Source organism: Fenollaria timonensis (assembly GCF_001457835.1).
Taxonomy (GTDB): domain Bacteria; phylum Bacillota; class Clostridia; order Tissierellales; family Peptoniphilaceae; genus Fenollaria; species Fenollaria timonensis.
On the sequence record NZ_LN898230.1, the window covers coordinates 404,041 to 519,383 of the forward strand.

Here is a 115,343-nt window from a genome sequence, read left to right on the forward strand (position 1 = left end):
CGATCTAAGAGGATGACCGGCCACATTGGAACTGAGAAACGGTCCAAACTCCTACGGGAGGCAGCAGTGGGGAATATTGCACAATGGGGGAAACCCTGATGCAGCGACGCCGCGTGAGCGATGAAGGCTTTCGAGTCGTAAAGCTCTGTCCTATGGGAAGATAATGACGGTACCATAGAAGAAAGCCCCGGCTAATTACGTGCCAGCAGCCGCGGTAATACGTAAGGGGCGAGCGTTGTCCGGAATTATTGGGCGTAAAGAGTGCGTAGGCGGCAAATTAAGTCAGATGTGAAAACTAAGGGCTCAACCCATAGATTGCATCTGAAACTGATATGCTTGAGTCAAGGAGAGGAAAGTGGAATTCCTAGTGTAGCGGTGGAATGCGTAGATATTAGGAGGAATACCGGTGGCGAAGGCGACTTTCTGGACTTGAACTGACGCTGAGGCACGAAAGCGTGGGGAGCAAACAGGATTAGATACCCTGGTAGTCCACGCCGTAAACGATGAGTGCTAGGTGTCTGCTTTTAATGAGTAGGTGCCGTACGTTAACACATTAAGCACTCCGCCTGGGGAGTACGTACGCAAGTATGAAACTCAAAGGAATTGACGGGGACCCGCACAAGCAGCGGAGCATGTGGTTTAATTCGAGGCTACGCGAAGAACCTTACCAGGACTTGACATACCAAGGAAAGTTTTTAGAGATAAAAACCCTAGATTTATCTACCTTGGATACAGGTGGTGCATGGTTGTCGTCAGCTCGTGTCGTGAGATGTTGGGTTAAGTCCCGCAACGAGCGCAACCCTTACATTTAGTTACTAACAGGTAGTGCTGAGGACTCTAGATGGACTGCCGATGACAAATCGGAGGAAGGTGGGGATGACGTCAAATCATCATGCCCTTTATGTCCTGGGCTACACACGTGCTACAATGGTCGGTACAAAGAGAAGCTAAATAGCGATATCAAGCAAACCTCAAAAAACCGATCCCAGTTCGGATTGATCTCTGCAACTCGAGATCATGAAGCCGGAGTTGCTAGTAATCGCAGATCAGAATGCTGCGGTGAATGCGTTCCCGGGTCTTGTACACACCGCCCGTCACACCATGGGAGTAGGCAATACCCGAAGCCTGTGAGCTAACCAATTGGAGGCAGCAGTCGAAGGTAGGGTCAATGACTGGGGTGAAGTCGTAACAAGGTAGCCGTATCGGAAGGTGCGGCTGGATCACCTCCTTTCTAAGGAGAACATTAGTTCTTTTCACTTTGAGTTCTGCTTAAAATTAAATATATATTTATGGACCTGTAGCTCAGGTGGTTAGAGCGCACGCCTGATAAGCGTGAGGTCGGTGGTTCGAGTCCACCCAGGTCCACCATAAAAAAAGCCTTGACAAGGTATATTTTTTATGATATAATATAAAGCCTAAGAATATGGATCTTGAAGAACTTAAAAAAGGTGCAAATCCTTTTAGATCCAAAACCAAATAAAACTTAATAACCATAATCAAATGAAAACGAAACGACATTTATAAAGAAAATAAATACAGTAAATTTTAACAATAAGCGTTAAAGGATTTTAAAAAAAATAGGTCAAGTTACTAAGAGCGCAGGGCGGATGCCTTGGCACCAAGAGGCGAAGAAGGACGTAGAAAGCTGCGAAAAGCTCCCTAGATCTGCAAACAAGAAACGAAAGGGAGATATCCGAATGGGGCAACCCACTTAAGCAAACCTTAAGTATCTATATATGAATAAAATAGTATATAGAGGCAATACCGGGAGAACTGAAACATCTAAGTACCCCGAGGAAAAGAAAGAAACATCGATTTTCAAAGTAGCGGCGAGCGAAATGGAAAGAGCCCGCTTAAAGAAATACTAAGAAAGTATCCGAATGATCTTGGAAAAATCATCCAAAGAAAGTGAAAGACTTGTAGGAAAAGATATTAGTGTTTCAATAAGCTTTACGAGTACCACAAGGCACGAGAAACCTGGTGGGAATACGGGAGGACCACCTCCCAAGGCTAAATACTACTTGGTGACCGATAGAGAACAGTACCGTGAGGGAAAGGTAAAAAGAACCCCGAAAGGGGAGTGAAATAGAACCTGAAACCCTGCGTTTACAAGCAAAGAAAGCACGTGAAAAGTGCAATCTTGTACTTTTTGTAGAACGGGCCAGCGAGTTACTTTTGTAAGCAAGGTTAAGAAGTTAAGCTTCGAAGCCGAAGAGAAATCAAGTCTTAATAGGGCGACATAGTTTACAGGAGTAGACCCGAAACCAGGTGACCTATCCATGAGCAGAGTGAAGTTAAAGTAAAATTTAATGGAGGCTCGAACCGGGTGTGGTTTAAAACACATCGGATGACTTGTGGATAGGGGTGAAAAGCCAATCGAACCTGGAGATAGCTGGTTCTCCTCGAAATAGCTTTAGGGCTAGCCTTTAGGATGTTTAATGGAGGTAGAGCTACTGACTGGTTGCGGGGTGTTTATACATTACCAAAACCTATCAAACTCCGAATGCCAAGAAAACAAACCTAAGGAGTCAGACTATGTGGGATAAGCTTCATAGTCGAAAGGGAAAGAGCCCAGACCATCAGCTAAGGTCCCTAAATACCGATTAAGTGGTAAAGGATGTGAAGTTACCCAAACAACTAGGATGTTGGCTTAGAAGCAGCCATACATTTAAAGAGTGCGTAATAGCTCACTAGTCGAGTGACCTTGCGCCGAAGATTTCCGGGGCTAAATCGGATACCGAAGCTATGGACTCATTCTTGAGTGGTAGAGGAGCATTGTGTAATAGGTAGAAGCAGTATCGAAAGGCGCTGTGGACGAAACACAAGAGAGAATGCTGGCATAAGTAGCGAGAAGGAGTGTGAGAATCACTCCCGTCGAAAACCTAAGGGTTCCTGAGCAAGGCTCGTCCCCTCAGGGTAAGTCGGGACCTAAGGCGAGGCCGAAAGGCGTAGCCGATGGACAAGTAGTAAAAATTCTACTACTATCAATTATCGTATAAATGAAGCGGGGACACAGAAGGATAAGCTAAGCGTACCAGATGGAAGAGTACGCTCAAATAAAAAGGCATGCCCGGAGTAATGACCAGGCTAAGCCAATTTATGATGAGGATCGAAAATAAGTAGAGAAGTAGCCGATTTCACACTGTCAAGAAAAGCCGCTAAATAGATAAAAGATACCCGTACCGTAAACCGACACAGGTAGGAAAGGAGAGAATCCTAAGACGCGCGGAAGAACCTTTGTTAAGGAACTCGGCAAAATGACCCCGTAAGTTAGCGAGAAGGGGAGCCAGAGCGATCTGGCCGCAGTGAATAGGCCCAAGCGACTGTTTACCAAAAACACAAGTTTCTGCTAAGTCGAAAGACGACGTATAGGAGCTGACACCTGCCCGGTGCTGGAAGGTTAAGGGGAAATGTTAGCAATAGCGAAGCATAGAACTTAAGCCCCAGTAAACGGCGGCCGTAACTATAACGGTCCTAAGGTAGCGAAATTCCTTGTCGGGTAAGTTCCGACCCGCACGAAAGGTGTAACGATTTGGGCACTGTCTCAACAAAGGATCCGGTGAAATTGAAGTAATGGTAAAGATGCCATTTACCCGCGACAGGACGGAAAGACCCCATGGAGCTTTACTGTAGGCTGACATTGGATTTCGGTAGTACATGTACAGAATAGGTGGGAGACAAAGATCCTGGTACGCAAGTATCAGAGGAGTCAAAAAGTGGGATACCACTCCTGTAGTGCTGGAATTCTAACCTTGAGCCGTGATCCGGTTTAGGGACACTGTCAGTTGGGCAGTTTGACTGGGGCGGTCGCCTCCCAAAAAGTAACGGAGGCGTTCAAAGGTTCCCTCAGCACGGACGGAAATCGTGCAAAGAGTACAAAGGCAGAAGGGAGCTTAACTGCGAGATAAACAGATCGAGCAGATGAGAAATCAGGACTTAGTGATCCGGTGGTACCACGTGGAAGGGCCATCGCTCAACGGATAAAAGCTACCCTGGGGATAACAGGCTTATCTCCCCCAAGAGTTCATATCGACGGGGAGGTTTGGCACCTCGATGTCGGCTCGTCTCATCCTGGGGCTGAAGTAGGTCCCAAGGGTTGGGCTGTTCGCCCATTAAAGAGGCACGCGAGCTGGGTTCAGAACGTCGCGAGACAGTTCGGTCCCTATCCGTCGTGGGCGTAGGAAATTTGAAAGGAGCTGTCCTTAGTACGAGAGGACCGGGATGGACAAACCAATGGTTTATGAGTTGTAACGCCAGTTGCATAGCTCAGTAGCTACGTTTGGAAAGGATAAGAGCTGAAAGCATCTAAGCACGAAGCCCCCCTTAAGATAAGATTTCCTTTAAGTAAGACACCTTGAAGACCACAAGGTAGATAGGCAGTAAGTGTAAGAGTAGTAATACTTTGAGCCTAACTGTACTAATATGTCGAAAACTTGATCAAAGACGCTTAATTGTGGAATTATGGTTATTAAGAAATGTGGCAGCAATAGCAAGAGGGAAACACCCGTAACCATACCGAACACGGAAGTTAAGGCTCTTAACGCTGAAGGTACTTGGTTGGAGACGACCTGGGATAATAGGTAGCCGCCACTTGATTTAAACAGATAGCATTTTATGTTATCTGTTTTTTTATCTAAAAGAAAGGACTATAAAATGTTTTACAATACTGAAAATTTAAAAGACAATGAAATATACTTAAAACTTAGAAAAACTTGTGATGCACAGCCTGAAAAGGCTTGGCTGCCTGCTTACTACTTCGACATTTGCCTATTAGATGGCACTAAAATTGGTGTATGCGATTTACGAATCGGTCACAACACAAATACATACATTGGTGGCAACATCGGTTACGTTGTTGACGAGCCGTACAGAGGACATCATTATGCGATGAAGGCGTGTAAGCTATTATTCAATTTAGCTAAAATGCACAAGATGGATTATTTAATAATTACATGTAAACCTGATAACATTCCTTCGTATCGCACTTGCGAGCTTCTTGGCGGAGAGCTGATTGAAGTAAAAGAAGTACCTCAAGACCATGACTTACGCAGACAGGGTTATACTGATGTAAATATTTATAGATTTGATTTAGATTAATTATTGGTGATATTATGATTAGAGAAATGACTATTACAGACGTATCAGCTCTTGCTGCTATGGCGCTTAAGATATGGGACAGCGATGACAAAGATGAACTGGAACAAGAATTCATAGACATGACTCGCGACAAGGAGTCTACCTGCTTCATTAAATTTATTGGTGATAAGGCAATAGGTTTTGCCAATGCTTCGCTTCGTCATGATTATGTCGAGGGCTGCGAAACGTCTCCAGTAGCTTACCTTGAAGCTATATACGTAGATGAAGAGCATAGGCATTTAGGCTATGCAAAGGACTTAGTTAATAGATGTGAAGAATGGGGCAGAGAGCATGACGCTAAGGAATTTGCAAGCGATTGCATTTTGACAAATAATGATAGTTATAAATTTCACATCGCCATTGGTTTTAAGGAAGTAAATAGAATCATTTGCTTTAAGAAAAATATTATTGAATAGCAAAAAATTAGCCATCCATTAAGCGGATGGCTATATTTATGTTCATTCTATTGATTTTTGCCTTTATATATTTTTTTAAGTCTCTTTAATTCTTTTTGTGTTTTTACATTTCTAAATATCTTACTTACCGATGATGCTATCATAAGTCCCACGGCTATGGCGATTGCCATGAATAAAGACTGTACTGCTTCTGTTGCACCCATTTCAAGATTGTCATTGATGAAGTAGTTCATCGATTGATATATCTTAAGTCCCGGTACTAGTGGTATGACGCCTATAATGAAGTAGCAATTGACTGGTGTTTTTTGCCATCTTGCAAAAAATTCTCCAAGTATGCCGCACAATAGAGCGCATAGCAGCGACGAAAATATATAGCTGAAGTTATTTTCTGTCAAGACCATATACAAAGTCCAGCAAATTGCACCATTGATTGCGCATAAGAATGTATTCTTCTTTTGTATATTAAATAAGACGGATATGGTTGCGCACGAAACGCTCGCAAGTAAGAATTGTTTTATTACGTAGTTCATTATATCCACCCCATTAGCGAAACAAGCATAAGTACGCTACCAACGCCGAAGGCTATGGCAACTGCTACGAATATGGCTTCGAAGCTTCTTGCAGTACCAGCGATTAAGTCGCCACTTAAGAAGTCTCTAATTCCTGACGTAAAGGCGACTCCCGGCACTAGTGGTAGTATCGAGCCAACAACTATCATATTTAGATTGTGTCCCAGATTTAATTTAACTAGTAAAACTGCTGCAAGTGTTGCAACAAGCGAGGACACGAAGTTACCTAAGAAAGGCGTTTTCGATAGTTTTAGTATATACTCATTAACAACAAAGCCGCACGCCGATGTAAATATCGAGCAGGCAAAGTCACTGAAGCTGCCTCCGAGCATTAGCGTGAAGACCGCGCAGCCGATGCATGCCATCACAAGTATCATCATAAAGCTATATTCACTTTTCTTTTCAATCTCTTCAAGCTTTTGCATAGCGTCATCTATAGCTATATTTTTTGCGCAAAATTCTCTCGAGAAAGCGTTAATCATATTGACCCTGCCGATGTTATTGCCTCTAGTCTCGATGTTCTTCACAAGATAGAAGGACGAATTATCGCTGTTATCACCTATGATTATAACTGTAGGCGAGAGAAATAATGGTATGTCGAAGTAGCCATGACTTGCTAGTATCCTCTTAACTGTATCATTTGCCCTCGAAATTTCTGAGCCATTCTTAATGAGTAGCTCTGCAGTTTTTAGGGCGATGTTATAAATTTTTCTACGCTCCATGTAAGCGTCTGTAATATTTTCCATAGTATCACCAAATATATTATAATATATTTTTGTGAAAAAGTCACTTATTTTCTGTAAATTCTTTTAATAATTGTCCATAAGTGATATAATTTTATATAGGATCATTATGAGAAGAAAATATTCATTTATTGCGTGTATTATGGTCTTGGCAGCCATCTACACCTATTATTTCAATATCAATAGCTACATCTTATTAAGCCTGGGCATCATTTTGGGGATAAGTCTTTTTACTAAAAAACGCGTGAGGCTTTATTTGCTTTTGTCTGTGACAATATTTTTCGTGACAGCTATTTACACGAATTATAGGAGGCAAAGCGTTTTTAAAAATTACAAAAATGAAGAAAAAGAATACATATTAAGAGTCGAAAATATCAAGGAATACGAAGGATATTCTACTTTTATTGCCTCTGTCAAAAATCTAGGCGGCAATACTTTCAACGAAAAGTTCAAAGCATATTACAATGGCAGAGAGTCTTTAAATAATTTTGATACGATTAAAGTAAGCGCTAAGCTTGAAGATATAAGGATAAATGCGAATCCAAATCTTTTCAACGAGAAGATCTATTATTTAACGAAGAACGTTAAGTATAAGATAAAGTTTAAGGACTTCGAGAAAGTGGCTTGGAAAATGTCTTTTGCGGAGAAAATGAATCTTGCTTTTGAGAAAAAGCTTGATGCGCTCACTCAAAACACTATGAGGATGAGTAATGCAAATTTCCTAAAGGCGATATTCATGTCAAACACAAATTACTTGGATGAAGATGAGCTGAGTACATATAGGTCAGTTGGCCTAGGTCACTTGCTTGCTGTTTCAGGTCTACACGTTTCGCTGATTAGTTTTGCGATAATTTTTATACTCGTGGGACTTGGTTTATCGAAGAGAAGGGCGAGCGCCACATGTATAATCTTTCTACTTATATATGGCGCGGTGATTAATTACCCCGTATCCTTCTTAAGAGCGTTGATACTATTTATCGCGCTTGACCTAGCCTTTGTCTACAATATAAATATTGAGCGCGTCGAAATCATCTCCATCGCGCTAATTATAACGCTTTTAATTAATCCATACTATGTATTTTCGGTATCGCTTCACCTTTCTTATGGAGCAGCCTATGCGATAGAAATACTTTTTAGAAGACTTAAAAAGCTTGGCGATAAGAAAAATAAAACGCAGGAGGTCATGCTCTTTGTTCTTGCTATTAACCTAGTTTTAGCGCCTATACAGCTATATACCTTTCATGAATTTAATTTCATTTCGCTGCTTACAAACCTAATTTTGCTTCCGATATACTCCGCGATAATCACAGCAAGCTTTGTAATACTCTTACTTTCACTCATTATAAGCAAAGTCGGAATCTTGTTTATGGTGGTCGACTACATTCTCAGCGGCCTTTACAAAATTTTATATTTAATCTCAAGTGTAGATATCTTAAAAGTTTCTCTATACAATCAAGACGCGCTTATCATCGCGTATTTCACCTTGCTCGTTGCCTTTTACTTTGCGAACAATTTTAGCTATATGAAGACAAGGCTTGTTAAATTCATGCTTATGGCGATGGCTGTGGTCACATTTGCATCTAGCGTCATCTATATCACTAGTAGAAAGCACTACGACACGCTCAATATGATTAGCATAGGTCAAGAGGAAGCAATGCTTTTAGATATAAACAAGAAGAAGATTCTGGTCGATACTGGTGGCGACATCATGGGCTCGTCCCTTTCATACGATAGAACGCTTAGAGAAGTCCTTAAGAACGCCGGGGCCGACAGCCTTGACATAGTTTTTATCTCGCACTTTGACAGCGACCACGCGGGCAACCTTGACTATCTACTTTATGAATTTGATATTAAGAACATCTGTTTTTATAAGGACATTGCTCCTTCATATATCAAGGCAAAAATTATTGACAGGGGAATTAATTACATCGACCCAGATGTTGTTAATGGCATTGATCTTTGTAAAAATAATTACATTAAGATTATTCATAGAGATGTAAGTTTAAATAGCAACAACAGCTCACTTGTATTTGAGCTAGATGCGCGTGGTACAAAAGTTTTATTTACAGGCGACATCGAGAGAGAAGCCGAAGATTATTACATTGACAAAGTAGATAAGATTGATATATTAAAAGTCGCTCATCACGGTTCTAAAACTAGTTCATCAATGAATTTCCTTGAAAAGACTAGGCCAAGAGACGCAATCAGCTCACAAGGCCTGAATAACAGTTATGGCCATCCGCATGAAGAGACCCTTGAAAACTTCAAAGCTATTGGCACGAAGTTTTACAGAACCGATAAGCAAGGCATGATTAGCGTCATCTTCAAGGACGGCGGCTACGAGATTGAAACTTTTTACAAGGAATATTACAGGCATCTTGATTATATGAAAAAATACATTTTCTTATTGACCTTGCTATCTATAATATTTTCCTATATAATAAGTATAGTCATTGATGACTACAAAAAGTATGGAGACATGATTAATGAACTATAGAAATTTTTTAAATGAAGTAAAAATGAATAATGTAAGTGGCGCTTATCTTTTCAAGGGCATAGAGTGCTACCTCATGGACAAGACCTTGGACGCGCTGATAAATACTTATCTTGACAGCAATCAAAAGCTTATGAACCTTGCAGATCTTAAGTACTCAGAGAATTTGATTAAAGATATTAAAAGTAATATCACTATGCTTCCACTTATGGCAGAGAAAAAAATCACAGTTGTGAGAAAGGCAAATGAGAGTATCAAAGCGCTTAACGATGAAGACTTACTTGATGAGCTTGGGAAGATGCCTGAGACGAGCATAATCATATTTATGGATGAGGACGATAGTATAAAAAAGACGCTTAAATTTTACAAGCACTTCAAGAAAAATGACCACATAGTGAGTTTTGATAAGGAAAAGATAGAGGACCTAGTCAAGTGGACGTCGCGCAAATTTAATGAGCTGGGCGTAGAAGCAGGCTTTGCTGAAGCAAGATTCTTGATTGATAGACTCGGATTTTATAGTGATGATAGCGTTAATATGTATAGCCTTGAATCAGAAGTGGAGAAGCTTGCAAGCTACATAGGCAAGGGCAGATTAACGCGCGGTGCAATTGAAAAAGTTGTTAAGGAAAATACCATTGACAATATCTTTGCCATGATAGATGCAATCAATAAGAAAAATACAAAGGCGGCACTCAATGAGTACGAAAAGCTCCTGACAAATGGCGAAGCAGATATAAAAACCTCGTATATGATATTTAGAAACCTTAGACTTCTTTTAGAACTAAAAATTTGCGATATAGAGAAAAAAGGTGAAGTAGAGAAAAAAGATCTCTTGAAGATATCGCCGTACGAGTACAAAAAGCTATCAAGCTTAGCATATTCATATGATTATAAGTTTTTGCTAAACTTTATGAATGAGCTTAAAGATTTAGATATAAGCTTGAAAAACACAAGCAAAGACAGCAGCATGATGATAAAAAACTTAATATATAAGATGACAGAGTAATTTGTTTAAGGAAGAGGGCTTAGGCTCTCTTTTTTTATAGGTTTAAATTATTATAAAAGATAATGTAAACATTGTATGAAAGTATTAGTATTCTTTATAGAAAAGACTATTTTATATTATAAAACTTTATACATTCATATATTTTTTAAAAAATAAAGATTTTATATTACAATTGTGTTACAATATCTATTGTAAAATGACAATAATTATTATATTTAAAGGAGGAAAATATGAAAAATAAATCGTTAAGATTAATTACATTTATTTTAGCTTTCATTATGCTATTTACAAGTTCTACAGAACTATTAGCAATGAGCTTTAAAGATACTAATGATTCATGGGCAAAAGATTACATATCTTGGTGCGCTGACAATGGTATCATTAGTGGATATACAGATGGAAGCTTTAAACCAAATAATAAGATAACAAGGGCAGAGTTTGCAACAATGCTTGCTAAATCTATAAAAAAAGAGGCATCTAGTATTGTTGACATTAATTATGAAGATGTTAAGCCAAAAGATTGGTACTATGCGCCTGTAAGAAAGCTAGTCTCTTTTGGCATACTTGATAACAAAGGAAAGTTTTACCCAAACAAGCTAATAACAAGGGAACTTGCAATTAAGTGGCTAGCATCTACTATTGACTACAAGACTAAGCTTTCTTTAATCAATAACTATAGCGATGAGAAAGACATTGTCAATAAAGAAGCATTTGAAAAACTATTGGAGCTTAATATTCTAAGTGGATATCCAAACAAAACATTAAGACCAAAGAATTTAATTACTAGAGCAGAAGCAGCAAAATTATTCTATACTTATATGAGTATAGTAAATGAAAAAGGAATATTATTAGATATTCTTAAAAATGATATTGATACAGATAAAAGCGATAAGAATGAGGACAAAGATAAAAAATCGGACGCTGATAATAAGATTAATTACCCTGAAATTCCATACAGACCGCATAGACCTACAGATGATTGGGACGATAATCAAGACGACGCTAAACCATCTACTCCAAAGAAACGTTTTAATTTAAACATAAATTCAACAGATGATTATACAGTAGAGATAACACCTGCGTCTATTGATGGGAAATATGAGGAAGGACAAGTTATAAATGTAAAGATAAGTTTAAAGAATGATAAAAAGCAAATTAAGCAAGTACTTATCAATGGAAATAACATAGCAAGTGTCAATGGAACTTACTCGTTTATTATGCCTAGCGAAGAAAGTAGCTTGGATGTTGTTTTAGAGAACAAGCCTATAGAACAAAAAGACGATTTAACAATTGACTTTGAAGATGAAGATGAAGAAGTGAAAATAAAAAGAAACACTAAATTAAAATTTAAAGCTGACACAAAAGATCCTGAGGCAAAAGAGATCAATTTAAGATTGAATAGAGAAAGCGATACGCATTTAATATATTTAAATACTTATCCAATAGATTCTAAAACTAGTTCAATAAATGATATTGATTTTGTTGTACCAGATTATCTTGAACCAGGCAGGTATATATTGTCTGTTAAATCTGGAAAACCTGAATCTAAGATTCAAACAAAGATTATCATTGTTGAAGATAATTTTGAAAAAGTTGAAAGTATTGAAGCTTTAGGCGACATAATTGTTACACAAGGAGATGATATAGTTCTTCCTCAATATGTCAATGCTAAATTTAGTGACGGAAGTACAAGATCGCTTAAGATAAATTGGAACTTACCAGATAGTTTTGAAAATGCTGGTGAATACAATATAGTAGGACATGTTGATTCTTATAATAAAGATATACAAATAAAAGTTATTGTAAATAAGAAACGTGCTAAATTAGAGTCGATACTTCCTATAAAAGATATGACAATTGTAAAGGGAGCTAGTATAAATCTACCTAAATTTATAAAAGTTAAGATGGATGACGGCAGTAAAGAGGAAAGAACAGCATATTGGAATGAGATTAATTTTACAAGTGATAAGATTGGAAATTATTCAATTGATGGATATATCTTAACAGATGAAGCTGATTTAAGCTCTAAGAAACTTCCAATCAAGATTAATATAATTGTTAAAGACAGTGAGCCTTTTGAAGCACATATTGCTTTGTTTAAAGATCGTAAATATTATTACCCTTTCCAAAAAGATGCTATGCTAGGAAGTAAAAATGCGAGTGGTAACGCTCCAATAGAAGGAGATTATGCTTTACTTATAAGTTTGAAAGATGCCAATAGCAAGATAGATGCTGTAAAGATTTATCCTGAAGATCCTTCTTTGAATATGACAGTTAGAACGTATGGTTCTATCTCATTTATAGATAAAAGTGCATTTTTCATGAGCCAGTTAAAGCCAATAAAGACTAAGATAATTGCTGACATAACTATAGATGGAGAGCAATACACAAAAACTATTGACTTTGTAGCTGGAAACGGATTTAAAAAAGAAGCCGTTGCAATAAAAGAGGACTTAAATTTTACTTATCCTCAAGGTAAGCTTAACTTACAAGACAGTGTAGTAGCGCTATATAACGATGGTACAGAGGGCAAATCAAGTATAACTTGGGATTTAACTAATGTAGATAAGAATATTATTGGAACATATGATATCACAGGTACCTTAGCTAGTGGCTTAGTAGTTAAGGCAAAATTGAATATAATTGAGTATAAAGATATCAATCTTACTTTTAACCAAGCAGGTACAGTAACCATAAAACAAAATGAATATATTATGCCAAATAAAGAATTAACACTCAGTGTAGATGGCGTTATGGCAGATGAAGTTAAGTCCATAGAAATACTCTCTGATAATGATAAAGTAGTCAAGATAGAAAGTTACGATAATAAATTTGATGGAAGCAATATAAAAATTAAAGCTAAAGCAGTTGGAATTGGTAACGCTACAATAACATGTAAGCTTGTAACAACAAATGGACAAGAAGCTACACAAAAGCTAAATGTTATAGTAAATCCAATACGTGAGTTTAAAGCAGATGAATTTGCAGTTATAGCAAAAGATGGTGGACAAGAATATGGATTGAATAAAACAAAGATTAGGATTGTATCAAAATATGAAGATATTGAGCTATATGGCAAAGTTAATAATATTTTATATAATACTGTAAAGATAAATACTTCTGAAGAAGCAGATGCATATAAGAAGTATAGTAGCTTAATAGGCACAAAGGTAAGTTTATCAGTTTATTTAGAAAGATATGGAAGCACTCCTCAAGCAAAATTAGATGGAGTAAAAGTAATTAAAGAAGGAGATCCATTCCCTTGGCAAGAAAGTGAAGTTAAGTTTAAAGCAGAAGACTTTTCATTAAGTTTTGATGACCAAGGTTGGGGCGGCATGCTTATGCTTAATTGTACTAATGCGGATGCTAATAAGATAAAAACTTTTGCCTTGTATGATTCTACTGGAAAATCATTGTTTTATGATCCTGAGTTTGTTCCATTTGATGAAGGAGGCTTCATATCTACCGTTCCAGCTGATGGAACAGAATACACATTAAAAGTATTTGCAGATGAAGATGGCAATTTATTATTATATGTAGGCAAAATTATATATGGAACTGAAGAAACAATTGACGGATTTAAAGCAGAAGACTTTTCATTAAGTTTTGATGACCAAGGTTGGGGCGGCATGCTTATGCTTAATTGTACTAATGCAGATGCTAATAAGATAAAAACTTTTGCCTTGTATGATTCTAGTGGAAATTCATTGTTTTATGATCCTGAGTTTGTTCCATTTGATGAAGGAGGGTTCATATCTACCGTTCCAGCTGATGGAATAGAATATACATTAAAAGTTTTTGCTGACGAAAAAGGACAAGACTTACTATACGAAGGTCCAATAAAATTTACAAAATAAGGAGGTAGTCAATGAAAAAGTTTATAAGTTTACTGCTTAGTATAGTTTTACTTATTTCATTTCAAGCTGGCGTCTTGGCGAGTAGCATTGATATAGAAGTAGACCCTAAGTACAAAGACTATATATCACTTACTGATATACAAAAAACAGAATTTAACGTTAGCGGCCAAGAAGACGGCATTGATATATATGTAAAAGTTTTAGATAAAGATAATAAAGTCCTTAATTTTGCAAATTTTAAGGAAGATTTAAAAGACTCTTTAAAAAGTTTTACTGCATTTAATAAGATAAGTGCACTAAGCGCCGTGTTAGAAATAGCTGCGTATAAGGATGGCAATCAAGTTTCTAATAAAGTAGAGCTGCCAATTAAGTTTGATCACTTTATGGGCAAGATTGACTATGTTAAGCCTGTTGAGCTAATTGTCAATGAAGGAGAAGAAATTAATTTACCTAATCAAGTAGAGGTTTTCTTGCTTAACGGAGTAGTAGCTAAGGCTGACGTTTCTTGGAACACAAACAATATGGACCTAACAAAAGTTGGTAAGCATGAGATATCTGGCAAGGTTGAAGGTTATGATGGAGCTGTTAAGCTAAATCTAATTGTTAAAGAAAAAGAAAAGATAGGGGAAGTTTTAAAACCACAGCTTGTAATTATTAAGGGCGGAGAGCTTAAATTACCTGAAGATCTTTTGGTTAAGTACAATACTTCTAAATATGACTATAAAAAAGCTACTTGGAATAAAGAAAACTTTGATTCAAATGAAGCCGGAGTAAAAAAGATATCATGTAAGCTAGAAGATTATGGCGTAGTTGAAATTAGCGTTTTAGTAGTAGATGAAGATGATACTATAAATTATGTGAATGATGAAGTCAAAGATATAATTAAATGTATAGACATAAACTCTTCACTAGATCAATCACAAATAGATTTATATTCCTCTAACTTGACTAACAACGATATGAGCGATTTAAAATATTTTAAAAACACAGAATCAATTCAAATATTTGCAGCTGGCTTTAAGCCCGATTTTAAAGGAATATGTGGACTTGATAAGCTCAAAACTTTAAATCTTTTTTCAAATGATATGGAAGATATATCATCGATTGCTTATCTCGATACTGTAGAAGAGTTAAACTTGGGATTAAACAATATAAAAGACCTTAGCCCAATAAAGAACTTTAAAAACTTAAAGAAACTAAACTTAAATGGCAACTTTAACATTAAAGATATATCCGCTTTAGCAGATTTACCACTTGAAGAACTTGAAATTTCTAATGATACATTAAATAAAGTCGATTTATCACCGCTTTTAGGCAAAGACAAGTTAAAGCTTAATAAAAAAGCTATCAGTGAATATAATATAAAGCTTATAGAATTTAAAGACGGTTTTGCAAGTGTAGAAACGAGCGAAGATTATTACTATCCACCAAATAAGGTTAGAGTTGATGGCAAAATCGTTTCTGTTACATGGTCAGAGGATAAAGTTGATATGTCAAACGCACAAATGTATGATTTATCAGCTTTAGTAGATAATCAAAAAATAATTTTAAGAATTATAAAGAGAGGTTTTGTTGATAAAGTAGTTACTTTTGAAGATGAAATTGTTACTAAGGCTATTAGAAAAGCAATTGATAAGCCAAAGGGAGATATATTCCTATCGGATGTAATTAATTTAAAAGAGTTAGAGATAGTTGCACAAGGAGCACGTAGCTTAAAAGGCGTTGAAAACTTACAAAATCTTGAAAAACTTGGTCTATATGCAAACAGAATAAGTGCTGGACAGTTACAGTATATCAAGAATCTTACAAAGTTGAAGTCATTAGACCTTGCAGAAAACAAACTTATTGATATACCTAAAGGTTCTTTTAACAATCTTGTAAATCTTGAAGAGCTAGTACTAGATCATACTGGCATTAACACTCTTGATAAAGATATGATGTCTAATTTAGTCAATTTAAGAGACTTATTGATAGAAGAGAACAATTTTACAAACCTAGACTTTCTAGAAGGAACAAGAAGTATTAAAAATATTATCTTTAGAGACAATAAAATAACGGACATAAGCGGGATAAGAAACAATAAAAATCTTGAGATGTTCTGGGGAACAAACAATTTAGTTAGTGATATATCGGTCTTAGAAGGACAAAAGGATTTAAACTACTTTAGTATGGCTAAAAATAAGATTTCTGATATAAGTCCACTTAAAGATTCTACTAAGTTAGAGAAGGTATATTTAGGACATAATAACATCACAAATATTGATGTGCTTAAAGGAAAAACATTCATTAATAATATGGAACTTAATAATAACAATATTAAAGATGTAAGTGCGCTTAAAGATTTAGTTAACTTAGAAAGATTATATTTAAATGATAATAAGATAAGTAGTTTTGAGCCATTAAAGGGATTAGTTAATCTAAGAGTATTATACTTAAAACATAATGCTACATTAGATTATTCGCCACTTGATGGTATAATCAAAAAAATTAAGAGTAAGGATTTTTAGGTGATTGAGATGAAAAAAGAAAAAAGGATATTAAGCTTTATACTTTCATTGATATTGGCACTTAGTGTACTTAGCCTAGCATACGCTGCAGATGATGCTAAGTCTATATTCAATGAGATAATAAAGGAAGATTTTGAGAAAAATTCTACTGTCGTTCAAGATTTAACTTTAGAAGAAAAAATATATATGGTATCAATTAATGCTAAGAGTGTTCTTGAACTAATAGATGAAAATTATTCAGAAGAAGAAGCAAATAAAATTGCTACTAAAGCTCAAGAAGAGGCTATAGCAGCAATAAAATATATAAAGGACGTTGAAATTAGAGAAAGATATGTATATGCTGCCAATGGCTTTAGTATAAAGTGTGACCCTATTATTGCTAAGAAGATATCGTATTTATCTCAAGTTAAAAATATTAGTGAAGCTAATATATACGAAAAACATGTAAAAAACGTTAGAGATACTTATGAAATAGCTAGGATTGCTGAAAGATATAATCTAAAAGGCGAAGGAATGGTAGTAGCTGTTTTAGATAGTGGAGTGGACCATACTCATAAAGACATGAATGTTGATAAGGATAATGTTAAGCTAAATGAAGAAAAAGTAAAGGAGATAAAAAACAAAGAGCAAATTACTTATGGAACATATTTTAATGAAAAAGTTCCTTTTGCTTATAATTATGCTGATCAAAACCTATCTGTAAGAGATAAATTAACTGAAAGAGCGGACTTTTCGCACGGTACACATGTTGCCGGTATAATTGGTGCAAATGCAAAAGACGATAAAGGCGTTACTGGTATAGCACCTAACGCTCAAATACTAAATATGAAGATATTTTCTAATAATCCTAAAAATCCTGGAGCTGATGAAGAAAAGATTGTTAAGGCTATAGAAGACTCTGTTAAATTGGGAGCCGATGTAATCAACATGAGTTTTGGTATTACAGCTGGTTTACAAGACCCTTCTGACCTTCAACAACAAGCTATTAAAGCAGCTACAGATAAGGGAGCTATCGTTGTTGCGGCAGCTGGTAATGACGCTTACTCGACATTTCCAAATAGAGATAAAAAATCTATCGATGACGGCACACTTAGCGCTCCTGGTATTGCTGAAGAGGCTATACAAGTTGGTTCATTTGAGAATTCTAAGTTGGTGGTTAACTCATTTATCGCTAAACTATCACAAAACGAAAAAAGGATTGGCTACTATACATCAGATCATGATCCAGAAGCACTTAAAGCTGATTATGACTTAGTAGATTGTGGTTTAGGATCTAAGGAAGATGTAGCAAACTTAAATTTAGATGGAAAAATTGCTCTTGTAAAAAGAGGAGACATTGAGTTCAAAGATAAAAAGCTTAACGTACAAGCAAAAGGCGCAATAGGTGCCATTATATATAATGAAGATGGTGATAATAAACTTCTTCCTTATATATCAACAGATGAAAAAGTATTAATACCAACACTATTTATATCTAACGAAGACGGAAAATTTTTGTTAGATAATATAAAAAATATTAAAGTCAATTTTACAAATGAAAGAATTGTAATAGATTCAGTAAATGGAGAGACAGCGTCAGAGTTTTCATCTTGGGGACCTACACCAAACTTAGGCCTTAAGCCAGATTTAATTGCTGTAGGTGGCAATGTTTACTCAACAATGGAAAATAATTCTTATGGCAATATGTCAGGAACATCTATGGCTGCTCCAATGATTTCAGGTATAAGTGCTTTACTAAGCCAAAAATTTAAAGCAGATGGTATCAAGAATAATTTACCAAATTATGTAAAGACAGCTTTAATGAATACAGCTGAACCAAAAATTAAAGATGGCAAACCTTATAGCGTTAGACTTCAAGGTGCTGGCATGGTAAATTTAGAAGCAGCTGTTGAGAGCAAAGTGTTTGCAAAATCTGATGGAGTGGCGAAAGTTGAACTTAAAGAGATAACAAACGCTAGAAACATTAAAGTGGATTTTGAAAACAATAGTGATGATGATATTAATTTTGACATAGAAGTCTTAGGAGATACATTTAATATTGATAAAAAATCTTGTACTGTCAAGAAAGGCAAGTCAAGTATCTATATTACAATAACACCAAAAGTAGCAGCTAATGAATATGTAGATGGATATATAGTGTTTAAATCATCTAACACAAAGGTATCCTTGCCAGTTTTAGGATTCAATGGCGACTGGTCATCACTTCCTATGTTCGATAGCATAGATAAAGACAAGTCTATTTATAATCAAACTAGACTTGATACAGCCGATATTGGGCCACTATTAACAAAGTTAAAACCACTTGGTGGAGACGAATTGGATCCAAAGCTTTATGCAATAAATCCGGACAATCAAAATGCTTATTGGAACGTTTTAGTAAAATTTAGTTTACTACGTGTTGCAAAGGACTTTAAAATAACAGTCACAAATGAAGCTGGCGAGGAGATAAAAGTAATTGAAGATAAAGAAAATGTAAGAAAAGTTGTATCTTATAGAGACCAAGTTAAGGCTATAGTCAACTTTGATTGGTTATGGAAGGGCGGAATTTACGATGAAAAACTTGGAGTTCAAAAAACAGTAGACGAAGGAAGATATTATATCAATGTTTATGCAACGCCTGATTATCCTAACGCTAAGCCTCAAAAAATAAGTTTTCCATTAATTGTAGATAAAACTGCTCCAGAAGTTAGTTCTAATGTATATTTCTTAGATGATGAAGAGAGTGTGGAACTTAAAGTTAAAGCAAAGGATAAAGGTAATCCAGCAAGTGGAATAAATAAGTTTATGTTCATTATAAATGGAAGAATATATAAAGAAGATGATAATGCTTTATTTAAACTTGATGAAAATGGTGGAGAATACAAGAAAATTGTAAACTTAGAGGGCAAGCATCCATTTTATTCGATAAATATAGGAGCGACAGACTATGCAAACAATGTTGATGGATCTAAATCATATGTTATAATAAAGAAAAATTCAAAAATTGATATGAGCATAGATAAAACCAGCATAAAAAGTGGAGAAGAAGTAAAGTTAAGTTATAAGTTAAATGATACTAATGTAGCTAGATATGAGGTATCATTAGATAATTTAGATGATTTATCATATCAAGGAACAGAAACTGAACAAAATTTAAAAATTAATTCTAACAAAGGAAAGCATAGGATAATTGTAAAAGCACTTAACAAAGATGGTCTAGTTATAGATGTTAACTATCTTGATATAAATGTTGAAGATACAGAAACAGAAGACGGACTAGTAGTATCTAATCATACTAAGAACTATTTGTTTAGAAACGGCGAGATATATACAGCAAGTTATCAGTTAAAGAATACAAGTGCAGAGGAGAAGTCAGTTTCATTTATCATAGCACTTTACGATTTAAATGACAATATAGTTAATACAGCAGTTGCTGAAAAGAAACTTAAAGCTGGAGAAGAAGCTAATATGACCAACGGAATTAAGATACCAGATACTGGTGAGTATAAGCTAAAAATATTCGTTTGGGATAGTGTAAAAGATATGAATACGATAGTTCCAGTAAATATAATAAAGCAAAAATAATAAACTACAAAATTTAATAATCGTTGTATAAGAGTGGTAGAATTAATTTTTATCACTCTTTTTTTATAAGCCTTCTCTATAGTAAAGGCATTATATATAGAATTTTATAAATTTACTAGAAAAAAGTGCAAAATCACTTGACAAAGAAGAAGTTAAGATGTATACTCAAATTGAGAATATAAATATTTGCAAGGAGGTATAGTATGAAATTTTCAGAAGGTGAATTTAAAGTCATGGAAGTCATGTGGGAAGGCACATGCTTGAATGAAAATGGAGAGATAGAAGCTTTAGAGCTTTGGAAACTGCTTAATGAAAAATTTGGCATGGCAAAGACATCTGCCTATACATTTTTTAGTAGACTAGTTGATAAGGGAGCGCTTATTAGAATCGATCCAAAATACAAACTTAGAGTAGGTATTAGCAGAGAAGAAGCTTTAGAAGAAAGACAAGCCGAAGCTATCGAACAATTATTTCAAGGTTCTTTCCTAAATGTATGTAGAGCATTTTTAAAAAACAAGAAAGTAAGTAAAGAAGAGTTAGATGAATTAAAGAATCTAATTGATAATTTAGATAAAAACAATTAATTATGCTGCATTTAATAAAGATTACGGGAGTTAGGCGTGGAATTAAAAGTATATTGCTTATAGCCATAATACTTTTAATTAGAAATATTTTGAACAGAAGCAGTATAAAGAGAGCAAATAAAGTGCTTTGGACCATATTACTAATATTTTTATTGCTTCCCTTTTCAATAGTCTTTAAAGTATCTAAAACTGCTGATCATGGTTTATTAAATTTACCAATCAAGGTTTTACTGTCTATTAGTGATTTAACACGTCAATTAACAAATAGCGTTGCAGATATATTATCACGACTTAATATATATATAATAGCTACACTTTTTGTTATTTATTTAATCGCAAAGATTCTTGAGAGAAATAAAGCATTGCAAGGTTCAAAATTATTAGCTGATAATGCTTTTGTAAATGAACTTGTAGACGGCTTTCATTTAAAAAGAAAGGTAACAGTACTTTTAAATGACAATATATCAACGCCGGTAACGTATGGTATTTTTAGACCAAAGATAGCTCTTCAAAGCTATATACTTGAGGACGAGGAACTTTTAGAGCACGTTTTAGTTCATGAGATGACACATATAAAGTACTTTGACATAGCCTTTACACATATAAAGAACATAGCTCTTTGCTTGTATTGGTACAATATAGCGATGTGGATAGCTAGTAAATTATTTGAGGATGATTTAGAGATACTTTGTGATAAGAAAGTTTTAGAAAGACTTGGAAATACACAAGAAAATAAAAAGGCTTATGCAATGAGCATGTTTAAGATTATGGAAAGGGAAAACAGGAGTGAAAACCTTGTATTGAGCTTAAATCCACAAAAAGAAAGAATAATGCTTTTGAAAGATTATAATATAAAGATTAGCGGCTTAGCTGTATTTCTAATAGCACTGATATTATCTTCTTCTGTGTTTCTTGAAGTTTTACCCAATGATACAACAAGAGTTATCGAAATAAGTGATTCTGAAGAATACGAAGGAGTAAGAAACGAAAGAGTTAAAATAATTAGCGTAGAAGAAAATAAAAAGTCAAATTCACATAAAGAATATATTTTGATAGATGCACTTGATGAAGAAGTAAGTGGCGATATAGATGACTTTGATCATAGATCGTATGAAGTGAACATGAACTCATTTTATGGAAAAACATTTGATGATATGATTATTGACATAAGCGACATAGAATGTGAAAGCGAAGCTAAGTTCTTATTAGAAATAGAAGAAAATGGAGACTTGATTTTTAGTGATATCTTAAACAAAGATACAAGACTAAAAATTGAAGGTTGCAGTATGAATAAATATAAAATAATAATAGATAATTTTACACAGGGCTATTCAAGTTATGGAATAAAAGTTCAAAAACGTGCAAAAAATACCAAATAAATTTAACATCGGAGGTGTTATTATGAAAAATTTAAAAAAAAGTTTATTGATAGCTTCAATCGTACCAATCATTATTAGTGCAATATCGGTGTTCTTCTTAGAAGATTCAATTCCGATGCATTATAATTCAGACGGAGAAGTTAATAGAATGGGAAGTAAATATGAGATTTTTATATATCCAGTATTGATATTACTTCTAGGTATAATCGGATACTTTACAATTAAGAATTATGAAAGCAAATTATATGATTCTAAAAACGATAAAACAAAAGAAAAGAATCTATATAATATTAATTTAATGAGTAAATTATTCTTTTTGATATTGACTATAAATATAATTAGCTTTTTATATTATCTTATCTTAAGTTTTGGTATCATTAAGAAAACTATAAATAATCTACCATTGGGATTAATACTTGGCATATTAATGATTATTTGTGGGCTTTTTATAAAAATATCAAAAAGAAATCCTTACTTTGGAATGAGAACAAAGTGGAGCATGGCAAATGATGAAGCTTGGAAAAAATCAAATAATTTCGGAGGAACATCATTAATGATTGCAGGCATATTAAGTATTTTAATTTTTAATCAAAGCACATTTAATAAATTTATATCATTTTCAATCTTAATGATTATAATTATAGTATCGAATATAGTATATTCTATAAAAGCATATAGAGAGAGTAGTGTAACTTGATTATAATAAAATATAGTTAGGAGGTGCTTTTATATGAAAGTTTTAGACAAAATAAAGTCTATGAAAATTAGTTCAAAGGTATACAATTACAGTGCTTTAATTATTTACGCAGTAGTCTTAATAGCATATATCATTCATAAAATCTCTGGCAATATCTATAAAGCTACTGAAATATATCTAACTACATTATTCTTTAGTATTATCATATCAGCTATTGGATTAATATTTGCAAAAAAGAATTGGATAGTCTGGATAAATATATGTTTACCTATACTAATTAACACACCATATTATTTAGCACTAGTTGGGGTTATGCGTGGCGATGTAGCGTTAGTTTCAGAATATTATTTGAAGTGTATTATAAGTTCACCAATCAAATTAATACAATTATTATTTTAAAAATTATATTTCTGAGTACTTAAAGTTGAAAAATTATGAGTGGCTTGAGAATTAAATGAAAGAAAAGAACAATGCGGCTTGGGAAAGCCATGAAAAAAGACTTAACGATAAGATTTTTTTGATATTGTTAATTATAGTTTCATTAGCATTTGTATATAGAGTTTTTGTCTACGATCCTTTTTTTAATCCGGATACATTATTTGTCAAAGCTAACAAAGTCATGTCTAATACGGATACTATTAAGATTGATGATAAGATAATTAAGTTTAATATAGCATCAAGGATAATAGAAACGGAAAGAGCTGAAGATGAGTACAGTGATACAAAAGAAATATTACTATTTAATGATGCTGGTAGAAAGATTGGAAAAGCAAAACTTTCTAAACTTAATGGCGAGGATGTAATTAAAGTCTTTAAAAATGAATTTAAAGTTGAATTATTAAATGAAAGTGCTAAGAAGTGAAATAAAAATAAAAATAAAGGTGTGTAAAAACTAGGTGTTAACCATGAAATTAAATAAAAAATTTTTACTAATTTGTTTTGTGATTATATTTTCAATATTATTAAATAACATTCATTGGAAGATTGTATAATTAACTTAGCCACCAAATAAAAAAATCATGTGTACATATGGTATAGTATTAGTAACAAACAAAAAAACAACTATACGGAGGTACACATGACTCATATAAATTATACCATAGAATTTACAGAACGCAAGAAAAATTCACATCTATCACTACATGAAATGTCATTAATACAGGCATGGAAAATAGATGGACATAGCAACAGAGAGATAGCAAGAAGGCTAAATAGAGCCCCGCAGACAATAAACAACGCAATAAAGAAAGGCACAGTAAAGCAAAAGAGAATAATAAAAAGTAATAACAAAACATATACTTACTACGATGAAAAATACTTTGCCTTAACTAATTATGAGGTATATATAAACAATAGATCTTCTTGCGGAAGAAGACCAAAATATATAGATATAGTCGAATTTCTTAAATGGGCAGACAATAAAATGTTAAAAGATAAATGGTCTCCAGATGTATGTGTTGGATACGCAAAAGCAAATAGACTCTTTCCATCATCAGAAATACCATCAACAAAAAGCCTCTACAACTGGATAAATAAGTCACTAATGAAAACAAAAAATATAGATCTACTAGAAAAAGTAAAGAGAAAAAACAAAAATAGCACAAGAAGAACAAGACAAAACAAGAAAAAGCTTGGCATATCCATAGAAGAAAGACCAGATAAAATACAAACAAGAGAAGAATTCGGCCACTGGGAAATAGATACAGTTATAGGTAAAAAGAAAAAGACAGATCCAGTACTACTTACATTAGTAGAAAGAAAAACAAGATATGAAAAGCTGATAAAAATACATGGAAAAACACCCGATGCAGTAGACATTGGACTTAAATTCTTAAAAGATAATGCGCAGTTAAACAAAGAAATATTTAAAAGTATAACATCAGATAATGGTTCAGAATTTTCAAGCTTATCAGAATTAGCAGAATATGTAGATATATATTTTTGTCATCCATATACATCATGGGAAAGAGGAACTAGTGAATGTCAACATAAATTAATACGAAGATTTATACAAAAAGGCACATCAATAGAAGAAGTATCAAAAGAAAAAATATACAGAATAAACGAGTGGATGAATAATTTGCCAAGAAAAATCTTTAATTACAAAACTGCAAAAGAAGAGTTCATAAAGGAAATAAAACAGCTTAAAAGTATCTAGTTTAATAAAAATAAATACTTTTAAGCTATACTATACATTTAGTCTATATGATGTCTGGGTGGCTAACTTATTGTTGCAATTTATAAATAACATTCATTATGAAAACGCATATAGTTTAATCAAAATATTGCTTGCATGTATGGCAATTTCGCTTATAAGTTCAATTATAGTGAATGTAATTGTTAATTTGTTTAAAAAACTTATTAATTATAAATAATTGAAAGATACAAAATTAACATATAATATAATCTCTATATAAAACTTAATAAGCCCATAGATATTAATGACTAGTGTAAAAGCTAGTCATTTTTCTTTTGCAATATTTTTAATAGCTCAAAAAATACTACTAAAGTAGTATTTCAGAGTGAAGACAAACCCAGGAATTTTTTCCTGGGTTTGCTTATTTTTATTAAATTTAGTAAAAAATCAAATTTTTTATGTATTTTTGCAAATAAACGAGTAAATACCTCCTTATTTGGATCCATCCTATACATCATTAGTGCTAGTTTTTTCATATTTAAGCATGCAAAAGTAAGCGCAGCTTTCATATCCATCTTAGCTTTGCCCTTCATGTTTGTATATCTAAAACTATGATACTCTTTTGCGCTTCCAAATTGTCTTTCTATTGTTTCTTTTCTTCTTGCGTATTCTTTCTTGCCTTGATTTGTATATCTATATTCTTCTGTTATGTCAAGGTAGTCTTGCCATATATGTCTTGTTATTACTTTTTGTTTGTTTTTACTATGTGTGCATCTATCTATGTTAGGACAGTTCTTGCAGTCGTTTATATCACTTTTATACTGTCTGTATCCTTCTCTATCTGTAGTTTTGTAATTTAAAAGTTTTCCTTGTGGACATATGTAGCAGTCATAATATTCGTCGTATATGTAGTCTCTTTTGTAGTATGGATTTTCTATTTGTAAGTTTCTCTTTTGTCTTGTATATGGAAATACTGGGAGTATTTTATCGTCTATTAATGTTTTTGCTATGGCTGGTATTTTGTAACCTGCATCCATAACTATCTTTTGGGGTTTCATCTTTTTTAGTTTTTCTTCATAGAATGGTAAAAATGTTGTGCTGTCATGTAAATTTCCTGGAAATGATTTGTATGCTAGTATCCAGCCGTTTTTATCGCATGATGTTTCTACGCAATAGGCGAATACTTCTTTATGTTCTCCTTTGTGAAAGAGGCCGCTTTCTGGATCTGTTGTTGACTGAACTATCGTTTGCCTCTCTTTATCTTCTTTCTCTTTTAAGGGCTTTTTTCCGTTTTCTTCTCTTTCTTGTGCTATTTCTTTGTCTAGCTGTGCTTGATATCTTCTTGCTTTTTTCTCTATTGTTACTTTTTTGTTTTTATGTCTGTTTGCATGTGCTTTAACATGTGTTGAGTCTACGAATTGAATCTTCTCATCCACAAAACCTTGTTCTAGTGCTTGGTTTAATATGTTTTGGAAGATGTTTTCAAATATGTCTGTATCTTTGAATCTTCTTCTATAGTTTTGGCTGAATGTTGTAAAGTGTGGAATCTTGTCGTAGAAGTCATATCCTAAAAACCATCTGTATGCAATGTTTACTTCTATCTCTTTTATTGTTTGCCTTATGCTTCTTATGTTGAATAGGTATTGTATGAATATTATCTTCATTAGCACTACTGGATCTATGCTTGGTCTTCCGTTATCTAATGAGTATTTATCTTCTACTAAATCATAGATAAAGTCAAAGTCTATATACTTATTGATCTTTCTTAGTATGTGTTCTTGTGGAACTAATTCTTCAACTGAAATTATTTGTGCTTGATCTGTTTTTGATTTACTATTTTTATGTAACATTTTATCACCTTCTATGTATTATATATACCCAATAGATGTGTATTTTAAGAGGTTTTCAAGTAAAAAAGTAGGCGTATTTTTATAAAAATACGCCTACTTTGTCAACAGTCTGAAATACTACTAAAGTAGTATTTTTTAGACATTTGTGTAACATGATTGTAATATTACTAGTAAAATGTATGAAAATGGTTTAAAATGGTTGTAAAGAAGCTAGAAATGGTTCGAAATGGTTATTAATGTTTAGAATAGCATTAAGAAGGTGTTATCAATGTTCATGGGTTTATTTAAACATAGTATTGATTCAAACGGGAGGGTTATCATACCCTCTAAAATGCGTGATGAACTTGGTAAAGACTTCATAATTACTAGGGGATACGACAGATGTATCTACATTTATAACCGTGAAACTTATGAGAAAAAGCTTGAGCAATTCGATGATTTGCCTGATACTGTTCTAGAAAACAGAAAATTTGAACGTGAGATGTTCCTTTACATGAACGAAGCAAACATGGACAAGAACGGCCGTGTTATGCTACCTGAGATGCTTAGAGACATGATGGATATAAAGGGAGACGTTTACATAATTGGCGTTAGAAAGAGAATTGAAATTTGGGATACAGAAGTTTATAAGAACTACAAAGCAACTGTTGCACCTCTTGAAGAGCTTGCAAATAACATAAAGAGAGATTAGTTATGGAGTTTAAGCACATACCCATCATGCTTTCAGAAGTGATAGACGGCCTTGACATAAAGTCGAATGGCATCTACCTAGACGGCACCATTGGCGGAGCGGGTCACTCGCAAGAGATTCTTAAGAGACTTAATGAAGATGGTCTACTAATAGGTGTTGATAGGGACAGGGAAGCTCTTAATAAAGCAAATGAAGTTCTATCAAGTGTTGGAGGCAATTTTAAATTAGTTCACGATAACTATAGGAATGTCAAAGCCATTTGCCAAAGCTTAGGCATTGATTACTTAGACGGCATACTTCTTGATATAGGCGTATCGTCTTATCAGCTTGACAACAAGGACAGAGGCTTTTCATACAGGATGGACGCGAAGCTTGATATGCGTATGGACCAAGAGAGCGGCAAATCTGCATACGACATCGTTAATACATATACTAAGGAAGAATTAGAAGAAATAATTTATAAATATTCGCAAGAGAGATGGGCTAGAAGGATAGCTGAATTTATCTGTGAATATAGGGCAGAAAAACCGATAGAGACTACATTTGAACTGACTGACGTAATTAAGAGGGCAATACCAAAAAAGGCGAGGGAGAACAAACATCCATCTAAAAAGACTTTTCAAGCCTTAAGGATAGAGGTAAATGATGAGCTTGGCGCATTAAACGCTGCCTTGCAAGACGCTATCGACATTTTAAACACAGATGGAAGGATAGCGGTAATAACATTTCATTCGATGGAAGACAAAATCGTAAAAGATATATTTAAATTTAACACACTTGATTGCATTTGCCCACCAGAGAGCATTATCTGCACATGCAATCACAAGAGAAAGTTAAAGCTTGTGAACAATAAGCCACTTGTAGCAAGCGAAGAAGAATTAAAAGCTAATCCGAGAAGCGAAAGCGCTAAGCTTAGGATAGCTCAAAGAGTATAGGGGAGGTACACTATGTCATCTGCAGCGAGAAAATTATATGATAGTCCAGTTTATTCGCAAGAAAGGACAGTAAGCAAACCACTTGTAAAAAAGAACGTTAAGCATAAAGCCAAAGCAAAGGAGAGAGTCGTTAATGTTTTCTTCGTGAGAACTGTTTTGTGCGCCGTAGCTATCGGTCTTGTATTTACTATGCTTGTTTTTTGTGCTGACAGAATCACTAGAGTACAAAACTCCATTAATCATAGTAACGCTGAGATCAATAGGCTTAAGACTACTCTTATAGATGAGACTGCAAAGCTTGAAAGCCTTAAGAATGCTGGCGCAATCGAGTACGAAGCTAGGACTAAGCTTGGAATGATTTACCCTAATGAAGCGCAAATATTAAACATAAACACAAACAGTAAAGAAGAAAGAGAGATTGACGATAAAGTTATTGTTAGTCTTGATTCAGACATCGATCAAAGTATAGAAGAAAGTGAAAGAAAATGAAAACGCCGACAAGCGATAGACATAGAAAGAAAAAGACAGGCAAATCTAAAATTCCTAACAAGTACAATAGGATTTTGGTTGTTCTGGCTTTTTTTGGATTTATAATTGCATTATTTTTAGTACAGCTATTTAAAGTTCAAATTTTGGATGCAAAAGGCTATAAAGAGTACGCTGTAGGCCAATGGACTAAGGCGGTTAGCCTTGGTAATCAAAGAGGTTTTATCTACGACAGGAACAACAAGCCCTTAGCAGTTAACAAAAACATAGTGACTTTCTGGAGCGTTCCATTCAAAGAAGAGGAAAATGAAAAGGAAGAAGCTAGATATAAAAGAGAGAAAAAATACAAAGAGATAGCTGAAGAGGTCGCTTCAAAGATAGCTGAAATGACTGGGGAAGACTCAAGAGACGTCTACGACAAAATTACATATGAGAGCAGAATCAGAGTAGTTGAAGAGATGGAGCTTGATGATTACAAGAAATTCAAGGAGAGCATGGGCAAAGTTAAGTTCAGAACAGTACTTGAAGTAGAAGAGAAGGCCAAGAGATACTATCCATTCAATGACCTTGCATCTCAGCTAATTGGCTTTAACAATATTGATAACGTCGGTATCAATGGTCTTGAAGTTAAGCTAAATGAAGCACTTGAAGGAAGAGAATCAAAAAAGGTTCAACAGCTTGAAGCAAACATGGTTAATGCGCTTCCTAATCAAGAAGAAAGAATTATTGAAGGCAAAAAAAGTGTCAACGTAGTTTTGACTATAGATGAAAAACTTCAAAGAGAAGTCGAAAAGATAGCGGATGAAGCAAGAGAAAAACAAAATGCTGAGTCAGTATCCATCATAGTTATGGATCCACGCGACTCATCAATACTTGCTCTAGCAAATACCGGTAGATACAATCTAAATGAGCCGAGAAAGAAGCCAGATGATGTTGATGAAGCCGTTTGGGACGAAGCAAGTGATGAAGACAGAAACCAAATCCTCTTTGATAAGTGGCGTAATAACGCTATCAGTGACTCATACGAGCCCGGTTCTGTATACAAGGTAATAAACTTAGCAGCAGGACTTGAAGAGGGCAAGCTTAATGACAATATGAGCTTTTCGTGCTCAGGCTCAATTGATGTTTATGGAAGAACCTTATCATGCGCAGATCACACTGCTCACGGCACTCAAAACATCTCTAAGGCGCTTAACAACTCATGTAACGTTGCCTTCGTTCAAATAGGTAATATTTTAGGTAAAAACGATATACTTAGATATGCTAAAGCCTTTGGCTTTGGTGAAAAGAGCGGAGTAGATTTGCCAGGCGAAAGTTTAGGTATACTTCCGACAAATATTAACACAATAGGTCCAGTTGAACTTGCGACTATGTCTTATGGTCATGGACTTGCAGTTACACCTATACAGATGGCGAACGCCATATGCGCGGTTGTTAATGGCGGAACGCTTTATAAACCGAAATTAGTTTTAAAAACTGTTGATGACTTTGGTAACGTTGTTGACACGCCAAAGAGCGTTGTCAGAAGAAGGGTTATTTCAGAAGAAACAAGCGAGCACATGAAGAAGCTTCTTGAAAGCGTTGTTAGAGACGGTTACATCAAAAGATCAAGGATAGATGGCTACAGAATAGGCGGCAAGACTGGTACAGCACAAAAAATTGTTGACGGCAAGTACAAGAAGAATGCTTATATATCTTCCTTCGTCGGTGCATTTCCAATTGATAAGCCAGAATTTGTTGTTTTAGCAATTGTCGATGAGCCACACAGCGGAGTAGCATATGGATCTTTGGTAGCGGCACCTATTTTTCAAGACGTAGCAAAATTCATAATCGACTACTACAAGATACCGCCAGCAAGTGCGGTTACTGAAGTACAAAATGAAAAGGTACAAGTGCCAGACTTAAAGAACAAAACTATGGGCGAGGCAGGACTTGAGCTTGCGGACCTATCTTTAAGCTTTGACACTAAATACACAGAGTATACAGATGAGTCCTTAATCATTTCGCAAAGCATTAATCCGGGCGTCTTTGTTGATAAAGGCACGGTTATAACGCTTGACGTTGAGGCGAAGAAGGACGATATCATATTAACGCCTGACTTTAAAGGCATGACTAGAGACGAGGCCTTTGGACTTGCTGAAAAAGTTGGACTTAAGCTAAAGATTGAGGGCGACGGCCTTGTGAAAGAGCAAAGACCTGAGCCGGACAAAGAAGTAAAGAAAAATTCTATAGTAGAATTAAAATTGGGGGACTAAGATGTTTAAAAACATTCATGCGTACAGCGTAATCATTATATTATTAAGCTTTGCTTTAGTATGTTTACTTGCAAAGATAATTATACCTAAGCTAAGAAAATACAATCTTGGACAAAATATTAGGCAAGAAGGACCTAAGTCTCACTTAAAAAAGGCCGGTACGCCAACTATGGGCGGCGTACTATTCATAATAAGCTCGCTTATTGCAGTACTTGTATCGAGCCTAGCAGGTTTTGTCTTTACAAACGAAATCATCTTACTAGTTGTAGGCAGCACTGCCTTTGGCTTAGTAGGCTTTTTAGACGACTATATTAAATTTTTTAAACATAGAAATCTAGGTTTAAGAGCTTATCAAAAATTAGTTTTGCAAATGCTTTTCTCAGCTCTTATAGCATACTTCGCATATAAACTTGCGGGTACTATGGTCTATATACCATTCTATAAAGAAGTGGATTTAGGTAAGTGGGTAATCTTACTTAACTTCTTTATATTAGTAGCAAGTACTAACGCAGTCAACTTAACTGATGGACTTGATGGCCTTGCAACAGGCGTTATGTCTATCATATTACTCACACTTGCTATATACTCATTAAAGATCTCAAACATGACTACTTATGCTTACTCAATAATAATGTTTGCATCGCTAATTGGCTTTTTGATCTTTAATAAGTACCCAGCACAAATATTTATGGGAGACACAGGATCATTATTTTTAGGAGGCGTCCTAGCTATAATCACAATACTATTGGGATTGCACTTCTATATGATTATATATGCACTTGTATTAATTATGGAAACGCTTTCAGTAATTATACAAGTAGCAGTATTTAAAAAGACAGGCAAAAGAGTTTTTCTTATGAGCCCACTTCACCATCACTTTGAGATGAAAGGCATGAAAGAGACTAAGGTTGTCGTGATGTTTTGCGCATGGACACTCATCTTATGCGCTGCATCGCTAGTAATATTTTTGAGGTGATATTATGGACTACAAGGACAAAAATATTCTAATTCTAGGATATGGAATATCTGGTTACGGAGCTTCTTTATACTTTATAAGTAAAGGGGCTAATGTTTATGTCTACGATGACAATATGGATCAAATCTTAAAGGACAGAGCAAATGAAAACCTTGATGATGTAAAGTTTCTAACAAGGACTGAGCTTGATGCAATCGATTTCACTTTTGTATTAAAGAGCCCTGGAATAAAGCCTTCATCAGATATAATTCGCTACCTTGTAGACAAAAATGTCGAGATAGTCTCTGACATAGAAATCTTATATAGAGATTTTAAGGATCATAAATTTATAGTTATCACCGGAACCAATGGCAAGACAACTACAACTACTTTTATCGGTGAAGTGCTTAAAGACCTTGGCTACAATGTCAATGTTATTGGTAACATCGGCGTTTCGCCTCTACTTGAAGCTGCGAACTACGATACACACGTGATTGAAGCATCAAGCTTCCAACTAGAGTATACAAAAGATTTTAAGCCAAACATCGCTATCATACTTAACATAACACCAGACCACTTGGATTGGCACGGTTCGTTCAAGGCATATGAAGAGGCAAAGAAGAAAATTTATCAAAATATGGACAAATCTTCATATTTGATACTTAATTATGACGATATTGCCTTAAATAAAGTAGATCAAGATACAAATATACTATATTTCACTTCAAAAGAAAAAGATTTAGTGGATATGAACTATATCGCACCAAATATTGTGGATAAAGATAAAAACATTGTCATCAACAAAGATGATATATTTATAAAGGGTCGCCATAATTATGAAAATCTGATGGCGGCGACACTTGCATTAGAAGTTTTTGGCGTAAAAAGAGAAGATATAGTTAAAGAGATAAAGGCTTTTAAAGGCGTTGAACATAGGATTGAGTTCGTTAGGGAGCTTGATGGGGTTGACTACTACAATGACTCCAAGGGAACTAATCCAGATGCGTCGCTTAAAGCGGTTGAAGCCTTTGATAGAAGCATAGTGCTTATAGCGGGCGGCTATGACAAGAACATACCGTTTGAGGACTTTGCATCTAAGACAAAGAACAAAATTAGGAGCCTAATACTATTTGGCCAAACAAAAGATAAAATTAAAGAAGCCTTCACCAACATTGGTTATGAAAATATAACTATCGTTAACAACATGAGTGAAGCAGTAAAAGCAGCTAAATTAGATGCGCAAAAAGGCGATGTAGTCTTACTATCACCATTATGCGCGAGCTGGGGAATATATAAAAACTATAAAGAACGCGGACTTGAATTTAAAAAATTAGTAAATGAGTTGAAATAAATGAACAAGAGTAAAAACAGTGCACCTGATTATCACATCTTAATATCTGTAGTATGCCTAATAATTTTAGGTATCATACTTGTGTATACGAGCTCTTATCCTTATAGCTACAGGCTTGAAGGGGGTAAGTATGGCGGCGTATACTTCCTTACAAGGCACTTAGTCTTTGTATTAGCAGGGGCTATACTGTCTTTATTTGCTTACAGAATTGACTATAAAAAGTATGATTCGAAATTTTTCATAGGCCTTATGATAATATCGAGCATTGTCTTGGTCCTATTACTAAAGTTTACCTCATTAGGAACAGACTTTGGTAAAGGCTCAAGAAGATGGATAAATGTGGGCGGCTTTTCATTCATGCCGTCTGATATAATCAAGGTTGCGGCAGTCTTCTGCATGGCATCATACATGAGCAAAATTAATTTGCATAGGAAAAATTTTCAAAATATTGTTTTAGTTCCTGTAGCGATTATACTTTCATTCACATTTTTAATATACATACAAAAGGACTTAGGTACAGCCGTTACAGTTGCTGGAGCACTATCAATCATGTACTTCATCGGAGGTGCGCCACTAACTGTGATACCGCCAGCCATTGGAGCTGCTGGCCTTGGTATATACCTAGCAATATATAGAAATGAATATAGAAGAAACAGGTTCTTCGCCTATCAAGACCCAATTAAAAACATCAGAGACACAGGTTGGCAGCCAGCGCAAAGCTTATTTGCTTATGCCAATGGTGGTCTATCGGGCGTCGGCATTGGCCACAGCACTCAAAAGTTTTTCTATATACCAGAAGTTTATAATGACTATATACTAGCTGTTTGCGGAGAAGAATTAGGATTCTTAGGAATGATTTGCATTGTTGCCCTATTTTCTGTTATAATTATAAAAGGATACTTAACAGCTGCTAGGGCAAAGGATAGATACGGTCTTATGCTAGCAAGTGGCATCAGCTCCTTGATAGCAATACAATTTTGGATCAATGCAGCAGTATCAGTAAACTTGGTTCCTTCGAAGGGAATCACACTGCCATTCATTAGTTATGGTGGTACATCCTTAATCATTTACATGATACTAACAGCGGTACTGTTAAATATATCTAAGAGTGCAAATTCAGAGGTGAAATAATGCGATTTATCGTAACTGGTGGTGGCACTGGTGGGCATATATACCCAGCCATGACTATAGCAAAGAAATTGATTGAAAATAATCACGAAGTTATATACGTTGGCAGGAATGGCAGTCTTGAGGAAAGTCTTGTTGCCAAAGAAGATATCGAGTTTAAAGGCATAGACATAGTTAAAATACCAAAGAAGAACCCGAAGGATGCTTTTAAATTTTTGAGACTGCTTTTTAAATCGCTTGACGAGTGCAAAAAGATAATCAAAGATTTTAAGCCTGATCTAGTAATAGGAACAGGTGGTTACGTTTCAGGCCCACTTGTTTATGCGGCTCAAAAGAAAAGAATCAAGTCCATAATCTTCGAGCTAAATGTACACGCGGGTATAACTACAAGGCTTTTAAAGAAGAGAGCAACTAGGATATTAGTTACTAACGAGAACACAAAGAAGCTTCTTAAGAGAGAAGAGATTACGGATATAGTTGGCATACCGATTAGAGAAGAGTTTGACGGTATTCATGACAAGGCTAGCCATGAGCCTTACTACGACTTTGATAATGGCAAAAAAGTTGTCTTATCATTTGGCGGAAGCGGTGGACAAAAGTCCATCAATGAAAATGTTCTTGCCATGATTAAAAAACATTATAAAGACATGGACTTCAACATCTTCCACGTGAGCGGAACTTATTCATACAATTGGTTCAAGGAAGAGCTCGACAAAGACGGTATTGATTATACAAAAAACAATGTTCGTGTAGGTGAGTACCTATATGACATGCCGAAGGCTTTGATTGATGCTGACATGGTTATTACAAGTGCTGGTGCACTTACTCTTAATGAGGTTTCATGTGTAGCCAAGCCAGTTATAATCATTCCAAAGGCTTATGTAGTTGAGAACCATCAAGAGTACAATGCACGCTACTTTGAGGATATGGGCGCTGCTAAGATGATACTTGAAAAGGATCTTAACGAAGAGCTACTATATGATGAGGTCAACAATATACTTCACAATGAAGATATTTACAAGTCTATGCAAAAGGGGCTTAAGAATATATTTGTCAAAAACGCAATTGATGAAATATATGATATAATTATTAAAACTATTTAAAGGTGAAACTATGGAACCAATGAGTAAACAGGATATAAGGAGAAAAAGAATACAAAGAGAAAGGCAAAGAAGGAGAAGTCTTTTGAGATTCTTCGTAATCACTGTCATTGTTTTTGCGTTCATATTATTTATATTCAATACAAAGCTCTTTGGTCTAAAGCATATAAATGTTAGTGGCAACAAAAACTTATCTACTGATGATATAATAAAGGCGAGCGAACTTGAAATTGGTGAGAACATTCTTAAGCAAAGCCTTACCGAAGCAAAGGCTAAGATTAAGACGAATCCATATGTTGAGGACGCACATCTAAGTAGATCATCAAAGGATACTGTAACGATTGAAATTAAGGAAAGATTAATCGCGGCAGAATTTTTTAGCGACTCAAAATACATTTACATAGACGAGAAAGGCACTGTCCTTGAGAACAGCAGTTCATATAAGGAAGGCTACCCGCTTATAAAGAATTTTGACAAGACTCATCTTGAACAAGGCGAAAACTTTTATAATACTGAGGTCGGTGCTTCGCTTGAAGAGCTGATAGTTGAGATAAGCGCGAACAATTTAGTGAAAGAAATCAAGACTATAGAGAAGAACGCTGACTTAGAAGTTTCTCTAAACTATAGGAGCGGCCTTGTCGTTCAGCTTGGTGAGCTTAAGGACGTTAGATACAAGATGAAGGTCTTAAATGCGACCATGACTAAGCTTAAGGAAAAAGGACAAGTACCTAGGATGATTATGTTTAATAAGGGCAAGGCGCCTGTTGTAGTTTTAGATACGGGTGAATAGATGAAAATTGATAAGAAAAAAATATTGCTATTCATAGCTAGTGTAATTATAGGTCTTTCGATAACGATGCAGCTTAAGACAGTGAAGAAAACTGTTGGCAACCCTCTAAATGTAAAGAGGGCGCAAGAGCTTGCTCAAAGAGTAAAATCATTAGAAGAAGAGAGAGACGGCTTATTGCAAAGGCTTGACGAGACAGAGGAAAAGCTTAGAGAGTATGAAAAACCTGGCTCGAGCAATAATGAGATAGCAAAAAAATTATACGAAGAAACTGAAAAATATAAGATGATAGCTGGCTACACAGATCTAAAGGGCAAGGGCATCATACTAACTATAGATGAGCCAAAACTTGCCGATGGTGAGGTGAGCTTTGGTATACAAAACGATATAGATTTGATTCTTAGCGCCATTAGCGTTTTAAATAGCGCTGGAGCTGAGGCTATATCCATAAACGAAGAGAGATACACATCATTTACTGAGATAGTAAGTGCAGGTAAACACATAGAAGTTGGTGGAGTAAGTACGTCTGCACCCATTGTTATAAAGGCTATAGGTGACGCTGACACGATGCAATCGGCTATTGAGTTTAAAGGCGGAATTAAAGATGAGTTGCAAAACTATAACTACCAAGTCATATTAACTGTAAGAGACGATATAATTATACCGAGATACAAAAAGAGCATCGACTTTCTATACGCAAAGCCTGCTAATGACGTGCAAGAATGAAGCATAAGATTAAACGCGTTGTGCTTGTCATAATATATATACTTGTAGGAATTTTCCTTGGCTTATACTTAAAGACAGACAGAGAATTTTATGAGCCTTTAAGCATAAACAAGATGAAGGAGACAAGCATCAAGGTAAAGAATTTAAAAGCAGAGATCAAGAGCATTAATGAAGAGCTCGACAAGCAAGAGAAAAAGCTTGAGACTTTGGATAAACTAGTTAAGAACGATAGTGATTTTTTAGCATTTTTAAATGAAGAAAAATTATTTTATCAGATGATATCAGGAGACGTTGATTTTGAAGGCCCAGGCATAGTACTTACCATAAGTGAGGAAGCTGTCGATAGGCCAGTCAAGAGGACTGATGTGGTTCACGATAGCGACTTACTAAGGATAATCAATGACCTAAAGGATTCAGGCGCCGAAGCCATCAGCATAAACGATTTAAGAGTTTATTCAAGGACTGGAGTTAAGTGCAATGGACCAGTTGTTAGGCTCAACGGAAGAACTAAGGGCGCGCCATTTGTTATAAAGGCGATAGGCAACAGTGATAAGCTTTACTCAGCGATTAAGTCGCCAGGTACTTTTGCTAGCATCTTAGAGACCATAAACCCAATTAAGCTTGATATAGAGCAAAGTGAAAATGTTCTTGTTAAGAAAAAGATAGACGAGGACAAGATTATATATTCAGAAAAATTGACAGGAGAGGATAAAAAATGATTATTGCACTCATTGGTATAATAATCGGAATAATAATCGGCTACGTACTTCCATATAGCTACAATCCATATTATTCCTTGTATATATCCATGGCGCTACTAGCTGCGATTGACTCAGTTTTTGGTGGTATTAACGCACACATGGACAACAATTTTAACAATAAGCTTTTTTTATCGGGTCTTATTGGTAACTCCTTAATCGCGGCGCTGCTTACTTGGCTAGGCGATATTCTTAGCATACCTTTATATTATGCGGCGATTTTCGTCTTTGGAGGAAGAATTTTTAACAATTTTGCGACAATTAGAAGAAAAATACTAAACAAAATGTAGATTTTGTGGTAGAATATAAGTAATAGAGTAAATAATTAAATACTTAGTATAAAAGGAGGATTCGTAAATGATTGATTTTGATGTAGAAATTGACCAATTTGCCAAAATTAAAGTTATAGGTGTTGGCGGAGCAGGTAACAACGCCGTTAACAGAATGGTTGATGCAGGCGTAAAGGGTGTTGAATTTATTGCAGTTAACACAGATAGACAAGCTCTTGCATCATCAAAGGCACAAAACAAAATTCAAATAGGAGATAAGGTTACAAAAGGTTTAGGCGCTGGAGCTAACCCAGAAGTTGGTTCACAAGCAGCTCTTGAAGATAAAGAAGGCATCACTGAAATGCTTAAAGGCACTGACATGGTATTTATCACAGCCGGTATGGGCGGTGGAACAGGTACTGGTGCCGCACCTATCATTGCGCAATTAGCAAAGGAACAAGGCATACTAACTGTAGGCGTTGTAACTAGACCATTTGGCTTTGAAGGTATGAAGAGAGCAAAGAATGCATCTCAAGGAATTAGCCAATTACTTGAAGTGGTTGATACTCTAGTAACTATTCCGAACGACAGACTTCTTCAAATAGCTGACAAGAAAACTTCATTAAAAGATGCTTTCATTATGGCTGACGAAGTACTTAAACAAGGTATACAAGGTATATCTGATCTAATCAGTGTACCAAACCTAATCAACCTAGACTTTGCTGACGTTAAGACTATCATGGAACAAAAGGGTATTGCTCACATGGGTATAGGCTTTGCTCAAGGAGACAACAGAGCTACTGACGCAGCTAAGCTTGCTATCAAGTCACCACTACTTGAAACATCCATAGAAGGATCTAAGTCCGTTCTATTAAACATCACAGGTGGTACAGACCTTGGTATGTTCGAAGTAAATGAAGCCGCAGACTTAATCAGACAATCAGTTGCTGATGATGCAAACATCATCTTCGGTGCTGGTATCGATGAAAGCCTTGGCGATTCTATTAAGATAACTGTTATCGCTACAGAATTTGAAGATGAATCTAAACCTGCTAAAAAAGATTCAAATAAGGATTCTGATGTAGAAGAAGAAAAGTACGAAGAAAAGAGAAGTGAACCTACTTCAAGCTTCGACGATTCTTTATTAGTACCTGATTTTTTAAAGAATAATTAATTATGAAGTGTCCTTTTTGTTCTTACGAAGATTCAAAAGTACTAGATTCAAGACCTACTAATGAGGGTACTGCGATTAGGAGACGTAGAGAGTGTCTTCGCTGTAAAAAAAGATTTACAACATATGAAAAAATTGAAGAAACACCTTTAATAGTTGTCAAGAAAAACGGAGACAGAGAGACATTTGACAGAAGTAAGATATTAAAGGGCGTAATCAAATCTTGCGAGAAAAGACCTGTTAGCCTAAGTCAAATTGAAGGCTTGGCAGATAGTGTTGAGGAAAAGCTTATGAGCACGATGAAGAAAGAAGTTTCATCTACCGAAGTAGGCGAGCTTATTATGCAAGGCCTTAAGGAGATAGACCAAGTAGCTTATGTAAGATTTGCTTCAGTATACAGAGAGTTTAAAGATACTCAATCATTTATGAAAGAGCTCCAAAAGATAATAGACGAACAAAACAATTAGTATAAGAAATGCCTTTCTTGTTTTACAGGAAAGGCATTTTTGTGATTTATTCAATACTATTAATATAGAAGAGGCTAGTCTTTATTTGACTAGCCTCTTTGTATCATTATTTCTTTTTACTTACTTGTTTTTTATAAACATTGTCATACCACGCTTGCTTTGAAACTATTAATGTCTCTAAAGAAGCATTCTTGCTCTTATAAAGCTTTTCGTGAAGTGCTTGACAATCTCTCAAGTCATTTAATGTTAAATCTGGATAATCTTTAAGGCCATAAGTACCATTAACAAAGATGGCGTATTCAAGATCGCCATTCTTCTTAATCCAGCTATTGCAAGTCGCTTCAACACCATTTAGCATCTTCTTTATAAATTCAGTATTGACAGGCTTTTCTTTAAGCAGGTCTTCGTACATAAGAGCCTTTAAGCCCATTAGGTGATGGTTTAGTGAAGAGTGCGTCATACCGATGTAGTACTCGGCGCCGTAGTCCATAACCAAGTAGGCATCTTCTTTATAAGGGATTTTAATCGCGTTTTGATTAGCGTATTTTTTGTAATAAGTCAAGATCTTATCGGCAAGCTCTAAATATTTTTCATCTTGAAACTTTTCATACATTCTTAAGCAGATGTAGGCGTAATCAAGATTCCATCTTGTATCGAAGTAGCCTTTCTCAATGTTGTAGTCAGCCTTTAGCCACTCACTTCTATATGGAATAGGGTAGTAGCCTTCATCATTAAGCTTCTTCGCTGTATCGTCTATAAGTTTTGCTGTCATAGCTTGAGAGAATTTACTGTCTATCGTATCTAAATGAGTGTTTGCAATATATATAGCGCCTTGCAAAAAGAAGTAGCTCTCCTTATATGGCACCGAGCGCGGATTCATTTGATAGTAGTAGCCATCAGGAATGATGCAATGCTTATCAAGTCTGTACTTCATGTCTACTAGCTTAAACGCTTCTGGCGTTTGGAATGGTTTTTCATCCATGCTCACGTAGCAAATGCTGTATTTAATGTCTTTTTTCTCGTCTTTGATATCCTTAAGCTTTAATTTTATTTTTAGCTTTGTCTTGTCATAAGTAATTTCGCTTTCGATATTCACTTTGTCAATAATATTGTCTTGAACATCTTTATAAGCATTGATGGCCGTAATCACATAGTATTTTTCGCCGCTATGCAAAATAACAATGTTTGGATTTTTCACATTGAATTCTTTTTTCTCTATGTTAATAAGTTTCGAAGCCTCATCAATGTATTCGCAACTCGCATCTTTCATTTCGATAGGAAAATCAATATCTAAACTGTCTTTGCCATCAAAAGTACCTGTGATAAACTTAAGCTTGGCGCCTTTAAACTCAAAGCCATCTTCTTTAGTTTCTTTAGTTTCTTCAGTTTTCTTAGCTTCATTAGTTTCTTTAACTGCTTCAGTCTCTGTAGTTTCCTCAGTTTTTTCAGTTTTCTTAGTTTCTTTAGCTGTTTCCTCGGCATAAGCTGTATTTTTTGTGCCTAACACGAGTAAAAATACACTCAGCGTTATTAGCAAGACAAATATATTAAATTTTATTTTTATTTTTATTTTATTTATTTTCATTATATTCTCCTATAATTATAGTTTCTTAACTCTTAGCACTATAATTATACATTAAAAGACTTCGATTTACAAGAAATTTAACAGCTTTGTAAAGAAAAAAATCCTGGTCACATAAGTGATCAGGATTTGTGATGGGAATATTAGACTTATTCGATGATGATAGGTCCATTGCTTGTCTTTATATCACCGAATAGAGTAAGGTCTGAATCGTTATTAAGTACTGCTGTACTTAATTCGTCACCGTCTTCATCAAGCTTAAATCTGCTGTCATCGAAGATGGCTGGGCATGTATATTTACTTAGGCCTCTTAGATTAAACTTGACATTTCTGCTAACGCTTTCTAATTCAACTGTGACAGGTCCATTGCTATTAGTTATTATGATGTTTTCGGCGCAGTTGAAGACGTCTTTAACATCGACATAAGCGTTTGTTGTGTGAGCTTCTAGATTAACAAATGGTGTGTTATGCATAGTTATTTCAGCGTTTGTTGTATTTATAAGAAGGTCAGTAAACTTTGCATCTTTTATCTTAACTGAATCGTTAGTAGTTTTAAGTTCTGATTTGCCAATGATTGAGTCTTCGATCTTGATTTTGTCATTGCTTGTTGTTAAGTATAGCTCATCGCAATTGACTGAGTCAAGAATTATCTTGTCATTGCTTGTCTTAACATCAACTTTGGCAAAGCTTAAGGCAGGTACTAAGACTTTTAAGCTAACTGCAAAGTCTTTTTTAGTAAAACTTTCGTAGTTTGGCTCGATAAGTATTTCTTTATCATCGATAAAGCAGTTTATGAACTCATAATCGCCAGGAATAGTTTTTTTATCTGTGTAATAGATTTTGCCAAAGATTTCAATTTGATCTGAGCTCGATGGAAGTATCTCTACTTTTTCATTAGTATTATTTATTATTAAATCATATTTTTTATTCTTGTCAACATCAAGTTTAAGTGTTGCGAACTTTTTGTTTTTGAATCTATCATCAAAGCTGTAGCTTGCGTATATATGGCCGTCTCTCATGCCTTTCTCAGCAGTTTCTAGTGACTTACTAACTATTTTGTTAACAAAGTTTGAGATTTTGTTTGCGAATTTGTCTGACGCATCAAAAACGTCGTAATCGTCGCCTTCAATATGGATTTCATTTCTCTTTTTATTTGGCTTATAAGCTTTTTCGCCTTTCTTTTCACCAACAGCGTTAAGAAGTTTTAGCGCCTCTTCTTCATCGATCTTGCCGTCCTTTAACATTTTAAGGATCATAATTTTTTCTTCAGACATTTTAAACCTCCTTTAGTTCTAAAAGCATTTTTTCTGCTTCACTACTTGTTATTGTACCGCTATTTAAGAGCTCAAGTATTTCTTTTTCACTAGTTGAACTCTTTTGATCAGAGATGATCTCATTGATTTGATCAAGCTTTTTAATTACAGTGGGGTAGGATATACCCAAAGCTCTTTCAATCTCTTTAATATTGCCTCTTTTTAATAGAAAAGTCTTAATAAAGTCAATCTGCTCGCTGTTAAGCTTGTAGAATGAGTTATTCTCGAACCTTCCTTCTATAGTCGTGTTGCAATTGTCACAAACTAACCTTTCTATGTATAGTTTTGAACCGCAAACAGGACATTCATTTAATGCTTTATTAATCATAGCGTCCTCCTTTATTAAGATTATACATCTATTAATTAAATATGTCAATATATTTTTGATAATAATTTAAAAATATTTATTATTTACTTAAAACTATTAATATTAAAATAATAAAAATTAATGTTGGACATCTTGAAGCTTATTTGATATAATAAAAATGGTGAGAAAATGAATTTATTTGACATGGAAAGAGAAAAAAATTTAAAATTGTCTCAAAACTTAGCTGAACGCTTTAGACCGAAGATTCTCGATGATTACATTGGTCAAGAGAAGGTACTTAATAAGAACTCTTTTCTATACAAGGCGATAAAGGCCGACAGACTTCCTTCGCTTATACTATATGGACCTGCAGGCACTGGTAAGACTTCACTTGCAAACGTTATTGCTAACACTAGTAAGTCGAATTTCATCAAGATTAGTGCTGTGGGTAGCGGCGTAAGCGATTTAAAGAAGGCAGTTGAAGAGGCCCAAAGGCTTTTAGAAGAGAATAAAAAGACCATACTCTTCGTAGACGAGATACATAGGTTTAACAAGGCTCAGCAAGATTTTCTGCTTCCATACGTTGAAGATTCGACGGTCACACTCATAGGTGCAACGACAGAAAATCCATATTTCGAGGTCAATAGCGCACTTATATCGAGATGCTTCATAATTAGGCTTGAAAAGATGAGTGAGGAAGATTTAACCCAGCTTGCGAAGAAAGCCTTAGCAGATGAGGTGAGTGGACTTGCTTCACTAAAGGCGAGCATTGATGACGACGCACTTGAGTATCTAGTTAGAATATCTAATGGCGACGCAAGAAACATGCTAAACTTTTTAGAGATAGCTGTTTTAAGTCAAGATCCAGAAGCTGATTTAACTCGTCATATTAAGTACGAGGACGTCAAGGGGCTAGTCTTTGAAAGAGCACACTCCTACGACAAGAGCTCGACTATGCACTATGACACAATCTCAGCCTTCATCAAGAGCATGAGAGGCTCAGATCCAGACGCAACAGTCTTTTACTTAGCTCATATGCTTAATAATGGTGAGGACCCGCTCTTCATAGCAAGACGTATAGTGATATTTGCTTCAGAAGACATTGGGCTTGCTGATCCAAACGCACAAACGCTAGCGACGTCAGCATTTTATGCGGTTAAAGCCATAGGCATGCCAGAAGCACGCATAATCTTGAGTAACGCTGCCATCTACATGGCACTTGCAGATAAGAATAACTCGACCTATGTCGCCATTAACAAGGCTATGGCCGATGTCGATAAGATCAAAGAATTCCAAATTCCTCTGCACATAAGGGATGCTCACAACAATGACAAGAAGGTCTTTGGTGATCACGCGGACTACAAGTATCCGCACAATTATAAGGACAAAAAACCTGAGCAAAATTATTTGCCCGAGGGTTTAGAAGATAAAAAGTATTTTAATAATAATTAAGGAGGTCAACAAATGAAAGTTGGTATTAATGGTTTTGGTAGAATTGGTAGAGATGTAGCTAGGATTCTAGTTGAAGAGAACAATGGTCTAGAATTAGTTCACATCAATGCTTCAGGTGATTTAAAGACACTTGCACATCTATTTAGAAATGATTCTCTATATGGTAGATTATCAGTTTCTTGTGAAGCTTGTGAAGATGGCTTCATGATTGATGGCAAGAAGGTTACAAACACTCAATTTAGAGATCCAGCAGAAATTCCTTGGAAGGACTATGGCGTAGACATAGTTATCGACTCAACTGGAGCATTTAAAAACAACGAAACTCTTTATAAACACATTGACAAGGGCGGAGCAAAGAAAGTTATTTTAACTGCACCTGCAAAGGGCGAAATCGATAAAACTATCGTTATGGGTGTAAATGAAAAAGAATACGACAAGACTAAACACAATGTTATTAGTAACGCATCTTGTACAACTAACTGTCTTGCACCATTAACAAAGGTTATTGAAGACAACTTTGGTATCAAGAGAGGTCTTATGACAACTATCCACGCTTACACTTCTGACCAAGTTTTACTTGACCACAAGCACAAAGACATCAGAAGAGCAAGAGCGGCAGCTATGTCTATGGTTCCTACAACAACAGGCGCAGCAAAGGCAGTTGCACTAGTTATTCCATCACTAAAGGATAAATTAACAGGATACGCAGTTAGAGTGCCAGTACCTACAGTTTCTCTAACAGACGTTGTTTTCGAATTAAACAAAGACGTTACTAAGGAAGAAATTAACGAAGCTGTTAAAAAAGCAAGTGAAAATGAATTAAAGGGCGTATTAAAATATGCTGACGAAGAGCTTGTTTCTGTTGACTACGTTGGTGACAGACACTCATCAATCTTCGATCCATTCTTAACTTTAGTTATAGAAGGCAACTTAGTTAAAGTAGTTTCTTGGTATGACAACGAATATGGCTACAGCCACAGAGTAGTTGACCTAGCAAAATACATTGCTGATCAAGAATAATTATTATAATATAAAAGGAAAAGATAATGAAAAAAACATTAAAAGATTATAATTTTGATGATAAAACAGTTTTATTGAGATGTGATTTCAACGTGCCAATGAAGGACGGCGTTATCACTGATAATAAACGTATATATGAGTCACTTCCTACTATCAAGCACCTTCTTGATAATGGCGCGAAAGTGATTATGATGAGCCACTTGGGTAGACCAAAGGGCGAATACAATTTAAAATTCACTTTAGAGCCAGTTAAGGAAGAGATCAAAAAGCTTCTTGGAAGAGATGTAAAATTTATCTCTTGCCCTGAAGTAGTTAATGATGAAGTTAAAGAAGCAGCTAAAAATCTTAAAAAAGGCGAAGTTCTTTTACTAGAAAATACTAGATTTAGAAAAGAAGAAGAAAAATGCAACGAAGCCTTCTCTAAAGAGCTAGCAGAGCTTGCAGATATCTACGTTAATGACGCTTTCGGCACTTCACATAGAGCTCACGCATCAAATGTTGGTGTAAGTAAATTTTTACCATCGGCATTGGGCTTCTTGGTTGAAAAAGAAATGAATATCATGGCGAAAGAGCTTGACGAGCCAAAACATCCATTCATAGCTATACTTGGAGGATCAAAGGTTTCGGATAAGATAGGCGTAATTGAAAATCTATTAAATAAGGCTGATAAGATACTTATAGGCGGCGCTATGGCATATACATTCTTAAAGGCAAAGGGCATAAATGTAGGCAAGAGCTTAGTTGAAGACGACAAGTTAGAGCTAGCACTTGAACTATTAAAAAAGGCTGATGCAAAGAAAGTTGATTTGGTTCTACCAGTTGACGCTCTATGCGCTAAAGAAATAAAAGAAGACGCTGAAGCTGAATGCTTTGAAGTAAATCATATACCAGAAGACATGATGGGTCTTGACATTGGACCAGAAACTATTGACGTATTTACTAAAAAGTTATTAGGCGCAAAGACTATTGTTTGGAACGGACCTATGGGCGTTTTTGAAATGGATAAATTTAAGAACGGCACTAACGCCATTGCCAAGGCACTTGCAAACTCTGATGCGACAACTATTGTCGGTGGAGGAGATAGTGCGAGCGCTGTTCAAAAAGCTGGCTATGAAGAAAAGATCACACACGTTTCAACTGGTGGCGGGGCTTCACTTGAACTAATGGAAGGAAAGGTACTTCCTGGCATAGCTGCTATAAATGATAAATAAGGAGACAAATTTGAGAAAATTTTTACTTGCTGCAAATTGGAAGATGAATATGGACGTAATGGAGACTGAAGGCTTCTTCAAGGACTTGAGTCTAAAGCCTAATGACTCGTGTGACGTTTATATCGCAGTTCCATTTACAGATATTTATTTAGCAAATAAAACTAAAAAGTATAATGAGATTAAAATAGGTGCTCAAAACATCTACTTTGAAGACAAAGGTGCCTTTACTGGCGAGATCAGTACTAAGATGATTAAATCATGTGGAGCGGACTTTGTCATCATCGGTCACTCTGAAAGAAGAGAGATCTTCGGCGAATGTGATGAGATGATTAACAAAAAAGTTCTTAAGGCAATAGATGACGATGTAGAAGTAATTCTATGCCTTGGAGAGACTTTGTCTGAAAGAGAAGATGGAAAGCACTTTGAAAAGATTGAAAAGCAATTAAAGGCTGATTTAGTAGGCGCAGACGCATCTAAGTTAAATAGCTTTGCCATCGCTTACGAGCCAATCTGGGCAATAGGCACTGGCAAGAGCGCATCTAAGGAAGATGCTGAGGAAATGTGCCGCTTCGTTAGAGAAAAAGTTAAGGCGATGAACCCTAATCTTGAAGCAAAGCTAAGAGTTTTGTATGGCGGCAGCGTTAAAGAGGCAAACGCAGCTGATTTAGCTAAAGAAGAAAACATAGACGGCTTCTTAATTGGCGGTGCTTCACTTAAGACTGAGTCTTTCGAAGCTATTGCTAAGGAGATATAAGATGTCAAAGGCTATATTAATAATATTAGATGGTTTCGGAATTGGTAAAGACAACGATGCAAATGCTGTATATAGAGCCAAGACGCCGACTATAGATAAGTTATTTAAAGACTGTCCTCACGCAAAACTTCAGGCGAGCGGCGAATATGTTGGCCTACCTGATGGACAGATGGGCAACTCTGAAGTTGGTCACTTAAACATTGGCTCAGGCAGAGTTGTTTATCAAGACCTATCACTTATCAATAGAGATATAAAGACTGGAGATTTCTTTAAAAAAGAAGAATTTCTTAAAGCGATAGAGCACGCGAAGAAAAATAATACTAACCTTCATCTGATGGGTCTACTAAGCTATGGCGGCGTTCACTCGCACATTGATCACATCAAAGCACTTTTAGACCTATGCAAAAAAGAGGGCGTTGGTGATAGAACATATCTACATGCAATTCTAGATGGAAGAGACGTTGATATACACTCGGGCAAGAGCGATGTGAGCGAAATTATTGCTTACATGAAAAACAATTCATGCGGTAAACTTGCTTCAATCAGCGGCAGATACTATGCCATGGACAGGGACAAGCGCTACGACAGAACTGAAAAGTATTACAAAACTGTCACATCTAAGGCGCCTGAACTTGTCTCGGACGACGCAATAGAGACGATTAAAAAATCATATGAAAAAGACGTTACTGATGAATTCATCTTGCCATGCGCTATCAAAAACGATGGGGAAGTCAATGAAATAAAGTCTGGCGACAGCATTATCTTTATCAATTTTAGACCGGACAGAGCAAGACAAATCACAGATGCTTTCACTAACAAAGACTTTGCTGGCTTTGATATAAAGTTTTTAGATGATATATATTACGTGTGCATGACTAATTACGACTCGAGCTTTAAAAACGTTCACATTGCTTATGGTGATGAAACGATAGTCAATACACTTGGTGAAGTAATTTCAAAACACGGACTAAAACAGCTTCGTATAGCTGAAACAGAAAAGTACGCTCATGTAACATACTTTTTCAATGGCGGACGTGAAGAAAAATTCTCTGGTGAAGACAGAATTTTAATCAATTCACCAAAGGTAGCCACATATGATTTACAGCCTGAGATGAGCGCTTATGAGCTAACAGATAAATTAGTCAGCGTCATGGCAGATTATGATTTAATCATATTAAACTACGCAAACACAGATATGGTTGGACACACAGGAGTTGTTCCAGCTATAATCAAAGGCGTAGAAACAGTTGATAGCTGCCTTGCAAAGCTATTAGCAAAGGCAAAAGAATGTGGCTTCACAGCCATAATCACAGCGGATCACGGTAACTGCGAGGCAATGTTTGATGACGAAGGAAAACCAATCACATCGCACACAACAAATCCAGTCCCTGTAATACTTTTTAACGACGGAAAGCATAAGCTTAAAGATGGCGTGCTAGCTGATTTAGCACCATCACTATTAGATATATTAAATATAGAAAAGCCAAAAGAAATGACAGGCGAGAGCCTATTGGTATCGGAGGAATAAAATGAGTAGAATTATTGATGTATTTGCTATGGAAGTCTTAGATTCAAGATCTAACCCAACTGTAGAAGTAACAGTTTTAGCTGAATCAGGAGCAATCGGATCAGCTATAGTCCCATCAGGAGCATCTACTGGCGAACACGAAGCCGTAGAACTTAGAGATGGAGACCCAAAGAGATACGCTAAGAAAGGCGTGTTAAAGGCAGTTGACAACGTAAATAACGTTATCGCACCAGAAATTTTTGATATGGAAGTAACAGATCAAGTATCAATTGATAAATTGATGATAAACCTAGATGGAACAGAAAATAAAGGCAAACTTGGTGCAAACGCTATGCTTGGCGTGTCACTAGCAGTTGCTAAATGTGCTGCAAATGAACTAAACATGCCACTTTATAGATACATCGGCGGAACTAATGCAAAAGTTTTACCAGTACCTATGATGAACATTTTAAATGGCGGTCAACACGCTGATAACAACGTAGACATACAAGAGTTTATGATTATGCCAATAGGCGCAGAAACATTTAGAGACGCGCTTAGAATAGGCTCAGAAGTTTATCATAGCTTAAAGAATGTTCTTAAAGAAAGAAAATTAGCTACAGGCGTTGGTGATGAAGGTGGTTATGCACCAGACCTATCAAGCAATGAAGAAGCTATCGAAACTATTATCGAAGCTATAGAAAAGGCTGGCTACGAAGCAGGTAAGGACATCTACCTAGCTCTTGACGTTGCTGCGAGCGAACTATATAACGCTGATACTAAGAAATACTACTTAAAGAGCGATAACGCAGAGCTTACAGACGAAGAAATGATTAACTACTACGAAAAATTAGTTGATAAGTATCCACTATACTCAATTGAAGACGGCTTAGACGAAAACGATTGGGATGGATGGAAGAAATTAACTGAAAGACTAGGTGATAAGATTCAATTAGTTGGTGACGACTTATACGTTACAAACACAAAGAGAATCAAAAAAGGTATCGAGACTCATACAGCTAATTCAGTTTTGATCAAGCTTAACCAAATCGGTACACTTACAGAAACTATCGAAGCTATCGAGATGGCTCACAGAAATCATTACACAGCAGTTATTTCACACAGATCAGGTGAAACAGAAGATACAACTATCGCAGACCTATCAGTTGCACTAAACACTGGACAAATCAAAACAGGTGCACCAGCTAGATCTGAAAGAGTTGCAAAATACAATCAATTACTAAGAATTGAGTATATGCTTGACGATACAGCTGTTTACGCTGGCAAGAGCATATTAAGAAAATAATTTAAAAAATATCTATATGGGATGGGCCCCGTGCTCATCCTTTTTTTCTGTCTGAAGAAGGCCATTGACTTAGTGGCAAGGCTATATTAATAGCAAGACAAAAACGATTTTTACAAAAGCCGATTCACGCGTAAATCGATATTTGCACTTCCATAAACATGACCCAAAATGAATTAAGCATAAATCGAAGTAAATGAGAAAAAATCATTGCAAAATAAATGCTCTTGTGGTAAAATAGATATGTTATAAGAGAGAATGGAGGTGTGTGTATGACTTACGTATTGTATGCACTAGTTGCAATTTCAGCTTTAGTATTAACTATATCAGTAGCAGCTACTGAGGGAGACGATCAAGGCTTACAAGCATTGGGCGGAGCTGAAAGCATTTGGGGTTCTAAAAATCCTACAAGAAATGTTCTTTTAAAAAGAATAACTACAGTTTCATCGGTTGTGTTTATGGTAACAACTTTGATATTAGCGGCTTTATAATAATAAAATAGGAGGAAGAAATGGACAAAATTTTAATCATAGCTCCTATAGTTGGAGCTATAGCACTATTATTTGCTTTAGTTAAAGCTATGTACGTTTCTAAGCAAGATGCTGGAAACGACAGAATGAAGGAGATAGCTGGCTACATTCAAGAAGGTGCTCTTGCATTTTTAACTAGAGAATACAAATATTTAGCAATATTCATTGTTGTATTATTTGCAATTCTAGCTCTATCAATCAACATCGGTACTGCCGTTTGTTATTTAATAGGTGCGGTATTCTCAATTTGTGCTGGTTACATCGGTATGACAGTAGCTACTAAGGCTAACGTAAGAACTGCAAACGCAGCTAAGGAAAGCGGTATGGGCAAGGCTCTAAACGTTGCTTTCTCAGGCGGTACTGTTATGGGTATGTGCGTTGTAGGTCTAGGTTTACTAGGTACTAGCATTGTTTGGATGATATTCAAAGATGCTAACATAGTTACAGGCTTCGGTCTAGGTGCTTCATCAATCGCTTTATTCGCAAGAGTTGGTGGCGGTATCTATACAAAGGCTGCAGACGTTGGTGCTGACTTAGTTGGTAAGGTTGAAGCTGGTATTCCAGAAGACGACCCAAGAAACCCAGCTGTTATCGCTGATAACGTTGGTGATAACGTTGGTGACGTTGCTGGTATGGGAGCTGACTTATTTGAATCATATGTTGGAGCTATAATTTCAGCTATCACTTTAGGTGCTCTAGCATTTAGCGACAACGGTATTGCATTTGCACTAGCTCTATGCTCAGTTGGTATCGTATCATCAATTATCGGTACATTATTTGTAAAAGGCGATAAGAACCCTCAAAAAGCACTTGATATGGCTACTTGGGGAAGTTCAATAATCACTATAATCGCTTCTTACTTCTTATCTACAAAGATATTAGGCTCAATCCAACCATTCTATGCTATAGTAGCAGGTGTTGTTGTTGGATTAATCATAGCAAAAGTTACAGAATATTATACAGCTGCTGAATATAAACCAGTTCAAAAAGTTGCTGAAGAATCAGAAACAGGTGCTTCAACAAACATCATCGCTGGTCTATCAGTTGGTATGATGTCAACAGCTATCCCAATGATAGTTATTTCAATAGGTATATTAGCTGCATTCTTCTTAGCAGGTGGAGCAGCAAGCCCAGTAAATGGTCTTTACGGAATTTCACTTGCAGCAGTAGGTCTACTAGCAACAGCTGCTACAACTATCGCAGTTGACGCATACGGACCAGTTGCTGATAACGCTGGTGGTATCGCTGAAATGTGCGGACTTCCAGAAAATGTAAGAGATATTACAGATAAGCTAGACTCAGTTGGTAACACAACAGCAGCAGTTGGTAAAGGTTTTGCCATCGCTTCAGCTGCACTTACAGCTCTAGCACTATTCGCTTCATATACACAAGCAGTTGGACTTGAAAAGATCGACTTAACAAATCCATTAACTATAGCAGGTGTCTTCATTGGTGGTATGCTACCATTCTTATTCTCATCATTAACTATGGATGCAGTTGGTAAAGCTGCTAACCAAATGATCGAAGAAGTTAGAAGACAATTTAAATCCATCCCTGGTATCATGGAAGGAACTGCAAAACCTGATTACGGCAAATGCGTAGACATTTCTACTAAGGCAGCTCTTAAGGAAATGGTTATCCCAGGACTTCTAGCTGTTGTATGCCCAGTACTTGTTGGTGTACTTCTAGGAACAGAAGCTCTAGGTGGTCTACTTGCTGGTTCATTAGTAACAGGCGTTCTAATGGCGATCTTCATGTCAAACGCAGGTGGAGCTTGGGACAATGCTAAAAAGTATATTGAATCAGGTGTTCATGGTGGAAAGGGTTCAGATGCTCACAAGGCAGCAGTAACAGGAGATACTGTTGGCGACCCATTCAAGGATACATCAGGACCATCTCTAAATATACTAATTAAATTAATGACAATAGTAGCATTAGTATTTGCACAAGTATTTGTTAGCTACGGTGGACTTATTATAAAATAAGATAAAATTGTAATTGGACTCCCCTTGATTTTAATCAGCGATGCTATTAAATAAGGGGAGCTTCATTTATAATATGGGTGATTTTATGGAAATAACGATTGACAATATTAAAATAAATTACATAATAGAAGGCGAATCAGAAAAGCCGGTTCTTATACTTCATGGCTGGGGTGCTTCAATCGAAGCGGTCATGGGTATAGTGAATGCTTTGAAGGATACAAGAAAAGTTATTGCCATAGATTTACCAGGTCATGGCAAGTCGTCTGAACCAGACAGAGTTTTTGGTGGAGAGGACTATGCAAATATTGTTAAGGCCTTTGTAGAGGAGCTCGGCATTGAGAAATTTGACGCAATCGGTCACAGCTTTGGCGGCAAAACTTTAATACAAATTGCTTCTGAAGGCTATGAAAGGCTAGATAAGATGGTTCTTATCGATGCTTCAGGCATACTTCCTAAGAGAAGTCTTTCATATTACTTAAAAGTTTATACATATAAATTCTTTAAAAAGCTTTACAGGCTAATCTTTTTTTACAAGAGTGAAGAGGAGCTTATGAAGAAGCTTTCAAAGAAATTTGGCTCTGATGACTACAAAAATACAAGTGGTATCATCAGAAAGACCTTTGTAAAGGTCGTTAACGAGTCTCTTCTTGATAGGCTGGAGCTTATTGAGAATGGTACTCTTATATTATGGGGCAAAAATGACGATACAACTCCATTATATATGGGTAAAATAATGAATGAGAAGATAAAAAATTCTGCTCTGGTTGAGCTTGAGGGCGGACACTTCTCATATGCAGATGATTATCAAATATTTTCACGAGTAATTAGATCTTATCTTAGTAAGGAGGAACTATGATAGCTATATTTATATTCTTGCCAATATTATTAACAGTTTTAATATATATACACTCTTTGGCGTATTTCCAAATTATGCAATTAAATATGTATATCTCAAGTGAGTACGAAGCTTGGCTTAAAAATTTTGGCTGGTTTAAAAATTCATTAAAGAAAATAAAACCGGGAGATAAAAAGCCACTTGTCTTTACTGATAGGATGAAGAGAATGATGAAGATATTTGCTTTATTTAATACTCTTATCATGTTTACATCAATCATCGCTTATTTATTATTCGGTGAAAAAATTGCTCTAGCATATTTATTGGTACTTGCTTTTATTTTGTACATCATAAGAGCAAGGAGCGTTAAGTGTGCAAATATATTAGCACTACCGATTGAAAATAAAATCAATCACGGTTTTTACGTTCAAGCACAAAATAAAATTAAAAAAGAAAAAGAAAATAAACTCAAGGTAGTTGGAATAACTGGCAGCTATGGTAAAACATCTACAAAACTTGTTTTGAACGACATAGTTAAGGAAAGTTTAAAGACATATGCAACACCTAGTTCTTTCAACACACCTATGGGTATATCAAAGGTAATCAACAATGAGCTTGAGAGCGGAACTGAAGTTTTCATATCTGAGCTTGGAGCAAGATATGTAGGCGAGATAAAAGAGGTAGCTGAGCTAGTTATGCCAGACATAGCCATCATCACAAACATCGGTCCGTGTCACATAGAAACATTTGGCTCTATGGAAAACATTGTTAAGACTAAGTTTGAGCTTATTGATACGCTTAAGGAAGGCGGTTTAGCTATATTCAATTATGATAATCCATATATCAAGGAAAAAGCAGCTGAAGTCAAGACTAGAAAGGTTTATATCTCGCTTGAAGATGACGCCTGCGATTACTTTGCTAAAGATATAAGCGTAGGTGAATTTGGTACTGAATTTACTCTTATATACAAAAATAAAGAGTACAAGCTAAAGACAAAATTACTTGGCAAACACAATATTTACAATGTACTTTTATCTGTGGCTGCGGCTCATGAGCTAGGCATGTCCATGGAAGAGATAGTTAAAGCGGTTCTTGATGTTAATCAAGTTGAGCATAGACTATCACTCGTAGAAAACCCAAATAAGCTCATCATCATAGACGATGCATTTAACAGTAACCCAAGCGGTGCACAAGCGGCTCTTGATGTAGTAAGTGAGTTTAAAGAAGGAAAGAAGATAGTTATCTCACCAGGCATGGTCGAACTAGGAGATTTACAATACGAAGAGAATAAAAAATTCGGCAAGAACGCAGCAGCTCTTGTAGATCACTTCATCATAGTTTCAGAAGTAAATAAAAAAGCAATCAGAGATGGCCTCGTTGAAGGCGGACTTGAGGAAGCAAAGATACATGAAGCAGCAAGTTTAGAGGATGCACAATTAATTTTACAAAAAATATGTCAAGCAGGCGACGTGATTTTATTCGAAAACGATTTGCCTGATAATTATTAGGAGTTGATAGAATGCTAAAAGTAGGCGTTATATTTGGCGGAAGAAGTGTTGAACATGAAGTATCAGTTATTACAGGTATGCAAGTAATTGAGAACATGGATAAAGAAAAGTTTCTTCCAATCCCAATCTATATTACAAAAGAAGGCAAGTGGCTAAGCTCCGAAGCCTTCAAAAATTTTAAAACATTTAAAGATGGTGACTTTAGCTCAGCTAAGAACGTTATGCTTGGCTGTGACTATGGCGATTTTAATTTGTATATAAATCCAGAGGCAAAGTCCATGTTTGATAAAAAAGTTTATGAAACTTTAGACTTGGTGTTCTTTGCCCTTCACGGTACCAATGGTGAGGACGGCTCATGCCAAGGACTTGTAGAAACAGTTGGCCTTCCATACACAGGCACAAACGTATTAAGCTCCTCAGTTGGTATGGACAAGGTTATAATGAAGGACGTTTATAGAGCCAATGGTCTTCCTGTAGTTAACTACAGATATTACTATAGAAGCAAGTGGAGAAGCTCTAAAGAAGAAGTCATGGCAGATATTGAAAAGAATTTAACTTATCCATTATTTATAAAGCCATCGAACCTTGGATCATCCATCGGCATATCGAAGGTTAAGAACAAGGACAATCTTGAAGAAGCTTTGATGATAGCTTTTAGTTATGACAAAAAAGTCATAGTTGAAGAATCAGTTGAAAACGCAAGAGAAATTAACTGCGCTGTCATGGGCTACGAAGAAAATGTAGAGACATCAGAACTAGAAGAGCCACTAGATTTCAAAGAACTATTAACATTTGACGATAAATACGTATCAAATAAAAAGACTCCTGGAACAAAAACAATGAGAAATTTACTTAAGAAGGACGAGCCACTAAGAGAAGAACTAGAAAGCTTAGCTACAAAGGCGTTTACCTCCATTGACGCGGCAGGTAATGCCAGAGTCGATTTACTTGTATCTAAGGATACTGGCAAAATCTATATCAATGAGATAAATACAATACCTGGTTCGGTTGCCTTCTACTTATGGGAGCCTAAAGGATATTCGTTTAAAGAGCTTATAACAAAGATGCTTGAGATAGCTCAAGCAGTTGATACTATGAGAAAAGAAACTGTTTACTCATATGACGCTGAGCTCTTTAAACGTATTCAATATGGAAAGAAATTATAGGTGATAAAATGAAAATCAGGGAACTTGTAATGAATTATTTCAATAGTGAGGATTATGTTCCTCAAAGCAAGAAGGAATTATTAAGAACTTTTAAGATTAATAAAAAAGATAAGAGGATGTTTGAAAAACTACTTAAGTCATTAGAGAAGGATAAAAAGATTATATGCAGCAACAATAAATATTACACTTACAATAGTTCCCATATTATCACAGGAAAGTATGAGGCTAATAAGCGCGGTTTTGGCTTTGTTATCGGCGAAGACTTCGACGTCTTCATTAGATTTGAAAATTCGATGTACGCGATGGACTCTGATGAAGTCTGCGCAATCATCACAGATAAAAAGCCCGATGGCAACTATGAAGGCAAAATCATTAAGATACTTAATAGAGCTACTAAGAGGGTCGTTGGTACTTATCAAGACAATGACAGCTTCGGCTTTATCACTTGTGACGATGTCAAGATAGTCTACGACGTCTTTGTTAATAAAAGCGCTTCTAAAGGCGCAAAGCATGGCGACAAGGTCGTTGCAGAGATTATTAAGTATCCAGATAAAAATAAAAATCCGGAGGGAAGAGTCGTTGAAATCATCGGTAAGATTGATGATCCAGGCATAGACATCACTTCGATAATCAAGTCATATGAGCTTAGAGAATATTTTCCGAATAGAGTTAAAGATGAATTAGAAGAGATAAATTATGAGATGGATTCTGAGGAGATAGCCCGCAGAGTCGATTATAGAGACTTACTTACTATAACTATAGACGGCGTTGACTCAAAGGACTTGGATGACGCCATCAGCGTAGTGAAAAATGATGATAAATATACATTATACGTACACATCGCTGATGTAGCGCACTATGTTAGGGAACGCACTTACTTAGATAAGGAAGCTTATTTAAGAGGCAACTCCTACTATCTTCTTGATAGAGTGCTTCCAATGCTACCAAAGGAGCTATCGAATGGTATTTGCTCACTTAATCCAAATGAGGACAGATTAACTTTATCTGTCAGGATGGACATAGATAAAAACGGTGAGGTCCTTAGCCATAAGATATCTGAAGCAATAATTAATTCAGACCATAGACTTAACTACCCACAAGTTTCTGACTTTTTAGAAGGAAAGAATAAGGCTGAAGAGCTTGGACTTGAGGGACTAGAAGATACTCTTAAGAATATGGAAGAGCTAATGCATATTCTTAATGAAAAGAGAAATAAAAGAGGCAATATTGACTTTGATATAGTTGAGACAAAAGTTATTTTAGACGAGAAAGGCAAAGTTATCGACATAAGGCCAGATGAAAGGCGCGTCGCTAACAAGATCATAGAAGAGTTTATGATAGCTGCAAATGAAACTGTGGCCAAAGATTATTTTATGAAGGACATACCTTTCGTCTACAGAGTGCATGAGAAGCCAAAGAGGGAGAAGATGTTCTACCTTTCTGAGTTTTTGAAGCGTTTCGAGCTATACATCAACCCAGATAGTGTCACTTCGGCTGATATAGCGAATGTGCTTAATGAGCTTAAGGGCAAGAAAGAGTCTGAGCTGATCTCAAACATCATTCTTAGAACTATGCAAAAAGCGAGATACACTTACGAAGAGCTTGGTCACTTCGGCCTTGCATCAAAGTATTATTCGCATTTCACATCGCCAATCAGAAGATACTCAGACCTTATAATTCACAGAATTATTAAAGATTTTATGAATGGCAGACTTAAAGAAAGCAAAATCGTATACTACGAAAAGAATCTTGATCAAATCACAAAACACATTTCTGAGACAGAACTAGTTCAAGAAAAGGCAGAGCGTGACATAGTTCAAATGAAGTGCGCTGAGTATATGCAAGACAAGATTGGAAATGTATATGTCGGAAAAGTTTCTTCACTAACATCCTTTGGTGTATACGTTATGCTTGATAATACTATAGAGGGACTTTGTCACTTCTCAAATATGGATGATGACTTCTATTACTTTGATGAAACAGAATACAAAGTCATTGGCAAAGACTCACTAAATGAATACAAGATAGGCATGAAGGTCAGAGTGGCAGTACTTGACGCTTCGAAAGAGACGAGAACTATAGATTTTAAAATTCTTGGAGTGGTTGAATGAAAGATGAAGATATAAAACTTGTAGCCAATAATAAAAAGGCGAGACATGATTATTTTATAGAGAAGATATATGAAGCAGGCTTAGTACTTAAGGGAACTGAAGTTAAATCCATAAGACAGGGCAGAGTAAACCTAAAGGAGAGCTACGTCATCGTGAAAGATGGCGAGGTCTTCGTCTTTGGTATGCATATAAGTCCTTATAAAGAAGGCAACATTTTTAACGAAGACCCATTAAGAACGAGAAAGCTATTATTAAATAAAAATGAAATTAGAAAGATCTCTCAAGACGTGAAGCTAGCGGGCTCTACTGTAGTTCCCTTAAGACTATACTTTAAGAATGGCAGAGCCAAGCTAGAGATAGCACTTGCAAAAGGTAAAAAGCTTTATGACAAGAGAGAGAGTCAAAGAGAAAGAGATATTAAGAGAAGTCTTGATAGGAAGTATAAAATTTAGGAGGTAAGCGATGAAGATCGGCGAGTCAAGAGAAAATTATTTAGAGATGATATTGATGCTACAAAACAAAGGCATAAAAGTTAGAAGCACAGACGTTGCTAAGGCCCTTGATTTTTCTAAGCCAAGCGTAAGTAGAGCGGTTGGTATATTGAAAGAAGACGGTTATATCGAAGTTCAAGACGACGGTGAGCTAACATTTACAAAAGAAGGCGAGAAGCTTGCAAAACTTGTATATGACAGACACTGTACACTTAGAAAGTTCTTTGAAAGCATTGGCGTTGACCCAGAGACAGCAAACGACGATGCTTGTAGAGTTGAACACGTTATTAGTCAAGTTACATTTGACAAGATAAAGGAATTAGTCAATAAAGATAATGAATAATATACTAGATAGATTAAACACAAGACAGAGGGAAGCCGTTTTATATAACAGCGGTCCCTTATTAATCATGGCCGGAGCTGGATCAGGTAAGACAAGAGTAGTTACTTACAAGATTGCCTTTCTTATTGAGAATGGTCTTGCGAGCGAAAACGAAATACTTGCTATAACATTTACGAACAAGGCGGCTAAAGAGATGAAAGATAGGGTAGCGTCCTTCTTAAATAAGGATGTTAGCCCAATGTGGATAGGCACATTTCACTCGATAGCGCTTAGGCTACTTAGGCGCCACGCAAACCTTGTTGGTTACACAAACAGCTTCACTATATATGATAGAGACAATCAAATAACACTTATTAAGGATATACTAAAGGAGCTTGAACTCGATCCAAAGACCTATGTCCCATCATACTTCATAGCGTTAATATCAAATTTAAAGATGCAAAATATGGACGCTGACGAATATGAAAGCATTTCTGATAGCTATAGAAAGAAAACTGATGCTGAGGTTTATAGACGCTATCAAAAGAAGATGCTTGAGTACGACGCTATGGACTTTGACGATATGATAGTAAATTGCGTAAGACTTTTAGAAGAAAATGAAGACGTAAGACAAATCTATCAAGAAAGATTCAAGTACGTTTTTGTCGATGAGTACCAAGATACAAACTACATGCAATATAAGATGGCAAAGCTATTCTCAGATATGTACAAAAACATCTGCGTGGTAGGTGACGCTGACCAAAGCATATATGGCTGGAGAGGCGCTGACATTAGAAACATCTTAAACTTCGAAAAAGATTATAAGAATGTCAAGACCATACTACTTGAGCAAAACTATAGGTCGACTAAGAATATATTAAAGGCTGCGAACAATATTATCAAAAACAATGACGAGAGAAAAGATAAGAATCTTTGGACGGATAATCAAGAAGGAGACGATATATACTGCTACATAACACAAAGCAATGTCGAAGAGAGTTACTTTGTAGCGCAAAAGATAAAAGAGCTATTAGATGAGGGTTATAATGAGAGCGACATCGCCATACTCTATAGAACAAACGCTCAGTCGAGATCCTTTGAAGATATGTTCTTGAAATTCGGAATTAAATATAATATAGTTGGAGGAGTAAAGTTCTATGACAGAAAAGAGATTAAGGACATACTTGCCTACTTTAAATTTTTAGATAACACAAACGATTTTATCTCGCTTAAGAGAATCATCAATACACCTAGACGAGGTATTGGCGATAAAAGCGTTGAGAGCATCACGAGTGATATGATTAGTAAAAATATTAGCCTTTACGATGCTCTATCCATTAGCACGAATAAAAAGATAAAAGAATTTTACGAGACGATTGAATCAATCAGAAAGCTTAAAGACAATGTGACTTTGTCGGAGCTATATGATTTAGTTCTTGATAGGACTGATTATTTAAACGCACTTGAGAGAGAAAATACCGTTGAAGCAAGAACTAGGATAGAAAACTTAGATGAGTTTAGAAACCTATTGCTTGACTATGAAGATAATTATGATAATATCACTCTTAAGGACTTTTTAGGAGAAATATCACTTTTAACTGACCTTGATAAGACTGAGGACAAGAGCGGGGATGCTGTAACTATGATTACTATGCATAGTGCTAAGGGCCTTGAATATAACATAGTCTTCGTAGTTGGCATGGAAGACGGTCTCTTCCCAAGCGAAAGAGCCATCGAAGAAGGCAGTTTAGAAGAGGAGAGAAGGCTTTGCTACGTTGCTCTAACAAGGGCGATGCAAAAACTATTCTTAAGTTTAGCAAAGGAAAGAAGAGTCTATGGTCAAAGCATAATCTCAAAACCATCGAGGTTTATAGATGAGGCGGAAGAAGCTATCAAAGTAGTTAACTATAGATCAGATAAGTTTGACGATAGACCTATACTTGAAAACACTAGCATCAACAGAAGCGTTCACAAAGACCACGGCTTTGACAAAGCTGTTTCACGCTTTAAATCGTATACGGGCACTGATGGTGCTTCTACAGATAAAAAAGATATCAAGGCAGGCGACAAGATTAAGCACAAAGCCTTTGGCGAAGGCATGGTTGTCTCTGTCAATGGCAAGAACCTTACTATAAGTTTTCCAAATAAAGGTATTAAAATTTTGAATATTGATTTTGCACCAATAAAAAGGATAGATTGATATGAATAGAATGGAAGAATTAATCAAGAAGCTTGAGGAATACAACTACCACTACTATGTTCTTGACGACCCAATAGTTTCTGATAAAGAATATGACAAGCTATATGACGAGCTAGTGAAGCTTGAGAACGAGACGGGCACTCACTTACCATACTCGCCAACTCAAAGAGTCGGTGACGCCATACTTGATAAGTTTGTTAAGCACACACATCTTGGAAGGCTTTGGAGCCTAGATAAAGCTCAAAGCTTTGACGCGCTTAGAGATTGGCACGCGAGAAACCTTCGCTTCATAGATACTTACAATAGCACTCATAGTGAGAAACTACCAAGCCCTGAGTATATACTTGAATATAAGTTCGATGGCCTTACTATTAACCTAACATACGATGAAGGCATTTTGCAAATGGGGGCAACAAGGGGCAATGGTGAAGTCGGCGAAGAGATTTACGAGCAAGTCCTTACAATAAAGTCGATACCCTTAAGAGTTAATTACAAGGGCAAATTTGAGGTACAAGGCGAGGGACTTATGCCGCTTTCAAAGCTTGAGGAGTATAACGAGAAGAATGAAGTTCAGCTAAAGAACGCGAGAAACGCGGCGGCTGGCGCACTTCGTAACCTTGATGTCAAAGAGACAGAGAAGAGGCACTTAATAACTTATCTTTACAATATTGCTTACATAGAAGGCAAAGAATTTAAAACGCAAGAGGAGATAGTCGCTTTTATAAAAGATAATGCGATGCCAGTTTCAAAATATCATAAAAAGTTTACGGATATAGAAGAGCTTTTAAAAGAGATAGACGCACAAAAGGAAGAAAGGCTTAAAGAGGACTTCCTTACAGATGGCATGGTTATCAAGATAAACGACGTTAGAACACAAAAGCTTATGGGCTACACAAACAAGTTCCCGCGCTTTGCGATTGCATATAAGTTCGAGGCACTTGAAACATCTACTAGAATCATAGGTGTTGAGTGGAACGTTGGTAGAAGCGCGAAAGTTACGCCAACTGCGCTACTTGAGCCAGTTGACATAGGCGGCGTTACTATAAAGAGGGCGACGCTTAATAATTTGGATGACATCAAGAGGAAGAACGTTCACTTAAACGAGAGGGTTTTGATTAGAAGATCAAATGACGTTATCCCTGAGATTATGGGGCCACTAAAAACAGATGAAGAAGTTTATGATATAGAGCAGCCAGAATTCTGCCCATACTGTCACAGCAAACTTTATAAAGAGGGCGTTCATTATTTTTGTCCGAATACCTTGGGATGTAAACCGCAGTTAGTCAAAACCATAGTTCACTTCGCTTCGAAAGAGGCCATGAACATAGATGGCTTCAGTGAAAAAACTGCAGAACTGTTTTTAGAAAAACTAAATATCGATCAAGTGTCAATGCTATATGACCTAAAAGAAGAGGATCTACTTAAGCTAGAAGGCTTTAAAGAAAAAAAAGCAAATAATATAATAAGTTCTATACAAAATTCGAAGACGGTAGAGCTTAAAAACTTTATTTATGCTCTATCCATTGCCAATGTTGGCGTTAAGACAAGCAGGGACCTTGCTGAGCGCTATAAAACAGTAGATAATTTTTTAAATGCGAGCTTTAATGATTTAGTGGCCATCGAGGACGTAGGCGAGATAACTGCTAATGAAATAGTTTCATTTTTAACAGACGAAACAAGTAAAAAGTCTATACAAAGTTTATTTGACCACGGCATAAAAGTTTTAGACGTAGAAGATAGCGGCGATAAATCACTCGAAGGACTTAAGTTTGTCTTGACAGGAACGCTTGAAAATTACACTCGCGATGAATTAAAAAACATTCTCGAAGACAAGGGCGCTAAGGTACAAGGCTCTGTCTCATCAAAGACAGACTACGTAGTTGTTGGCGAAAACCCTGGTTCAAAATTTGATAAAGCAAAGACTTTAAATATAAAGATACTATACGAAAATGATTTGAAGGAGTTGATATGATGGAGAAGAAGGACATCGAAAATCTATGTTACACAGCTAGACTTGCCATCGACGAGTCGGACATGGATGCATTCACCAAAAAATTTAACGATATAATCAAAATGATATCTGTTGTTAATGAGCTTGATGATAAGGACATACCAAAGACTTATCAAGTTAATGAGTACAAGGAGAGCTTATTAAGCAAGGACGAAGTCGACAGTGAATACTCATTATCAAAAGAGGACGCGCTTAAGAATGCGCCTGAAGAAAAATTTGGCTTCTTCAAACTAAAGAGAGTAGTAGAAGGGTAGTTATAGGTGTTATTTATGGATATTACGAATTTAAAAGCATGGCAGCTAAAAGAAAAAATCGCTAATAAAGAGCTAAAAGTTTCAGAGATAACAGAAGCCTTTATCAATAGAAGCAAAGATATAGACAAAGATATCAATTCATTCATATCAGATGACTATGAAGGAGCGCTAGCAAAGGCAAAGTCACTAGATGAGAAAGACCCAAGCGGTAAATTATTCGGCCTACCAATAGGCATTAAGGATAATATCTCTGTTAAGGGCATGAAAAACACTTGTGCGTCTAAGATACTTGAAAATTACGAAGCTGTTTTTGATGCGAATTGTACAAAGCATATCAAGGATGAGAATGGTATTATAATAGGCAAATTAAATATGGACCAATTTGCCATGGGTGGATCAAACGAAACATCATACTTCGGTCCAGTTCACAACCCACTTGATCTAAAGAGAGTGCCAGGCGGCTCATCAGGTGGATCAGCTGCAGCAGTTTCATCAAGACAAGTACCTCTTAGCCTAGGTACAGACACAGGCGGATCTGTTAGGCAGCCTGCAAGCTATTGCGCTTGCGTTGGATTTAAGCCAAGCTATGGAACAGTCTCAAGAAATGGAGTTGTATCTCTATCAAACACACTTGATCAAGTATCAACATTTGCAAACGATGTAAAGGACGTAGCACTTATCACAAGTGCCATCGCTCCTAAGGACCACAGAGACCTAACAAGCCTTTCTAATCCTATTGACGAAGTCACTTACACATATGACGACGCCATCAAGTATTTAAAAACACTTAAAGTAGGCGTGCCAAAAGAAGTTCTAGCAGATGAAAAAGACGATGAAGTCGAAAAAGCATATAGAGATAGCATCAAACTATTAAAGGACAATGGCGTAGAGATCGTTGAGATAGATCTTAAGGATCTTAAATACGCAGTTGCAACATACTACATCATCATGAATGCTGAAGCAAGCTCAAACCTATCAAGGTTTGACGGTGTGAAATATGGTCTTAGAGACTTTGATGCAGAAAGCCTTGAAGAGATGTATATTAAGACGAGAGCAGAAGGCTTTGGCCCAGAAGTAAAGAGAAGAATACTATTTGGCACATATATATTAAGCCAAGATAAGGACAGCGACTACTTCCAAAACGCATTAAAGGCAAGAACACTTCTTATAAATGATTTTAAAGAAGCATTTACAATGGTGGATACCATCTTGGTACCTACATCACCTGTAATGCCATTTGAAATTGGAACAAATATCAATGATCCAATCAAGATGTATAACGCAGACAAATACACAGTTCCCGTTAATATAGCTGGTAACTGCGCTATATCGGTGCCAAGTACTAAAGAATATAAACTAAATCCTGGTATGGAATTTATCTGTGACAATTTAGAAGACAATAAACTTCTAAAGATTGCTTATGCTTATGAAGGGTTGGTGAAGTAGATGGCTTACAAAACTATAATCGGGCTTGAGATACACGTTGAGCTAAAGACAAAGACAAAGATGTTCTGTCACTGCAAAAACGAATTTGGCGAAGAAGCAAATACAAACGTTTGCCCTATATGCCTAGGACTTCCAGGAGCTTTGCCACAAGTGAATGAAGAGGCAATCAATTACGCAATCAAGGCTGGCCTTGCAATGAACTGCAAGATACATCAACACACTAGATTCGATAGGAAGAGCTACTTCTACGCAGACCTTGTTAAAGGCTACCAAATCACACAAGATGAGCTACCTCTATGCTACGAAGGTTATGTCAATATAGAAGACGAAGACGGCAATGACAAAAAGATCAGACTAATTAGGATACACGTTGAAGAAGATACAGGTAAGTCACTTCACACAGACAAGGGCGAAACACTTCTTGATTACAACAGAAGCGGCGTCCCTCTTATAGAGATAGTTACTTATCCAGACATGAACTCAGCTAAAGAAGCGAGAGAGTTTTTGGAAAAACTTAAAGCAACAGTCATCTACCTAGGCGTTTCCGATGGTAAGATGGAAGAGGGCTCATTAAGATGCGATGTTAATGTCAATGTAGTCGACACAGAGACAGGCGTTAAGACAAATATTTCAGAAATTAAAAACATCGGCTCATTCAGAGGAGTTGAAAAAGCTATAGACTTTGAAGTCTCAAGACACATCGCACTTCTTGAAAAAGGCGAAAACACTAAGAAAGAAACAAGGAGATGGGATGAACTTAAGGGCGAATCCATCTTGATGAGGGAAAAGATTAAAGCAAATGACTATAGATACGCGCCAGATGGCGACATACCACCAATGGATATATCAGATGAAATGATCGACGCCGTTAGAAAAGAAATGCCAGAGCTTCCAGATGAAAAAGTTTCTAGAATAATGAAAGACTACGGCGTAAGTAAAGACGATGCCAAGACACTTAGCCTTGATGTGAGCCTTGCAAATTATTACGAAGAGCTTGCAAAGAAAGTTGGTGACAACGCTCTAGCGCTTAACTGGCTATTAGGCGACGTACTAAGAAGACTTAAAGAAGATAATAAGAGCATAGATCAAATGCCATTTGCAATAGAAGACCTAGAAAAACTACTTACACTTGTTAAGACAAATAAGATTAATAACAACGCTGGAAAGAAAGTTTTGCAAGAGATGTTTAAGGCACCAGAAGATCCTGAATCCATAGTCAAGAGGCTTGGACTAGTTCAAGTAACAGACGAAGGAGCCATAGAAGCAGTAGTTGATAAAGTTCTTGAAGCAAACCCACAATCAATCGAAGACTTTAAGAATGGTAAGAGTAGAGCCTTTGGTTTCTTAGTTGGACAAGTAATGAAAGAGATGAAGGGTAAGGGCAACCCACAAATAATAAACGAACTATTAAATAAGAAGCTTAATTAATTGTTTATAGTATAGCGTGAAAGGCACAGTGAGAGCTGTGTCTTTTTATGTGCTCGGAACAATAGTCATCGAGACAAAATTGATTTAGATAATATTTGAAGAACAAAAGATTAGATAAACTTTAACATAATACTTGACAAAACAAAGTAAAAGAGTTATACTTAAATTAGAATAAATATTCAACTATGAATATTTATTTGAAAAAGAAAATCTATAATGAAAGGAGAGAATGAACATGAATTTTTCTGAAAGCGAATTGACAGTATTAGAGCTGCTGTGGGATGGAAAATGCTTAGACGAAAACGGAGAGATTATGGCATCAAACTTATCAAAGATACTTACAGAAAAGTATGGCTGGTCAAAAAGTTCTAATTATACATTCATAAGTAGACTGCTTGAAAAAGGAGCAATCACAAGAAGGTATCCTAAGTATACACTAAAGCCTGTAGTAACAAGAGAAGAAATAGGCACTGCACAAACAGAAGAGGTTATTAATAATGTATTTAATGGATCATTAATTAAACTTGTTTCGGCTTTTATGACAGAGAAAAAAGTAAGCAAAAAAGAATTAGAGGAAATGAAAGATTTAATCAATAGTTTTGAAATAGAGGAAAAATATTAATGATAAACATAGTAAGAGCTTCATATTTGGAGAAAAGTGTAAAAAGCATATTAATTATAGCTATAATACTTTTGTTTAGACAAATCTTAAATGTAAAAAGTGTAAAGAGAGCAAATATGATTCTATGGTCAATACTTTTTATTTATCTAATTTCTCCATATCTGCTATTGATAAAAGTTGTAGATTTTAATCAATATGGAGTGTTAAGGTACATTTTAGAGCCTATAATGATAGTAAGTGAATATGTAAGATTACTATTAATAGAGATAGGAAGCTTTTTAAATAGAATAAACCGTTTGTGTGTGTCAGTTTTACTTTTAACTTATGTAGTAGTACGAGTTATTAAAATGAATAAGGCACTGAAGAATTCTACACAATTAGTAAATGATGCAAGAGTAGAAAAAGCACTCAATTTATTTAAATTTAAAAGGAAAATAAGTATATTAATAAACGACAAGATAAAAGTACCAATAACATATGGAGTTATTAAGCCTAAGATTATTATACAGAGTCATATATTAGAAGATGATGAGTTATTGAAATTTGTACTTGTTCATGAACTTACACATGTGAAAAAATTTGATATTGTATTTAAACATATTAAAAATTTTATTGCTTGCATTCATTGGTATAACATATTTATTCTTGCAAGCCTAAAATTTATAGAAGATGATATGGAAATCCTCTGTGATAAGTTAGTAATTCAAAAATTAGGGGATACTATAGATAACAGAAAAGCATATTGTATGTCAATGTTGAAACTTATAGAACAAAATCAAAATGTACAATATTCGGTATTAAATTTACATCCAACAAAAGAAAGGATAATTATTATGAAAAAATGGAAACGAAGTTTAATAGGAGTCTGTGTGTTTGCACTAGCATTAGTTTTATCTACATTACCATTTATAGATGTATATGCAGATAAAGGGAATAGAGTTATCTCGAGTGAGCCTGAGTCAAATATTGTGCTTAATATTGATAATAGAGTATCAGAAATAACAAAAGATGAATATAAGAATTTAAAATTAGGAGAGATACACTTTAATGAGTTAAGGTCTGCTGACGTTGACAGTAAAGAAAGCTTAGAAGGCATGGAACACAAATCTTATAAATTTAATACAGACTCTTGGAATGGGACAAATCATGATGGATTTACTGTTAAAATGAGTGATATGTCGTGTAATGGTGGAGTAAAATACACTATTATAATAAGAGAAAATGGTAGTGAAATATATAATAGAGTTTTATCAAAAGATACTACATTAACTGTTAAAGCCTATCATAATAATAACTATGAAGTTATTGTGCTTAATAATTCATCAAATATATTGAAATACAGAGTTAAAATAAACAGTTATATAAGGTAATAACTTAATATGCAAGGTTTATAAGTACTGGTTAAAACTTTTCTAAATTTACAAATTAAGGAGATGATGAAATTGAAAAAAGTATCTGTATTTTTATTGGTAGTAGTATTATTGATTAGCAATTTAGGAGGGATTGCTTTAGCAAAGAACGAGACTGATGTTAAAGTTTACAGGGTAAAAGAGATAGTTTTACCACTATCAGCGACATATGATCCAAGAGTTGAAGGCTTAAGAATGAGGAAAACACCAGGACTTGACGGTATAATCGTTGGCTTGCTTTATCCTGGAGATTATATATCAGTTCAAGATGGAGGAGATATAATATATAAAGACGGATACGAATGGGTTTGGGGTACTAAACAATCAGATGGACGGTAGTATTATCATACCTTGAAGAAATATGTTAAAACATACTAAAAATTACATATGAATGTAAAATTATAAAATTATATTGTAAAGGAGAAATGAAATGAAAAATTTTAAAAACAAAAAAACATTAGTTTTTATCTTAGCGGTTTTTATGATGGCAGCGTTTTGCCTAACAGCTTGCACAAAAGATACTGATAAAGAAGTGCAAAATGAAAATACAAAGTTTGAGAAAGACGAATCTCTTGATAAGTTTATAAAGACAGATATACAAAATGAAGTTCTTGAATCACCTCTTGGAGCAGTTGCTCCAAAGCTTGCCTTTGCTAATGATAAATACGCTGGTGTACTTAATTACAATGGCTTATTGATATATAGCCTAGGTGATAAAAAATTAAGCTCAGCAATTGATATCAATGGTCTAGGATTTGATCAAATACAAGGTGACGGTGCTATAGAAATCACATCGAATGACGAATATCTTGTTCTAAATAAAATGGGCAAAACAGACGGATATGTATACTCTTTAGAGGGTAAATACCTATCTAAGGCTGATGATATAAGTAAGATCAGCGCAAGTAAGGCAGAATATCTTGAAAATGATGGAATTAATGAAATCAAAGCAAAGATTGATGAAAAAGATAAAGACATCGATGCGATTATGACTCAAAATGGATACGTAGTTTTGACACTTGATTATGACAATTTAAAAGATTCAAAATTAAGTAAACTTGATAAAAATTATGAATTAGTAAATAGCTTTAATTTATCAGAGTAAATAAGTTGAAGTAAATCAAATTATATACGTTGATTAAAAGAAAATGAAATATACCCTCTTTACTATTATCGTAAGGAGGGTAGTTTTTTGAATTATATAAGAAAAATATAATAGAAAAATGTATTATAAATATCAATTTTGAAGAGAAACAAATATTGTAATTATGTAAGTACATAATTCGTTTTACTAGTGCTAGGACATAAGCATGTACTAAGAACATCTCAAGCGATATGCACTCAAAACCATAAACATAATTAATAAGGGCCATTCAAAGCCGTTTACTATGTTAAATTTATGTAACAGTCTTTGAAATAAGTTGCAATTTACTCTCGTTGATGTTAATATAATACTAGGAGGCATAGCTATGAAAAAATTTATTTTAGGACTTCTTATTGTTTTATGCTTTTTATGTTCTGCGAATGTATATGCACAGAGCATAAATATAAGGATAGCGAATAAGAATTACAAAGCATCATTAATAAATGTAAAGGTTGATGGAGTGGATAAACAAAGCAAGGAGATGCCAAGTTTTATCTATCAAAGAAGGACGCTTGTTCCAATCAGGTTCTTATCCGAAACTTTTGGCGCGAGTGTTGATTGGAATAGTAAAAGTCAATCGGCTATCATAACTATGTCTGACAAGAGCATAGTCTTGACTATAGACAAGGCTGAGGCGACGATTAATGGCGTTACTAAGCCTATAGAAAAGGCATACACTCCAAGGCTTGTTAGGGTTAATGGCGGCGGAGCAAGGACTTATGTTCCCTTAAGGTTTATCTCTGAGCTTTTTGGCTACGAAGTAGGCTGGGATAATAAATCTCAGACAGCTACTATCAATACGAATATGCAAGTCGTTGAAGAGCCAAGCGGCGATGATGACGCTATCATACTACCGAGCGGTGACGAGGAGCCTGATCAAATCAAGCCTGACAATCCTAGTATAAAGCCGAACACTAGTGAGCAGCCAAGTATTAAGCCTAGTACTGATGGCTTTGCACACTTGACGAATGTTGTTGCTACTAGACATAATGACAGGGACGCAGTTTTATTCCAAGGGCTAAAGGGCAAATATAAAGTGACTAAGCTTGATGGTCCGGATAGGCTTGTGCTTGATTTTGAAAAAGCAATCTTTGATGATCCGGAGCTATATAGGGAGTACAACATAGTCATGAACGGCATCAAAGGCGTTAGAGCTAGTCAATTTGCTGACAATGACAAGTCTAAGTCTGATATGAATGTTAGGATAGTTATTGATATAGAGGATGCGAATGTCGATTACAAGATTGAAGAAACAAGTGACGGCCTTGTATTTTACACAAAGAAGTCGATGAAGTCTTTCTATTCATACGATAGCAGAATTTTTGCCATCAAGAACACTGAGGGTAGAGTCTCTGATTACGTTTATGACGATCTAATGAAGACCATAACTATGAACGTAGAGACTAGTAAAGAGCTTGAGACTGGCACTGAAGATTTTAAGGACCCATATATAAGGTCGCTTGTTGTAGAAAAGGCACAAAATGGCTACACTTACACTATAAACCTAGTTAGAAACGTATCTTTAGAGAAAGTGGACGCTGGCAGCGCTGACTACGCAATCAAACTTAGTAGAATTATTAATAACAAGCCATCTGATTACTTAATTATGCTTGACCCAGGTCATGGCGGAAGGGATCCTGGTTCTGTATCTAAGATTGACGGATCAAGTGAAACTGATTATATTCCGTATGTAGCTAGGTCTTTGGAAGCGAAACTTAAGGCGGCTGGTTACAATGTTTTGAAGACTAACGATACTGTCGATGAATACGTCGATATATTTGAAAGGGCAAGGATGGCAAATAGAGTAAATGCGGATATCTTTGTAAGTATTCACGTTAATAGTGCTACTTCACCATCTGCAGCAGGCATAGAAGTCTGCTATTCTAGCGATGCAAAGCACAGCAATAAGACAAGAAATCAAAAAGAGTTTGCTGATTGCATACTAAATGCTGTTGGCAACCTTATTGGCAACAAGGGACGTGGCCTTAAGGAGGGCGCCTACGTTGTTACAAGAAATACCAATATGCCGGCGGCTCTACTTGAGATGGAATTTTTATCAAATAAAAATACTCTAGCGCTATTAAAGAGTCAAGCCTACCTTGATAAGATGGTTGATGGTCTATATAACGGCATTGTAGATTACTTGAACAATTATTATTAGAGGTTTATTATGAAAAAAGTTATTGTTTCAACAAACAATGAAAGTAAATTAAAAGAGATTAAATTAATATTTCACGAGCTAGGCTACGAAGTCCTTTCAAAGAAAGAGGCTGGCATAGCTGACTTCGACGTAGATGAGACAGGTACTACACTAGAGGAGAACGCCTACATCAAGGCAAAGGCTCTTCGTGATATGGTGGATTGCGCAGTCATTAGCGACGACTCAGGTCTTTTCTGCGACGGTCTTTATGGCGAGCCAGGTATTTACTCAGCTCGTTACGCTGGGGAGCATGGTGATGACCATAAGAACAACGAGCTCTTACTCAAAAATCTTGAAGGCAGAGACAGAACGGCTCACTTCAAGAGTGTCATCTGCTTTATCGATGAGGATCAAAAAGTGTTCTATGGTCATGGCAATGTTGATGGCGAGATACTTTATGAGTACAGAGGTGATGGCGGTTTTGGATACGATCCACTCTTTTTACCAAAGGGGCACGACAAGACTTATGCTGAGATAGGAACCGAAGAGAAAAACAAGTTTTCGCACAGAAAGAGGGCTTTGGAAGATATTAAGGAAAAGATCTTACTTGAGGGAAAACACAAGGAGCTATATAAAAAAGTAGACTTTGCTTTGACACTTGATGAGATGAAAAATATTTTAAGAGTGAATAAGATAGCTGACGGTTCGAGAAGAGAGAACGTCGCTGAACACAGCTTTCACGCTGCGGTTCTAGCACCAGTTTTTAAGTACATGGGCAAGTTTGAGGTTGACGCAAATAAGACGGCGGTACTACTTTTGTATCATGACCTGATTGAGATATACGCTGGCGACACATATTGCTATGACACAAAGGGCAATGAGGACAAGAAGCAAAGAGAGAGCGAAGCAGCAGATAAATTATATTCAAAGCTTGATTCCCTAGGCGATGAGCTTAGAAAATATTGGGATGAGTTTGAGGCTGCTGAGACGAACGAAGCAAAGTATGCGAATGCACTTGACAGGTTCCAACCACTCTTAATGCACTTTGCCTTTAATTCGCATTCGTGGCAAGACCACAAGATTACAAAGGAAGCCGTTCTTAAGAGGATGGCACCTATAAAGATATATTCAGACGAAATGTATGATTTTGTCTTGGATTATGTAGAAAGTCAATTTAAGAAAGAGGAGATGATTTAATGAAAATTACAGTAAACGAGAAGAAGGGTATCAAGGTTTTACCAGTATTTGAAGATGATTTGAACTTCTTCGAAAAATCAGAGGGTCTTGATGCTTTAGTAGAAAAAGAGTACTTTACAGGCAAAGCAAGCGAAGTATTTGTAGAACTTGGCGAAGATGAGATAATTTATCTTGGCCTTGGCAAAAAGGATGAGATCACTACTAAGAAGATTATAGTAGCTTTCTTTGAATTAGCAAAAGCACTTAGAAAGTACAAGATTAAAGACGCAAACATCATTTTCAATAAGAAGCTTGATAATATTTGCTATAGAACTACTATGAAGGCTATAGTTGATGGTCTTGCATGCTTTAACTATGATTTTGATAAATATTTAGCTGAAGACAAGAAGCCTACTAAGCTTGGCACTATCAACATAGAAGTTATTGAAGATAAAAAGGATAAAGCTATGTCTGCCATAGAAGAAGGCATGAACATCGCTGAAGGATACTCACTAACAAAGGATTTAGTTAACACTCCTGCCATTGACATGTATCCAGAAGTTTTAGCTAAGAGAGCGAAGGAAGACCTTGAGCCGCTTGGCGTTACTGTTGAAGTATATGGCAAGAAAGAGATAGAAGATTTAGGTATGAAGGCGTTCTTAGCAGTTGCAGCTGGTTCAGACAAAGAGCCTAAGCTAATTGTTATGAAATATATGAATGGTGAAGAAGGCGATAAACTTACTGCACTTGTTGGTAAGGGCTTAACTTATGACTCAGGCGGATACTGCATCAAGCACCCACAAGGCATGGCTACAATGCATATGGATATGGGCGGAGCAGGTGCTGTTATAGGCGCAATGCATGCCATCGCCAAGAACAAAGTAAAGAAGAATGTTGTAGCTGTCGTTGCATCATGCGAAAACTTAATTTCAGGCAAGGCATACAAGACTGGCGATTTAATCGGATCTATGTCAGGTAAGACTATAGAAGTAGCTAATACTGACGCTGAGGGAAGACTTACTCTTGCTGATGCTATCTACTACGCATCAGATGTGCTTAAAGCTGATAGGATAGTTGACCTAGCTACACTTACAGGCGCTTGTGTAGTTGCACTTGGCTCATATAGAACTGGTGTTGTTACAAATAACGATGAGTTTATGAATGAAATGAACGAAGCAGCAAAAAGAGCTGATGAAAAGCTATGGGTAATGCCTAACGACGATGAGTACAAGGACATGGTTAAGGGCACTATGACTGATTTACTAAACTCAGTACCTGGCGGCGCTGGTATGATTACAGCTGGTATGTTCCTTGAAAACTTTGTTAAGGAAGGAACTCCATGGATACACATGGACATAGCGGGAACTTCAGATACTTCAAAGGACTACGCACAATACAAAAAAGGCTCAACTGGCGTTCCAGTTAAGACACTTTACTACCTAGTAAATACTGAACACATTTGCTAATAGCTTAATATAGACAAAGCGAAAGCTCTTCTCATTTTGATATGAGAAGAGCTTTTCTAATGCAAAACTATTTACTTAAGTATTTTTTATATGCTTCTTCGTCTAAAACCAAATCGAACTCACCTATAAACTCGGTGAAGTCCTCTTCGTTTAGGAAGCCTCTTTTAAATCTGTATAAACCATCTTCATCGTCAAGCTTAAATATGCCGCCGAAGTCGTAGCGAGTAGCGCCATGCTCCTTCGCATACTTAATCATTTCCCACTGCATTTGATAGTTGGGCATATAGTTTCTGTGAAGATTGTTTGACGCACCGTACATGTACCACGCGTAGTCCTTATACATAATGAGTATCGCGCTCGATAGAGGTGTTCCTTCATAGTCTGATAAAAATATTTTAGCGTCGTAATTATCTATGAGTCTCTTAAAATACTCTTTTGGTCTATAAGTGATGCCGTTGCGCTCAGCCATGACCTTAGTCTCTTCGAAGAAGGTATTTAGGTCCTCATCACTTTGTGAGATCCTTGTCGTAACGCCTTTTCTGTAGCTTAGGCGAATGTTGTAGCGCGTCTTTGAGTGGAAGCCCCCCAGTATATCGTCTTCACTTTTACTTATATCGATGATGGCATTCCTTCTTGGCTGAATAAAGCTGTGTTCATCAGCGCCTCTCGTTCTTATTTTTAATTCTGTATCCTTATATAGACGGGTAAGCTTTTCATCATAGGCAATGGCTGGATCAAATATTAATAAAAATGCGTCCTTAAACTTATCCAATTTTTTCACTTCATCTACTAAGGCTAAAACAGTATCTTTATCATATATATCACAGACAGGTCCGCGATTGGCATAAAGCAGCCACTTTCCATCTATTGCCTTGATAGATAGTATGCTCATTGCGGCGACTATCTTACCATCGTTTTCTAAATAAACATAGTCTTCGGACCAATTGTTTTTTATCTTCGCCCAAGCTCTGTCCTGAGTTAAAAAGCTATATTCATTTCTTTTTACAAAGTCATCATAGCGTTTTAGCTCAGAAGGGTTATTTGTATCAAGTATCATCTAATTCACCAACTTCTTCTTAAAAAATTCTTCAAATCTCTTGTCGTATCTCGAGTAGTACTCATCTAAACTTGCTTTTCTCTTTGCGTTCAAGTCCTTTCTATAGTATAGAGCCATGTTTTCAATATCGTCATTGTAGCTACTCATCTTTTCCTTTGCGGCATCGCTTTCGATGTATTTTAATACAGTTTCGTATCTTGCTCCTAAGAATAAAAACTTATCCTTGCCAATGATTATCTCGTCATCTTTATGATAAACAAAGTCATTGACAAGCGCTTCGGCTAGGTTTGCGCCCGCAAGCGTTGAGAAGAAAGACGAGCGTCCTTGTCTAAGATTGATTTCAAAAACCTTGTACTCTTTTGTTCTGTCATCAAGCTTGATATCAAAGTTTGCCAATCCACGATAATTTATTTTCTCCAAGAAATTTTTAATCATAGGGAAGATCTTTTCGTAGGCATCTTGACTTACATCAGCTATGGCAAGGTAGTTACCTATAAGTAGTGGGGTAGGGTCCTCCATAAGAGCTCTTCCTAGGGAGAATAGTTTTAGCTTGCCACTGCTATCGACGTAGGCGTTGACCACATGCATATTCGAGTCGGCTCCTTCAATAAATTCTTGAGCTATCATGTAGTCGCCGTAGCCATTAGCATATATATCATTAAGAGCCTTATTTAATTCAGCTTCATTTTTTAATATATATGCTTTTTTCTTGCCCTCGAAGTCCAAGAAGAAGTATTCAACACTGTTAGATGGCTTTAAGACCATAGGAAAGTCAAAGCTTGTCTTGTAGCTCTTGTAATTATCCTTGTTAATGTACTCGCTCTTTGGATACTTAAGACCATATTTTTCGCATAAGTCGTAGAAGTTCTTCTTAAGTACTAGCTCATTAAGCATGGACTTATCTGTAAATGGCAAATTATATCCACGTATCTTATCTTTGTTCATGATGACTCTCTCTGCATATGAGTCAGACGATGCTACTAGTATGAGCTCCTTGTCTTGATGCGCTTCTTTAATTTTATTTAGCTCATCAAGCATGACCGCATCGTCATCTAAGTCCTTATTGATTATTATATCGACAATATCAGAGTTCTCAGTCATAAGCAGCCTTGCCTTACCTAAGACCAAAGACTTAATGCCGTATTTCATATGAAAGCTTCTCGCCATAGAGTAGCTGTTAACATCTGTTCCTAATATAACTGGTAAAAAATTCATAATTATCTCCTTTATATATATCACTACACTCATTATAACATATATCAATCAAATTCTAAATAATAATTAATTGATTATTATTTATTTACTAGGGTATATATATAATGTAAGATACATATTAATATGATAGGGGGGGGTGATTCCATTGTGGACAAATTACTTATGATAGTATTTTATTTATATTTAAGACTTATTTTAAGGAGGTATAGTTATGAGAAAAATAACAAAAATGTCAATATTTAATATTTTGGCTATTACAATAGTTTTTAGTATGCTTATAGTTCCAGTTAATACTTTTGCAAGTTCGCAAAGTAAAGAAACAGGATGCGAAGCTGGACATTATCAAGGAGAATTTAAGATTGGATCAACTATTGTTGGACAGACATATTTTTCACCTGCAGGGTCTAACTCAGATGAGCTTTATGTTGAAAATGATCTTTTAGAAGATGGAGAATATATGATTGGAAACTCTATAATTGGGAAAACTATAGTTTCACCAGCTAACGACGTAGCTTTAAGAGGACCACGCCCATTAAAATCACCAAATTATTTTTATTCTGAGGAAATAAGTAATCTCAGATATGAAGGATATATACAATTTCAAGCAAGCTATAAAGTGCAAGATGGTGATGGATATGATTTAGTTGTTGGAAGACATGTAAAACAAGCATGGCTGGACTATAGGAGACAAGGAGAGTCTGTTATAGGCGGAATTAGATGGACAGAAGCTGCAGATAGTATTTATGATGATAATATATATAGTATGAGTGCTCAATGTTATGACGACCCTATTCGTTGGGGAGAAGCAGGAAGAACATATTTTTATAGAGGATGGAAGTATTTTAATTAATGAAAAATAAATTTATAAAAGCGTTAACAATTGTACTCACATTAATTTTAATTATATCTATTTACCAGACTAATAAGTATTTATCTATAAGAAATAAGTATAATACTATGTTGTCTGTTTATGATAAATTGCCAATTAATTCTTATATCGCTTTGCGAAATCAAGATATGAATTTGCTAGAGGCAAATCGCAGTTTTGATGACAAGAAGATAAATGATTTATTTGACAAGATTGATGAAATATGTGATAAAAAATATTCGTTTTATTCATATTTGCCAACTTCTATCAATAATGGCATTGCACGCAAACAAACCTTTATTGATTCTGATATGTATGATTTGTACAATTTTAGGATTGATAAAGGAAGAAATTTTACAAAGAATGATTTTCAAAGTAACGATGTAATTCCTATGATTGTTGGTTATGATATTAAGGACGAGTATAAAATTGGTGAAATTTATACTTTTGGCCGTGGCGATAAAAAAGACATCCAAGCGAAAGTCATTGGTTATTTTTCAAAAGATCAAAATTTCGCTTCGTTGTTAGAACTTGTCGATACAACTAATAATGCATTGCTTATGCCTATTAGTGAAAATTTAGTAAAAAACAACTTTATTGAATCTGATTTTGATATGTATTTAAATGGCACAGTTTTTGAATTGAAAAATGATGAAGATGCACAAAAAATTGAAGCACTTATTAATGATACTAAATTTTATAATGTTGAATTAAAAAAACTTCATGATGTATTAGATGATTTCAAAAACAAATATATAAAATCAAATAATAGAATGCTTATAATTTTTATATCTGTTGATATTGTTTTATTAGCTGGTATAGCTTTATTAGAATTAACTAGTTCTAGAAAAAATAAAATGCAAGTTTAAATAGTGATGATATAATATCCCCTCAGTGATTAGTAATATTGAGGGGATATTTTTTATTAAATAAAAAATGACTAAACTTTTGAAATTATATGTAAAAATATGTTATAATTATAAAGGAGGTCTTTTTATGGAAAATAATTTTGATGATAATAATAAAAACATTGATATAAATGAAGAAGCAAAGGCAGCGAGTGAGAATGAAATTTTAGAAGCTGCTGAGGCGATGGCGAAGGCAAAACAAGATGATATCAAGTCGTGGATATACTCGATAGTAATCACTGTAGCCATCACTTTATTCCTCGTGAACTTCGTCTTTGCTCTAACAAGGGTTGAAGGCATATCGATGGAGCCGACCCTACATACGGGCGACAGGGTCTTCGAGTGGAAGCTATTTAAGTACTTCAAAGAGCCAAATAGAGGCGACATAGTCGTTATCAAGGGCGAGAAGACTAATAACGAGCACTATATCAAGAGGCTCATAGGTCTTGCGGGAGATGTTATTGACATAATCGACGGCGATGTTTACGTCAATGGTAATAAGCTAGACGAACCGTACCTAGACAGAAAGACTAGTGAGCAAAACGGTAACCACTGGGTTGTGCCTGAGGACTCATACTTTGTTATGGGGGACAATAGGGAAGGCGGTAACTCATATGACTCAAGGAGTTTCGGACCTGTAGAGAAAAAATATTTACAAGGCAAGGCTGTATTTAGATTTTGGCCTTTGAATAAATTAAAAATATTTAGATAGGATGATAAGATGAATCAAAAATATATTCGTAACTTTTCAATCATAGCGCACATCGACCACGGTAAATCTACTTTGGCTGATAGAATCATTGAAAAGACGGGCTTACTTACTCAAAGAGAGATGCAATCACAAGTTTTGGACAGCATGGATCTTGAAAGAGAAAGAGGAATAACAATTAAATTAAAGGCTATACGCTTGATATATAAAGCAAAAGATGGACAGGATTATATTTTTAACCTTATAGATACGCCCGGCCACGTCGACTTTAACTACGAAGTGAGTAGATCATTAAAGGCGTGTGAGGGCGCGATACTTGTTGTTGACGCGACTCAAGGCGTTGAAGCGCAAACGCTTTCTAACGTTTATCTTGCTTTGGATCAGGACCTAGAGATACTTCCTGTTATTAACAAGATGGATTTGCCAAGCGCAAGACCAGATGAAGTTAAGGAAGAGATTGAAGATATCATTGGCCTTGACACGACTGATGCGCCGCTAATCAGTGCAAAGAGCGGACTTAATATTGAAGATGTTTTAGAAGATATCGTTAAGAATGTTCCGCCGCCAAATGGCGATAAGGATAAACCTTTAAAGGCACTTATCTTTGACTCGATATATGATGCTTACAGAGGCGTTATCTGCTACATCAGAGTTTTTGACGGCGTTATTAAAAAAGGTACTCAAATAAAGATGATGCAAACAGGAACTACTTTTGAAGTTGATGAAGTTGGTGTAAATAACACATCACTTTTAAAGAAAGAAACGCTTGAGGCGGGCGAAGTAGGTTACTTTACAGCACAGATCAAAAATGTAAAAGACGCAAGAGTTGGTGACACAATAACTTATCTTGATAATCCAACAGATAAGCCACTAAGCGGTTACAAGAAGGTCGTACCAATGGTTTACTGCGGTATATATCCAGCAGAGGGCGAAGACTTTAACAGCGTTAGAGAGGCTCTTGAAAAGCTTCAAGTTAATGACGCATCTCTTGTCTTTGAAGCAGAAAATTCAGCGGCACTTGGCTTTGGCTTTAGATGCGGTTTCTTAGGCCTTCTTCACATGGAGATAATTACTGAAAGGCTTGAAAGAGAATTTAATCTAAATATAATCTCGACTGCGCCATCGGTTATTTACGAAGTTCATAAAAAAGACGGTACTATGATGATGATACAAAACCCATCGAACCTTCCTGACCCAAGTGAAATTGATTACATGGAAGAGCCTATGGTTAACGCGGAGATTATGACGCCAAAGGATTATGTTGGAGCCATCATGGACATCTGTCAAAATAGACGTGGTGAATTCATTAACATGGAATACCTTGATCAAACAAGGGTTACGCTTCACTATAGAATGCCACTAAACGAGGTTATATACGACTTCTTCGACGCACTTAAGTCAAATACAAAAGGCTACGCATCGCTTGACTACGAAATTTCAGGCTATCAAAGAAGTGAGCTTGTTAAGGTTGACATACTTATCAATGGCGAGCTTATCGATGCATTCAGCTTAATCTTACACGAGTCAAACGCTTATGAAAGAAGTAGGTCCATAGTCGAAGGCTTAAAGGACGTTATCCCAAGACATCAATTCCAAATACCTATACAAGCGGCTATCGGCTCAAAGATTATCGCGAGAGAAACTATCAAAGCGCTTAGAAAAGACGTTCTTGCAAAGTGCTACGGCGGCGATATTTCAAGAAAGAAAAAATTACTTGAAAAGCAAAAAGAAGGTAAGAAGAGGATGCGCCAAATTGGCTCAGTAGAACTACCTCAAGAGGCCTTTCTTTCAGTATTGAAGTACAAGGAAAAGAAATAATGAATAAATTAGGAATATATATACATATTCCTTTCTGTGAAAGAAGATGTAAATATTGCGATTTTACATCTTTTATTTTTAATCAAAGCAGAATGAAGGATTATGTAGATCATTTATTATTAGAAATAAAAAATAATGAAGAGCTCTTAAAAAATTACATTGTTGATACCATATTTATAGGCGGAGGCACACCATCTTTATTAAGCATAGATGAATTAACATGCCTTGTGAATGGTTTAAATGAGGCTATAAACCTAGATGAAAATTATGAATTTACCATAGAAACAAATCCAAACTCAATAAGCGAAGAAAAATTATTAGTTTATAAAGAGCTTGGCATAAACAGAATTTCTATAGGTGTGCAAAGCTTTAACGATAGGCTTTTACGTATTATAGGCAGGCTTCATACAGCTGATGAGGCGCGCGAAAAAATTAAATTAGCGATGAAATATTTTGACAATCTTAGTTTAGATTTTATATTCTCACTGCCGACAGAAACTTTAGCAGATGTTATAGTGTCAATCGATACGGCAAGTGAACTAGGCGCCTCACACATATCGCTTTACTCACTTATACTTGAGGAGGGAACTCTGTTAAATGCACTTGTTGAAAGAGGTGTCTATAGGGTGAACGATCAAGTGACAGATAGGCTCATATATAGAAAGGCGACTGAGCAATTGGAAAGCCTTGGCTACAAGCAATATGAAATTTCGAACTTTGCCAAGAACGGATGCTACTCAAGGCATAATTATAAGTACTGGTCCATGGATGAGTACCTAGGCCTTGGCATGGCGGCGCACTCACTTATTAAAAATAAAAGATTTTTTAATGCGAGTACTTTTAACGAGTACTTTGACGATGTGAAGAAAAGTATCTATCACGATGAAGAAATTTTAAGTCACGAAGATAAAATCACTGAGTATATAATTTTTAAGCTAAGGACAAACGAAGGCATAATTGTAAACGAGATCAATAAAAAATACGATATAGATTTTGAAGATATATATAGGGAAGAATTGAAAAAAGCGACAGAAGAAAAGCTGCTAAAAAAATGTGACGGCAGATACTTTTACACAGAGTTTGGCAGGGACATTGCGAACCAAGTAGAAATACTTTTTGTATAAGGAGAGGCTATGGACGAAATAATTAAAAGAGCGATTGATTATCTTGAAAATATTTTTACTGGCAACTCAGACGGCCACGGCGCTGATCACAGCCTAAGAGTTTATAATAACGCTCTTAATATAAGAAAGGCTTATGAATGCAATGAGCTATACGTAGACCTAGGAGCACTTCTTCATGACGTTGACGACCACAAGCTATTTAATAATAAAAATAATGAAAACGCAAGAAAATTTTTAATTGAAAATGATTTCGACAGTGAGGCGATTGAAGATATTATTGAGATTATCAATTCTGTTTCATTTACAAAGAACAAGGGCACTAAGCCAAAGACGCTCGAAGCATGCATTGTTCAAGACGCTGACAGACTTGACGCTATAGGAGCGATAGGCGTAGCGAGGACCTTTATGTATAGCGGCAAGAACGGTCGCGGTATAGAGGAATCATTAAAGCACTTCGATGAGAAGCTCTTATTATTAAAGGATATGATGAACACGGACGAAGCTAAAAGGCTCGCTGAAGAAAGAAATAGCTTTATGAAAGAATTTTTATCAGAGATAAATGACGAGCTTAATTATAAAAAATAAAATATTATATGATAAGTAAACCCTCTTTACCAGCAATTTGTAAAGAGGGTTTATAAATTAATTCTCTAAGTTATCATTTTCGCTTTTTTTATCTTGTAGTGCTTGAGATTTTTCTAATGAATTTTTTAAAATTTTAATTTCTTCGTTGGAAGATTGTATAATTAACTTAGCCACCAAATAAAAAAATCATGTGTACATATGGTATAGTATTAGTAACAAACAAAAAAACAACTATACGGAGGTACACATGACTCATATAAATTATACCATAGAATTTACAGAACGCAAGAAAAATTCACATCTATCACTACATGAAATGTCATTAATACAGGCATGGAAAATAGATGGACATAGCAACAGAGAGATAGCAAGAAGGCTAAATAGAGCCCCGCAGACAATAAACAACGCAATAAAGAAAGGCACAGTAAAGCAAAAGAGAATAATAAAAAGTAATAACAAAACATATACTTACTACGATGAAAAATACTTTGCCTTAACTAATTATGAGGTATATATAAACAATAGATCTTCTTGCGGAAGAAGACCAAAATATATAGATATAGTCGAATTTCTTAAATGGGCAGACAATAAAATGTTAAAAGATAAATGGTCTCCAGATGTATGTGTTGGATACGCAAAAGCAAATAGACTCTTTCCATCATCAGAAATACCATCAACAAAAAGCCTCTACAACTGGATAAATAAGTCACTAATGAAAACAAAAAATATAGATCTACTAGAAAAAGTAAAGAGAAAAAACAAAAATAGCACAAGAAGAACAAGACAAAACAAGAAAAAGCTTGGCATATCCATAGAAGAAAGACCAGATAAAATACAAACAAGAGAAGAATTCGGCCACTGGGAAATAGATACAGTTATAGGTAAAAAGAAAAAGACAGATCCAGTACTACTTACATTAGTAGAAAGAAAAACAAGATATGAAAAGCTGATAAAAATACATGGAAAAACACCCGATGCAGTAGACATTGGACTTAAATTCTTAAAAGATAATGCGCAGTTAAACAAAGAAATATTTAAAAGTATAACATCAGATAATGGTTCAGAATTTTCAAGCTTATCAGAATTAGCAGAATATGTAGATATATATTTTTGTCATCCATATACATCATGGGAAAGAGGAACTAGTGAATGTCAACATAAATTAATACGAAGATTTATACAAAAAGGCACATCAATAGAAGAAGTATCAAAAGAAAAAATATACAGAATAAACGAGTGGATGAATAATTTGCCAAGAAAAATCTTTAATTACAAAACTGCAAAAGAAGAGTTCATAAAGGAAATAAAACAGCTTAAAAGTATCTAGTTTAATAAAAATAAATACTTTTAAGCTATACTATACATTTAGTCTATATGATGTCTGGGTGGCTAACTTATTGTTGCAATTTATATAATTTCTTCGTTTAAATTGTCAATTTTTTTAATTAAATAATAAGCTATTAAACCTATACATATACATGTTCCAATACCTGTTTGAAATTTAACTCCTCTTCCTGTCCATGCTGGAATATATAAATTAAGTAGAATGCCTATTATTACATATAATACTATCATGATTTAAATATTTTTTAGTAGAACGTATTTTAACGTTGATACTATTAACTCCTTTCTTTAAATAAAAATTTACATATTTTAGACTTAATTTAATCTCCATTTTTGTACTTATGAAAATTTAACATAAATCTTCATCTCGCTTATTTATGTATTTATATTATTTATAACCAGTATTCAATACAATTAAACATTTTATAGTTTCTTAGAAATTTAATCGCTTTTAGAGCAATATTTTGCAAATATTTTGGAAAAAAGTAATTATTTTTGAAAAAAGCTTGATTTTTTTATTATTTTGGGTATAATAGATATAGAGTTAGCACTCACCAGTGAAGAGTGCTAACAAAAATTATGGAAGGTGATCAATTGGATGAGAGAAAATTAAAGATTTTAAAAGCTATAATCAGCTCATACAATGAAACTGGTGAACCGGTTGGCTCGAGACTTGTCGCTAAGAACGAGTCCATAGGTCTTAGCTCGGCAACTATTAGAAACGAGATGCAAGACCTTGAAGAAGCGGGCTACTTAATAAAAACTCATCTTTCTAGCGGAAGAGTGCCATCACAAAAAGCATATCGCTTGTATGTTGACATGGTAGTTCAAAAAGACTTCGAAAAGCTTTCGTCTTCAGAAAAGAAAATTTTCTTAGATGATATAAATGACAAGTCGAAGAACTTAGATAGTATGATAGGAAAGATGTCAAAGCTATTGTCAAGCCTAACTGATTTTACATCGATTGCTTATATTAGGCACAAAGACGAGACAAAGTTAAAGAGCTTAGAGCTTTTAAAAGTCGACGAAAACAAAATACTTGCTATCTTTGTCTACGAGAACTTTGCCATCGACAAGACATTAATTACGCTTAATGAAGAGATAAGTGAAGAGGAAGTGGCTTATTTTAAGGAGATTTTAAATAAGAATCTTGCTGGCAAGTCCATAAACTCACTTGATTTCAATTCATTGAAGTATGAAAAGGACAGTCTAGTTAATTATAAGACCATATTAGAGAGCGTTTTGGAAAAGTTTTCACAAAAAGACGAGACATATAGCGCAGACAAGATATTCCTTGAAGGGATAAATAAGATCTTGAATTATCCAGAGTATTCTGACTTTGACAAAGCTAGAGAGCTTATAGAGCTCTTGGAAGACAAAAGAGGTCTACTTAATATCTTAGAGAATGAAAATTTGGATAATGATCTTGTCATTAAGATAGGTAATGAGAATGAAATCGACATCTTCGACAACATTGCTCTAGTACTTAAGAACGTAAACATCTTGGATAATGAAGTTACTTTTGGTTTAATCGCTCCAATGAGAATTGATTACAAAAAAGTTCTTTCTATATTTGATGATTTTTATAATGATGATTTATTTTAGGAGGGATTAAATGGAAAAAGACAAAAAACTGAATGAAGAAATGGAAGAAGAAAAGCTTATAAATGAAGAAGCAGTAGATGAAGCAGAAGAAGTTCAAGAAAAAGCTGATTCTGATGAGCAAGATAGCTTAGCTTCTGAAATAAATGATCTTCAAACAAAACTTGTAAGACTACAAGCGGACTTTCAAAATTACAAGAAGAGAGTAGAGAAAGAAAAGGACGACTTGGTATCGATAGGTGTTGTAAGCATAGCAAATGAAATACTTCCTGTTATAGATAACTTCGAGAGAGCCTTGGAACACGAGGGCGAGAGCGGATCGTTTAAAGAAGGCATGGAGCTCATCTACGAAGGATTAAAAAATGCTCTTAAGGCAAAGGGCATAGTTGAATTAAAAGCACTGGGTGAGGATTTTAACCCAGACTATCATCAAGCGGTATCTATGGGCCACAACGATGAATACAAAGAAAATCAAGTCATAGAAGTTTTATTAAAAGGTTATGAATACAATGGCAAGGTTATTCGCCATGCCATGGTTATAGTAAATAAATAAGAAAATATATTAAGGAGGAATAAATTATGGGAAAAATAATTGGTATTGACTTAGGTACAACAAACTCATGTGTATCAGTAATGGAAGGTGGAGAAGCGATAATCATTCCTAACGTTGAAGGTAACAGAACTACTCCATCAGTAGTAGCATTTACAAAAGACGGAGAAAGATTAGTAGGAGAAACAGCTAAGAGACAAGCAATCACAAATCCTGACAGAACTATATCATCAATCAAAAGAGAGATGGGTAGTAACTACAAGATTGACATAGACGGAAAAGATTATACACCACAAGATATATCAGCAATGATATTACAAAAATTAAAAGCAGACGCAGAAAGCTACTTAGGCGAAACAGTTTCAGAAGCAGTTATCACTGTTCCTGCATACTTCACAGACGCTCAAAGACAAGCAACTAAGGACGCTGGTAAGATAGCAGGACTTGAAGTTAAGAGAATAATTAATGAGCCAACAGCAGCAGCACTTGCTTATGGCATGGACAAAGAGCACGGTCAACACAAGATCATGGTATATGACCTAGGCGGAGGTACATTCGACGTTTCAATCCTAGAAGTAGGCGACGGCGTTTTTGAAGTACTAGCAACTAGAGGTAATAACAAGCTTGGTGGAGACGACTTTGACCAAAGAATCATAAATTATATAGCAGATAACTTTAAAAAGGAAAATGGCGTAGACTTAACTCAAGACAAGATGAGCTTACAAAGATTAAAAGAAGCAGCAGAAAAGGCTAAGAAAGAGCTTTCTACTACAATGACAACAAACATCAACTTACCATTCATCTCTGCTACAGCAGCTGGTCCACTTCACTTGAACATGGACTTAACAAGAGCAAAGTTCAATGAACTTACTCATGACTTAGTAGAAAAAACTACTGAACCAGTTAAGAGCGCTATCAAAGACGCTGGTATCAATGCTAGCGAAATCGATAAGGTACTTTTAGTTGGTGGTTCAACAAGAATCCCAGCTGTTCAAGAAGCTGTTAAACAAATCATTGGTAAAGATCCTCAAAAGGACATCAACCCAGATGAATGCGTTGCCATCGGTGCATCAATTCAAGGCGGTGTATTAACAGGCGAAGTTAAAGACTTGTTATTACTAGACGTTACACCACTATCACTTGGACTAGAAACACTTGGCGGAGTAACTACAAGACTTATTGAAAGAAACACAACTATTCCAACAAAGAAATCACAAATATTCACAACAGCAGCTGACTCACAAACATCAGTTGATATACACGTACTTCAAGGTGAAAGAGAGATGGCAGCCGACAATACTACACTTGGTCGCTTTCAACTAGAAGGTATAGCACCAGCACCAAGAGGAATCCCTCAAATAGAAGTAACATTTGATATCGATGCCAATGGTATTGTTAATGTATCAGCAAAGGATTTAGGTACAGGCAAGGAACAAAAGATCACTATCACAGCTTCATCTAACTTATCAAAAGATGATATTGATAAAAAAGTTAAAGAAGCAGAAGAATTTGCTCAACAAGATAAGAAGAAAAAAGAAAATATCGAAGTAAAGAACAACGCCGATCAAATGGTTTACCAAACTGAAAAGCTTATGAAGGACCTTGAAGGCAAAATTTCTGAAGATGAAAAGAAAGAAATCGAAGCAAAACTTGCTGATCTTAAGAAAGCAAGCGAAGGCTCAGACTATGACGATATGAAGAAGAAGACAGAAGATTTAACACAAGCCTTCTATAAAGTTTCTGAAAAGTTATATAAACAAAATGCAGAAGCAGGTGCAGCTGGAGCTGAAGCAGGCGCACAAGGCTCTGAAGAACACAAAGGTGATGATGACGTAGTTGATGGTGACTACGAAGTAGTTGACGAAGACGATAAATAAGATTTATTAGATTTAGATTAAGAAGAATGGAGAGTGCCTTCATTCTTCTTTTTTACATATAGAAAAGAGATTTATTATACTTTTATTTTTTACACATATTTGGTATAATATAATGTATATGATAATTATTTTACATTTTAGAAAGGGTGTAAGTTTTGAAAGATTTATACGAAGTTTTAGAGATAGAATCAACTGCGACTGAAGCGGAGATCAAAACTCAATATAGGAAGCTTGCAAAGAAGTACCATCCAGACCTTAATCCAGGTGATGAAGAGGCTGAAGCAAGATTTAAGGAGATATCTGCCGCATATGAAATCTTAGGCAATGCTGAGAAGAGAAAGCAATATGACACATATGGTGAGTCTATGTTTCAAAATGGAGGCACTGGATCTGGCGGTTTCGGTGGTTTCACTGACGATATATTTGGTGACATCTTTGATATATTTGGAGGCGGCTTTGGCGGCTTCTCGTCGTCTGCGTCGCAAAGCAAAAGGCCAATGTACGGAGAGGATGTAAGATATAACCTTACTATAGACCTAGAAGATGTTTTAAACGGCACTCAAAGAGAGATTGAAATAGAGAGAGTCGAAGAGTGCTCACATTGCCACGGAAGCGGAGCCAAGGACGAGAACAGCAAAAAGACTTGCTCTACTTGTTCAGGCAGAGGCACAGTTAGAAATGAGAGAAGAACAGCCTTTGGCGTCTTCGTTCAAACAGATGTTTGTCCAGACTGTCATGGCACAGGTGAGATAATTACTGAAGAGTGCCCACACTGCCATGGTCATGGAACTGAAAAGAAGAAGAAAAAGATTCTTGTTAAGGTACCAAAGGGCGTTCGTGAAGACAGCGTAATTAGCATAAGAGGCGAAGGAAGCGTTGGTAAGAATGGCGGACCAAATGGTGATCTAAACGTTTACATCGACATAAGAGAAAATAAAAAATTCAAACGTAGCGGCGATGATTTATACACAAGCGTTAGCATAAATTATTTACAAGCGGTTTTAGGTGACCAAATTGAAGTTGATACGCTTGATGGAAAGGTTAAATTAACTATACCTGAGGGAACGCAAAGCCATACTAAATTTAAGATAGCAAACAAGGGTTTATATCCACTACACAAAAATTACAGATGCGATTTATACGTTGTAGTCAAAGTTGATGTGCCAAAGAATTTGAATGACGAGCAAAAAGAATCATTAATAAATCACTTTAAAGACATGGATTTTGATTACGAGCCAAAGAAGAAAAATTTATTTGAAAAAATAAAAGACAAACTATAGGAGTTAAAATGAATTATAGAGAGATTAAATTAAAATTTAAAAAAGAATATGAAGAGAAGGTCGAAATATTTTTATCAGACCTAGGTATTGACAATATGGCGATTGAAGACCCAGACGATTTAAAAATCTTTCAAGAAAGACAAAACGCTTGGGACTTATACGACGATGACCTAATTAAATTAGAAAAGGGCTATATAAGATTTACCATATATCTAGACGATATAGCTGATAACGACGAGAGAGAAGCCAAGATTAAGGCTCATATCGAAGAGCTTGGCGGAGATTTTTCTAAGGAAATAATTGACGATAGCGATTGGAAAAACAATTGGAAGAAGTTTTTCAAGATTTTAAAGCCAAACAAAACTATAGTCATAGTGCCAACTTGGGAAGAGTACGAAAAGAAAGATGGGGAAGAAATCATCAAATTAGAGCCGGGCATGGCCTTTGGAACTGGATCACACGAGACAACGTCACTATGTATAAAGAAACTTGAAGAGTACATGAAGCCTGGTATGAAAGTTCTTGACATAGGTACAGGCAGCGGCATACTATCGATAGCAGCGTCAAAGCTAGGCGCGAGTGAAGTTTTAGGCGTTGACATAGACCCGATGAGCGTATATATTGCTAATGAAAATAAAAAGTTAAATGAAGTTACTAATGCAAATTTCATTGTCGGAGACCTACTTTCAAAAGTTAAGGACAAATACGATATAGTCGTTTCAAATATACTTGCAGAAGTCATAGTCACTATGACAGGTGATTTACACAAGTTTTTAAACAAGGACGGAATTTTCATTTCCTCAGGCATATTAAAAGTTAAGTCCGCCATGGTTATCGACTCACTTGAAGCAAACGGTTTTGATATATTAAACGTCGAAGACCTAAACGAATGGACTTCAATCGTAGCTAAACATGCATAGATTTTTCGCAGAAAAAAAGGACGAAGACCTTTTATACTTAGCAAAAGAAGATATAAAGCACTTCAAGGAAGTTTTAAGGATAAAGGATGACGAAGAAGTCGAAGTCTACATTGATGGCAGTGGCTATATCGCTGTTTTTAACTCATATACAAAGGATGAATTGTCTCTTAAAATACTTTCTGAGATAAATGAAAAATATGAGTCAGATCTAAAAATCACCTTGTTTCAGAGCCTAGTAAAGTCTGATAAGATGGACTTTATTATACAAAAAGCTATAGAAATGGGTGCTTATGGCATAGTGCCTATCGAGACTAAGAGGTCTATTGTCAAGAAAAAAGATATAAAAGATAAAAAGCGAGATCGATATAGAAATATCGCAAAGGCTGCAGCAATGCAGTCAAAGCGTGAGTTTATCCCAAATGTTTCTGATGCGATGAAGCTAGATGAAGCAAAAGAAATTTTAGATGGCTTTGACTTAGTTTTAATTGCTTATGAAGATGAGCTTGATAATAGCATAAAAAATTATGATATCAAAAATAAAAAGAATATCGCCATCGTCGTAGGACCTGAGGGCGGCTTCGACATAAGCGAGATAGATGAGCTTAAGAACTTTGGCTACAAATCCATTAGCCTAGGAAAGAGAATACTAAGAGCAGAGACAGCTCCAATAGCGCTACTAACCATGCTTTACTACGAATTTAACGGAAGTGGTCTTTTATGATGAAGGTTTATGTACAAAACTTGGGCTGCAAAGTAAATTTATATGAGGCTCAAGCGATAAAAAATTCTTTTGAGCAAAAGGGCTACGAGGTCAAGGAAGATTTTGACGATATCGATGTTTATGTAATTAATACTTGTACTGTCACAAACAAGTCTGACTCGAAGTCAAGGCAGATGATATCTAAAGTCAAGAAGAAAAATCCTGATGCCATAGTCATCATTTGCGGCTGCTATAGCCAGATTAATGCTAAAGAGATAGAAGAGATGGATATAGCGGATATCATAGTCGGCACACAAGGCAGAAACAAGATAGTAGAGTACTTAGAAGAATATTTGGACCTTGGCGAGAAGAAAAATTATGTTGAAGATAATATCGACAAAAACTATGAGGAACTGCTTTTTGATAAAAATTTCGATAGCACTAGAGCCTTTATTAAGATAGAGGACGGCTGCAACAACTTTTGTTCCTATTGCATAATACCATACGCAAGAGGAAGAGTTCGCTCGAGAAAGGCAGATAGCATTATTAAAGAGATAACCTCACTCGTTAAGGACGGCTACAAAGAATTTGTCATCACAGGTATACAGATTACTGATTATGAAGATGATGGCATTGATCTAATAAAGCTATTAGAAATGATAGATGAAGTGCTTGGCGTAGAAAGACTAAGACTTGGTTCAATTCAGCCAAAGTTATTAAAGGATGAAACGGTAGAGAGACTTGCCGCTCTAAAGCACTTGCAGCATCAATTTCATCTATCCTTACAAAGCGGCTCAAACAAAGTCCTTAAGCTAATGAATAGGAAATACACGAGAGAAGACTATATAGAAAATACAGAGAAGATATATAAGGCAATGCCAGACGCTGCCATTACTACAGACATCATAGTTGGCTTTCCTGGGGAAGACGATGAGGACTTTAAGGAGTCCATTGATATAGTAAAAAAGGTAAATTTCCTAAAGGTTCATGTCTTTAGATACTCAAGACGTAAGGGGACTAAGGCTTACGATATGCCTGATCAAGTTCCTGAGAGTATTAAGAAAGACAGAGCAGAAATACTTGATGAGTATCAAGAGGCGTCGAGACATATATTTATAAATAAATTTATTGGGAATGAATTTGAAGTCTTGTTCGAAGAGAAAAAGGATGAGTACTTTGAAGGCTACACATCAAATTACATCAGAGCTTATCTTAAAACAGATGAAGATCTTCATAACCATGTAATAAAAGTAAAGGCAGTAGAAAGATTTAAAGACGGAGTTTTAGTAGAAAGGATTTGATTTTATGGATTGTTTATTTTGTAAGATCATAGAAGGATCTATTCCTTCTGAAAAAGTTTATGAAGACGATATGATGCTTTGCTTCAAGGACATCAACCCAACATGCCCAGTGCATGTGCTTATGGTGCCTAAAAAGCATATTGCGTCTCTTGATGAACTTACAGACGATGACAACGAAGTCATAGCTCACATGATGCTTAAAGTTAAGGATATAGCTAAGACTATGGGCCTTGACAATGGCTACAGACTAGTCATCAATACAGGTGAAGACGGTCAACAAAGTGTCAAACACTTACACATGCATTTAATAGGCGGCAGAAAACTTAATTGGCCAGCAGGTTAAAATCAAGAAAAATAGCAAAAAATAGCAAAAAAAACTTGAAAAAGCTTTAGATATGTTGTATAATATTTGTAACTTAGTCATAAATGATAGTAATTGTTTTATGAGGGGAGGGATACTATGACAGAAATAAGAGTTAGAGAAGACGAATCACTTGATAACGCACTTAAGAGATTCAAAAGACAATGCGCAAGATCAGGCGTCTTAGGAGAAGTTAGAAAAAGAGAACACTATGAAAAACCAAGTGTAAGACGTAAACTAAAATCTGAAGCAGCTAGAAGGAAAAAACATCAAAAGTTTTAACTTAAATTTATTTGAAAGAAATGAAGGTGTATGATGTCCCTTAAAAACGAATTAAAAAGTAGATATATAGAATCTATGAAAAATAAAGATACGATCATTAAAAACACTATCATGATGGTTAACTCAGCTATAAAACAAAGCGAAGTTGACCAAAGAAAAGAACTAAGTGACCAAGACATTATAGCAATAATACAAAAGCAAATAAAGGAAAAGAAAGGCGCTCTACCAGAATTTGAAAAAGGTAATAGAGCGGACCTAGTTGAACAGACTAAAAAAGAAATAGAAATTCTTATGGAGTACGTACCAAAGGAACTTTCTGAAGAAGAGATTAAAACTATAATCAATGAAACTTGCGAAGAGCTTGGAGACAAAGGAGCTAACTTTGGCTTAGTCATGAAGACTGTTATGTCTAAAGTTAAAGGCAGGGCAGATGGATCATTAGTTACAAATCTTGTTAAAGAATATCTAGCCGGTGCAAAATAGCATCGGTTTTTTCTTGTGATGGGCCTTAGCCCACGATATTTTATACAAAGGGAGGATATTATGAAATTTGTAAAAACTTTAAGCAAAAGAAACTTATTAAAAACAGCTAAGCACGGCGGATGCGGTGAATGCCAAACTTCATGCCAATCAGCTTGTAAGACATCTTGCACAGTTGGTAACCAAAAGTGCGAAAATAAGAAAAATCATAAATAGGCTTTGATGTACGATATTAATTTAATACATAAGTTCTATCTTAATGATAAGTATGTAATCTTAGACATATACAGTGGTGCTGTACACGTAGTAGATGAGATTGTATACGACTTAGTAGATTATATGTCCAAAGGCTTAGATGAAGCTTTAGAAGGACTATCTAATAAGTATGAAGCTTGTGATATTAAAACTGCTTTTAAGGAAGTAGAAGAATTATACAAAGAAGGCTTGTTATTTACTGAGCCTATAAAGGAGACTGAACTAGACTTAAGTAAATACAACATTGTAAAGGCTCTTTGCCTACACGTTTCACACGACTGTAACCTTAGATGCAAGTACTGTTTTGCGTCTCAAGGCGATTTTAAGGGCAAAAGAGAGCTTATGAGCGTCGAAGTAGGTAAAAAAGCTTTGATTTTTTTAGTTCAAAACTCTGGCAATAGAAGAAACTTAGAGGTTGACTTCTTCGGTGGAGAACCACTAATGAACTTTGATGTTGTCAAAGAGCTTGTTACTTACGGAAGAAGCTTAGAAAAAGAATACGATAAGAATTTTAGATTCACTTTAACTACAAACTGCGTCTTATTAGACGATGAAATTATTGATTATTTAAATGAAAATATGTCAAATGTAGTTCTAAGTATAGACGGAAGAAAATCTGTTAATGATGAAATGCGTCCAACTACTAATGGAAAGGGTTCTTATGACTTAATTGTTCCAAAGATTAAACGCTTTGTTGAAAAAAGAGGCGATAAGGACTACTACATCAGAGGTACATTTACATCAGAAAACTTAGACTTTTCAGAAGACGTATTAGATTTCTACAATAACGGTTTTAAGAAGACATCTATGGAACCGGTTGTAACAGACCAAAATGAGCCATATGCAATAAGACCAGAACATGTAGAAAGAATAAAAGAAGAGTACGAAAAATTATCCAGAGAATACATCAAGATTAAGAAAAAAGATGATGATTTTCTATTCTTCCACTTTATGATAGACTTAGATCAAGGACCATGTTTGATTAAGAGATCCATAGGCTGCGGAGCGGGCTGCGAATACCTTGCTGTAACACCTAAGGGAGATCTTTATCCTTGTCATCAGTTTGTAGGTGAAGAGCAATTCAAGATTGGAACCGTTTTTGACGGCGTTACAAAAACTGATTTAAGAGAAGAATTTAAAAAGTCAAATGTATTTAATAAAAAAGACTGCCAAGAATGCTGGGCAAAGTTCTACTGCTCAGGCGGCTGTCACGCTAATTCATACTACAATACTGGCAATATAAACGGAAACTTTGAGATAGGCTGTGAATTAGAAAGAAAAAGAATAGAATGTGCAATCTCAGTTATTGCAAATTTAGATTAGGAGGCCAAAATGAAAAAGTTAAGCACACTTAAGATTGTGATAACAGTCATTTTAATTGCCTGCTTTGCATTAGTAGCTGTATTCGGCTTTAACTTTGCTGGATACGAAATAAAGAGCGCTAAAGACTCTATTAACTTAGGTCTGGACTTAGCTGGTGGGGTATATGTACTTCTTGAAGCTGACACAGACAAAACAGGTGAAGAGCTTAGCAAAGCTATGGAACAATCAAAGGCAATTATACAACAAAGAGTTGACGGTTTAGGAATTTCTGAACCTAACATATCTATAGAAGGTTCAAACAGAATTTCAATTGAACTAGCAGGTGCTAAGAATGCACAAGACGCAATCGAAACTATAGGTAAAACTGCTCAATTACAATTTATCGATCCAGATAACAATGTAATTTTAACAGGTAAAAACATTAAAGAATCAAAAGTTGTTTACTCACAAGACAATCTTGGTAAATCAACACCAGTAGTTTCAATGGAGCTTGACGAAGAAGGAACTCAAAAGTTCGCTGAAGCAACTACTAAGCTATATAATGAAACAGAACCAGAAAAGAAAATCCTTAAGATAGTTCTAGACGGTGAAGTTATTTCTGCACCTATAGTACAAAATTCACCTATTACAGATGGTAAGCCAATCATCGAAGGCGGATCAAAGGGATTCACAGTTGAAGAAGCATCAAAACTTGCTACACTAATCAGAGCAGGTGCGCTTCCTATCGAGCTAAAAGAAGTTAGATCAGAAATCATCGGCGCTTCACTAGGTATAGACGCATTTGACAACTCAATGAAGGCAATAGTAATTTCTATATTATTAATAAGTATACTACTAATCATAGTTTATAAGATCCCTGGTATAGTAGCAGCAATCTCACTAGTTGCATATACATTACTAGTTATGCTAGCATTTATCATATTCCATATCAAACTATCACTACCAGGTATATGCGGTTTACTACTATCAATAGGTATGGCAGTAGATGCTAACTGTATCATCTACGAAAGAATTAGAGAAGAATTACTTAATGGTAAGACAGTAAGATCATCTGTTGATGCAGGCTTCAAGAAAGCCATCGCAACTATCATGGATTCAAACATCACAACTATCATCGCAGGCGTTGTACTTTATGTTTATGGTATCGGTTCAATCAGAGGTTTTGGTATTACACTTATCATAGGTATAGTCGTTTCATTATTGACAGCAGTTGTATTGACAAAATTCTTATTAAAGAACTTTGCTCAAATCACAGCTAATGACAATAAAAAGGCATATGGAGCATAGGAGGTAAATATGATTAATTTTAACAAATTGAAAAAGTTTTTTGCTCCAATACCATTCATAGTTATCATCGCAGGTATCATAGGATTCTGTATCAATGGTTTTAACTACGGTATCGACTTCTCAGGTGGTACTATCATGAGAATCAATGCTGGGCAATTTATTGAAGAAGAAAAAGTTTATGATATAGTTAACAAAGTTGACAATGGAGCAAGCGTTGTATATGCAGGTGCTAACAAAGAAACTGTAGTTATCAAGTCCACACTTGCATTAACAAACGAACAAAAGAACCAAATCAGCCGTGCATTTGTTGATGAATACAAGGTTGACAGAAACAATATCGAAGACACAACTACTGGTCCATCAATCAGTAGAGAAATTAGACAAAAAGCTGTTATATCCATCATCATCGCATCAATCTTAATGCTTATCTACGTAACATTTAGATTTGAATGGAAATATGGTGTTGCAGCAGTATTTGCTCTAATCGTTGACGTTTTAGTTATAGTAGCAACATACGGCATATTTAACCTACAAATCGATTCATCATTAATCGCAGCTACACTAACTATCGTAGGTTACTCAATCAACGCAACTATCGTTATCTTTGATAGATTCAGAGAAAACAAAAGAATGTATCCAAAGATGGAAAACGCTGAACTTATTGAAACATCACTTAACTCAACATTTAGAAGAACAGTATTAACAACAGTTACAACACTTATCGCAGTTGTTGTTTTATACATCACAGGTGGCCACGTAATCGAAGCACTTTGTATCCCACTACTTGTTGGTATCGTTGAAGGTATGATTTCATCAACATTCATCGCACCATATACTTGGGGACTACTTGAAAAGAACTTTGGCCATGGCGCAAAGAGCAAAAGAGCTTAATTAAACTTATACAAGGGGAGACGACGAGTCTCCCTATTTTTATAAAAATATTAATTAAGTATTATAATTATTGTGAATTGGGTATTAATGTATTAAGTTAATGAATAGTAAATAGTTTTGATATAAGAACTATTAATATCAAAGGGAGGTTATTATGACAGATATTTTAAAGGGTAAACCCGTAGCAGATATGATTAAAGCTGATATGAGTAAAAAGATTGAGGACTTCCGTGCAAAAGGCATAGCACCAAAGATCGCTATAGTAAGGCTAGGCGAAGACCCAAGCGACATATCATATGAAAAGGCGATACTAAAGGTTAGTGCAAACTTAAATATCGATTCAGAAGTATTTAACATTGCGAGAGAATCAACAACTGAGGAGCTTCTTGCCCTTATGGACAAGCTAAACAAGGACGATAAAGTGCATGGCATACTTGTATTTAGACCACTTCCTAAGCAAATAGATGCAGAAAAAGTTGCTGCCTTCATCAATCCAGATAAGGACATTGACTGCATGAACCCAATTAATCTAGAAGCAATATTTGAAGGCAAGAAAGATAGCTTTGAACCAGCAACTCCAAGAGCAGCTGTTGAAATACTTGGCAGAACTGGATATGACTACACGGGCAAGAACGCTGTTATAATCAATCGTTCCATGGTAGTTGGTAAGCCACTTGCTATGATGCTACTTAATGAGAATGCCACAGTTACTATCTGCCACTCAAAGACAAAGGATTTAAAGGCAGCTTGCAAGAACGCAGAGGTAGTATTCACAGCGCTTGGTAGAGCGAAGATGCTTGATAAGTCTTACTTCAATGAAGACTCTATCATTATAGACGTCGGAGTAAGTATGGACAAGGACGGCAAGATTAGTGGTGACGCTGATTATGACAATCTTCTTGATTATGTAGCAAAGATAACACCAGTACCAGGCGGAGTAGGTAGCATAACAACTACAATACTTCTAAATCAAGTGCTAAAGGCAGTAGAAAAACAAAACAAATAAAAAATAAATATCAGAATAAAAATAAGTGCTAAGCAAAATTAAATGCTTGGCACTTTTTCATATGCAGATTAAATTATTTAAACGAGAAAAGATATATCTCTTCGCTAGTCACATCTGGATTTATTGCCATAGTGATGGCATATACCTTGTTTAATCCATCTTCTTCTTTTGTTAGCACTTCTTTTAGGACCACTGGATTTGCATCATAAATACTTATTCTATCTTCATCATCAGTAGAAAATTCTTGCTTTGCTACTTTCCATTCGTCTCTGTTCTTCCAGTATATAGTGCCGTGATACTTATCATTTTCATCCAGTCTTACAGTTTTTACATATACACTTGGCGCTAAAAAACTGTTTCTAAGATTGATACCAGCATCATGTTCAAGCGGCTTAGTAATATCTACGTAGCCCTTCTTTACGAACTTTTCAATGTTTGGCTCTTCAAGTGAGGCAAAGTCTTTCATCTCCTTCGAAACTCTAGCTAAATCTATTTTACTCGACTTAGATATAAAATATATAGCTAGCGCAGCTACAATCAGTATTATAGCAAGTATTATCCAATACTTTTTTAATGATTTTTCATTGCTCATATTACTTTACCATCACTAGATAAAGACTCGCACTATCAAGGGTTGCTAAATCGTGATAGTATGTGTATTGATATTGACCATATTGATATACATCAACTTTACAATGTTCTATTTTATAAGTTTGATCTGCCTTAATCCTATAATAATGATTATCAGCAGGTATATTTACAGCATATGCAGCTGGACTTTCACTTGCAAAACCAACAGAAATAGAAACGCTTATATGGCCCCAGCTTGCACCTATACCAATACTTATACTTGAGCCTTTTGTAAAATCTACATATACCGAACCTCCTGTTCGCATATTTATACCTGTTGGTAATTGACCTTCAGGAACAGTTGTTTTAGTTACATATTCAGTAGCAACTGTTTGGGCTTTTTCATATTCTCCATAACGTAATAAATTCTCATTATTTTTGGCACTAACAATGTTGACATTACAAATTATTAATAATATTGACAATATTATTGATATAGTTTTTTTCATAAAATAACCTTCTTTCTAAAACTAATAATTATTCAAGGGCTAGCAAATTTACACCTCCTTAATTGATGTATTTGAATAATCAGACTTAAAAATCTTTCCCCTATTAACATATTACCCAAATCTATCAAATTTAATCATTGAAAATTTTAATATAATCAGATAAAACTATAGAATATTTTATAGAAAAAACAAGGCCTAAATTAGGCCTTGTCAGAGTGAAGACAAACCCAGGAATTTTTTCCTGGGTTTGCTTATTTTTATTAAATTTAGTAAAAAATCAAATTTTTTATGTATTTTTGCAAATAAACGAGTAAATACCTCCTTATTTGGATCCATCCTATACATCATTAGTGCTAGTTTTTTCATATTTAAGCATGCAAAAGTAAGCGCAGCTTTCATATCCATCTTAGCTTTGCCCTTCATGTTTGTATATCTAAAACTATGATACTCTTTTGCGCTTCCAAATTGTCTTTCTATTGTTTCTTTTCTTCTTGCGTATTCTTTCTTGCCTTGATTTGTATATCTATATTCTTCTGTTATGTCAAGGTAGTCTTGCCATATATGTCTTGTTATTACTTTTTGTTTGTTTTTACTATGTGTGCATCTATCTATGTTAGGACAGTTCTTGCAGTCGTTTATATCACTTTTATACTGTCTGTATCCTTCTCTATCTGTAGTTTTGTAATTTAAAAGTTTTCCTTGTGGACATATGTAGCAGTCATAATATTCGTCGTATATGTAGTCTCTTTTGTAGTATGGATTTTCTATTTGTAAGTTTCTCTTTTGTCTTGTATATGGAAATACTGGGAGTATTTTATCGTCTATTAATGTTTTTGCTATGGCTGGTATTTTGTAACCTGCATCCATAACTATCTTTTGGGGTTTCATCTTTTTTAGTTTTTCTTCATAGAATGGTAAAAATGTTGTGCTGTCATGTAAATTTCCTGGAAATGATTTGTATGCTAGTATCCAGCCGTTTTTATCGCATGATGTTTCTACGCAATAGGCGAATACTTCTTTATGTTCTCCTTTGTGAAAGAGGCCGCTTTCTGGATCTGTTGTTGACTGAACTATCGTTTGCCTCTCTTTATCTTCTTTCTCTTTTAAGGGCTTTTTTCCGTTTTCTTCTCTTTCTTGTGCTATTTCTTTGTCTAGCTGTGCTTGATATCTTCTTGCTTTTTTCTCTATTGTTACTTTTTTGTTTTTATGTCTGTTTGCATGTGCTTTAACATGTGTTGAGTCTACGAATTGAATCTTCTCATCCACAAAACCTTGTTCTAGTGCTTGGTTTAATATGTTTTGGAAGATGTTTTCAAATATGTCTGTATCTTTGAATCTTCTTCTATAGTTTTGGCTGAATGTTGTAAAGTGTGGAATCTTGTCGTAGAAGTCATATCCTAAAAACCATCTGTATGCAATGTTTACTTCTATCTCTTTTATTGTTTGCCTTATGCTTCTTATGTTGAATAGGTATTGTATGAATATTATCTTCATTAGCACTACTGGATCTATGCTTGGTCTTCCGTTATCTAATGAGTATTTATCTTCTACTAAATCATAGATAAAGTCAAAGTCTATATACTTATTGATCTTTCTTAGTATGTGTTCTTGTGGAACTAATTCTTCAACTGAAATTATTTGTGCTTGATCTGTTTTTGATTTACTATTTTTATGTAACATTTTATCACCTTCTATGTATTATATATACCCAATAGATGTGTATTTTAAGAGGTTTTCAAGTAAAAAAGTAGGCGTATTTTTATAAAAATACGCCTACTTTGTCAACAGTCTGACAAGGCCTAAATTAGGCCTTGTTTCTTCTATTTATAGCTATGGTAATATTTTTACTTTACCTTCATTATTTGAATTATTATCAGTATTTGTATCGTTTTCCTTAGGTTCTTTTTCGCCGTTGTCACCATTATTATGATCGATAACATCTGTAATTATCTCGTTCCAATCCGTATTGCCATTAGGATTGTCTGGATCTATACCATGCTCTTGATTATACTTATCTAAATCCTCTTGAGTATCCGAGGCGATAGGTGGGTAGTAGCTATAGTCCTTAGGTATGATACCATTGTGTTTAGCAGGATTGTATGCTGGGTTCAGTGCAGTGAAGACCTTGGTAATCTTTAACTCTTCCGGTGTAAACTCAGTTGCAATTTTATTATTTGATGAGTTTACCTCTAATGAAACGTGAACGTCACATGTATCTTTTGGCTCGGTTCCTTTGGCAAATATCTCTTGTTTAACGACGCCTCTTGGGTCAGAGGAGCAAAGCGAGCTTGGCTTTTTACCAGACTTAGTACATACGTAAGCCTTCACTATGCCTTCTGGCTCAGCGAATTGAGGTTTGCTTTCTTTATCTTGATGTATCTTCGTCATTATGTGGCCCCAAAGTTTTGCTGCTAGCCATGAGCTTTGAGGTATAGTGATCTTAGGCGAGTCATTACCCATCCATGTTCCAGTTGCGTAGTAATTAGAGAAACCTACAAACCAGAAGTCTGCCTTGTAGTCAGTTGTACCAGTTTTACCAGCTGTGGCTTGTCCTTTTACTACTGCGTTTCCGCCAGTATGTTCGTAAGCAGTTGATCTAAGTACATCCTTCATGATATAAGCAATTTGTGGGCTTACGACTCTTCTTTGTTTAGGCTCTTTATCAAGGACTATATTGCCGTCCTTATCTAAAACCTTAGTGTATATAGTCGGTTCGATGTAAACGCCGTCATTAGCGATTGCAGCATAAGCAGCAGTCATCTCAAGTGGGCTAACACCCTTTGTCATACCACCAAGAGCTAGAGCAGCAAGGTTTTCATCGTTGTGAGTTTTGTTTTCACTAGCCTCTACAAAATTATCTTTGCTTGGATTTTCTTCGTCAATTAGACCTAGTAGCTTTAGATATTTTATAGAAGTAGGTATACCAATCTTTTTCAAAGTTCTAGCAGAACTTACGTTTATGGAGTAGATTAGTGATTCTCTAAGAGTTGTGATACCTTTAAAACCAGTATAAACGTTCTTTGGCCATACCTTGCCTTCACCTGTTACCAATGGCACGTCAAGTATTGGTGATGCTGCTGTAAAGCCATTGTCAAGAGCAGGTAAGTATACTGCTATAGGCTTTATAGACGAGCCTGGTTGTCTAGTCGTGTCAGTAGCTCTATTCAAAATTCTATTGCCTTTTACGTCACGACCGCCTATCATGGCAACTATGTGACCAGTTTTGTAGTCAATAACTACAGTTGCTGACTGTGGTTGAACTAGACCAGTCTTATTATTATAGAAATAGTCTGGACTTATGAATAAGTTGCCAGCCTCATTAACTTTATAGAAGCCAGCGTTATTTTTAAAGAATTCTGCTTTAATAATTAAGCTGTGTTTAGCTTGTCTTAAGTAGTAAGCATCAGGCACTGCAAGACCGCCAACTCTGTGAGTTAGAAGGTTCTTCGCATCGTCAATAGTGTAGTAGTCTTGTATATCAGTTGATTTATTATATGCAAAGACCCTTGGGCTCGTGATAGTTAAATCACCGTTATCAGCTATGCTAAACTCGCCCTTTGGTATGAATAAGTAGCCATCGTCAGTAAGTAGATTTGCCTTCTTTAAATAAACCATATTACCGTTCTTATCAACGATATTGCCAGACTTATCAAGGTTTCTGTCAACAAGCAGTGGAGCCTTGTATCTTGATACGTCGCCAAGAAGTATGCCGTTGAAGTTTCTGTTGACCTCGTCAAGATCCTTTTGCATCTTGGTGTCAATAGTTGAGTAAATTCTTAAACCGCCTGTGAATAGTCTTTCTTGAGCCTTTTGCTTAGTAATTTGATACTTATCCATCAAGTCTTCAACGACCTGATTCTTAACGTAGTCGCTCGCATAGCTTGTGATCTCAGTTTGCTTCTTTTCACTTGGTTTTAAGCTTGCTACTATATCAAAATTAATTGCTTCATCGTATTCAGCTTGAGATATTTTTTCAAGCTCAAGCATCTTTTTAAGAATTACCTTTTGTCTTTCAACAGATTTTGTGTTAAATACAAGGATGTATTTTTCACCTAATATTTCAGTTTCGCCAACCTTTCTCATAGTCGCCTCATCAAACTTAAGTGGGCTGACTCTGTAGAAAGGCTGATATATATTTGGTCCTTTAACAACGCCAGCAAGTAGAGCAGCTTGAGCGATGTTTATCTCATCAACATTCTTAGAGAAATATGTTCTTGAAGCCTCTTGAACACCATAGGAGTTTTGGCCAAGAGAAATCATATTCAAGTAAGACTCAAGTATTTGATCTTTGCTAAGCTTTGTCTCTAAGTTAAGGGCAAGATATATTTCCTTAAGCTTTCTTGTAAGCGTTTGCTCATTAGAAAGGTAAGTATTTTTGATTAGCTGCTGAGTGATAGTTGACGCGCCACGTACAACGCCACCAGCCTTAAAGTTTTCATATAGAGATGACATGATACCCTTAGGGTCAACGCCAGGGTGATTGTAGAATCTTTCGTCTTCGATGCTTATAAAGGCGTCCTTCAAATATTGAGGCACCTTCGATAGCTTAACAAAAGTTCTGTACTCGGCAGTCTCTACCTTTTCTAGTAAATTATTATCCTTATCAAATATAAGAGACGTCTCTTCAAAGCCACTGTTAATTGCATAAGGGTCAATCTCAGGGGCAGTAGTAAGTATATTAACAAAAGCGAGGCCAACAGAGCCGGCAAATAGAGTTAATGATATAAGCACAGTCATAAGCATAATGACTATGAGCTTCTTAAGCGTAAACCTCGGCTTTCTTCTTCGTTTATTATTAGACATATTATCACTCCTAATATAATATATACTTGTATTATACCACATATTAGAGATTTTGGTATATATTTTAAGAAAAATAAATATATTTTGACATTTAACTCGGGCTTTGGTATAATTACAAAAGAGGTGCTATATGGAAAGAGCAATTATATATACAATTGAATTTGATTCAAAGACTGATGAGTATCTTGATGAGCTTGAAGCGCTTCTTGAGGCGTGTGACGCTGAAGCTATAGTCAGAGTGAAGCAAAGTAAGGACGTTTTAAACCCGCGCTACTACATGGGCAAGGGTAAGCTTAATGAGATTAAAACTCTTATCAAAGCGAATGACATTGACTTACTTGTTGTTAATGACGAGCTAAGCGGCGTTCAAACAAGAAACTTAGAGGACGAACTCGATATAAAAGTGGTCGACAGGACTAATCTTATCTTGGACATCTTTGCTCTAAGAGCTGAAACTGTTGAAGCAAAGCTACAAGTGGAGCTTGCTCAGCTATCATATAGACTGCCAAGGCTTGTCGGTATGAATAACTATCTATCAAGAGAAGGCGGCGGCATCGGCACAAGAGGTCCCGGCGAACAAAAGCTTGAAACTGACAGACGTCACATACAAGAACAAATCGATAGAATCAAAAATAAATTAAAGGAAGCTCAAAAGTCTAGGGACAATATCTCGAGAAAGAGAAACGAGAGCGATGTGCCATATGTAAGCATCATCGGCTACACTAACTGCGGCAAATCTACTATATTAAATAGCATGATTAGGCTTTCTGAGAGCGGTGCGAAGGAAGTTTTGGCTAAGGATATGCTATTTGCCACATTACAAACTTTTGTTAGGAAGATAAAATTCTCCACTAGATCAGAATTTATTGCCTCAGACACTGTAGGTTTTGTATCGAATTTGCCAACAAAGCTAGTTGAAGCCTTTAAAGGCACTTTGGAAGAGCTAAAGTATGCGGATTTGATACTACATGTGGTTGATATATCTGACGAGAACATGGATTTACAGATTGAGACGACACTTGAATTAATGAAGTCCTTAGGACTTATGGACAAAAAAGTTTTAAGGGTATATAATAAGGTAGACAAACTTGATGAGCATAGAAGGGCCACTTTAAATGACACAGATGACATCATCTATATATCAGCAAAAAATGATGAGGACGTTAAAAAGCTTATAGATAAGATAGAGTCAGTACTTAAAGAGGATTACAAAGAAGTCACAATGAAAGTGCCTTTCAAGGACAGCGCCCTTGTGGATAGGCTAAAAAAGAGCTATGCAGTAGAAGTTACAAAGTACGACGAAGCTTCAATGTACATAAAAGCGAAGCTTTCACAAATTGATTACAATAAATATAAAGAATATGTCTGCGAATAATGAGTACAAATCGGTTCTGGAGCTAGTAAGCGCCGAGGACCTGATTAATAAATCAAAGTTCATAGCAAATACAAAGCACGTTACGAGCGAAGATGAGGCCATAGCCTTCATTAACGAGATGAAAGAAAAGTATAAGGACGCGACTCATAACGTTAGTGCCTACATTATTAATGGCAGCATACCCATAAAGCGCTACGATGAGGACGGAGAGCCACAAGGCTCATCTGCAAGACCCATACTAGGCGTTATGGATGTGGAGGGGCTATCAAACATAGTCTGCGTCGTAACTAGGTACTTTGGCGGGATTAAGCTTGGCGTTGGAGGCCTTGTAAGAGCTTACTCAGGCGCATTTAAGAAGAGCATCGAAGGCAAAATTTATGACTACGGCAGATTTCTTAAGTATAGACTGACATTCCCATACGCAGAGTTTGACAAGATTAAGAACCATCTATCGCATACGGTTTATGATTTAGATAATTTAGAGTATATGGAAAATATTAGCGCTGACATATATATAAAGGAAGAGGATAGCGAAGAACTTTTAGAAACGCTAAAAAATCTTGCCAATCGCGAGCTTGATTATGAGTTTGAAGATGAATATATAAAAGCGCATATTGATAAAAGGATAGTGAAATAATTGAAAGATTATGAAAAAGTAGTCCAAGATATGGTATCTTGGCTAAGAGATAAAAGAGACAAGACTGGCCTAAAAGGAGCGGTTTTCGGGCTTTCGGGCGGCGTTGACTCGGCAGTTGTCGCGGGCATATCGAAACTTGCCTTTGAGGGTGATCACTTAGGCATAGTGATGCCTATACACTCACTTGATGAAGACGAAGTAGATGCAAAATTAGTAGCAGATAAGCTTGGTATTAAGATTAGCAGAGTTGATTTAACTAGTACTTACGATGACTTTGTTAAAAATGCCAAGGCAGAAGAATTTTCAAAGATGAGCTTATCCAATGTAAAGCCAAGGCTTAGGATGACAAATCTTTATCTATATGGACAAAATTTATCATACATGGTAGCCGGCTCATCAAACAAGAGCGAGTACCTAGTCGGTTACTTCACCAAATGGGCAGATAGCGCTTGCGATATATATTTACTTAGAGATTTTTATAAGAGTGAGGTATATGAAATTGCCAAAGTTTTAGGCGTGCCAGATGAAGTCATAAATAAAAAACCATCGGCAGGGCTATGGAAGGGCCAAAGCGATGAGGACGAGCTAGGCGTTTCATATGATGATATAGAAAAATATTTCGAGGGCAAGACCATTGCCATAGAAAAAGAAGAAAGAATAAAAAAGCTATATAATTCAACTCAGCACAAGAGAGTGGATATAGATTATTTTAAAAACATTTATTAGGAGGAATAAAATGTCAGGACATTCAAAATGGAAAACAATAAAAGCTAAAAAAGGTAAAGAAGACCAAAGAAGAGCATCAGTATTTACAAAGCTAGCTAGATACATCACGGTAGCGGTTAAGGAAGGTGGATCAAATCCAGAATTTAACCCATCACTTAAGTCAGCTATTGAAAAAGCTAAGGCTGAGAACATGCCTAACGACAACATCGAGAGAGCTATCAAGAAAGGTGAAGGCGGCGAAGGCGATGCTAATTACGAAAACGTTACTTACGAAGGCTACGGCATAGGCGGCGTTGCTGTTATCGTTGAGTGCTTAACAGATAACAGAAACAGAACTGCTTCAGACGTAAGACACGCCTTTGATAAGCACGGCGGAAACTTAGGAACAACAGGCTGCGTATCATATCTATTCGATAAAAAAGGCTTTATCGCTATCGAAAACGACGGATCAGTTGATGAAGATACATTAACTATGGACGCAATTGATCTAGGAGCAGAAGATTTTAAAGCATATGAAGAAGGTTATGAAATCTACACATCCGTTGAAGACTTTAACCAAGTTGTTGAAGGCTTAAAGGATAGAGGATACAAGCTAAGCGACTTCGATATATCAAACATACCTCAAACAACAGTTAAACTTGATGAAGAACAAGCAATTAAGTTTGAAAAGATGGTTGACGACCTTGAAGAATCAGATGACGTTCAAAGCGTTTCACACAATTTAGAAGATTAAAATGAAGAATATGAAATTATCAGTTGCTATTATATTGACCTTAAATATAATAGCACTTATATTATGTCAAGCAATTCAAACAGTTTCTTACGATGAAAATGCTGTATATATGTGCGCCAAACACATGGATAGTTTTGATTACATCGACAGATCTGAAGATGAAGTCTTAGTTGCTTCAAAAGTTATAGCAGGCTATCTAAGAGGGCTTAATGGTGATGAGCACCTAAGCCTTATAGGTTTAAATGATAAAGAGATAAGCCACATGAGAGATGTAAGAGGCATATATAAGACAATAAACACAATAAAGATAGTAGCTGCAATAATAACTTTAATCATCATAATGCTATATGCTTGGAAGAAAATTAATGTATTTAAGTTTAAAGAGCTAAGAAACACTTTGTTTACAGGATATCTAGTGCCAATATTCTTTGGCATCTTGTATCTAACAGACTTTCAAGGAGCCTTTGTAAAGTTTCATGAGATCTTCTTCAAAAACGATTTGTGGCAGCTTGATCCAAAGACAGATCTTTTAATAAGATTAATGCCAGAAGAATTCTTTGTATCTGGCTTTATAAAAATCTTAGCTTACTACACAATATCGATATTTGTAATTCATATTTGCAGCTTTTATTACGTAGCAAGGTGTAGTAGTAAAATGAAGAAGAAGGGAGTATAAAATTCATAAATGTTAGGTATAGCTAAATTTATAGATCAAACAAATTTAAAACAGGACGCAAGCGAGTCTGATATTATAAAGCTTGTAGAAGAGCAAAGAAAATATAAGTTCAGATCCATATGTATAGCGCCATCATTTTTGCAAGTCGCTCGTAAAAACTTGCAAAATATTTACCTCACTACAGTGATATCATTTCCTAATGGATATGCATCTACAGAGGCGAAAATATTTGAAGCAAAAGATGCGATTAAAAACGGAGCAAACGATTTAGATATTGTTTCGAACATCGGAAGAATCAAGATGAGAGACTATGACTATCTAAGTAAAGAGGTAAATGCTCTAAGAGAGATTACTAAGTCACATATATTAAAATTTATAATAGAAACTTCCTTCCTTAATAAGGAAGATATATTATATATAACAAAGATATTGGCTGAGAATGGCGTAGATTACGTGAAGACATCAACAGGCTTTACGAAGTCCGGAGCAAAATTAGATGACGTAAAATTTATAAAAGAAAATTTCGATGGAAAAATAAAAATAAAAGCCTCAGGAGGTATTTCTGATTACAAAACTGCATTAGACTTTATCGATGCAGGTGCTGATGTTATCGGTACTTCACGCGGTTTAGAAATTATAAATTATAAAGAAATTTAATAGTAGATAAATATTAATTGCAAGCTCATTTATGAATTTTTATATAAATTGCAACAATAAGTTAGCCACCCAGACATCATATAGACTAAATGTATAGTATAGCTTAAAAGTATTTATTTTTATTAAACTAGATACTTTTAAGCTGTTTTATTTCCTTTATGAACTCTTCTTTTGCAGTTTTGTAATTAAAGATTTTTCTTGGCAAATTATTCATCCACTCGTTTATTCTGTATATTTTTTCTTTTGATACTTCTTCTATTGATGTGCCTTTTTGTATAAATCTTCGTATTAATTTATGTTGACATTCACTAGTTCCTCTTTCCCATGATGTATATGGATGACAAAAATATATATCTACATATTCTGCTAATTCTGATAAGCTTGAAAATTCTGAACCATTATCTGATGTTATACTTTTAAATATTTCTTTGTTTAACTGCGCATTATCTTTTAAGAATTTAAGTCCAATGTCTACTGCATCGGGTGTTTTTCCATGTATTTTTATCAGCTTTTCATATCTTGTTTTTCTTTCTACTAATGTAAGTAGTACTGGATCTGTCTTTTTCTTTTTACCTATAACTGTATCTATTTCCCAGTGGCCGAATTCTTCTCTTGTTTGTATTTTATCTGGTCTTTCTTCTATGGATATGCCAAGCTTTTTCTTGTTTTGTCTTGTTCTTCTTGTGCTATTTTTGTTTTTTCTCTTTACTTTTTCTAGTAGATCTATATTTTTTGTTTTCATTAGTGACTTATTTATCCAGTTGTAGAGGCTTTTTGTTGATGGTATTTCTGATGATGGAAAGAGTCTATTTGCTTTTGCGTATCCAACACATACATCTGGAGACCATTTATCTTTTAACATTTTATTGTCTGCCCATTTAAGAAATTCGACTATATCTATATATTTTGGTCTTCTTCCGCAAGAAGATCTATTGTTTATATATACCTCATAATTAGTTAAGGCAAAGTATTTTTCATCGTAGTAAGTATATGTTTTGTTATTACTTTTTATTATTCTCTTTTGCTTTACTGTGCCTTTCTTTATTGCGTTGTTTATTGTCTGCGGGGCTCTATTTAGCCTTCTTGCTATCTCTCTGTTGCTATGTCCATCTATTTTCCATGCCTGTATTAATGACATTTCATGTAGTGATAGATGTGAATTTTTCTTGCGTTCTGTAAATTCTATGGTATAATTTATATGAGTCATGTGTACCTCCGTATAGTTGTTTTTTTGTTTGTTACTAATACTATACCATATGTACACATGATTTTTTTATTTGGTGGCTAAGTTAATTATACAATCTTCCTTATGAATTTTTATAAAAAAAGCTTGCAATTTTTTAAAAAATGTTGTAATATATATGTAACATATAGCCGTTATTATATGAAAAAAATTTAAGGGGGAATATTAATGAAACTTAAAAAGACATTAGTGTTTTTATTAGTACTTTCTATGGTATTATCAGCTTTCGCATTTGCATGCGGTAAGAAGACTGACGAACCAGCAGAAGAACCAGGTACTGAAACAGACGCACCAGCTGAAGACGAAAATTCTGAAGATGAAACTCCAGATGACGAAACAGCTGACAAACCAACTGAACCAAGCGGACAATTAATCATTGGTTCTACTACTGAAATGAGTGGAGACTTTTCAGGAGTGTGGCAAAACAACGCAACAGATGCTGACGTTAGACGTTTAATCCAAGGTTATGGTACTGTAGACAAAACTGACGAAGGTGAATACGTAATTGATGATTCTATCGTTAAGAGCTATGAAACTAAAGATAACGAAGACGGATCAAAAACATATACATTCACTATAGTAGAAGGACTTAAATATGCTGACGGTAAAGAAATCAATGCTAAAGACTACGTTGCAAGTTACTTGTTATGGGGCTCAAGACTTATTGGACCAGACTTCTGCGGTGCTAAAAACACTGGTGGTATGGACTTAGTAGGTTATGACGCATTTAGTAAAGGTGAAAAGAAGGAATTTACAGGTGTTCACCTAATTGATGATTACACTTTCTCAGCAACTATTAATCCTGAAAAAACACCATATTTCTATGAATTAAACTCTGTATCAGCAGGTCCAGAAGATCTAGAATTTTGGTTAGGTAAAAAAGTAGACATTAAAGATGACGGCGATGGATGTTACTTTGCAGAAGATATTAATACTGAAGAGTTCAAGAATGCAGTTAAAGCTGCAAGAGACAGAAAGACTCTTCCTGCAAGCGGTCCATATATGTTAGAAAAATACGACGAAGCACAACAATTAGCAACTATGGTTATCAACCCTAACTTCCAAGGCGATAGAGTAGGTAGAAAACCATTAATTGAAAAGATTATCTTAAAGAAGATAACTCAAGCAACTCAAATCGACGACTTAAAAACTGGCGGTGTTGACATGATCATGAACATCGGTGATGGTAAGACTATCAACGCTGGTATGGACTTAACAGAAGATGAAGGCTTTGCTTACACTGACTATCCAAGAGCTGGTTATGGTAAGATTGCATTTGGTTGCGACGTTGGACCAACTCAATTCCCAGAAGTAAGACAAGCACTTGCTTACTTACTAGACAGAAACGATTTCGCTAAACAATTTACAGGTGGATACGGTTCTGTTGTAAACGGACCTTTCGGACCAGCTCAATGGTTCTATATAGAAACACAGAAAGAACTTGACGAAAAGCTTAACTCTTATCCATATGACCCAGCTAAGGCTGTTGAATTACTAGAAAAAGTTGGTTTTACTCTAAACGAATCAGGCGCTGAATACAAAGAAGGCGACGGAATCAGATATAAGAAGATGGATGACGGTAAGTTAATGCCACTTGAAATCAAATGGGCATCTACTGAAAACAACGACGTATCTGACTTACTAGTAGTTAAACTAGCTGAAAACCCTGACCTTGTAAAAGCAGGAATAAAGATTCAAAGAGACGCGATGAGTTTTGACGAATTACTAAACTGGTTATACAGAGACAAAGCACAAGATGCTAAATATGGAGTTCCAACATATAACATGTTTAACCTAGCTACAGGATTTACTCCATACTATGATGAACAATACACTTATTCAACTAAGAAGGAGTTCCTTGATATGGGTTACAACACTAACTATATAATTGATGCAGACCTAGAAAAAGCTGCTCAAGACATGGTTAAGTGTACTCCAGAAGATAGAGAAATCTTCAAAGAAAACTTTGTTAAGTTTGCTTCAAGATGGAATGAATTACTTCCAGACCTACCACTATACTCTAACCAATATCATGACTTCTACAATTCAAAAGTTAAGAATTGGGAAACTTCAGAAATTAAGGGCTTAACATCTACAATACTAGATGCTTGGGTAACAGAATAGTAAAGATTAAAATTTAAAAAAACATTTTGTGGAAGGCAATAGAAATATTGCCTTCTATAAAAATACAGATAAGGTGGATGATGATGGGAAAATACGTTATAAAAAGAATACTTTACATGGTATTCGTATTTTTTGTTATGTCTATTTTACTTTTCTTCTTATATAACATGATACCTTCAGACCCGGCAAGAGCTGAGCTTGAACCAATGAAGGCACAATTAAAAGTAGAAGAGTACAATAAGAGATATCAAGATTTAAGAAAGCAATACGGTCTTGACGATCCTATGATAGTTAGATATGGAAAGTGGCTTGGTAGATTATTACAAGGCGACTTAGGTGACTCAAGAGTTTATAAAGATAAGGTTGTTAACGTTGTACAAGAACCTTTAAAACTTACTATATTTATTAACATTTTTGCAATAATTATAGGTCTTGGCATAACTATACCACTTGGTATAGCATGTGCGGTTAAAAAGAATTCAGTTTTCGACCAAGTAACTCAGGTGTTAACTGTTATAGGTTATTCTATACCAGTATTTATTACAGCACTATTGTTTATTTACATCTTTAGTGTTAAGTTACAATGGTTCCCTGTAAGTGGTATGAGAACTGCAGGAAAGAATTATACAGGTATTAAAGATACACTTGACATCTTTAAGCATATTGCACTTCCTCTTATAATCATGACTGTAGGCTCACTAGGCGGTATGACAAGGTATGTCAGAGCTGCAATGGATGACGCTTTAAGCATGGACTATATTAAGACTGCAAGAGCAAAGGGCTTAAAGGAAAAGACTGTAATCTATTCACATGCATGGAGAAATGCTTTATTACCAGTAGTTACACTTATTGTTGGTTGGTTTATGAGTATATTCTCAGGATCACTAATTATTGAATCAATGTTTAATTTAAATGGTATGGGTAAGTTCTACATAGACGCTTTAAATAAAAAGGACTATGACTTAGCACTTGCTATTCAATTGTTCTATATTATAATAACTCTATTAGGCAACTTAGTTACTGACTTGACATATGGCTTAGTTGACCCTAGAGTTAGAGTAGAAAATTAGGAGGTTAAAATGGAAAAAGACACAAAAGAACTAAAAGATAAAAATCAACTTCCTCCTAAAAAAGGCTTAGGACTATTTAGAAAAAAAGATAAAAAGAAAGATGTTATGATTGAGGATGATATTCAAACTCCTTTTAGAACCATACTAAATGTATTCATTTCAAATAAAGTTGCAATGACTGCATTTTTCATCTTCTTAGGTATATTCTTATTAGTTTTAATAGGACCACTTTTCAATCCTTTAGATTTATCATATGTTGAAACAACACAAGCAAACATTGCTCCAGGTTTTGATATACTTCCACTTCCAGATGGACTTAAGAATGTCAAAGCTTTAAGCGTAGGCTCTACATTTAGTGCTGCAGTTGATGACAATGGTAAGATTTTTGTTTGGGGTAAAACTAATATCTCTAAAAAAGTAGATATTAGAAAAATACCTAAGGAAGTTAAAAAAGAAGGAAAGAATATCGTTAAATTAGCTTGTGGTACTGACCACGTAATTGCACTTACTGAGGACGGTAAAGTACTTGGTTGGGGTAATAACAGACTTCAACAAGCTAAAGCTCCAGCAGAATTAATGGGCACTAAGATTGTTGACATAGCAGCATCTGACCAAGTATCTTATGCTATAGATGAAGATGGAGACACATATGCTTGGGGTAATATGGGTGTTAATGACTACAAAGAAGGTCATGAATATCAAGGGAACATCGCTAAGATAGCTCCTAACCCTAACACAGCTTGTGCTATTACTAAAGATGGTAAAGTTGTTCACTTAGGTGCTCAAGAATCAGGTCTTTCAAAAATACCTGAAATAGATGAAAAAGTTGTTGACCTTGCATCTTCATACAATACATTCGTTGCTGTTGGAGAATCAGGCAAAATTTATATGTGGGGTAACCCAACTACTACTGGTGAGTGGGAAGTTCCTGAAAATATTGATGGTAATGTAAAGAATATTTATGGACAAAGATATTCATACCTTGCTAAGTTAAAAGATGATACTATTCAAGAATGGGGATCAAACTCATTAGGACAATTAGATGTTCCAGCTGATTTAAGAGGCAAAAAAGTAGATGAAATATACACAGGCTTCTATCAAACACATATTAAGGATCAATCAGGCAAGATGCACAGCTACGGTCATAAAGGTTACCTACTAGGTACTGACGACCTAGGTAGAGACATCTGGAACAGAATTCTTAACGGTGGTAGAAAATCTATGACTATAGGTGCTATCGCAGTTATTATTTCAACTATCATCGGCGTAATCGTTGGTGGTATTTCAGGCTTCGTTGGTGGCTGGGTTGATAACGTTCTACAAAGGGTTGCTGAAATGATAGGCTCACTACCATTCCTACCATTTGCGATGATACTATCAGCACTTGTTGGCCAAACAATGACTGCCGACCAAAAGATCTTTATGATCATGATTATACTTGGTTTACTATCTTGGACAGGACTTCAAAGACTTGTTCGTGCACAAGTACTTTCAATTAGAGAGCAAGAATACGTTGTTGCTGCTAGATCACTTGGTATAAAAGAAAAGAACATTATATTTAAACATATATTGCCAAACACTATATCTATAATTATAGTTAATGCTACACTATCATTTGCATCAAGTATGCTTACTGAAGCATCACTTTCATTCCTAGGCTTTGGTGTTCCAGCACCATATCCAACTTGGGGTAATATGCTTAACGGTGCTAACAACTCTATTATTATTCAAAGATACTGGTGGAGATGGGTATTCCCTTCTATCAT

At 35.5% G+C, this 115,343-nt stretch carries 97 protein-coding genes, 1 tRNA gene and 3 rRNA genes (2 of these 101 only partly in view); 88 read left to right on the forward strand and 13 right to left on the reverse strand.

All coding sequences use genetic code 11. The annotated features are described in order from the left end of the window. The 6 genes from BN3004_RS05000 to aac(6') form a co-directional block, all read left to right on the forward strand. Positions 1-1,231: ribosomal RNA gene (locus BN3004_RS05000) — 16S ribosomal RNA — on the forward strand; it begins 305 nt to the left of the window's first position. Between the two features lie 60 nt (positions 1,232-1,291). Further along, a tRNA-Ile gene (locus tag BN3004_RS05005) sits at positions 1,292-1,368 on the forward strand. 212 nt (positions 1,369-1,580) lie between these two features. Then, positions 1,581-4,441: ribosomal RNA gene (locus BN3004_RS05010) — 23S ribosomal RNA — on the forward strand. Between the two features lie 35 nt (positions 4,442-4,476). Then, positions 4,477-4,593: ribosomal RNA gene (gene rrf / locus BN3004_RS05015) — 5S ribosomal RNA — on the forward strand. Together the 16S, 23S and 5S rRNA genes with 1 tRNA gene alongside form the textbook arrangement of a ribosomal RNA operon. 21 nt (positions 4,594-4,614) lie before the next feature. Next, a complete protein-coding gene (locus tag BN3004_RS05020; RefSeq protein WP_242854196.1) occupies positions 4,615-5,097 on the forward strand; it encodes a GNAT family N-acetyltransferase in 483 nt (160 codons plus the stop codon). A gap of 14 nt (positions 5,098-5,111) precedes the next feature. Continuing rightward, entirely contained in the window at positions 5,112-5,552 is a 441-nt protein-coding gene (gene aac(6'), locus BN3004_RS05025; RefSeq protein ID WP_058260117.1) for an aminoglycoside 6'-N-acetyltransferase, read from the forward strand. Positions 5,553-5,599: 47 nt separating this feature from the next. Here aac(6') and BN3004_RS05030 read toward each other — a convergent pair whose 3' ends face one another. Together BN3004_RS05030 and BN3004_RS05035 are read right to left on the reverse strand one after the other, a co-directional pair. Then, positions 5,600-6,082, reverse strand: coding sequence for a threonine/serine exporter family protein (locus BN3004_RS05030; RefSeq protein ID WP_058260118.1), 483 nt, complete (start codon positions 6,080-6,082; stop codon positions 5,600-5,602). After that, positions 6,082-6,867 carry a threonine/serine exporter family protein gene (locus BN3004_RS05035; protein ID WP_058260119.1) on the reverse strand — a complete coding sequence of 262 codons (786 nt, stop codon included), beginning with the start codon at positions 6,865-6,867 and terminating at the stop codon, positions 6,082-6,084. Before BN3004_RS05035 ends, BN3004_RS05030 begins: the two co-directional genes overlap by 1 nt. 265 nt (positions 6,868-7,132) lie before the next feature. On the opposite strand from BN3004_RS05035, the gene BN3004_RS05040 reads away from it, so the two are divergent. From BN3004_RS05040 to BN3004_RS05090, 11 genes are all read left to right on the forward strand, one after another. Further along, positions 7,133-9,361 carry a DNA internalization-related competence protein ComEC/Rec2 gene (locus BN3004_RS05040; RefSeq protein ID WP_196792485.1) on the forward strand — a complete coding sequence of 743 codons (2,229 nt, stop codon included), beginning with the start codon at positions 7,133-7,135 and terminating at the stop codon, positions 9,359-9,361. Beyond that, on the forward strand, positions 9,351-10,364 hold the full coding sequence (gene holA / locus BN3004_RS05045; RefSeq protein WP_058260121.1) for a DNA polymerase III subunit delta: 1,014 nt from the start codon (positions 9,351-9,353) through the stop codon (positions 10,362-10,364). Before BN3004_RS05040 ends, holA begins: the two co-directional genes overlap by 11 nt. Before the next feature lie 230 nt (positions 10,365-10,594). Continuing rightward, positions 10,595-14,221, forward strand: coding sequence for an S-layer homology domain-containing protein (locus tag BN3004_RS05050; protein WP_058260122.1), 3,627 nt, complete (start codon positions 10,595-10,597; stop codon positions 14,219-14,221). Positions 14,222-14,232: 11 nt separating this feature from the next. Beyond that, the gene (locus BN3004_RS05055) at positions 14,233-16,728 is read left to right on the forward strand and encodes a leucine-rich repeat domain-containing protein (RefSeq protein ID WP_058260123.1); all 2,496 of its coding nucleotides are present in this window, start codon (positions 14,233-14,235) and stop codon (positions 16,726-16,728) included. 9 nt (positions 16,729-16,737) lie between these two features. Further along, complete coding sequence (locus BN3004_RS05060; RefSeq protein ID WP_058260124.1) at positions 16,738-20,292, forward strand: S8 family serine peptidase; 3,555 nt, start codon at positions 16,738-16,740, stop codon at positions 20,290-20,292. Between the two features lie 203 nt (positions 20,293-20,495). Then, on the forward strand, positions 20,496-20,876 hold the full coding sequence (locus BN3004_RS05065) for a BlaI/MecI/CopY family transcriptional regulator (RefSeq protein ID WP_058260125.1): 381 nt from the start codon (positions 20,496-20,498) through the stop codon (positions 20,874-20,876). Between the two features lie 2 nt (positions 20,877-20,878). After that, the gene (locus BN3004_RS05070; RefSeq protein WP_082244094.1) at positions 20,879-22,255 is read left to right on the forward strand and encodes a M56 family metallopeptidase; all 1,377 of its coding nucleotides are present in this window, start codon (positions 20,879-20,881) and stop codon (positions 22,253-22,255) included. Between the two features lie 22 nt (positions 22,256-22,277). Continuing rightward, the gene (locus BN3004_RS05075) at positions 22,278-22,952 is read left to right on the forward strand and encodes an SdpI family protein (protein WP_058260127.1); all 675 of its coding nucleotides are present in this window, start codon (positions 22,278-22,280) and stop codon (positions 22,950-22,952) included. A 33-nt stretch (positions 22,953-22,985) separates the two neighbouring features. Next, the gene (locus tag BN3004_RS05080; RefSeq protein WP_058260128.1) at positions 22,986-23,351 is read left to right on the forward strand and encodes a hypothetical protein; all 366 of its coding nucleotides are present in this window, start codon (positions 22,986-22,988) and stop codon (positions 23,349-23,351) included. Between the two features lie 55 nt (positions 23,352-23,406). Beyond that, positions 23,407-23,814, forward strand: coding sequence for a hypothetical protein (locus tag BN3004_RS05085; RefSeq protein ID WP_058260129.1), 408 nt, complete (start codon positions 23,407-23,409; stop codon positions 23,812-23,814). Positions 23,815-24,030: 216 nt separating this feature from the next. Then, positions 24,031-25,110 (forward strand): IS30 family transposase, encoded by a 1,080-nt coding sequence (locus tag BN3004_RS05090; RefSeq protein ID WP_058259272.1) that lies wholly within the window; start codon positions 24,031-24,033, stop codon positions 25,108-25,110. A 359-nt stretch (positions 25,111-25,469) separates the two neighbouring features. On the opposite strand, the gene BN3004_RS05095 is transcribed toward BN3004_RS05090, so the two are convergent. Further along, positions 25,470-26,939: an IS1182 family transposase gene (locus BN3004_RS05095; RefSeq protein ID WP_058259270.1), complete on the reverse strand. Its 1,470-nt coding sequence runs from the start codon at positions 26,937-26,939 to the stop codon at positions 25,470-25,472. Between the two features lie 268 nt (positions 26,940-27,207). Between BN3004_RS05095 and mraZ the strand changes: the two genes are divergently transcribed. The 14 genes from mraZ to nrdR all read left to right on the forward strand — a co-directional run bounded on the left by mraZ (position 27,208) and on the right by nrdR (position 40,018). Further along, positions 27,208-27,630: a division/cell wall cluster transcriptional repressor MraZ gene (mraZ, locus tag BN3004_RS05100; RefSeq protein ID WP_058260130.1), complete on the forward strand. Its 423-nt coding sequence runs from the start codon at positions 27,208-27,210 to the stop codon at positions 27,628-27,630. 2 nt (positions 27,631-27,632) lie between these two features. After that, a complete protein-coding gene (gene rsmH, locus BN3004_RS05105) occupies positions 27,633-28,565 on the forward strand; it encodes a 16S rRNA (cytosine(1402)-N(4))-methyltransferase RsmH (RefSeq protein ID WP_058260131.1) in 933 nt (310 codons plus the stop codon). Positions 28,566-28,577: 12 nt separating this feature from the next. Beyond that, complete coding sequence (locus BN3004_RS05110) at positions 28,578-29,054, forward strand: FtsB family cell division protein (protein ID WP_058260132.1); 477 nt, start codon at positions 28,578-28,580, stop codon at positions 29,052-29,054. Then, a complete protein-coding gene (locus BN3004_RS05115) occupies positions 29,051-31,306 on the forward strand; it encodes a penicillin-binding transpeptidase domain-containing protein (protein WP_058260133.1) in 2,256 nt (751 codons plus the stop codon). Before BN3004_RS05110 ends, BN3004_RS05115 begins: the two co-directional genes overlap by 4 nt. Before the next feature lies 1 nt (position 31,307). Then, a complete protein-coding gene (mraY, locus tag BN3004_RS05120) occupies positions 31,308-32,282 on the forward strand; it encodes a phospho-N-acetylmuramoyl-pentapeptide-transferase (RefSeq protein WP_058260134.1) in 975 nt (324 codons plus the stop codon). A gap of 4 nt (positions 32,283-32,286) precedes the next feature. Further along, a complete protein-coding gene (murD, locus tag BN3004_RS05125) occupies positions 32,287-33,612 on the forward strand; it encodes a UDP-N-acetylmuramoyl-L-alanine--D-glutamate ligase (protein WP_058260135.1) in 1,326 nt (441 codons plus the stop codon). Then, positions 33,613-34,743, forward strand: a complete 1,131-nt coding sequence (locus BN3004_RS05130) for an FtsW/RodA/SpoVE family cell cycle protein (protein WP_058260136.1) — start codon at positions 33,613-33,615, stop codon at positions 34,741-34,743. It begins immediately after the preceding gene. Next, complete coding sequence (gene murG / locus BN3004_RS05135) at positions 34,743-35,843, forward strand: undecaprenyldiphospho-muramoylpentapeptide beta-N-acetylglucosaminyltransferase (RefSeq protein WP_058260137.1); 1,101 nt, start codon at positions 34,743-34,745, stop codon at positions 35,841-35,843. The genes BN3004_RS05130 and murG overlap by 1 nt, the downstream gene beginning before the upstream one ends. A 10-nt stretch (positions 35,844-35,853) precedes the next feature. Beyond that, positions 35,854-36,630, forward strand: a complete 777-nt coding sequence (locus BN3004_RS05140; RefSeq protein WP_058260138.1) for a cell division protein FtsQ/DivIB — start codon at positions 35,854-35,856, stop codon at positions 36,628-36,630. Next, complete coding sequence (locus tag BN3004_RS05145; protein WP_058260139.1) at positions 36,631-37,353, forward strand: DUF881 domain-containing protein; 723 nt, start codon at positions 36,631-36,633, stop codon at positions 37,351-37,353. Next, positions 37,350-38,072 carry a DUF881 domain-containing protein gene (locus tag BN3004_RS05150; protein ID WP_058260140.1) on the forward strand — a complete coding sequence of 241 codons (723 nt, stop codon included), beginning with the start codon at positions 37,350-37,352 and terminating at the stop codon, positions 38,070-38,072. Before BN3004_RS05145 ends, BN3004_RS05150 begins: the two co-directional genes overlap by 4 nt. Further along, the gene (locus BN3004_RS05155; protein WP_058260141.1) at positions 38,069-38,401 is read left to right on the forward strand and encodes a small basic family protein; all 333 of its coding nucleotides are present in this window, start codon (positions 38,069-38,071) and stop codon (positions 38,399-38,401) included. The genes BN3004_RS05150 and BN3004_RS05155 overlap by 4 nt, the downstream gene beginning before the upstream one ends. 67 nt (positions 38,402-38,468) lie before the next feature. Beyond that, positions 38,469-39,554, forward strand: coding sequence for a cell division protein FtsZ (gene ftsZ, locus BN3004_RS05160; protein WP_058260142.1), 1,086 nt, complete (start codon positions 38,469-38,471; stop codon positions 39,552-39,554). Between the two features lie 2 nt (positions 39,555-39,556). After that, on the forward strand, positions 39,557-40,018 hold the full coding sequence (gene nrdR, locus BN3004_RS05165) for a transcriptional regulator NrdR (RefSeq protein ID WP_058260143.1): 462 nt from the start codon (positions 39,557-39,559) through the stop codon (positions 40,016-40,018). A 106-nt stretch (positions 40,019-40,124) separates the two neighbouring features. On the opposite strand, the gene BN3004_RS05170 is transcribed toward nrdR, so the two are convergent. From BN3004_RS05170 to BN3004_RS05180, 3 genes are all read right to left on the reverse strand, one after another. Further along, positions 40,125-41,603, reverse strand: a complete 1,479-nt coding sequence (locus tag BN3004_RS05170) for a hypothetical protein (protein WP_058260144.1) — start codon at positions 41,601-41,603, stop codon at positions 40,125-40,127. A 146-nt stretch (positions 41,604-41,749) separates the two neighbouring features. Next, positions 41,750-42,874: an SHOCT-like domain-containing protein gene (locus tag BN3004_RS05175; RefSeq protein WP_058260145.1), complete on the reverse strand. Its 1,125-nt coding sequence runs from the start codon at positions 42,872-42,874 to the stop codon at positions 41,750-41,752. A gap of 1 nt (position 42,875) precedes the next feature. Then, complete coding sequence (locus BN3004_RS05180) at positions 42,876-43,241, reverse strand: DUF2089 domain-containing protein (protein ID WP_196792486.1); 366 nt, start codon at positions 43,239-43,241, stop codon at positions 42,876-42,878. Positions 43,242-43,409: 168 nt separating this feature from the next. On the opposite strand from BN3004_RS05180, the gene BN3004_RS05185 reads away from it, so the two are divergent. The 26 genes from BN3004_RS05185 to BN3004_RS05310 all read left to right on the forward strand — a co-directional run bounded on the left by BN3004_RS05185 (position 43,410) and on the right by BN3004_RS05310 (position 74,711). Continuing rightward, positions 43,410-44,672 carry a replication-associated recombination protein A gene (locus BN3004_RS05185; protein WP_058260146.1) on the forward strand — a complete coding sequence of 421 codons (1,263 nt, stop codon included), beginning with the start codon at positions 43,410-43,412 and terminating at the stop codon, positions 44,670-44,672. 12 nt (positions 44,673-44,684) lie between these two features. After that, positions 44,685-45,692 (forward strand): type I glyceraldehyde-3-phosphate dehydrogenase, encoded by a 1,008-nt coding sequence (gene gap, locus BN3004_RS05190; protein WP_058260147.1) that lies wholly within the window; start codon positions 44,685-44,687, stop codon positions 45,690-45,692. Between the two features lie 26 nt (positions 45,693-45,718). Continuing rightward, complete coding sequence (locus tag BN3004_RS08475; protein WP_058260148.1) at positions 45,719-46,903, forward strand: phosphoglycerate kinase; 1,185 nt, start codon at positions 45,719-45,721, stop codon at positions 46,901-46,903. A gap of 10 nt (positions 46,904-46,913) precedes the next feature. Then, positions 46,914-47,657: a triose-phosphate isomerase gene (gene tpiA, locus BN3004_RS08480; protein ID WP_058260149.1), complete on the forward strand. Its 744-nt coding sequence runs from the start codon at positions 46,914-46,916 to the stop codon at positions 47,655-47,657. A gap of 1 nt (position 47,658) precedes the next feature. Continuing rightward, a complete protein-coding gene (gene gpmI, locus BN3004_RS05205; RefSeq protein WP_058260150.1) occupies positions 47,659-49,185 on the forward strand; it encodes a 2,3-bisphosphoglycerate-independent phosphoglycerate mutase in 1,527 nt (508 codons plus the stop codon). Between the two features lies 1 nt (position 49,186). Beyond that, the gene (gene eno, locus BN3004_RS05210) at positions 49,187-50,470 is read left to right on the forward strand and encodes a phosphopyruvate hydratase (RefSeq protein ID WP_058260151.1); all 1,284 of its coding nucleotides are present in this window, start codon (positions 49,187-49,189) and stop codon (positions 50,468-50,470) included. A 269-nt stretch (positions 50,471-50,739) separates the two neighbouring features. Further along, positions 50,740-50,958 (forward strand): preprotein translocase subunit SecG, encoded by a 219-nt coding sequence (secG, locus tag BN3004_RS05215; RefSeq protein WP_058260152.1) that lies wholly within the window; start codon positions 50,740-50,742, stop codon positions 50,956-50,958. Between the two features lie 20 nt (positions 50,959-50,978). Continuing rightward, positions 50,979-52,982, forward strand: coding sequence for a sodium-translocating pyrophosphatase (locus tag BN3004_RS05220; RefSeq protein ID WP_058260153.1), 2,004 nt, complete (start codon positions 50,979-50,981; stop codon positions 52,980-52,982). 85 nt (positions 52,983-53,067) lie between these two features. After that, a complete protein-coding gene (locus BN3004_RS05225; protein WP_242854197.1) occupies positions 53,068-53,838 on the forward strand; it encodes an alpha/beta fold hydrolase in 771 nt (256 codons plus the stop codon). After that, entirely contained in the window at positions 53,835-55,325 is a 1,491-nt protein-coding gene (locus BN3004_RS05230; RefSeq protein WP_058260155.1) for a UDP-N-acetylmuramoyl-tripeptide--D-alanyl-D-alanine ligase, read from the forward strand. Before BN3004_RS05225 ends, BN3004_RS05230 begins: the two co-directional genes overlap by 4 nt. Before the next feature lie 11 nt (positions 55,326-55,336). After that, positions 55,337-56,491, forward strand: a complete 1,155-nt coding sequence (locus BN3004_RS05235) for a D-alanine--D-alanine ligase family protein (protein ID WP_058260156.1) — start codon at positions 55,337-55,339, stop codon at positions 56,489-56,491. Between the two features lie 8 nt (positions 56,492-56,499). Further along, positions 56,500-58,602 (forward strand): ribonuclease R, encoded by a 2,103-nt coding sequence (rnr, locus tag BN3004_RS05240; protein ID WP_058260157.1) that lies wholly within the window; start codon positions 56,500-56,502, stop codon positions 58,600-58,602. After that, positions 58,599-59,054, forward strand: a complete 456-nt coding sequence (gene smpB / locus BN3004_RS05245) for an SsrA-binding protein SmpB (protein WP_058260158.1) — start codon at positions 58,599-58,601, stop codon at positions 59,052-59,054. Before rnr ends, smpB begins: the two co-directional genes overlap by 4 nt. 10 nt (positions 59,055-59,064) lie before the next feature. After that, positions 59,065-59,436, forward strand: coding sequence for a metal-dependent transcriptional regulator (locus tag BN3004_RS05250; protein WP_058260159.1), 372 nt, complete (start codon positions 59,065-59,067; stop codon positions 59,434-59,436). Then, the gene (locus tag BN3004_RS05255) at positions 59,429-61,615 is read left to right on the forward strand and encodes an ATP-dependent helicase (RefSeq protein ID WP_058260160.1); all 2,187 of its coding nucleotides are present in this window, start codon (positions 59,429-59,431) and stop codon (positions 61,613-61,615) included. The genes BN3004_RS05250 and BN3004_RS05255 overlap by 8 nt, the downstream gene beginning before the upstream one ends. 1 nt (position 61,616) lies before the next feature. Then, a complete protein-coding gene (gene ligA, locus BN3004_RS05260) occupies positions 61,617-63,587 on the forward strand; it encodes an NAD-dependent DNA ligase LigA (RefSeq protein ID WP_058260161.1) in 1,971 nt (656 codons plus the stop codon). Further along, the gene (gatC, locus tag BN3004_RS05265; RefSeq protein WP_082244095.1) at positions 63,584-63,880 is read left to right on the forward strand and encodes an Asp-tRNA(Asn)/Glu-tRNA(Gln) amidotransferase subunit GatC; all 297 of its coding nucleotides are present in this window, start codon (positions 63,584-63,586) and stop codon (positions 63,878-63,880) included. The genes ligA and gatC overlap by 4 nt, the downstream gene beginning before the upstream one ends. 15 nt (positions 63,881-63,895) lie before the next feature. Continuing rightward, a complete protein-coding gene (gatA, locus tag BN3004_RS05270; RefSeq protein WP_058260163.1) occupies positions 63,896-65,326 on the forward strand; it encodes an Asp-tRNA(Asn)/Glu-tRNA(Gln) amidotransferase subunit GatA in 1,431 nt (476 codons plus the stop codon). Next, positions 65,327-66,754, forward strand: coding sequence for an Asp-tRNA(Asn)/Glu-tRNA(Gln) amidotransferase subunit GatB (gatB, locus tag BN3004_RS05275; RefSeq protein WP_058260164.1), 1,428 nt, complete (start codon positions 65,327-65,329; stop codon positions 66,752-66,754). It begins immediately after the preceding gene. 235 nt (positions 66,755-66,989) lie between these two features. After that, positions 66,990-67,376 (forward strand): BlaI/MecI/CopY family transcriptional regulator, encoded by a 387-nt coding sequence (locus BN3004_RS05280; protein ID WP_058260165.1) that lies wholly within the window; start codon positions 66,990-66,992, stop codon positions 67,374-67,376. After that, positions 67,376-68,746, forward strand: a complete 1,371-nt coding sequence (locus BN3004_RS05285) for a M56 family metallopeptidase (protein ID WP_082244096.1) — start codon at positions 67,376-67,378, stop codon at positions 68,744-68,746. Before BN3004_RS05280 ends, BN3004_RS05285 begins: the two co-directional genes overlap by 1 nt. A 72-nt stretch (positions 68,747-68,818) precedes the next feature. After that, entirely contained in the window at positions 68,819-69,124 is a 306-nt protein-coding gene (locus BN3004_RS05290) for a hypothetical protein (RefSeq protein WP_058260166.1), read from the forward strand. A 91-nt stretch (positions 69,125-69,215) separates the two neighbouring features. Continuing rightward, the gene (locus BN3004_RS05295; RefSeq protein ID WP_058260167.1) at positions 69,216-69,890 is read left to right on the forward strand and encodes a hypothetical protein; all 675 of its coding nucleotides are present in this window, start codon (positions 69,216-69,218) and stop codon (positions 69,888-69,890) included. 364 nt (positions 69,891-70,254) lie between these two features. Continuing rightward, a complete protein-coding gene (locus tag BN3004_RS05300) occupies positions 70,255-72,090 on the forward strand; it encodes an N-acetylmuramoyl-L-alanine amidase family protein (RefSeq protein WP_058260168.1) in 1,836 nt (611 codons plus the stop codon). A gap of 9 nt (positions 72,091-72,099) precedes the next feature. Then, a complete protein-coding gene (gene rdgB, locus BN3004_RS08270) occupies positions 72,100-73,266 on the forward strand; it encodes an RdgB/HAM1 family non-canonical purine NTP pyrophosphatase (RefSeq protein ID WP_082244097.1) in 1,167 nt (388 codons plus the stop codon). After that, positions 73,266-74,711, forward strand: coding sequence for a leucyl aminopeptidase (locus BN3004_RS05310; protein WP_058260169.1), 1,446 nt, complete (start codon positions 73,266-73,268; stop codon positions 74,709-74,711). The genes rdgB and BN3004_RS05310 overlap by 1 nt, the downstream gene beginning before the upstream one ends. A 67-nt stretch (positions 74,712-74,778) precedes the next feature. Here BN3004_RS05310 and BN3004_RS05315 read toward each other — a convergent pair whose 3' ends face one another. Both BN3004_RS05315 and BN3004_RS05320 read right to left on the reverse strand, forming a co-directional pair. Beyond that, a complete protein-coding gene (locus BN3004_RS05315; protein ID WP_058260170.1) occupies positions 74,779-75,768 on the reverse strand; it encodes a lipid II:glycine glycyltransferase FemX in 990 nt (329 codons plus the stop codon). Continuing rightward, a complete protein-coding gene (locus tag BN3004_RS05320) occupies positions 75,769-76,983 on the reverse strand; it encodes a carboxylate--amine ligase (RefSeq protein WP_058260171.1) in 1,215 nt (404 codons plus the stop codon). A 211-nt stretch (positions 76,984-77,194) separates the two neighbouring features. On the opposite strand from BN3004_RS05320, the gene BN3004_RS05325 reads away from it, so the two are divergent. The 22 genes from BN3004_RS05325 to BN3004_RS05430 all read left to right on the forward strand — a co-directional run bounded on the left by BN3004_RS05325 (position 77,195) and on the right by BN3004_RS05430 (position 98,454). Beyond that, positions 77,195-77,833: a hypothetical protein gene (locus BN3004_RS05325; protein WP_058260172.1), complete on the forward strand. Its 639-nt coding sequence runs from the start codon at positions 77,195-77,197 to the stop codon at positions 77,831-77,833. Further along, entirely contained in the window at positions 77,833-78,720 is an 888-nt protein-coding gene (locus BN3004_RS05330; protein ID WP_058260173.1) for an ABC transporter permease, read from the forward strand. Before BN3004_RS05325 ends, BN3004_RS05330 begins: the two co-directional genes overlap by 1 nt. Before the next feature lie 127 nt (positions 78,721-78,847). After that, a complete protein-coding gene (gene lepB / locus BN3004_RS05335) occupies positions 78,848-79,471 on the forward strand; it encodes a signal peptidase I (protein ID WP_058260174.1) in 624 nt (207 codons plus the stop codon). A gap of 9 nt (positions 79,472-79,480) precedes the next feature. Beyond that, positions 79,481-81,286: a translation elongation factor 4 gene (gene lepA, locus BN3004_RS05340; protein WP_058260175.1), complete on the forward strand. Its 1,806-nt coding sequence runs from the start codon at positions 79,481-79,483 to the stop codon at positions 81,284-81,286. Beyond that, positions 81,286-82,410, forward strand: coding sequence for a radical SAM family heme chaperone HemW (gene hemW / locus BN3004_RS05345; RefSeq protein WP_058260176.1), 1,125 nt, complete (start codon positions 81,286-81,288; stop codon positions 82,408-82,410). The genes lepA and hemW overlap by 1 nt, the downstream gene beginning before the upstream one ends. Before the next feature lie 9 nt (positions 82,411-82,419). After that, positions 82,420-82,995 (forward strand): HD domain-containing protein, encoded by a 576-nt coding sequence (locus BN3004_RS05350; RefSeq protein WP_058260177.1) that lies wholly within the window; start codon positions 82,420-82,422, stop codon positions 82,993-82,995. 247 nt (positions 82,996-83,242) lie between these two features. Beyond that, a complete protein-coding gene (locus BN3004_RS05355; RefSeq protein WP_058259272.1) occupies positions 83,243-84,322 on the forward strand; it encodes an IS30 family transposase in 1,080 nt (359 codons plus the stop codon). A 596-nt stretch (positions 84,323-84,918) separates the two neighbouring features. Continuing rightward, positions 84,919-85,944, forward strand: a complete 1,026-nt coding sequence (gene hrcA, locus BN3004_RS05360; RefSeq protein WP_082244098.1) for a heat-inducible transcriptional repressor HrcA — start codon at positions 84,919-84,921, stop codon at positions 85,942-85,944. 10 nt (positions 85,945-85,954) lie between these two features. After that, a complete protein-coding gene (gene grpE, locus BN3004_RS05365) occupies positions 85,955-86,494 on the forward strand; it encodes a nucleotide exchange factor GrpE (RefSeq protein ID WP_058260179.1) in 540 nt (179 codons plus the stop codon). Between the two features lie 26 nt (positions 86,495-86,520). Further along, positions 86,521-88,368 (forward strand): molecular chaperone DnaK, encoded by a 1,848-nt coding sequence (dnaK, locus tag BN3004_RS05370; RefSeq protein ID WP_058260180.1) that lies wholly within the window; start codon positions 86,521-86,523, stop codon positions 88,366-88,368. Between the two features lie 155 nt (positions 88,369-88,523). Beyond that, positions 88,524-89,648, forward strand: a complete 1,125-nt coding sequence (gene dnaJ, locus BN3004_RS05375; RefSeq protein WP_058260181.1) for a molecular chaperone DnaJ — start codon at positions 88,524-88,526, stop codon at positions 89,646-89,648. Between the two features lie 8 nt (positions 89,649-89,656). Further along, positions 89,657-90,568, forward strand: coding sequence for a 50S ribosomal protein L11 methyltransferase (gene prmA / locus BN3004_RS05380; RefSeq protein WP_058260182.1), 912 nt, complete (start codon positions 89,657-89,659; stop codon positions 90,566-90,568). Further along, a complete protein-coding gene (locus tag BN3004_RS05385; RefSeq protein WP_058260183.1) occupies positions 90,561-91,289 on the forward strand; it encodes an RsmE family RNA methyltransferase in 729 nt (242 codons plus the stop codon). The genes prmA and BN3004_RS05385 overlap by 8 nt, the downstream gene beginning before the upstream one ends. Then, complete coding sequence (gene mtaB, locus BN3004_RS05390; protein ID WP_058260184.1) at positions 91,286-92,569, forward strand: tRNA (N(6)-L-threonylcarbamoyladenosine(37)-C(2))-methylthiotransferase MtaB; 1,284 nt, start codon at positions 91,286-91,288, stop codon at positions 92,567-92,569. Before BN3004_RS05385 ends, mtaB begins: the two co-directional genes overlap by 4 nt. 4 nt (positions 92,570-92,573) lie before the next feature. Then, the gene (locus BN3004_RS05395) at positions 92,574-92,912 is read left to right on the forward strand and encodes a histidine triad nucleotide-binding protein (protein WP_058260185.1); all 339 of its coding nucleotides are present in this window, start codon (positions 92,574-92,576) and stop codon (positions 92,910-92,912) included. 117 nt (positions 92,913-93,029) lie between these two features. Then, positions 93,030-93,212, forward strand: coding sequence for a 30S ribosomal protein S21 (rpsU, locus tag BN3004_RS05400; protein WP_058260186.1), 183 nt, complete (start codon positions 93,030-93,032; stop codon positions 93,210-93,212). 33 nt (positions 93,213-93,245) lie between these two features. Continuing rightward, complete coding sequence (locus BN3004_RS05405) at positions 93,246-93,695, forward strand: GatB/YqeY domain-containing protein (RefSeq protein ID WP_058260187.1); 450 nt, start codon at positions 93,246-93,248, stop codon at positions 93,693-93,695. Positions 93,696-93,755: 60 nt separating this feature from the next. Beyond that, entirely contained in the window at positions 93,756-93,908 is a 153-nt protein-coding gene (gene scfA / locus BN3004_RS05410) for a six-cysteine ranthipeptide SCIFF (protein ID WP_019213752.1), read from the forward strand. A 6-nt stretch (positions 93,909-93,914) separates the two neighbouring features. Further along, positions 93,915-95,270, forward strand: coding sequence for a thioether cross-link-forming SCIFF peptide maturase (gene scfB, locus BN3004_RS05415; protein WP_058260188.1), 1,356 nt, complete (start codon positions 93,915-93,917; stop codon positions 95,268-95,270). Between the two features lie 9 nt (positions 95,271-95,279). Then, positions 95,280-96,557: a protein translocase subunit SecD gene (secD, locus tag BN3004_RS05420; protein ID WP_058260189.1), complete on the forward strand. Its 1,278-nt coding sequence runs from the start codon at positions 95,280-95,282 to the stop codon at positions 96,555-96,557. Positions 96,558-96,566: 9 nt separating this feature from the next. Further along, positions 96,567-97,448 carry a protein translocase subunit SecF gene (gene secF / locus BN3004_RS05425; RefSeq protein WP_058260190.1) on the forward strand — a complete coding sequence of 294 codons (882 nt, stop codon included), beginning with the start codon at positions 96,567-96,569 and terminating at the stop codon, positions 97,446-97,448. A 154-nt stretch (positions 97,449-97,602) separates the two neighbouring features. Next, positions 97,603-98,454 carry a bifunctional 5,10-methylenetetrahydrofolate dehydrogenase/5,10-methenyltetrahydrofolate cyclohydrolase gene (locus BN3004_RS05430; protein WP_058260191.1) on the forward strand — a complete coding sequence of 284 codons (852 nt, stop codon included), beginning with the start codon at positions 97,603-97,605 and terminating at the stop codon, positions 98,452-98,454. Positions 98,455-98,527: 73 nt separating this feature from the next. On the opposite strand, the gene BN3004_RS05435 is transcribed toward BN3004_RS05430, so the two are convergent. The 4 genes from BN3004_RS05435 to BN3004_RS05450 all read right to left on the reverse strand — a co-directional run bounded on the left by BN3004_RS05435 (position 98,528) and on the right by BN3004_RS05450 (position 104,336). Then, positions 98,528-99,046: a hypothetical protein gene (locus BN3004_RS05435; RefSeq protein ID WP_058260192.1), complete on the reverse strand. Its 519-nt coding sequence runs from the start codon at positions 99,044-99,046 to the stop codon at positions 98,528-98,530. 1 nt (position 99,047) lies between these two features. Then, positions 99,048-99,533, reverse strand: a complete 486-nt coding sequence (locus tag BN3004_RS05440) for a hypothetical protein (protein ID WP_058260193.1) — start codon at positions 99,531-99,533, stop codon at positions 99,048-99,050. Positions 99,534-99,743: 210 nt separating this feature from the next. Then, positions 99,744-101,213 (reverse strand): IS1182 family transposase, encoded by a 1,470-nt coding sequence (locus tag BN3004_RS05445; protein WP_058259270.1) that lies wholly within the window; start codon positions 101,211-101,213, stop codon positions 99,744-99,746. A gap of 150 nt (positions 101,214-101,363) precedes the next feature. After that, the gene (locus BN3004_RS05450; RefSeq protein ID WP_058260194.1) at positions 101,364-104,336 is read right to left on the reverse strand and encodes a penicillin-binding protein 1A; all 2,973 of its coding nucleotides are present in this window, start codon (positions 104,334-104,336) and stop codon (positions 101,364-101,366) included. A 130-nt stretch (positions 104,337-104,466) separates the two neighbouring features. Between BN3004_RS05450 and hflX the strand changes: the two genes are divergently transcribed. From hflX to deoC, 6 genes are read left to right on the forward strand one after another with little or no spacing between them, the layout of a single operon-like run. Further along, positions 104,467-105,711: a GTPase HflX gene (hflX, locus tag BN3004_RS05455; protein ID WP_058260195.1), complete on the forward strand. Its 1,245-nt coding sequence runs from the start codon at positions 104,467-104,469 to the stop codon at positions 105,709-105,711. Continuing rightward, positions 105,698-106,348, forward strand: coding sequence for an IMPACT family protein (locus tag BN3004_RS05460; protein ID WP_148344912.1), 651 nt, complete (start codon positions 105,698-105,700; stop codon positions 106,346-106,348). Before hflX ends, BN3004_RS05460 begins: the two co-directional genes overlap by 14 nt. Beyond that, a complete protein-coding gene (gene nadE, locus BN3004_RS05465) occupies positions 106,349-107,074 on the forward strand; it encodes an NAD(+) synthase (protein ID WP_082244099.1) in 726 nt (241 codons plus the stop codon). It abuts the gene before it with no gap. Between the two features lie 10 nt (positions 107,075-107,084). Then, positions 107,085-107,807, forward strand: coding sequence for a YebC/PmpR family DNA-binding transcriptional regulator (locus BN3004_RS05470; protein ID WP_058260197.1), 723 nt, complete (start codon positions 107,085-107,087; stop codon positions 107,805-107,807). Between the two features lies 1 nt (position 107,808). Continuing rightward, positions 107,809-108,483: a TIGR01906 family membrane protein gene (locus BN3004_RS05475; protein ID WP_058260198.1), complete on the forward strand. Its 675-nt coding sequence runs from the start codon at positions 107,809-107,811 to the stop codon at positions 108,481-108,483. A 9-nt stretch (positions 108,484-108,492) separates the two neighbouring features. After that, entirely contained in the window at positions 108,493-109,140 is a 648-nt protein-coding gene (gene deoC / locus BN3004_RS05480) for a deoxyribose-phosphate aldolase (RefSeq protein WP_058260199.1), read from the forward strand. Between the two features lie 127 nt (positions 109,141-109,267). Here the strand turns inward: deoC and BN3004_RS05485 are convergent, their stop codons facing one another. Then, positions 109,268-110,347: an IS30 family transposase gene (locus BN3004_RS05485; protein WP_058259272.1), complete on the reverse strand. Its 1,080-nt coding sequence runs from the start codon at positions 110,345-110,347 to the stop codon at positions 109,268-109,270. Between the two features lie 204 nt (positions 110,348-110,551). Between BN3004_RS05485 and BN3004_RS05490 the strand changes: the two genes are divergently transcribed. The 3 genes from BN3004_RS05490 to BN3004_RS05500 all read left to right on the forward strand — a co-directional run. After that, a complete protein-coding gene (locus BN3004_RS05490) occupies positions 110,552-112,507 on the forward strand; it encodes an ABC transporter substrate-binding protein (RefSeq protein WP_058260200.1) in 1,956 nt (651 codons plus the stop codon). Between the two features lie 83 nt (positions 112,508-112,590). Then, positions 112,591-113,577, forward strand: a complete 987-nt coding sequence (locus BN3004_RS05495) for an ABC transporter permease (RefSeq protein ID WP_058260201.1) — start codon at positions 112,591-112,593, stop codon at positions 113,575-113,577. A 9-nt stretch (positions 113,578-113,586) separates the two neighbouring features. Next, on the forward strand, positions 113,587-115,343 hold the 5' portion of the coding sequence (locus tag BN3004_RS05500; RefSeq protein ID WP_082244100.1) for an ABC transporter permease subunit. 82 nt of this gene lie beyond the right edge of the window; the window shows 1,757 of its 1,839 coding nt (coding positions 1-1,757); it begins with the start codon at positions 113,587-113,589; its stop codon lies beyond the right edge, outside the window.

What these genes read in the sequence shown, in the direction of transcription:
- BN3004_RS05020 (WP_242854196.1), top strand. Translation starts at nt 4,615, where the DNA reads ATGTTATCTGTTTTTTTATCTAAAAGAAAGGACTATAAAATGTTTTAC.
- BN3004_RS05030 (WP_058260118.1), bottom strand. Translation starts at nt 6,082, where the DNA reads ATGAACTACGTAATAAAACAATTCTTACTTGCGAGCGTTTCGTGCGCA.
- BN3004_RS05035 (WP_058260119.1), bottom strand. Translation starts at nt 6,867, where the DNA reads ATGGAAAATATTACAGACGCTTACATGGAGCGTAGAAAAATTTATAAC.
- holA (WP_058260121.1), top strand. Translation starts at nt 9,351, where the DNA reads ATGAACTATAGAAATTTTTTAAATGAAGTAAAAATGAATAATGTAAGT.
- BN3004_RS05050 (WP_058260122.1), top strand. Translation starts at nt 10,595, where the DNA reads ATGAAAAATAAATCGTTAAGATTAATTACATTTATTTTAGCTTTCATT.
- BN3004_RS05055 (WP_058260123.1), top strand. Translation starts at nt 14,233, where the DNA reads ATGAAAAAGTTTATAAGTTTACTGCTTAGTATAGTTTTACTTATTTCA.
- BN3004_RS05060 (WP_058260124.1), top strand. Translation starts at nt 16,738, where the DNA reads ATGAAAAAAGAAAAAAGGATATTAAGCTTTATACTTTCATTGATATTG.
- BN3004_RS05065 (WP_058260125.1), top strand. Translation starts at nt 20,496, where the DNA reads ATGAAATTTTCAGAAGGTGAATTTAAAGTCATGGAAGTCATGTGGGAA.
- BN3004_RS05070 (WP_082244094.1), top strand. Translation starts at nt 20,879, where the DNA reads ATGCTGCATTTAATAAAGATTACGGGAGTTAGGCGTGGAATTAAAAGT.
- BN3004_RS05075 (WP_058260127.1), top strand. Translation starts at nt 22,278, where the DNA reads ATGAAAAATTTAAAAAAAAGTTTATTGATAGCTTCAATCGTACCAATC.
- BN3004_RS05080 (WP_058260128.1), top strand. Translation starts at nt 22,986, where the DNA reads ATGAAAGTTTTAGACAAAATAAAGTCTATGAAAATTAGTTCAAAGGTA.
- BN3004_RS05085 (WP_058260129.1), top strand. Translation starts at nt 23,407, where the DNA reads ATGAAAGAAAAGAACAATGCGGCTTGGGAAAGCCATGAAAAAAGACTT.
- BN3004_RS05090 (WP_058259272.1), top strand. Translation starts at nt 24,031, where the DNA reads ATGACTCATATAAATTATACCATAGAATTTACAGAACGCAAGAAAAAT.
- BN3004_RS05095 (WP_058259270.1), bottom strand. Translation starts at nt 26,939, where the DNA reads ATGTTACATAAAAATAGTAAATCAAAAACAGATCAAGCACAAATAATT.
- mraZ (WP_058260130.1), top strand. Translation starts at nt 27,208, where the DNA reads ATGTTCATGGGTTTATTTAAACATAGTATTGATTCAAACGGGAGGGTT.
- rsmH (WP_058260131.1), top strand. Translation starts at nt 27,633, where the DNA reads ATGGAGTTTAAGCACATACCCATCATGCTTTCAGAAGTGATAGACGGC.
- BN3004_RS05110 (WP_058260132.1), top strand. Translation starts at nt 28,578, where the DNA reads ATGTCATCTGCAGCGAGAAAATTATATGATAGTCCAGTTTATTCGCAA.
- BN3004_RS05115 (WP_058260133.1), top strand. Translation starts at nt 29,051, where the DNA reads ATGAAAACGCCGACAAGCGATAGACATAGAAAGAAAAAGACAGGCAAA.
- mraY (WP_058260134.1), top strand. Translation starts at nt 31,308, where the DNA reads ATGTTTAAAAACATTCATGCGTACAGCGTAATCATTATATTATTAAGC.
- murD (WP_058260135.1), top strand. Translation starts at nt 32,287, where the DNA reads ATGGACTACAAGGACAAAAATATTCTAATTCTAGGATATGGAATATCT.
- BN3004_RS05130 (WP_058260136.1), top strand. Translation starts at nt 33,613, where the DNA reads ATGAACAAGAGTAAAAACAGTGCACCTGATTATCACATCTTAATATCT.
- murG (WP_058260137.1), top strand. Translation starts at nt 34,743, where the DNA reads ATGCGATTTATCGTAACTGGTGGTGGCACTGGTGGGCATATATACCCA.
- BN3004_RS05140 (WP_058260138.1), top strand. Translation starts at nt 35,854, where the DNA reads ATGGAACCAATGAGTAAACAGGATATAAGGAGAAAAAGAATACAAAGA.
- BN3004_RS05145 (WP_058260139.1), top strand. Translation starts at nt 36,631, where the DNA reads ATGAAAATTGATAAGAAAAAAATATTGCTATTCATAGCTAGTGTAATT.
- BN3004_RS05150 (WP_058260140.1), top strand. Translation starts at nt 37,350, where the DNA reads ATGAAGCATAAGATTAAACGCGTTGTGCTTGTCATAATATATATACTT.
- BN3004_RS05155 (WP_058260141.1), top strand. Translation starts at nt 38,069, where the DNA reads ATGATTATTGCACTCATTGGTATAATAATCGGAATAATAATCGGCTAC.
- ftsZ (WP_058260142.1), top strand. Translation starts at nt 38,469, where the DNA reads ATGATTGATTTTGATGTAGAAATTGACCAATTTGCCAAAATTAAAGTT.
- nrdR (WP_058260143.1), top strand. Translation starts at nt 39,557, where the DNA reads ATGAAGTGTCCTTTTTGTTCTTACGAAGATTCAAAAGTACTAGATTCA.
- BN3004_RS05170 (WP_058260144.1), bottom strand. Translation starts at nt 41,603, where the DNA reads ATGAAAATAAATAAAATAAAAATAAAAATAAAATTTAATATATTTGTC.
- BN3004_RS05175 (WP_058260145.1), bottom strand. Translation starts at nt 42,874, where the DNA reads ATGTCTGAAGAAAAAATTATGATCCTTAAAATGTTAAAGGACGGCAAG.
- BN3004_RS05180 (WP_196792486.1), bottom strand. Translation starts at nt 43,241, where the DNA reads ATGATTAATAAAGCATTAAATGAATGTCCTGTTTGCGGTTCAAAACTA.
- BN3004_RS05185 (WP_058260146.1), top strand. Translation starts at nt 43,410, where the DNA reads ATGAATTTATTTGACATGGAAAGAGAAAAAAATTTAAAATTGTCTCAA.
- gap (WP_058260147.1), top strand. Translation starts at nt 44,685, where the DNA reads ATGAAAGTTGGTATTAATGGTTTTGGTAGAATTGGTAGAGATGTAGCT.
- BN3004_RS08475 (WP_058260148.1), top strand. Translation starts at nt 45,719, where the DNA reads ATGAAAAAAACATTAAAAGATTATAATTTTGATGATAAAACAGTTTTA.
- gpmI (WP_058260150.1), top strand. Translation starts at nt 47,659, where the DNA reads ATGTCAAAGGCTATATTAATAATATTAGATGGTTTCGGAATTGGTAAA.
- eno (WP_058260151.1), top strand. Translation starts at nt 49,187, where the DNA reads ATGAGTAGAATTATTGATGTATTTGCTATGGAAGTCTTAGATTCAAGA.
- secG (WP_058260152.1), top strand. Translation starts at nt 50,740, where the DNA reads ATGACTTACGTATTGTATGCACTAGTTGCAATTTCAGCTTTAGTATTA.
- BN3004_RS05220 (WP_058260153.1), top strand. Translation starts at nt 50,979, where the DNA reads ATGGACAAAATTTTAATCATAGCTCCTATAGTTGGAGCTATAGCACTA.
- BN3004_RS05225 (WP_242854197.1), top strand. Translation starts at nt 53,068, where the DNA reads ATGGAAATAACGATTGACAATATTAAAATAAATTACATAATAGAAGGC.
- BN3004_RS05230 (WP_058260155.1), top strand. Translation starts at nt 53,835, where the DNA reads ATGATAGCTATATTTATATTCTTGCCAATATTATTAACAGTTTTAATA.
- BN3004_RS05235 (WP_058260156.1), top strand. Translation starts at nt 55,337, where the DNA reads ATGCTAAAAGTAGGCGTTATATTTGGCGGAAGAAGTGTTGAACATGAA.
- rnr (WP_058260157.1), top strand. Translation starts at nt 56,500, where the DNA reads ATGAAAATCAGGGAACTTGTAATGAATTATTTCAATAGTGAGGATTAT.
- smpB (WP_058260158.1), top strand. Translation starts at nt 58,599, where the DNA reads ATGAAAGATGAAGATATAAAACTTGTAGCCAATAATAAAAAGGCGAGA.
- BN3004_RS05250 (WP_058260159.1), top strand. Translation starts at nt 59,065, where the DNA reads ATGAAGATCGGCGAGTCAAGAGAAAATTATTTAGAGATGATATTGATG.
- BN3004_RS05255 (WP_058260160.1), top strand. Translation starts at nt 59,429, where the DNA reads ATGAATAATATACTAGATAGATTAAACACAAGACAGAGGGAAGCCGTT.
- ligA (WP_058260161.1), top strand. Translation starts at nt 61,617, where the DNA reads ATGAATAGAATGGAAGAATTAATCAAGAAGCTTGAGGAATACAACTAC.
- gatC (WP_082244095.1), top strand. Translation starts at nt 63,584, where the DNA reads ATGATGGAGAAGAAGGACATCGAAAATCTATGTTACACAGCTAGACTT.
- gatA (WP_058260163.1), top strand. Translation starts at nt 63,896, where the DNA reads ATGGATATTACGAATTTAAAAGCATGGCAGCTAAAAGAAAAAATCGCT.
- gatB (WP_058260164.1), top strand. Translation starts at nt 65,327, where the DNA reads ATGGCTTACAAAACTATAATCGGGCTTGAGATACACGTTGAGCTAAAG.
- BN3004_RS05280 (WP_058260165.1), top strand. Translation starts at nt 66,990, where the DNA reads ATGAATTTTTCTGAAAGCGAATTGACAGTATTAGAGCTGCTGTGGGAT.
- BN3004_RS05285 (WP_082244096.1), top strand. Translation starts at nt 67,376, where the DNA reads ATGATAAACATAGTAAGAGCTTCATATTTGGAGAAAAGTGTAAAAAGC.
- BN3004_RS05295 (WP_058260167.1), top strand. Translation starts at nt 69,216, where the DNA reads ATGAAAAATTTTAAAAACAAAAAAACATTAGTTTTTATCTTAGCGGTT.
- BN3004_RS05300 (WP_058260168.1), top strand. Translation starts at nt 70,255, where the DNA reads ATGAAAAAATTTATTTTAGGACTTCTTATTGTTTTATGCTTTTTATGT.
- rdgB (WP_082244097.1), top strand. Translation starts at nt 72,100, where the DNA reads ATGAAAAAAGTTATTGTTTCAACAAACAATGAAAGTAAATTAAAAGAG.
- BN3004_RS05310 (WP_058260169.1), top strand. Translation starts at nt 73,266, where the DNA reads ATGAAAATTACAGTAAACGAGAAGAAGGGTATCAAGGTTTTACCAGTA.
- BN3004_RS05315 (WP_058260170.1), bottom strand. Translation starts at nt 75,768, where the DNA reads ATGATACTTGATACAAATAACCCTTCTGAGCTAAAACGCTATGATGAC.
- BN3004_RS05320 (WP_058260171.1), bottom strand. Translation starts at nt 76,983, where the DNA reads ATGAATTTTTTACCAGTTATATTAGGAACAGATGTTAACAGCTACTCT.
- BN3004_RS05325 (WP_058260172.1), top strand. Translation starts at nt 77,195, where the DNA reads ATGAGAAAAATAACAAAAATGTCAATATTTAATATTTTGGCTATTACA.
- BN3004_RS05330 (WP_058260173.1), top strand. Translation starts at nt 77,833, where the DNA reads ATGAAAAATAAATTTATAAAAGCGTTAACAATTGTACTCACATTAATT.
- lepB (WP_058260174.1), top strand. Translation starts at nt 78,848, where the DNA reads ATGGAAAATAATTTTGATGATAATAATAAAAACATTGATATAAATGAA.
- lepA (WP_058260175.1), top strand. Translation starts at nt 79,481, where the DNA reads ATGAATCAAAAATATATTCGTAACTTTTCAATCATAGCGCACATCGAC.
- hemW (WP_058260176.1), top strand. Translation starts at nt 81,286, where the DNA reads ATGAATAAATTAGGAATATATATACATATTCCTTTCTGTGAAAGAAGA.
- BN3004_RS05350 (WP_058260177.1), top strand. Translation starts at nt 82,420, where the DNA reads ATGGACGAAATAATTAAAAGAGCGATTGATTATCTTGAAAATATTTTT.
- BN3004_RS05355 (WP_058259272.1), top strand. Translation starts at nt 83,243, where the DNA reads ATGACTCATATAAATTATACCATAGAATTTACAGAACGCAAGAAAAAT.
- hrcA (WP_082244098.1), top strand. Translation starts at nt 84,919, where the DNA reads ATGGAAGGTGATCAATTGGATGAGAGAAAATTAAAGATTTTAAAAGCT.
- grpE (WP_058260179.1), top strand. Translation starts at nt 85,955, where the DNA reads ATGGAAAAAGACAAAAAACTGAATGAAGAAATGGAAGAAGAAAAGCTT.
- dnaK (WP_058260180.1), top strand. Translation starts at nt 86,521, where the DNA reads ATGGGAAAAATAATTGGTATTGACTTAGGTACAACAAACTCATGTGTA.
- prmA (WP_058260182.1), top strand. Translation starts at nt 89,657, where the DNA reads ATGAATTATAGAGAGATTAAATTAAAATTTAAAAAAGAATATGAAGAG.
- BN3004_RS05385 (WP_058260183.1), top strand. Translation starts at nt 90,561, where the DNA reads ATGCATAGATTTTTCGCAGAAAAAAAGGACGAAGACCTTTTATACTTA.
- mtaB (WP_058260184.1), top strand. Translation starts at nt 91,286, where the DNA reads ATGATGAAGGTTTATGTACAAAACTTGGGCTGCAAAGTAAATTTATAT.
- BN3004_RS05395 (WP_058260185.1), top strand. Translation starts at nt 92,574, where the DNA reads ATGGATTGTTTATTTTGTAAGATCATAGAAGGATCTATTCCTTCTGAA.
- rpsU (WP_058260186.1), top strand. Translation starts at nt 93,030, where the DNA reads ATGACAGAAATAAGAGTTAGAGAAGACGAATCACTTGATAACGCACTT.
- BN3004_RS05405 (WP_058260187.1), top strand. Translation starts at nt 93,246, where the DNA reads ATGTCCCTTAAAAACGAATTAAAAAGTAGATATATAGAATCTATGAAA.
- scfA (WP_019213752.1), top strand. Translation starts at nt 93,756, where the DNA reads ATGAAATTTGTAAAAACTTTAAGCAAAAGAAACTTATTAAAAACAGCT.
- scfB (WP_058260188.1), top strand. Translation starts at nt 93,915, where the DNA reads ATGTACGATATTAATTTAATACATAAGTTCTATCTTAATGATAAGTAT.
- secD (WP_058260189.1), top strand. Translation starts at nt 95,280, where the DNA reads ATGAAAAAGTTAAGCACACTTAAGATTGTGATAACAGTCATTTTAATT.
- secF (WP_058260190.1), top strand. Translation starts at nt 96,567, where the DNA reads ATGATTAATTTTAACAAATTGAAAAAGTTTTTTGCTCCAATACCATTC.
- BN3004_RS05430 (WP_058260191.1), top strand. Translation starts at nt 97,603, where the DNA reads ATGACAGATATTTTAAAGGGTAAACCCGTAGCAGATATGATTAAAGCT.
- BN3004_RS05435 (WP_058260192.1), bottom strand. Translation starts at nt 99,046, where the DNA reads ATGAGCAATGAAAAATCATTAAAAAAGTATTGGATAATACTTGCTATA.
- BN3004_RS05440 (WP_058260193.1), bottom strand. Translation starts at nt 99,533, where the DNA reads ATGAAAAAAACTATATCAATAATATTGTCAATATTATTAATAATTTGT.
- BN3004_RS05445 (WP_058259270.1), bottom strand. Translation starts at nt 101,213, where the DNA reads ATGTTACATAAAAATAGTAAATCAAAAACAGATCAAGCACAAATAATT.
- BN3004_RS05450 (WP_058260194.1), bottom strand. Translation starts at nt 104,336, where the DNA reads ATGTCTAATAATAAACGAAGAAGAAAGCCGAGGTTTACGCTTAAGAAG.
- hflX (WP_058260195.1), top strand. Translation starts at nt 104,467, where the DNA reads ATGGAAAGAGCAATTATATATACAATTGAATTTGATTCAAAGACTGAT.
- BN3004_RS05460 (WP_148344912.1), top strand. Translation starts at nt 105,698, where the DNA reads ATGTCTGCGAATAATGAGTACAAATCGGTTCTGGAGCTAGTAAGCGCC.
- BN3004_RS05470 (WP_058260197.1), top strand. Translation starts at nt 107,085, where the DNA reads ATGTCAGGACATTCAAAATGGAAAACAATAAAAGCTAAAAAAGGTAAA.
- BN3004_RS05475 (WP_058260198.1), top strand. Translation starts at nt 107,809, where the DNA reads ATGAAGAATATGAAATTATCAGTTGCTATTATATTGACCTTAAATATA.
- deoC (WP_058260199.1), top strand. Translation starts at nt 108,493, where the DNA reads ATGTTAGGTATAGCTAAATTTATAGATCAAACAAATTTAAAACAGGAC.
- BN3004_RS05485 (WP_058259272.1), bottom strand. Translation starts at nt 110,347, where the DNA reads ATGACTCATATAAATTATACCATAGAATTTACAGAACGCAAGAAAAAT.
- BN3004_RS05490 (WP_058260200.1), top strand. Translation starts at nt 110,552, where the DNA reads ATGAAACTTAAAAAGACATTAGTGTTTTTATTAGTACTTTCTATGGTA.
- BN3004_RS05495 (WP_058260201.1), top strand. Translation starts at nt 112,591, where the DNA reads ATGGGAAAATACGTTATAAAAAGAATACTTTACATGGTATTCGTATTT.